Annotated in this window: 101 protein-coding genes and 1 pseudogene (1 of these 102 cut by a window edge); 65 read left to right on the top strand and 37 right to left on the bottom strand. The window is 65.5% G+C overall.

The genetic code is table 11. The annotated features are described in order from the left end of the window. The 3 genes from ACO056_RS15350 to ACO056_RS15340 form a co-directional block, all read left to right on the top strand. Positions 1-531 carry the 3' end of an aromatic ring-hydroxylating oxygenase subunit alpha gene (locus ACO056_RS15350; RefSeq protein WP_421848264.1) on the top strand. The gene continues 648 nt to the left of window position 1, outside the view, so only the last 531 of its 1,179 coding nucleotides appear in the window; its start codon lies off the left edge, out of view; it ends in the stop codon at positions 529-531. Positions 532-678: 147 nt separating this feature from the next. Next, the gene (locus tag ACO056_RS15345) at positions 679-2,295 is read left to right on the top strand and encodes a phytoene desaturase family protein (RefSeq protein WP_421848262.1); all 1,617 of its coding nucleotides are present in this window, start codon (positions 679-681) and stop codon (positions 2,293-2,295) included. A gap of 210 nt (positions 2,296-2,505) precedes the next feature. Continuing rightward, a complete protein-coding gene (locus ACO056_RS15340; RefSeq protein ID WP_421848260.1) occupies positions 2,506-3,393 on the top strand; it encodes a hypothetical protein in 888 nt (295 codons plus the stop codon). On the opposite strand, the gene ACO056_RS15335 is transcribed toward ACO056_RS15340, so the two are convergent. Both ACO056_RS15335 and ACO056_RS15330 read right to left on the bottom strand, forming a co-directional pair. Next, the gene (locus tag ACO056_RS15335) at positions 3,368-3,541 is read right to left on the bottom strand and encodes a hypothetical protein (RefSeq protein WP_421848255.1); all 174 of its coding nucleotides are present in this window, start codon (positions 3,539-3,541) and stop codon (positions 3,368-3,370) included. The two genes, ACO056_RS15340 and ACO056_RS15335, sit on opposite strands and share 26 nt — an antisense overlap. Continuing rightward, positions 3,538-4,824 carry an amino acid permease gene (locus ACO056_RS15330; RefSeq protein ID WP_421848253.1) on the bottom strand — a complete coding sequence of 429 codons (1,287 nt, stop codon included), beginning with the start codon at positions 4,822-4,824 and terminating at the stop codon, positions 3,538-3,540. Before ACO056_RS15330 ends, ACO056_RS15335 begins: the two co-directional genes overlap by 4 nt. A 120-nt stretch (positions 4,825-4,944) precedes the next feature. On the opposite strand from ACO056_RS15330, the gene ACO056_RS15325 reads away from it, so the two are divergent. Both ACO056_RS15325 and ACO056_RS15320 read left to right on the top strand, forming a co-directional pair. Further along, positions 4,945-6,540 carry a sulfotransferase gene (locus ACO056_RS15325; RefSeq protein ID WP_421848251.1) on the top strand — a complete coding sequence of 532 codons (1,596 nt, stop codon included), beginning with the start codon at positions 4,945-4,947 and terminating at the stop codon, positions 6,538-6,540. Positions 6,541-6,678: 138 nt separating this feature from the next. Continuing rightward, positions 6,679-9,063: a TonB-dependent receptor gene (locus ACO056_RS15320; protein WP_421848249.1), complete on the top strand. Its 2,385-nt coding sequence runs from the start codon at positions 6,679-6,681 to the stop codon at positions 9,061-9,063. Positions 9,064-9,104: 41 nt separating this feature from the next. Here the strand turns inward: ACO056_RS15320 and ACO056_RS15315 are convergent, their stop codons facing one another. Further along, positions 9,105-9,776, bottom strand: a complete 672-nt coding sequence (locus ACO056_RS15315; RefSeq protein WP_421848247.1) for a response regulator transcription factor — start codon at positions 9,774-9,776, stop codon at positions 9,105-9,107. Between the two features lie 101 nt (positions 9,777-9,877). Further along, a complete protein-coding gene (gene pobA, locus ACO056_RS15310) occupies positions 9,878-11,047 on the bottom strand; it encodes a 4-hydroxybenzoate 3-monooxygenase (protein WP_421848246.1) in 1,170 nt (389 codons plus the stop codon). A gap of 112 nt (positions 11,048-11,159) precedes the next feature. Between pobA and ACO056_RS15305 the strand changes: the two genes are divergently transcribed. The 4 genes from ACO056_RS15305 (at position 11,160) to ACO056_RS15290 (ending at position 14,353) form a co-directional block, all read left to right on the top strand. Continuing rightward, positions 11,160-12,002, top strand: a complete 843-nt coding sequence (locus ACO056_RS15305; RefSeq protein ID WP_421848244.1) for a helix-turn-helix domain-containing protein — start codon at positions 11,160-11,162, stop codon at positions 12,000-12,002. 82 nt (positions 12,003-12,084) lie between these two features. Then, positions 12,085-13,218, top strand: coding sequence for a cobalamin-independent methionine synthase II family protein (locus ACO056_RS15300; protein ID WP_421848242.1), 1,134 nt, complete (start codon positions 12,085-12,087; stop codon positions 13,216-13,218). After that, positions 13,215-13,610, top strand: coding sequence for a nuclear transport factor 2 family protein (locus ACO056_RS15295; RefSeq protein ID WP_421848240.1), 396 nt, complete (start codon positions 13,215-13,217; stop codon positions 13,608-13,610). The genes ACO056_RS15300 and ACO056_RS15295 overlap by 4 nt, the downstream gene beginning before the upstream one ends. Next, positions 13,610-14,353 (top strand): IclR family transcriptional regulator, encoded by a 744-nt coding sequence (locus ACO056_RS15290; RefSeq protein ID WP_421848238.1) that lies wholly within the window; start codon positions 13,610-13,612, stop codon positions 14,351-14,353. The genes ACO056_RS15295 and ACO056_RS15290 overlap by 1 nt, the downstream gene beginning before the upstream one ends. A gap of 66 nt (positions 14,354-14,419) precedes the next feature. On the opposite strand, the gene ACO056_RS15285 is transcribed toward ACO056_RS15290, so the two are convergent. The 9 genes from ACO056_RS15285 to ACO056_RS15245 form a co-directional block, all read right to left on the bottom strand. After that, entirely contained in the window at positions 14,420-15,259 is an 840-nt protein-coding gene (locus ACO056_RS15285) for a beta-etherase (protein ID WP_421848236.1), read from the bottom strand. A 305-nt stretch (positions 15,260-15,564) separates the two neighbouring features. Further along, positions 15,565-16,953, bottom strand: coding sequence for a syringate O-demethylase (gene desA, locus ACO056_RS15280; RefSeq protein WP_421848234.1), 1,389 nt, complete (start codon positions 16,951-16,953; stop codon positions 15,565-15,567). 419 nt (positions 16,954-17,372) lie between these two features. Next, positions 17,373-17,630 (bottom strand): ATP synthase F1 subunit epsilon, encoded by a 258-nt coding sequence (locus ACO056_RS15275; protein ID WP_421848232.1) that lies wholly within the window; start codon positions 17,628-17,630, stop codon positions 17,373-17,375. 141 nt (positions 17,631-17,771) lie between these two features. Next, positions 17,772-19,229, bottom strand: a complete 1,458-nt coding sequence (atpD, locus tag ACO056_RS15270) for a F0F1 ATP synthase subunit beta (RefSeq protein WP_421848230.1) — start codon at positions 19,227-19,229, stop codon at positions 17,772-17,774. A 59-nt stretch (positions 19,230-19,288) separates the two neighbouring features. After that, positions 19,289-20,161, bottom strand: a complete 873-nt coding sequence (locus tag ACO056_RS15265) for a F0F1 ATP synthase subunit gamma (RefSeq protein ID WP_421848228.1) — start codon at positions 20,159-20,161, stop codon at positions 19,289-19,291. 12 nt (positions 20,162-20,173) lie between these two features. After that, entirely contained in the window at positions 20,174-20,662 is a 489-nt protein-coding gene (locus tag ACO056_RS15260) for a hypothetical protein (protein WP_421848226.1), read from the bottom strand. 19 nt (positions 20,663-20,681) lie between these two features. After that, positions 20,682-22,211, bottom strand: coding sequence for a F0F1 ATP synthase subunit alpha (gene atpA / locus ACO056_RS15255; protein WP_421848224.1), 1,530 nt, complete (start codon positions 22,209-22,211; stop codon positions 20,682-20,684). A 28-nt stretch (positions 22,212-22,239) separates the two neighbouring features. Next, positions 22,240-22,794 (bottom strand): F0F1 ATP synthase subunit delta, encoded by a 555-nt coding sequence (locus ACO056_RS15250; RefSeq protein WP_421848222.1) that lies wholly within the window; start codon positions 22,792-22,794, stop codon positions 22,240-22,242. A 228-nt stretch (positions 22,795-23,022) separates the two neighbouring features. Continuing rightward, positions 23,023-24,591, bottom strand: a complete 1,569-nt coding sequence (locus ACO056_RS15245) for a S1C family serine protease (protein ID WP_421848220.1) — start codon at positions 24,589-24,591, stop codon at positions 23,023-23,025. Between the two features lie 119 nt (positions 24,592-24,710). Here ACO056_RS15245 and ACO056_RS15240 point away from each other — a divergent pair. Then, a pseudogene (locus ACO056_RS15240) lies at positions 24,711-25,247 on the top strand (methylated-DNA--[protein]-cysteine S-methyltransferase); the annotation flags it as partial. Positions 25,248-25,451: 204 nt separating this feature from the next. Then, a complete protein-coding gene (locus tag ACO056_RS15235; RefSeq protein ID WP_421848218.1) occupies positions 25,452-25,955 on the top strand; it encodes a ferritin family protein in 504 nt (167 codons plus the stop codon). A 99-nt stretch (positions 25,956-26,054) separates the two neighbouring features. On the opposite strand, the gene ACO056_RS15230 is transcribed toward ACO056_RS15235, so the two are convergent. Then, positions 26,055-26,327 (bottom strand): hypothetical protein, encoded by a 273-nt coding sequence (locus ACO056_RS15230; RefSeq protein WP_421848216.1) that lies wholly within the window; start codon positions 26,325-26,327, stop codon positions 26,055-26,057. 367 nt (positions 26,328-26,694) lie between these two features. On the opposite strand from ACO056_RS15230, the gene ACO056_RS15225 reads away from it, so the two are divergent. After that, positions 26,695-27,084 carry a hypothetical protein gene (locus tag ACO056_RS15225; protein WP_421848214.1) on the top strand — a complete coding sequence of 130 codons (390 nt, stop codon included), beginning with the start codon at positions 26,695-26,697 and terminating at the stop codon, positions 27,082-27,084. Between the two features lie 182 nt (positions 27,085-27,266). On the opposite strand, the gene ACO056_RS15220 is transcribed toward ACO056_RS15225, so the two are convergent. Further along, entirely contained in the window at positions 27,267-27,401 is a 135-nt protein-coding gene (locus ACO056_RS15220; RefSeq protein ID WP_421848212.1) for a type II toxin-antitoxin system VapB family antitoxin, read from the bottom strand. Positions 27,402-27,437: 36 nt separating this feature from the next. Here ACO056_RS15220 and ACO056_RS15215 point away from each other — a divergent pair, with 36 nt between their 5' ends. After that, the gene (locus ACO056_RS15215) at positions 27,438-28,358 is read left to right on the top strand and encodes a kinase (RefSeq protein WP_421848210.1); all 921 of its coding nucleotides are present in this window, start codon (positions 27,438-27,440) and stop codon (positions 28,356-28,358) included. A 386-nt stretch (positions 28,359-28,744) separates the two neighbouring features. On the opposite strand, the gene ACO056_RS15210 is transcribed toward ACO056_RS15215, so the two are convergent. Then, positions 28,745-30,910: a primosomal protein N' gene (locus ACO056_RS15210; protein ID WP_421848208.1), complete on the bottom strand. Its 2,166-nt coding sequence runs from the start codon at positions 30,908-30,910 to the stop codon at positions 28,745-28,747. A 130-nt stretch (positions 30,911-31,040) separates the two neighbouring features. Here ACO056_RS15210 and fsa point away from each other — a divergent pair, with 130 nt between their 5' ends. The 16 genes from fsa (at position 31,041) to ACO056_RS15130 (ending at position 54,999) form a co-directional block, all read left to right on the top strand. Beyond that, positions 31,041-31,694: a fructose-6-phosphate aldolase gene (gene fsa, locus ACO056_RS15205; RefSeq protein WP_421848206.1), complete on the top strand. Its 654-nt coding sequence runs from the start codon at positions 31,041-31,043 to the stop codon at positions 31,692-31,694. A gap of 44 nt (positions 31,695-31,738) precedes the next feature. After that, positions 31,739-33,559 (top strand): cobaltochelatase subunit CobT, encoded by a 1,821-nt coding sequence (gene cobT, locus ACO056_RS15200; RefSeq protein WP_421848204.1) that lies wholly within the window; start codon positions 31,739-31,741, stop codon positions 33,557-33,559. Positions 33,560-33,735: 176 nt separating this feature from the next. Then, positions 33,736-34,341, top strand: coding sequence for a hypothetical protein (locus tag ACO056_RS15195; protein ID WP_421848202.1), 606 nt, complete (start codon positions 33,736-33,738; stop codon positions 34,339-34,341). 16 nt (positions 34,342-34,357) lie between these two features. Beyond that, positions 34,358-34,885 (top strand): DUF2846 domain-containing protein, encoded by a 528-nt coding sequence (locus ACO056_RS15190; protein ID WP_421848200.1) that lies wholly within the window; start codon positions 34,358-34,360, stop codon positions 34,883-34,885. Between the two features lie 132 nt (positions 34,886-35,017). Continuing rightward, the gene (locus ACO056_RS15185; protein WP_421848198.1) at positions 35,018-35,680 is read left to right on the top strand and encodes a nitroreductase; all 663 of its coding nucleotides are present in this window, start codon (positions 35,018-35,020) and stop codon (positions 35,678-35,680) included. Positions 35,681-35,776: 96 nt separating this feature from the next. Continuing rightward, complete coding sequence (locus ACO056_RS15180) at positions 35,777-37,810, top strand: CHASE2 domain-containing protein (protein ID WP_421848196.1); 2,034 nt, start codon at positions 35,777-35,779, stop codon at positions 37,808-37,810. Beyond that, the gene (locus ACO056_RS15175) at positions 37,803-38,543 is read left to right on the top strand and encodes a hypothetical protein (RefSeq protein WP_421848194.1); all 741 of its coding nucleotides are present in this window, start codon (positions 37,803-37,805) and stop codon (positions 38,541-38,543) included. The genes ACO056_RS15180 and ACO056_RS15175 overlap by 8 nt, the downstream gene beginning before the upstream one ends. Positions 38,544-38,590: 47 nt before the next feature. Beyond that, entirely contained in the window at positions 38,591-40,123 is a 1,533-nt protein-coding gene (cysS, locus tag ACO056_RS15170; protein ID WP_421848192.1) for a cysteine--tRNA ligase, read from the top strand. After that, positions 40,120-40,590, top strand: a complete 471-nt coding sequence (locus tag ACO056_RS15165; RefSeq protein ID WP_421848190.1) for a hypothetical protein — start codon at positions 40,120-40,122, stop codon at positions 40,588-40,590. Before cysS ends, ACO056_RS15165 begins: the two co-directional genes overlap by 4 nt. A 17-nt stretch (positions 40,591-40,607) precedes the next feature. Beyond that, the gene (locus tag ACO056_RS15160) at positions 40,608-41,546 is read left to right on the top strand and encodes a D-2-hydroxyacid dehydrogenase (protein WP_421848188.1); all 939 of its coding nucleotides are present in this window, start codon (positions 40,608-40,610) and stop codon (positions 41,544-41,546) included. Positions 41,547-41,689: 143 nt separating this feature from the next. Beyond that, on the top strand, positions 41,690-43,366 hold the full coding sequence (locus ACO056_RS15155; protein ID WP_421848186.1) for an acetolactate synthase large subunit: 1,677 nt from the start codon (positions 41,690-41,692) through the stop codon (positions 43,364-43,366). A 135-nt stretch (positions 43,367-43,501) separates the two neighbouring features. Then, a complete protein-coding gene (locus tag ACO056_RS15150) occupies positions 43,502-44,938 on the top strand; it encodes an aldehyde dehydrogenase family protein (RefSeq protein ID WP_421848184.1) in 1,437 nt (478 codons plus the stop codon). A 227-nt stretch (positions 44,939-45,165) separates the two neighbouring features. Then, positions 45,166-46,605 carry a multiheme c-type cytochrome gene (locus ACO056_RS15145; RefSeq protein ID WP_421848182.1) on the top strand — a complete coding sequence of 480 codons (1,440 nt, stop codon included), beginning with the start codon at positions 45,166-45,168 and terminating at the stop codon, positions 46,603-46,605. Positions 46,606-46,688: 83 nt separating this feature from the next. Then, complete coding sequence (locus ACO056_RS15140) at positions 46,689-48,485, top strand: heme-binding protein (RefSeq protein WP_421855533.1); 1,797 nt, start codon at positions 46,689-46,691, stop codon at positions 48,483-48,485. A 26-nt stretch (positions 48,486-48,511) separates the two neighbouring features. Further along, complete coding sequence (locus tag ACO056_RS15135) at positions 48,512-50,431, top strand: hypothetical protein (RefSeq protein ID WP_421855530.1); 1,920 nt, start codon at positions 48,512-48,514, stop codon at positions 50,429-50,431. Positions 50,432-50,448: 17 nt separating this feature from the next. Further along, positions 50,449-54,999 (top strand): hypothetical protein, encoded by a 4,551-nt coding sequence (locus ACO056_RS15130; RefSeq protein WP_421848180.1) that lies wholly within the window; start codon positions 50,449-50,451, stop codon positions 54,997-54,999. 16 nt (positions 55,000-55,015) lie between these two features. Here the strand turns inward: ACO056_RS15130 and ACO056_RS15125 are convergent, their stop codons facing one another. Next, positions 55,016-55,408 (bottom strand): hypothetical protein, encoded by a 393-nt coding sequence (locus ACO056_RS15125; RefSeq protein WP_421848178.1) that lies wholly within the window; start codon positions 55,406-55,408, stop codon positions 55,016-55,018. Between the two features lie 317 nt (positions 55,409-55,725). Between ACO056_RS15125 and ACO056_RS15120 the strand changes: the two genes are divergently transcribed. Both ACO056_RS15120 and ACO056_RS15115 read left to right on the top strand, forming a co-directional pair. Next, complete coding sequence (locus tag ACO056_RS15120; RefSeq protein ID WP_421848176.1) at positions 55,726-56,391, top strand: S24 family peptidase; 666 nt, start codon at positions 55,726-55,728, stop codon at positions 56,389-56,391. 176 nt (positions 56,392-56,567) lie between these two features. Next, on the top strand, positions 56,568-57,239 hold the full coding sequence (locus tag ACO056_RS15115; protein ID WP_421848174.1) for an MBL fold metallo-hydrolase: 672 nt from the start codon (positions 56,568-56,570) through the stop codon (positions 57,237-57,239). A gap of 3 nt (positions 57,240-57,242) precedes the next feature. On the opposite strand, the gene ACO056_RS15110 is transcribed toward ACO056_RS15115, so the two are convergent. Next, on the bottom strand, positions 57,243-57,629 hold the full coding sequence (locus ACO056_RS15110; protein WP_421848172.1) for an MAPEG family protein: 387 nt from the start codon (positions 57,627-57,629) through the stop codon (positions 57,243-57,245). A gap of 243 nt (positions 57,630-57,872) precedes the next feature. Here ACO056_RS15110 and rpmF point away from each other — a divergent pair, with 243 nt between their 5' ends. The 5 genes from rpmF (at position 57,873) to ACO056_RS15085 (ending at position 61,018) form a co-directional block, all read left to right on the top strand. Next, positions 57,873-58,052 carry a 50S ribosomal protein L32 gene (gene rpmF, locus ACO056_RS15105; protein ID WP_298191684.1) on the top strand — a complete coding sequence of 60 codons (180 nt, stop codon included), beginning with the start codon at positions 57,873-57,875 and terminating at the stop codon, positions 58,050-58,052. A 29-nt stretch (positions 58,053-58,081) separates the two neighbouring features. Further along, on the top strand, positions 58,082-59,155 hold the full coding sequence (gene plsX / locus ACO056_RS15100; RefSeq protein ID WP_421848170.1) for a phosphate acyltransferase PlsX: 1,074 nt from the start codon (positions 58,082-58,084) through the stop codon (positions 59,153-59,155). Further along, positions 59,152-60,129 carry a beta-ketoacyl-ACP synthase III gene (locus ACO056_RS15095; protein ID WP_421848168.1) on the top strand — a complete coding sequence of 326 codons (978 nt, stop codon included), beginning with the start codon at positions 59,152-59,154 and terminating at the stop codon, positions 60,127-60,129. Before plsX ends, ACO056_RS15095 begins: the two co-directional genes overlap by 4 nt. A 150-nt stretch (positions 60,130-60,279) precedes the next feature. Continuing rightward, positions 60,280-60,579: an integration host factor subunit alpha gene (locus tag ACO056_RS15090; RefSeq protein WP_421848166.1), complete on the top strand. Its 300-nt coding sequence runs from the start codon at positions 60,280-60,282 to the stop codon at positions 60,577-60,579. Then, positions 60,563-61,018: a MerR family transcriptional regulator gene (locus tag ACO056_RS15085; RefSeq protein ID WP_421848164.1), complete on the top strand. Its 456-nt coding sequence runs from the start codon at positions 60,563-60,565 to the stop codon at positions 61,016-61,018. Before ACO056_RS15090 ends, ACO056_RS15085 begins: the two co-directional genes overlap by 17 nt. A gap of 49 nt (positions 61,019-61,067) precedes the next feature. Here ACO056_RS15085 and ACO056_RS15080 read toward each other — a convergent pair whose 3' ends face one another. Beyond that, positions 61,068-61,613 (bottom strand): SixA phosphatase family protein, encoded by a 546-nt coding sequence (locus tag ACO056_RS15080; RefSeq protein ID WP_421848162.1) that lies wholly within the window; start codon positions 61,611-61,613, stop codon positions 61,068-61,070. Continuing rightward, entirely contained in the window at positions 61,610-64,387 is a 2,778-nt protein-coding gene (locus tag ACO056_RS15075; protein ID WP_421848160.1) for an ATP-dependent DNA helicase, read from the bottom strand. Before ACO056_RS15075 ends, ACO056_RS15080 begins: the two co-directional genes overlap by 4 nt. A gap of 182 nt (positions 64,388-64,569) precedes the next feature. Here ACO056_RS15075 and ACO056_RS15070 point away from each other — a divergent pair, with 182 nt between their 5' ends. Next, complete coding sequence (locus ACO056_RS15070) at positions 64,570-65,451, top strand: flagellin (RefSeq protein WP_421848158.1); 882 nt, start codon at positions 64,570-64,572, stop codon at positions 65,449-65,451. 20 nt (positions 65,452-65,471) lie between these two features. On the opposite strand, the gene ACO056_RS15065 is transcribed toward ACO056_RS15070, so the two are convergent. Beyond that, positions 65,472-66,182 (bottom strand): nitroreductase, encoded by a 711-nt coding sequence (locus tag ACO056_RS15065; protein ID WP_421848156.1) that lies wholly within the window; start codon positions 66,180-66,182, stop codon positions 65,472-65,474. A gap of 104 nt (positions 66,183-66,286) precedes the next feature. Between ACO056_RS15065 and ACO056_RS15060 the strand changes: the two genes are divergently transcribed. Together ACO056_RS15060 and ACO056_RS15055 are read left to right on the top strand one after the other, a co-directional pair. Beyond that, positions 66,287-67,930, top strand: coding sequence for a lysine--tRNA ligase (locus ACO056_RS15060; protein ID WP_421848154.1), 1,644 nt, complete (start codon positions 66,287-66,289; stop codon positions 67,928-67,930). An 830-nt stretch (positions 67,931-68,760) separates the two neighbouring features. Next, complete coding sequence (locus ACO056_RS15055) at positions 68,761-69,105, top strand: hypothetical protein (protein WP_421848152.1); 345 nt, start codon at positions 68,761-68,763, stop codon at positions 69,103-69,105. 86 nt (positions 69,106-69,191) lie between these two features. Here ACO056_RS15055 and ACO056_RS15050 read toward each other — a convergent pair whose 3' ends face one another. Further along, complete coding sequence (locus ACO056_RS15050; protein WP_421848150.1) at positions 69,192-69,869, bottom strand: prolyl hydroxylase family protein; 678 nt, start codon at positions 69,867-69,869, stop codon at positions 69,192-69,194. A gap of 333 nt (positions 69,870-70,202) precedes the next feature. Here ACO056_RS15050 and ACO056_RS15045 point away from each other — a divergent pair, with 333 nt between their 5' ends. Then, positions 70,203-70,565 (top strand): winged helix DNA-binding protein, encoded by a 363-nt coding sequence (locus tag ACO056_RS15045; RefSeq protein ID WP_421848148.1) that lies wholly within the window; start codon positions 70,203-70,205, stop codon positions 70,563-70,565. Between the two features lie 21 nt (positions 70,566-70,586). On the opposite strand, the gene ACO056_RS15040 is transcribed toward ACO056_RS15045, so the two are convergent. Further along, positions 70,587-72,017, bottom strand: coding sequence for a glutamate ligase domain-containing protein (locus tag ACO056_RS15040; RefSeq protein WP_421848146.1), 1,431 nt, complete (start codon positions 72,015-72,017; stop codon positions 70,587-70,589). A gap of 53 nt (positions 72,018-72,070) precedes the next feature. Between ACO056_RS15040 and ACO056_RS15035 the strand changes: the two genes are divergently transcribed. From ACO056_RS15035 to ACO056_RS15005, 7 genes are all read left to right on the top strand, one after another. Further along, positions 72,071-72,895 (top strand): LD-carboxypeptidase, encoded by an 825-nt coding sequence (locus tag ACO056_RS15035; protein WP_421848144.1) that lies wholly within the window; start codon positions 72,071-72,073, stop codon positions 72,893-72,895. A 29-nt stretch (positions 72,896-72,924) separates the two neighbouring features. Beyond that, the gene (gene fabD, locus ACO056_RS15030) at positions 72,925-73,860 is read left to right on the top strand and encodes an ACP S-malonyltransferase (RefSeq protein ID WP_421848142.1); all 936 of its coding nucleotides are present in this window, start codon (positions 72,925-72,927) and stop codon (positions 73,858-73,860) included. Between the two features lie 45 nt (positions 73,861-73,905). Then, positions 73,906-74,298: a GxxExxY protein gene (locus tag ACO056_RS15025; RefSeq protein WP_421848140.1), complete on the top strand. Its 393-nt coding sequence runs from the start codon at positions 73,906-73,908 to the stop codon at positions 74,296-74,298. Between the two features lie 51 nt (positions 74,299-74,349). Continuing rightward, a complete protein-coding gene (gene fabG, locus ACO056_RS15020) occupies positions 74,350-75,114 on the top strand; it encodes a 3-oxoacyl-[acyl-carrier-protein] reductase (RefSeq protein ID WP_421848138.1) in 765 nt (254 codons plus the stop codon). A gap of 5 nt (positions 75,115-75,119) precedes the next feature. Further along, on the top strand, positions 75,120-75,641 hold the full coding sequence (locus ACO056_RS15015) for a hypothetical protein (RefSeq protein ID WP_421848136.1): 522 nt from the start codon (positions 75,120-75,122) through the stop codon (positions 75,639-75,641). Positions 75,642-75,856: 215 nt separating this feature from the next. Next, on the top strand, positions 75,857-76,984 hold the full coding sequence (gene dnaN, locus ACO056_RS15010) for a DNA polymerase III subunit beta (RefSeq protein ID WP_421848134.1): 1,128 nt from the start codon (positions 75,857-75,859) through the stop codon (positions 76,982-76,984). Positions 76,985-77,216: 232 nt separating this feature from the next. Next, a complete protein-coding gene (locus ACO056_RS15005) occupies positions 77,217-78,632 on the top strand; it encodes a methyl-accepting chemotaxis protein (RefSeq protein ID WP_421848132.1) in 1,416 nt (471 codons plus the stop codon). Positions 78,633-78,640: 8 nt separating this feature from the next. On the opposite strand, the gene ACO056_RS15000 is transcribed toward ACO056_RS15005, so the two are convergent. From ACO056_RS15000 to ACO056_RS14990, 3 genes are all read right to left on the bottom strand, one after another. Beyond that, on the bottom strand, positions 78,641-79,654 hold the full coding sequence (locus ACO056_RS15000; RefSeq protein ID WP_421848130.1) for a zinc-dependent alcohol dehydrogenase family protein: 1,014 nt from the start codon (positions 79,652-79,654) through the stop codon (positions 78,641-78,643). Continuing rightward, complete coding sequence (locus tag ACO056_RS14995) at positions 79,651-81,399, bottom strand: N-acyl-D-amino-acid deacylase family protein (RefSeq protein ID WP_421848128.1); 1,749 nt, start codon at positions 81,397-81,399, stop codon at positions 79,651-79,653. The genes ACO056_RS15000 and ACO056_RS14995 overlap by 4 nt, the downstream gene beginning before the upstream one ends. 114 nt (positions 81,400-81,513) lie before the next feature. After that, positions 81,514-82,335 (bottom strand): alpha/beta fold hydrolase, encoded by an 822-nt coding sequence (locus ACO056_RS14990; protein ID WP_421848126.1) that lies wholly within the window; start codon positions 82,333-82,335, stop codon positions 81,514-81,516. Positions 82,336-82,491: 156 nt separating this feature from the next. Between ACO056_RS14990 and ACO056_RS14985 the strand changes: the two genes are divergently transcribed. Then, positions 82,492-85,197 carry an EAL domain-containing protein gene (locus ACO056_RS14985; protein WP_421848124.1) on the top strand — a complete coding sequence of 902 codons (2,706 nt, stop codon included), beginning with the start codon at positions 82,492-82,494 and terminating at the stop codon, positions 85,195-85,197. A 153-nt stretch (positions 85,198-85,350) separates the two neighbouring features. Here ACO056_RS14985 and ACO056_RS14980 read toward each other — a convergent pair whose 3' ends face one another. Further along, positions 85,351-86,118, bottom strand: coding sequence for a DUF4197 domain-containing protein (locus ACO056_RS14980; protein WP_421848122.1), 768 nt, complete (start codon positions 86,116-86,118; stop codon positions 85,351-85,353). A 123-nt stretch (positions 86,119-86,241) separates the two neighbouring features. On the opposite strand from ACO056_RS14980, the gene ACO056_RS14975 reads away from it, so the two are divergent. Both ACO056_RS14975 and ACO056_RS14970 read left to right on the top strand, forming a co-directional pair. Next, the gene (locus ACO056_RS14975) at positions 86,242-87,249 is read left to right on the top strand and encodes an NADP-dependent oxidoreductase (RefSeq protein ID WP_421848120.1); all 1,008 of its coding nucleotides are present in this window, start codon (positions 86,242-86,244) and stop codon (positions 87,247-87,249) included. An 86-nt stretch (positions 87,250-87,335) separates the two neighbouring features. Then, the gene (locus ACO056_RS14970; RefSeq protein ID WP_421848118.1) at positions 87,336-87,533 is read left to right on the top strand and encodes a hypothetical protein; all 198 of its coding nucleotides are present in this window, start codon (positions 87,336-87,338) and stop codon (positions 87,531-87,533) included. 2 nt (positions 87,534-87,535) lie between these two features. Here ACO056_RS14970 and ACO056_RS14965 read toward each other — a convergent pair whose 3' ends face one another. Beyond that, entirely contained in the window at positions 87,536-88,972 is a 1,437-nt protein-coding gene (locus tag ACO056_RS14965) for a M20/M25/M40 family metallo-hydrolase (RefSeq protein ID WP_421848116.1), read from the bottom strand. A gap of 143 nt (positions 88,973-89,115) precedes the next feature. On the opposite strand from ACO056_RS14965, the gene ACO056_RS14960 reads away from it, so the two are divergent. Together ACO056_RS14960 and ACO056_RS14955 are read left to right on the top strand one after the other, a co-directional pair. After that, positions 89,116-91,518, top strand: a complete 2,403-nt coding sequence (locus ACO056_RS14960) for a TonB-dependent receptor (protein ID WP_421848114.1) — start codon at positions 89,116-89,118, stop codon at positions 91,516-91,518. A gap of 74 nt (positions 91,519-91,592) precedes the next feature. Beyond that, a complete protein-coding gene (locus ACO056_RS14955) occupies positions 91,593-92,660 on the top strand; it encodes a hypothetical protein (RefSeq protein WP_421848112.1) in 1,068 nt (355 codons plus the stop codon). A gap of 3 nt (positions 92,661-92,663) precedes the next feature. Here the strand turns inward: ACO056_RS14955 and ACO056_RS14950 are convergent, their stop codons facing one another. After that, positions 92,664-93,191 (bottom strand): hypothetical protein, encoded by a 528-nt coding sequence (locus ACO056_RS14950; protein ID WP_421848110.1) that lies wholly within the window; start codon positions 93,189-93,191, stop codon positions 92,664-92,666. 100 nt (positions 93,192-93,291) lie between these two features. Between ACO056_RS14950 and ACO056_RS14945 the strand changes: the two genes are divergently transcribed. The 5 genes from ACO056_RS14945 (at position 93,292) to ACO056_RS14925 (ending at position 97,965) form a co-directional block, all read left to right on the top strand. Further along, the gene (locus ACO056_RS14945; protein ID WP_421848108.1) at positions 93,292-95,199 is read left to right on the top strand and encodes an NAD(P)-binding protein; all 1,908 of its coding nucleotides are present in this window, start codon (positions 93,292-93,294) and stop codon (positions 95,197-95,199) included. 85 nt (positions 95,200-95,284) lie between these two features. Continuing rightward, on the top strand, positions 95,285-95,908 hold the full coding sequence (locus ACO056_RS14940; protein ID WP_421848106.1) for a glutathione S-transferase family protein: 624 nt from the start codon (positions 95,285-95,287) through the stop codon (positions 95,906-95,908). A 95-nt stretch (positions 95,909-96,003) separates the two neighbouring features. Next, positions 96,004-96,171: a hypothetical protein gene (locus ACO056_RS14935; protein WP_421848104.1), complete on the top strand. Its 168-nt coding sequence runs from the start codon at positions 96,004-96,006 to the stop codon at positions 96,169-96,171. Between the two features lie 30 nt (positions 96,172-96,201). After that, positions 96,202-96,768, top strand: coding sequence for a hypothetical protein (locus ACO056_RS14930; protein WP_421848102.1), 567 nt, complete (start codon positions 96,202-96,204; stop codon positions 96,766-96,768). Positions 96,769-96,822: 54 nt separating this feature from the next. Next, positions 96,823-97,965, top strand: a complete 1,143-nt coding sequence (locus ACO056_RS14925) for a M42 family metallopeptidase (RefSeq protein WP_421848100.1) — start codon at positions 96,823-96,825, stop codon at positions 97,963-97,965. Between the two features lie 78 nt (positions 97,966-98,043). Here the strand turns inward: ACO056_RS14925 and ACO056_RS14920 are convergent, their stop codons facing one another. After that, entirely contained in the window at positions 98,044-100,305 is a 2,262-nt protein-coding gene (locus ACO056_RS14920; RefSeq protein WP_421848098.1) for a TonB-dependent receptor, read from the bottom strand. A 352-nt stretch (positions 100,306-100,657) separates the two neighbouring features. On the opposite strand from ACO056_RS14920, the gene lepA reads away from it, so the two are divergent. Beyond that, the gene (lepA, locus tag ACO056_RS14915) at positions 100,658-102,460 is read left to right on the top strand and encodes a translation elongation factor 4 (RefSeq protein WP_421848096.1); all 1,803 of its coding nucleotides are present in this window, start codon (positions 100,658-100,660) and stop codon (positions 102,458-102,460) included. 18 nt (positions 102,461-102,478) lie between these two features. On the opposite strand, the gene ACO056_RS14910 is transcribed toward lepA, so the two are convergent. The 6 genes from ACO056_RS14910 to hppD form a co-directional block, all read right to left on the bottom strand. Further along, positions 102,479-103,252, bottom strand: coding sequence for an SDR family NAD(P)-dependent oxidoreductase (locus tag ACO056_RS14910; protein WP_421848094.1), 774 nt, complete (start codon positions 103,250-103,252; stop codon positions 102,479-102,481). A gap of 80 nt (positions 103,253-103,332) precedes the next feature. Next, positions 103,333-104,325, bottom strand: a complete 993-nt coding sequence (locus ACO056_RS14905) for a biotin-dependent carboxyltransferase family protein (protein WP_421848092.1) — start codon at positions 104,323-104,325, stop codon at positions 103,333-103,335. Then, positions 104,322-104,984, bottom strand: a complete 663-nt coding sequence (locus ACO056_RS14900) for a 5-oxoprolinase subunit B family protein (RefSeq protein WP_421848090.1) — start codon at positions 104,982-104,984, stop codon at positions 104,322-104,324. Before ACO056_RS14900 ends, ACO056_RS14905 begins: the two co-directional genes overlap by 4 nt. Next, positions 104,981-105,757 carry a LamB/YcsF family protein gene (locus ACO056_RS14895; RefSeq protein WP_421848088.1) on the bottom strand — a complete coding sequence of 259 codons (777 nt, stop codon included), beginning with the start codon at positions 105,755-105,757 and terminating at the stop codon, positions 104,981-104,983. The genes ACO056_RS14900 and ACO056_RS14895 overlap by 4 nt, the downstream gene beginning before the upstream one ends. A 117-nt stretch (positions 105,758-105,874) precedes the next feature. Continuing rightward, positions 105,875-106,414: a VOC family protein gene (locus tag ACO056_RS14890; RefSeq protein ID WP_421848086.1), complete on the bottom strand. Its 540-nt coding sequence runs from the start codon at positions 106,412-106,414 to the stop codon at positions 105,875-105,877. After that, positions 106,411-107,529 (bottom strand): 4-hydroxyphenylpyruvate dioxygenase, encoded by a 1,119-nt coding sequence (gene hppD, locus ACO056_RS14885; protein WP_421848084.1) that lies wholly within the window; start codon positions 107,527-107,529, stop codon positions 106,411-106,413. Before hppD ends, ACO056_RS14890 begins: the two co-directional genes overlap by 4 nt. A 288-nt stretch (positions 107,530-107,817) precedes the next feature. Here hppD and ACO056_RS14880 point away from each other — a divergent pair, with 288 nt between their 5' ends. The 7 genes from ACO056_RS14880 to ACO056_RS14850 all read left to right on the top strand — a co-directional run bounded on the left by ACO056_RS14880 (position 107,818) and on the right by ACO056_RS14850 (position 113,438). Then, positions 107,818-107,949: a hypothetical protein gene (locus ACO056_RS14880; RefSeq protein ID WP_421848082.1), complete on the top strand. Its 132-nt coding sequence runs from the start codon at positions 107,818-107,820 to the stop codon at positions 107,947-107,949. Positions 107,950-108,017: 68 nt separating this feature from the next. After that, positions 108,018-108,656, top strand: a complete 639-nt coding sequence (gene kynB / locus ACO056_RS14875) for an arylformamidase (RefSeq protein WP_421848080.1) — start codon at positions 108,018-108,020, stop codon at positions 108,654-108,656. Then, positions 108,653-109,894 carry a kynureninase gene (gene kynU / locus ACO056_RS14870; RefSeq protein ID WP_421848078.1) on the top strand — a complete coding sequence of 414 codons (1,242 nt, stop codon included), beginning with the start codon at positions 108,653-108,655 and terminating at the stop codon, positions 109,892-109,894. Before kynB ends, kynU begins: the two co-directional genes overlap by 4 nt. A 93-nt stretch (positions 109,895-109,987) precedes the next feature. Then, on the top strand, positions 109,988-110,806 hold the full coding sequence (locus ACO056_RS14865) for an SDR family NAD(P)-dependent oxidoreductase (RefSeq protein WP_421848076.1): 819 nt from the start codon (positions 109,988-109,990) through the stop codon (positions 110,804-110,806). A 67-nt stretch (positions 110,807-110,873) separates the two neighbouring features. Further along, on the top strand, positions 110,874-111,164 hold the full coding sequence (locus tag ACO056_RS14860) for a DUF1330 domain-containing protein (RefSeq protein ID WP_421848074.1): 291 nt from the start codon (positions 110,874-110,876) through the stop codon (positions 111,162-111,164). 41 nt (positions 111,165-111,205) lie between these two features. Further along, the gene (locus ACO056_RS14855) at positions 111,206-112,498 is read left to right on the top strand and encodes an MFS transporter (RefSeq protein ID WP_421848072.1); all 1,293 of its coding nucleotides are present in this window, start codon (positions 111,206-111,208) and stop codon (positions 112,496-112,498) included. Between the two features lie 31 nt (positions 112,499-112,529). Next, complete coding sequence (locus ACO056_RS14850; protein ID WP_421848070.1) at positions 112,530-113,438, top strand: CmcJ/NvfI family oxidoreductase; 909 nt, start codon at positions 112,530-112,532, stop codon at positions 113,436-113,438. A 6-nt stretch (positions 113,439-113,444) separates the two neighbouring features. On the opposite strand, the gene ACO056_RS14845 is transcribed toward ACO056_RS14850, so the two are convergent. Then, on the bottom strand, positions 113,445-114,542 hold the full coding sequence (locus tag ACO056_RS14845; RefSeq protein WP_421848068.1) for a helix-turn-helix transcriptional regulator: 1,098 nt from the start codon (positions 114,540-114,542) through the stop codon (positions 113,445-113,447). Between the last annotated feature and the right edge of the window lie 71 nt (positions 114,543-114,613).

Genomic DNA, 114,613 nt, shown 5'->3' with positions numbered 1-114,613 from the left:
GGGCTCGTGCGGATCTTCGGCAAGTCCTATGAAATCGGCGCGGACGACTGGGTCGACCGGCTCAAGGGTGATCTCGTCGACAAGCCTTCCGGCAATTTCTGGGAGCGCTTCTATCAGGCGCATCTGCCGCGCGTGGAACACCTCCCCGAGGAAAGCCAGCGCCGCTGGCTCTACTTCAAGCTGTGGCCCAACATCGCCTTCGATATCTACGCCGATCAGATCGACTTCATGCAATGGCTGCCGATCAGCCCCACCACTTGCGTGCTGCGCGGAATGGCCTTCGCGCTGCCCGACGAAAGCCGCACCATGAAGCTGGTGCGCTATGCCAACGTGCGGATCAACCGCGTGGTCAACCAGGAAGACACCTGGCTGATCGAGCGCGTCCAGCAGGGCATGGCCTCCGAGACTTACGGCGCCGGCCCGATCGGCCGGAGCGAAGTGTGCCTGCGCAGCTTCGCCCGCAAGATCCGCGCCCTCACCCCTGAAGCAAGGCTGCACAAGGCCCCGCCGGCGGGGTGGAGCAAGGTCTAAAACCCGCTCCCCATCAGGGGAGAGGGTTGGGAGAGGGGCACTTGTGCTGCGCTCCCCTCTCAACTCCGGCTTAGCGCTTCGCGCCAAGCCTCCGTATCACTCCCCTTAAGGGGAGAGAGCAAAGCACTGAATATCGGGAGTAATCACATGTCCAACCGCTACGACGCGATCATCATCGGCGGCGGCCACAATGGCCTCACCTGCGCATTCTACCTCGCCCGCGCGGGCATGAAGGTCCGCGTGCTGGAGCGGCGCGACATTGTCGGCGGCGCCTGCGTCACCGAGGAGTTTGCGCCCGGTTTCCGCAATTCGACCGCGAGCTACACTGTCAGCCTGCTGCGCCCCAAGGTCATCGCCGACATGAAGCTGCACGAACGCGGCTTCCGCATCATCGAGCGCACGATCAGCAATTTCTTCCCGTTCGAGGATACCTACCTCAAGCTCGGTGGCGGGCCGGGGCGCACCGAGGCGGAGTTTGCGCGCTTCAACAAGAAGGACGCCGAGGCCTACCCCCATTACGACGCCGCGCTCGAAAAGGTCGCGCAAGTGTTGCGCGATATCGCGCTGAAATGCCCGCCCAATGTCGGCGGCGGCGTCCGCTCGCTGCTCGCCGCCGCGCAGCAGGGCTGGCCGATTGCGGGCCTCGGCCTCGATGTGCAGCGCGATCTGCTCGATATCTTCACCAAGTCCGCGCGCGATTTCCTCGATGGCTGGTTCGAGGACGATCACGTGAAAACCGCGTTCGGCTTCGACGCCGTCGTCGGCAACTACGCCGGCGTTTCGACCCCCGGCTCGGCCTATGTGCTGCTCCACCATGTGTTCGGCGAAGTGAACGGCAAGTTCGGCGCCTGGGGCCATTCGGTCGGCGGCATGGGCGCGATCACTCAGGCCATGGCGCGCGCCTGCGCCGAGGAAGGCGTCGAAATCAGCCTTGAAGCCCCCGTTTCGAAGGTGCTCGTTAACAACGGCAAGGCCACTGGCGTGAAGCTCGTAAGCGGTGAGGAGCTCTATGCCCCCACCATCGCCGCCAACGTCGGCCCTGCGCTGCTCTACCGCCAGCTCGTCGACAGCAGCGATCTCGATGCCGATTTCAACCGCCGCATCAAGAACTACAAGACCGGTTCGGGCACGTTCCGCATGAACGTCGCGCTCTCCGAACTGCCCGATTTCACCGTACTCCCCGGCAAGGAGAAGGCCGAGCACCACACCGCCGGCATCATCATCGCCCCGGGCATGGACTACATGGATCAGGCCTTCATCGATGCGCAGCAGTTCGGCTGGTCGAAAAAGCCGATCATCGAGATCAAGCTGCCCTCCACCATCGACGACAGCCTCGCCCCTCCGGGCCAGCATGTGGCGAGCCTGTTCTGCCAGCAGTTCGCGCCCGAGCTGCCAAACGGCCAGAGCTGGGACGATGCGCGCGAGAAGGTCGCGGACCTCATCATCGACACCGTCACCGACCACGCGCCCAACTTCAAGAACGCGGTCATCGCCCGCCAGATCCACTCGCCGCTCGATCTCGAGCGCAAGTTCGGCCTGATCGGTGGCGACATCTTCCACGGCAACATGGGGCTCGATCAGCTCTGGGCGGCGCGCCCGGTGCTCGGCCACGGTGACTACCGTTCACCGATCAAGGGCCTCTACATGTGCGGTTCGGGCACGCACCCCGGCGGCGGCGTGACCGGCGCGCCGGGCCACAACGCGGCGGCCGAGATCATCCGCGATCGCGGCACGCTGTGGAAGGTCCTCCACCGCGGACGTTAAGGGCATCCGGGGTAAAAACTGCAAACTAGGCCCGCTCACCCTGAGCTTGTCGAAGGGTGTCCGCGCAAGCCTTGCGTTTGATGCTTCGACAAGCTCAGCATGAGCGGGACGGGCATGGGTGATTCCCGGTTGATGCGCGTTGCTCCAAATGCGTTGCGGTCCTGATCGTTTCCTCTAGCCTCGCTCGTCCGGTGCTAGGGGGAACACGAAATGCTGGCGGCGCTGCTGGTCTTGCTGGGGCTAACCGCCCTTTTCTATCTGGCCGTGCTGCTGCGCGCCGCGATTGCCCAGCGCGCCATGCCCAACGCCGAAGCCGCGCTGCTCGGTGCGGTCACCAATTTCTTCGATACGCTCGGCATCGGCTCGTTCGCGCCCTCCACTGCCTGGGTCAAGTTCCGCCATCTCCTGCCCGACAAGCTGATCCCCAGCACCCTGCTTGTCGGACATACCGGGCCTTCGATCATGCAGGGGATCATCTTCCTGCTGCTGCTCGGCGCAGACGTCGATCCGGTGCTCCTCGTTGGCTGCATCCTGTTCCTGCTCACGGGTGCCTTGATCGGGGCGCGGCTGGTCACCCGCGCTGCGGTCTGGCTGGTGCAGTTCACCGTCGCGCTCGGCCTATTCATTGCGGCCACGATCTTCCTTGCGATCAACCTCCATCTCATGCCCGGCGGCGGCACGGCGTCCACTTTGCCGCTGCCATGGATGCTGGTCGCCTTCGTGGTCAATTTCACGCTTGGCATTCTCGTCAACTTCGGGATCGGCAACTACGCGCCCACGCTGATCATGTTCAGCCTGATGGGGATGGACCCGCGCTTTGCCTTTCCGGTCATGGCTGGCAGCGCGGCCATTGCCGGGGCGGGCGCCAGCATCAGCCACATCCGCATCGGCGAGATCAACCTCAAGATCGTCACCGGCATCATTCTCGGCGGGATCCCGGCCGTGCTTGTGGCCGCCTTCGTGGTCAAGAGCATGGACGTCGCCGTGCTGCGCTGGCTGGTGGTCGTGGTCGTCTATTATGCTGCGCTTGTGATGGCCCGCGCCGCGCTGCTCGGCTTCCGTGCTCGAGGCGTCATGCCGCTGCCATCAGCGACATGATCAGTTCGAGCAAGACCGGCAGCAACTGGATCCCCACCTGAACGATGATCCACAGCACCCACAGCGTCACCGTCCCGGCAATGATCCAGTGCTGCTTGAAATAGTAAAGATAGCGCAGCCACAGCCGTTTCCACCAGCGCGGCTTCATGCGAGCGCGGCCTCCTGCCCCCGCCGCACCGCGAGGTAGACCGGCACCCCCGCTGCCACGAGCCCCAGCCCATAGCCCACTGCGCTCGCCCCAAGCCCCCATGTCGCCCAGCCGATAAACGCCGCGCCGCCCAGTGCCAGCACGATCAGCCCGCGCTCCTCGGGCAGCAGGCGGATCGCCGCCAGCATGCTCATGAAATAGGCGAGCATCCCCGCCGCGAGGCTGACCGAGGCGATGAACTGAAACAGATCGCCGAGGCCGCGTCCGTAGTTGAGCAGCGTCACCGCGCTCAGCAGCAGGGAGGAGACCACATGCGCGCGCACCGGCGTCCCGCGCGAGCCGTCCTTGGCAAACCATTGCGGAAACACCCCGCCGCGCGCCATCGCCTGCGGCATCTCGCCCTGCAGCAGGATGAAGCCGTTGAGCGTGCCGAACGCACTGATCGCGGCAAATATCGCCACTACCGAAGCCATGTTCCCGCCAAAGGTGCGGCCAAGGAAATCCGCCACCGGGGCAGGGGAGGCCGCCGCTTCCGCCGCCGGCATATAGGCCCAGAACGCGAGGCTGATCCCGAAATAGACCGCCCCCGTCAGCAGCACGCCGATGATCGTGGCAAGCGGCACCACGCGCGCCGCGTTTTCCACTTTGCCGGCGGGTACGGTCGCGGATTCAAGGCCGAGGAAGCCCCAGAACGTCAGCCCCGCCGCCGTCGCAATCGCCCCCGGTGCGATGGAGACCGCCGCTGGCGCCACGCGCGGCGTGCCGCTCGCCGCAAACCACAGCGCCAGCGCGATCAGCAGCACCAGCGGCATGAGCTTGAGCGCCGTCGTCACCACCGAAAACGCGCCCGCCGCGCGCACCCCGCGAATGTTGAGCAAGGTCATTGCCCATACGCAGGCCACCGCCATGACCGCCGGCACCCCCGGCGTCTTGCCGATCCACGGCACCACGAGGCTGAGGTTGCTCACCACCGCCACGGCGATCGCGCCGTTGCCCGCCCACAGCATGACCCAGTAGCTCCACGCCGTCGCAAACCCCGCAAAGGGCCCGAACGCTGCCTGCGCATAAGCATAAGGCCCGCCCGAACCCGGCAGCCGCGCGCCCATCCGCGCAAAGGCGGCGGCAAGGCACGTTGCCCCGGCAATCGTCACCATCCATCCCAGCAGCTGGTTGGTGCCCAGCGGCGCCAGTGTCGCGGGCAGCAGATAGATGCCTGAGCCGACCATGTTGCCCACGCACAGCGCCAGCACCATCCAGAAATTGAGGCCGCGGGGTTTGTTCAAGAAAATCCCTCCATTTTCATCCCCCCTTCGCTCGACACGAACGGTGCAGGGGGGCGCATGTGCTGAACATGCAGACTAACGCTTGATCGCGCCGCGTCACCCGTGTTTGTTGCGCGCGCAATGGCCAGCCTTACAGATCACGTCCGCAGCTACGATCCTCGCCTCGTTCGCGCCGCCATGGCGATGAACGCGAATGTGCTGCACGAGGCTGAACCCTTGCTGCGCGCACTGCTCAAGGAAAATCCGTTCGATGTGCGCGCGATCCGGCTGTTTGCCGAACTCGCCGGCCGGATCGGGCGCTATCAGGATGCCGAAAACCTGCTGCGCCGCGCGATCGAGCTGGCGCCCGAATTCACGCCCGCGCGCGCCAATCTCGCGCTCGTGCTCTACCGCACCGAACGCGTCACCGAAGCGCTCGAGGAATTGGCGCAAGTCACCGCAGAGGATCCCGACAACCCCGGCGTCGCCAATCTGCAGGCCGCCGCGTTCGGCCGCGTCGGCGAGTTTGACGAGGCGCTGGCGCTTTATGCGCGGGTGCTTGGGGATGCCCCGAACCAGCCCAAGGTCTGGATGAGCTACGGCCATCTGCTCAAGACCGTCGGGCGGCTGGAGGAAGGCATTGCCGCTTATCGCCGTGCGCTTGAAATCCAGCCGGGTCTTGGCGAAGTGTGGTGGAGCCTCGCCAACCTCAAGACCGTGCGCTTCAGCGATGACGACATCGCCGCCATGCGCGCCGCGTTGGCGAGTGAAACCGTCACACCCGAAGACCGCTGGCACCTCGATTTCGCGCTCGGCAAGGCGCATGAAGATCGCCGCGAGGCTGAAACGGCCTTTGCGCACTATGCGGCGGGCAATGCGCTGCGGAAAAAGCGCCTGCTCTACAAGGCGGCAGACACCACCGCCGCGGTCGATGCCGCCATCGCTGTTGCCACGCCCGAACTGTTTGCGCGCCATGAGGGCGACGGCTGCCCTGCGCCCGATCCGATTTTCGTCCTCGGCATGCCGCGCGCCGGCTCTACATTGGTCGAGCAGATCCTCTCCAGCCACAGCCAGGTCGAAGGCACCAGCGAACTGCCCGATATCGGCATGCTCTCCCGCACGGTCAAGGATTACCCGCAAGGCCTCGCCAGCCTTGATCCCGCACAGCTCAAGGAACTCGGCGAACAATACCTCGAGCGGACCCGCGTCCAGCGCCACACCGCAAGGCCGCTGTTTATCGACAAGCTGCCCAACAACTGGCTGTTCATCCCCTTCATCCGGCTGATCCTGCCGGGCGCCAGGCTCATCGATGCGCGCCGCCATCCGCTTTCATGCTGCTTTTCCAATTTCAAGCAGCACTTCGCGCGGGGGCAGGGCTTTTCCTATTCGCTCGAGGATATGGGCGCCTATTACCGCGACTATGTCCGCCTCATGGCGCATCTCGATCGGGTGATGCCGGGCAGGGTCCACCGCGTGATCTACGAACACATGGTCGATGATACCGAAGCCGAAGTGCGCGCGCTGCTTGATGCTTGCGGCCTCCCGTTCGAGCCGGCCTGCCTCGCCTTTTACGAAACGGAGCGCGCCGTGCGCACCCCCAGTTCGGAGCAGGTCCGCCGCCCGATCTTCCGCGAGGGCACCGAAGCGTGGAAGCCGTTCGAGCCGTGGCTCGATCCCCTCAAGGCCGCGCTTGGCGAGGTGCTTGATGCCTATCCCGCCGCTCCCGAAGGCTGGTGAGCGGTAGGCGATATTACGTTGCAATTCGGCCACGCATGCCGGTGCATGGCGGCACGCTGCTGAAACACTGTTGAAATTATCAGCCAGTCGGACCACGGTCCCCCCCGTCCTGGGGGACCAATCAGGTGGGAAAATAATATGAAGACGGCGTACACGCGCGTTTCGCGCAGCATTCTCATGGCGACTGCGGCATTCGCGGCGCCCATGGCCCTCGCGCAGACGGCCCCGCAGGATAGCCCGCAATCCGCTGACAGCGCGGCGATTTCCGACGGCACCGAAATCATCGTGACCGCGCAGAAGCGCAGCGAAAACCTGCAGAACGTGCCGATCTCGATCCAGGCGCTCGGCACCAAGAAGCTCGACGAGCTCAACATTGCCAGCTTCGACGACTACGCCAAGGTCCTGCCCAGCGTCAGCTTCCAGTCGTTCGGCCCGGGCCAGACGCAGCTTTCCTTCCGCGGTATCACCAGCGGCGGTGACGGTCTCCACGGCGGTTCGCAGCCCACTGCCGCGCTCTATCTCGATGAAGTGCCCGTCACCACGATTGCCGGCGCGGTCGATCTTCACGTCTACGATATCGCCCGTGTTGAGGCGCTGTCGGGTCCGCAGGGCACGCTGTTCGGCTCGAGCTCGCTCGCCGGCACGCTGCGCATCATTCCCAACAAGCCCGATACCAAGGAATTTTCGGGCCGCATCGATGTCTCGGGCAACAAGGTCGGCAAGGGCACTGGCGGCGGCAGCGCCGAAGGCTTCGTCAATATCCCGCTGAGCGACCGTGCGGCGCTGCGCCTCATGGCGTTCTACCAGCACGACGGCGGCTATATCGACAGCATCCCGGGCAGCCGCACGTTCACGCTGGGTGACGACAACCCCGATACCAACGTCACCGTGAACAACGCCAAGTTCGTCAAGGACAACGTCAACAAGACCGATACTGCCGGCGGCCGCGCCGCGCTCAAGGTCGATCTTGACGATAGCTGGACCATCGAGCCCTCGGTGATCTACCAGCACCAGACAACGCGCGGTTCGTTCCTGTTCGATCCGCGCTACGGCGATCTCAAGGTCACCGATTTCGGGCCTTCGTACAACCGCGATGCCTGGGCGCTGGCCACGCTGACGATCAACGGCAAGATCGGCAACTGGGACCTCACGTACGCTGGCGGCTACTTCGACCGCCGGGTCGAGAACCTTTCGGACTACTCGGAATACTCGGTCGCCTACGACCAGTTCCAGGGCGGCTTCTACACCTACTTCGCGACTGCGAACGGCGGCTTCCTCGATCCGACGCAGCAGGTTCACAACCACGACGACTACACCAAGCAGAGCCACGAACTGCGGATCAGCTCGCCCACCGGCGAACGCTACAAGCTCGTCGCGGGCGTGTTCTACCAGCGCCAGACCGACCGCATCGTGGCGGATTACTATATCAACGGCCTCGCCGGCATCCCTTACTCGCCGGCCGTGCCCAAGGCGGGTGACGACCTCTTCGCCACGCGCGCCTACCGCGTCGACCGCGACTATGCCGCGTTCATCGACGGCTCGTTCGATATCACCCCGCAGCTCACGGTTGCAGGCGGTATCCGCGTGTTCCGGGTCAACAACACCTTCATCGGCTTCTCGGGCTTCAAGTCGGGCATCACCGCTGGCAATTGCGTGCCCGTCGTCGCCGATGACCGCGTCTGCAACAACTTCGACCGTCAGGCGAAGCAGCATGGCGAAACGCACCGCGTCAACCTCACCTACAAGTTCGATCCGGACCACCTGGTCTACGCGACCTACTCGACCGGCTATCGTCCCGGCGGCAACAACCGCCGCCCGAACGTGAACCCCTATGTCGCCGATACGCTCACCAACTACGAGTTCGGCTTCAAGACCTCGTGGTTCGACCGCAAGTTCCGCCTCAACGGCGCGCTGTTCTACGAAAAGTGGAAGAACCTGCAGTACGGCCTGAGCCCCATCGGCTCGTTCGGCGTGACCAACATCTACAACGCGGGCGATGCGCGCGTGTACGGTGCGGAAATGGACTTCAACCTGCGGCTCGGCGGGTTCAACCTGTCGGGTTCGGGCGCGCTGATCGATGGCAAGCTCACCACCGATTTCTGCTCGTTCGATGCCAACGGCAACCCGGACTGCACGCTCGGCGTGGTCGCGGCAGCCAAGGGCACGCCGCTGCCGATCCAGCCCAAGTTCAAGGGCAACATGACCGCGCGCTACGAGTTTGACATGGGCAAGGCCAAGGCCTTCGTCCAGGCCACGCTCAACCACCAGTCGGGCACGCGCTCCTACCTCACCACGCGCGAGGCGGATCTGCTGGGCCGCACCAAGGGGTTCGAGACGTTCGACTTCTCGCTCGGCGCCAAGGTTTCGGGCTTCGACATCTCGGCCTTCATCGAGAACGCGTTCGACAAGCGCGGCATCCTCAGCATCAACACCGTCTGCACCCCGTCGATCTGCGGCGCGGCGCGGCGGTTCTATCCGATCAAGCCGCAAGTGTTCGGCATCAAGGTCGGTCACGACTTCTAAGGTAACGCGCGGGCGTCCCCATGTGGGGCGCCCGCCGCTCCTTACGGCCGATCCAGCACATACCCCAGCGAACGCACGGTGCGCAGCGGATAGCCCGCGCCCGCCTCGCGCAGCGCGCGGCGCAGGCGGCTGACCCAGGCATCGACGGTGCGTTCGTCGATCGGCTGTTCCTTCTTGCCCAGCGCCGCGATCAGCTGCGTGCGGCTGAACACGTGGCCGGGCTGTTCCATCAGGTAGCGCAGCAAGCGCAGTTCGTTGGGCATCAGCGGCACCGGCTTGTCGCGCCAGCGCGCCTGCAGTGCGGTAAGGTCGAGCGCCAGATCGCCGAGCTTGAGAGAGCGCGCGGGCGCCTCGCGTTCGGGCAGCTGGATCGAAAGCACCCGGTCGAGCACCGCGGCGCGGTCAATCGGGCCCAGAATATAATCATCCGCCCCGGCGCGCAGCGCGCGGCGCTTGGTTTCCGCTTCGTCTTCTTCAAGCACCAGCGTGATATGCGCAGCCTCGGTCTGCGCATCGCAGCGCAGGCGGCGGCACAGCTCCAGCCCCGAAAGTTCCGGCAGCAGCCAGTCGACGAAAGCCCATGGGCTGCCATCGAGCAGCGGCAGGGGCGCAGACCAGTTCCAGGCATGGAAAACCACCCTGAGGTCGCCATGCACGAAACTGTCCTGTTCGCCCCGAAGCGCACTGGTAAGAAGGATGTCGATCTGCCGCATCGAAGCCGGTTCCCCCTGAGCAGACAAATAGCCCGCGCCGGCTATTTGTCGCCCATGTGTGACGGCACCATGACGATATTACAGTGTGGGCAAACCTTATCCTAGACGGGCAGCCCAACGTAGTTTTCCGCAATGCTCGCCTGCGCAGCATCGCTTGAGGCGATGTAGTCCAATTCGGCCACCTGCATGGCCCGCTCGAACGGTCCATCCTCGGGAAAACGGTGCATCAGCTTGGTCAGCGACCAGCTGAATCGCTCGCACTTCCACACCCGCGCGAGCGCCCGCCTGGAATAGGCCGCCACCGCATCTTGATCCTGGCGCTTGAAGAAGCCGCGCAGTGCTTCTGCAGCATAATGCACGTCGCTTGCTGCCAGGTTCAGCCCCTTCGCCCCGGTCGGCGGCACGATATGGGCCGCATCACCGCAGAGCAGCAGGCTGCCGTGGCGCATCGGCTCGAATACATAGGACCGCAGCGGCGCGATCGATTTCTCGAGGGCCGGACCGCGCGTCATTCCCGCCGCCGCTTCGGGCCCAAGCCGCACGGCCAGTTCGTCCCACAGCCGCTCGTCGGGCCAGTCCTCGATCTTCTCGGTCAGCGGCACGTCGATGTAGTAGCGGCTTCGTGTCATGCTGCGCATCGATGCCAGGGCGAAGCCGCGTTCGTGGTTGGCGTAGATCAGTTCGTGATGGCACGGCGGCACGTCGGCCAGAATGCCCAGCCAGCCGAAGGGATAGACCCGCTCATACTCGCGCCCGACCGAGGCCGGGATCGCCTTGCGCGAAGGGCCATGGAAGCCGTCGCACCCGGCAATGAAGCGCGCGGTCAGGCGCTCGTCGCGGCCATCCTTGCGGAACGTGACAGACGGCGCATCGCTTTCGATATCGTGCAGCGTGACATTGTCCGCGCCGTAGATCACCTCAAGGCCGCGCCCCGGCGCCGCATCCATCAGGTCGCGCGTGATCTCGGTCTGGCCGTAGACCCACACCGTCTTGCCGGTGAACTTCTCGACATCGATGCGGATCAGCCGCTCGCCATCGGCAAAGTTGAAGCCCTGTTCGACGAGCCCCTCGGCCTTCAGCCGCGCGTCGAGCCCGAGCCGCTCCATCAGGCCGACCGTGATCTGCTCCAGCACGCCAGCGCGAATGCGCGAGAGGACATAGTCCGGCGTCTGCCGCTCGATCACCACGCAGTCGATGCCTTCGGCTTTCAGCAGGTGGCCCAGCAGCAGGCCCGCAGGCCCCGCGCCGATGATGGCGACTTCGGTTCGCATGACGGTCTCTCCCTCGGCGCCCGCGGCGTGGGCGGGTCATGTTTCGTCATTTGACAGCCGGGGGGCATATGTGGAAGGCAGCACTGGGACAATCATCTGGCACTATCGGGACATGGCTGAAGCAATTCCGCGCTACGCACTTTACGGCGAAGGTCAGGCTCCGGCCCTTGGCGGATTTGCGCATATCGAGACGATTGCAGAGCGAAGCGCGCTGCATGATTGGGAAATCGGGATCCACCGGCATGACCATTTCGTTCAGGTCCTGCTGGTAGAGGAAGGACATGCGGCGGTAACGCTCGAGGGCGAGGCAAGCGGTCTCGAAGGCCCCGGCCGCGTCATCGTTCCGGCCGCTGCCGTGCATGGTTTTCGCTTTCGGCAGGGCACGCGCGGGTTTGTCCTCACCTTGTCCACCGACTTTTCCACACGCGCCGCAGGCCCGTCCGATCCGCTGATCGAAGTGCTGGCGCGCGGCGGCATCGCGCAGCTTTCGGCGCAAGCGGCCGCCCGCGCGCTGTGGCTCGCCCGCGAAATGCTCGCTCTCCAGCAGGAATGGCAGCAGCAGGATCCGCTGTTCCTCGCGCTCGCCGAAAGCCTCATCCGCACGTTGGGGCGCGATCAGACTGCCAGCGATTCCCCGGTCCGCGATGACCAGCGCCTCACCCGCTTCCGCCAGCTCATCGAACTGCACTACCGCCAGCACCGCGATCTCGATTTCTACGCGGGCGCGCTCGGCCTCACCCGCCGCACGCTTTCGCGCCTCACCGCCGCGCGCCTCGGCTGCTCACCGATGGAGCTCATCCACCGCCGCCTCGCATTGGAAGCCCAGCGCCTGCTGCGCTACACCAACGCCGCCGCCACGCAGGTCGCAGGGGAGCTCGGTTTCGAAGATCCGTCCTACTTCTCGCGCTTCTACTTGCGCATGACCGGCAGGCGCCCCGGCGAGGAGCGGAGGTAGACGCAACTCGCGGAACTCGCACTTGCTTCCCGCGCGCCGCGCTCTATGAAAAGTTCATGGATATGAAATGGAGAGCGGTGTGATGGCCAAGATCAAGACAACTCACGTCGGTAGCCTGCCGCGCGGCGATGAACTCACACCGCTGCTTCTCGCGCGCGATAAGGGTGAACCCTATGATTCCGAAGCCTTCGACACCGCCGTCGCTGCTGCTGTCGATGCCGCGGTCAAGGCGCAAGTCGAAGCCGGTGTTTCGGTCGTCTCCGATGGCGAACTCGGCAAGGTCGGCTACTCGACCTACATGATCGAGCGCCTTTCGGGCTTCGGCGGCCATATCGACCGCAAGCCGGCGGCTGACCTTGCCGAAGTGCCGAACCTGGCCAAGAAGCTCTCGGCGATCATGGGCAGCCAGGAATTCGTCCGCGCTTCTTGCATCGGCGATGTGCGCCTCGTCTCGCTCCAGCCGCTGTACGACGATATCCGCCGCTTCCGCGCCGCGCTTGATAAGCACGCCGCACCAGACACCGAAGCCTTCATGAACGCCGCTTCGCCCGGGCTCATCACCGCCTTCCAGGTCAACCGCCACTACCCGAGCCACGAGGCCTATCTCGCGGATCTTGCCGATGCCATGCGCGAGGAATACGAGACCATCGTGAACGCGGGCTTCTACCTCCAGCTCGATTGCCCCGATCTCGCGATGAGCCGCCACACCGGCTATCAGGACATGAGCGAGGACGATTTCCTCAAGATCGCCGCCGCCAATGTCGAGGCGCTCAACGCCGCCACCGCAAACATCCCGCCCGAGAGGATGCGCATGCACGTGTGCTGGGGCAACTACGAAGGCCCGCACGATCACGATATCCCCCTGGAGCGCGTGATCGATATCGTGTTGAAGGCGCGCCCCTCCACGGTCCTGTTCGAAGCCGCCAATCCGCGCCACGAACACGAATGGAAGGTGTGGAAGGACGCGAAATTGCCGTCGGACAAGATCCTCGCCCCCGGCGTGATCGACACTTGCTCGAACTACATCGAGCATCCCGAACTGATCGCCCAGCGCATCGAACGCTTTGCCGCGATCGTCGGGTCGGAGCGCGTCGTTGGCAGCACCGATTGCGGGTTCGGCACCTTCGCGGGCTACGGCAAGATCGATCCCATCGTCACCTGGCGCAAGCTGCGCAACTTGCGCGAGGGCGCCGATATCGCGGCGGCACGCCTATGACCGAAGAAGAACGCCGCGCTGCAGAGCACGACTGCGCCCGCCTCGTCGCGCTTTATGCCAACCTCAACGACGAGGCGCGCTGGGACGATGTGGCGGCGCTCTATGCCGAGGACGGCGCGATGGTCCGCCCCACCGCGCCCGATGCGCCGGTTCACGGGCGCGAGGCGATCCTCGCCGCCTTCAAGAGCCGCCCCGCGCGCACCACGCGCCACGTCTGCAGCAACGTGGTCATCACGGTCGAAAGCGAGGACACCGCCAGCGGCGTCAGCGCGATGCTGCTGTTCACCGGCGCTGCCGCCCCGCTCGTCGGCTCGTTCCACGACAAGTTCGTGCGGACAGCTGAAGGCTGGCGCTTTGCAGAACGGCGCGGCTCGCTTACTTTCGCCCCCTGATGGCCACATCCCCCGCTACCCCGCCGGTCAAATCCGCACTGCGCACGCTCGATCTGATCGAGTTCGTCGTCGTGCACCGGCAGGGCGTCGTGGCGCAGGAAATCGCCGGTGCTCTGGGCATTCCGGTAAGCAGTCTGTCCTATCTCCTCACCACGCTGGCCGATCGCGGCTATCTGGTGCGGGAAGGGCGGCGCTATCTCCCCGGACCGGGGCTCAACCGCCTGCGCGCGGCACCTGAAGCGCTCCCGCTGGCCGATCGTGTCGCCCCGCTCGTCCGCGCCTTGAAAGGCGAACTCAACGAAACCGCCTCGTTCATGGTCCAGCGCGGCTGGGAGGTTGAGGCGCTCGTGACCGAAGCGAGCGATCAGGCGCTGCGCTATGCGGTTGATCCCGGCACAAGGCGGCCGCTGCATGCGCTCGCCGCTGGCAAGGTCATCCTCGCCGCGCTGCCGGAGGCCGAACGCGCCCGCTACTTCGCCGAAACGACCCGCGCAGCCTTCACGCTCAGCACCCGCACCAGCGAGGCGGACCTTGCCGCCGATATCGCGGGCATTACCGCTGCAGGCATGGCCGTGGCGCGGGAGGAAGCGACTGTCGGCATCGTCGGCACCGCCGTACCCGCAAGGGTCGATGGCGCCTTCGTCGGCGCCTTCAGCGTCGCCATCCCCGCTGTCCGATTTGACCCGGCCCTCGAAGTCCGCGTCCGGCAAGCATTGCTGCGCGCCGCCGCCGCACTCGCCTAGATCCTCCCCATTTTCACGAAGTGCAAATGGGGAGGTGGCAGCCCGAAGGGCTGACGGAGGGGTACTTTACGTCTTCAGCCCCGCCGTAATCCGCTGCGTCTCCGCCTGTGTCGAGGCAGGCCCGGTGTTGCGCTTGTAGATCCCGCCTTGTCCCGCCGCCCGGTTGAACAAGTCTGGCCCCGCTTCCGGCTGCTCCAGCCCGAATAGCGGAAACAGCCCGGGATGCCGGCCCAGCCCGCCGTAGAGATCAAGGCACCGCTCGATCCAGTCCCGCAGCGGATCGTCAGTCGCCAGCACCGGCACCTTGCACACCGAGGCGGTAAACAGCACGCCGCCCATAATGCGGTAATCGGCATAGTTGGGCGTATCCCCGCCCAGCCACTGGCTCTGCCCCAGCGCCGCCCGCAGCGGTTCCAGCGCAGCCGAAATCTTCGGCAGGCGCTCCTCGCGCCCCGCCTGCACATCCTCCAGCTTGCGCCCCAGCATCTTCTCGCGGCTGTGCGTCACATATTCGTGGTCCTGCGGCAGCGAGAGATCGCGGTAGTCCGCGCAGAAGCAGAACATCCACGGGCCGACGGCGGCATTCCAGAACCAGTGATCGAGCGCCTTCAGCGTCGCGGCGACCGAGGGATGCGGGATCAGGGCCGGGCGGTCCGGATACTTGGCGTCGAGGTATTCCACGATCCCCCAGCTATCGAGCACCCACTCCCCATCATCGACAATTGCCGGCAGCCGCTCGGTCTTGCCGCCCGTCCGCTCCAGAATGCCGGTGAACCCGCCAGGGACAACATCCAGCTCGAAGCCCTTGTGTTTCAAGGCATATTTTGTCGCCCACACAAACGGACTGATCGTCGCCCCCGTGCTCAGCGCAAGGTCATAGAAGGTGATCGTGTTGTTCGCTGCCATGGCAATCCTCGCATGTTCTGGTTGCGGGCATTCTGCCAGATAATGTTAGTGATACAAACTAAATTTGCAGATTCTTGGATTCGCGCAGAGGCGCAGAGGCGCGGAGAAGGTCAAAGAGTTTGGCGCAGTTCAGGTACAGCGGGCAGACGAATTGGAAACCAATCTATGCGGCTGCGCCGCCGCAGGCCTCCATCATCCTCTTCTTTCTCCGCGCCTCTGCGCCTCTGCGCGAACCCAAAGAAAAAGCGCCGGCCTCATCGGGAGAGACCGGCGCTCCTTCTGCCCGGATCGCTCCGAACGGAACCTTACTTCCGCGTACGCCAGCCTTCAGCATAGTTGTCACGCGCCGCCGCCACATAGGGCACGGGCGCAACCACCGCCTTGATCTCGGTCTGCACATGCGGCTCGACCGTCGGCTTGCTGGTGCCGCCCTCGGGCTCGCCCCACAGCAGCGTCACTTCGGTGCCCGGCTCGGCAAAGCCCGGCTCCATCATCGCCAGCGTCAGGAACTTGCCCTCGTTGGCGGTGTAGCCGATCCAGGTGGAGAGGCCGACCTGCTTGCCACCGCTCAGCACCTGGTCGAACGGGTGCATCGAATAGACCGAGCTCGGATATTCCATGAACTTCGCCCGCTCGCCCTGCGAAAGTGCGGAGGATTGCACGCGCATCACGTCCTCGTTGTCGAGCGCCAGCGTCACCTTGGTGCGATGGTTCCCCGCCGCCGCCATCTTTTCGAGCGCCGCGCGGCCGATGAACTCGTGGTCGAACTTGACGAACGGCCCGTAACCCAGATCCCACGGCGTGGTGTAGTAGCCCTCGACCGTCTCGGGCACCCAGCTGCCGCCGACCGAGCACTTGGCCTCATAGGAATTGGCCGAAAGCCACTCGCGGTAGGGCTTCAGCGCCTCACCCGTGTAGATCGCGGGGAAGGGGGAGGGGATCCAGCCCGATTCCAGCGTGTTGGACGAGTAAGCGCGGCCGCCGACCAGTGCCATACCGAACTCCTTGCCGGCATCGACCAGCGCGGCATGCACCGCGCCGTAATCTTCCCAAGGGCCGAACAGTTCGAAGCCCGGCTGCCCCGCCATGCCGTGCCGCAGCGCGCGCACTTCCTTGCCGCCGATGGTGAGGCGGCACATGTGGAAGAACTTGAGTTCGGGCGGCGTGGCGCCGATGGCCTTCTCGATGATCTTCATCGCGTTCGGGCCCTGCACCTGGAAGCGGTAGGAATTGCGCTTCCCATCCGTGCGCATGGCCCAGCGCTCGTCGCGCTCCACGGTCACGTTCCAGTTGCCGGTGGCGGCGTGGTATTCGACCCACTCGATCGTCGGCGCGCGGCCGACGAGGTTGAAGTGGTTCTCATCGAGATAGAACAGGATCACGTCGCCGATCACGTAGCCATCGGGTGTCACGGGCACAAACTGCTTGGCGCGCTCGGGCTGGAAGTTCTTGAACGAATTGATGCCAAGGTGCTCCAGCATCGCAAAGGCATCCGGGCCCTTCACCGCCAGATCGACCATGTGGTAGGACTGGTTGTAGAGCACCGCCGTGTGGCCCCAGGCCCACTGCTCCGCGCGCCAGTTGGAGTATTCGGCGGGCACGCCGGGATATACGTTCGGGCCGACTTGCTGGTTGCGCAGGAAATGGACGAGGTCAGATTGCGCGCCGATCACGGCTTCAAGCGATTGGGTCATGGCAGGGCTCTCCCGGAATGCGATTACGGATTCGCCATGCCTGAATTTCATCAGGGTGAAAAGTTCAGTTATGTGAAATAGCGAAAAAAGTTGGTCACGCACCCGCATCAAACCCCAACCTCGTCACCCACGAGGAGCGCAGCGACGAAGCAATCCAGAGCGGCAGGGCACAGACGCTCTGGATTGCTTCGCTACGCTCGCCATGACGAGGTGGGGGGGGGCGAAGAAAAGCGGATCTCGCGCAGAGGCGCAGAGGCGCGGAGAAAGAGAGAAGACATGATGGCGGCTGCGCCGCAGGCGTTCATCGCTTCTCCGCGCCTCTGCGCCTCTGCGCGAACCCCACTTCATCTTAGCCCCAGCCCAAAATGCAAAAGGCCGGCCCAAACGGACCGGCCCCTTGGCTAACCTTGCGGCTGAAATCAGACGACGACGTGTTCGGCGAGGACCGTCAGGCCCTTTTCGCTCACTTCGGCAAACCCGCCTTCGATGCGGATTTCCTCAGCGGCGGCGCCAGCAGTGCGATAGACCTTGAGCGGGCCGTCCTTCACCACCGACATGAACGGCGCGTGGCCTTCCAGCACCCCGAATTCACCTTCGGCGCCGGGGACTTCGACCATATAGACCTCTTCCGAACGGACGAGGCGGGCCGGGGTGACGAGTTCGAAGTGCAGAGACATGTCATTTCCTCGTACGCTCTCTCCCCTTCAGGGGAGAGATACGAAGGCTTGGCAGCTTGTCTACCTAGCCGAAGTTGAGAGGGGGCAGGCGTTTGCCCCTCTCCCAACCCTCTCCCCTGAAGGAGAGAGGGCTAAGGTAGATCAGGCTTCGTCAGCCATCTTCTTGGCCTTGGCGATCACGTCGTCGATGCCGCCGACCATGTAGAAGGCGCTCTCCGGCAGGTGATCGTACTCGCCGTCGACCACCGCCTTGAACGAGCGGACGGTGTCTTCGACCTGCACGAACTTGCCCGAGATGCCGGTGAACACTTCGGCCACGTGGAAGGGCTGCGAAAGGAAGCGCTGGATCTTGCGCGCGCGCGCCACGATCAGCTTATCTTCTTCCGAAAGCTCGTCCATGCCGAGAATGGCGATGATGTCCTGCAGCGACTTGTACTTCTGCAGGGTCTCCTGCACGCGGCGGGCGGTCTCGTAGTGCTCCTGGCCGACGACGGCCGGGGTCAGCACGCGGCTGGTCGAGTCGAGCGGGTCCACCGCCGGATAGATGCCGAGTTCCGAAATCGCGCGGTTCAGCGTGGTCGTCGCGTCCAAGTGAGCGAACGAGGCAGCCGGCGCCGGGTCGGTAAGGTCGTCCGCAGGCACGTAGATCGCCTGGACCGAGGTGATCGAACCCTTGGTGGTCGAGGTGATGCGCTCCTGCAGCTGGCCCATGTCGGTCGCCAGCGTCGGCTGGTAGCCCACCGCCGAAGGAATACGGCCGAGCAGCGCCGACACTTCCGAACCCGCCTGCGTGAAGCGGAAGATGTTGTCGACGAAGAACAGCACGTCCTGGCCTTCTTCATCGCGGAAGTATTCGGCCATGGTCAGGCCCGAAAGCGCGACGCGGGCGCGGGCGCCCGGCGGCTCGTTCATCTGGCCGAACACCAGCGCAACCTTCGAACCTTCCGGGGTCGGGTTGCCGGCGGCGTCCTTGGCGATAACGCCGGCGTCGAGGAACTCGTGGTAGAGGTCGTTGCCCTCGCGGGTGCGTTCACCCACGCCGGCGAAGACCGAAACGCCGCCGTGGCCCTTGGCGATGTTGTTGATCAGTTCCTGGATGAGCACGGTCTTGCCCACGCCCGCGCCGCCGAACAGGCCGATCTTGCCGCCACGCGCATAAGGCGCGAGCAGGTCGATCACCTTGATGCCGGTGACCAGAATGGCCGCTTCGGTCGACTGGTCGATGAACTCGGGAGCCTTGGCGTGGATCGGCGCGGTCTTTTCCGCATTGACCGGGCCCTGCTCGTCGATCGGCTCACCGATCACGTTCATGATGCGGCCCAGCGTCATCGGGCCAACCGGCACCGAGATCTGCGCGCCGGTGCTCTTGACCGACTGACCGCGGGTCAAACCGTCGGTTGCGTCCATCGCGATCGTGCGCACGGTGTTCTCACCGAGGTGCTGGGCGACTTCGAGCACAAGGCGGTTGCCGTTGTTGTCGGTTTCGAGCGCGGTGAGAATCGCCGGCAGCTCGCCGGTGAAGGTCACGTCGACGACGGCGCCGATGACCTGGCTGATCTTGCCCGTGGTGGTCTGGTTGAGGACGGCTGCGGTGGCCATTGTTCGTTCCTTGCCTAGAATATCTTAGAGCGCTTCCGCGCCCGATTTCCTTGATGTTGCTACAGCGCTTCCGCGCCAGCAATGATTTCGATGAGTTCGGTCGTAATCGCGGCCTGACGGCTGCGGTTGTACTGGATGGTCAGCTTCTGGATCAGCTCACCCGCGTTGCGCGTGGCGTTGTCCATCGCGGTCATCGAGGCGCCTTGCTCGGAAGCTTCACGCTCCAGCAGCGCGCCGAAGACCTGCGTGGTGACATAGCGCGGGAGCAGCGCCTCGAGGATTTCCTCCTCGCTCGGCTCATATTCGGTCACGGCTTCCATCGTCGAAGCGGCGGTCTGCGTGGGGACGGGGATCAGCTGCGCGGTGATCGGGTCCTGCTGCAGCGCCGATTTGAACTTGGGCGCGACGAGGTGCGCTACATCGAACTTTCCGGCCTCGAACAGCGCAATCAGTTCGTGCGCGATGGCGCTGGCTTCATCGAAGCCGGGCGTGCGCACCATGCTGGTATCATAGCCGTTGGTCTTGGCATTGGGGTACTCGCGCTTCAGCGGCGCGCGGCCCTTCTTGCCGACGAGGTAGAACGCCACGTCCTTGCCCGCCGCTTCGAGCGCGCGGGCCTGAAGCTTGGCTTCCTTGACGATGTTCGAGTTGAGACCGCCGCACAGGCCCTTGTCGGTGTTGACGACAACGAGGAGGTGGCGCTGGTTCGAGCCCGTGCCGCGCATCAGCAGCGGCGCGCTGTCCTGACCCGCAACCTTGCCGGCAATGCTGCCCATCACCGCGGCGAGGCGGCTGGCATAGGGACGCGCGGCTTCTGCCGCCGCCTGCGCCTTGCGCAGCTTGGCCGCCGCGACCATCTGCTTGGCCTTGGTGATCTTCTGGGTCGACTTGACCGAGTTGATCCGGCCCTTGAGTTCTTTGAGGCTGGCCATCTTTACACAATCTCAATTGTAAACGGGGATCTTCAAATCTGAACGCAATGCTTCTTTAGTACGCGCAGCGTCTAACGAATAACAAGTCGAGCCCGCTGCATAAGGCGTACAGCGCGAGGAATCTCCTTCGTCGTCGGAAAATTCGACGATAACCGTATAGTACTGGAATAATGTATTGTGGTAAATTCGGTTGTCTTGAACTTCGGTAAAGCGCGAATTTATAATCTTAATGAACCGCCGATTGGCTGCAATAGCCAAATCAGATGCTCTGTATAGGGCAATATACCTAGTCAGTTCTCCAGGTTGCTGACCTGGAGTCCAGCCTCTGACGCGCCACGAATTATCCGTCAGCTGCTTTTCATCATACCCATATCCGTCTCCACCGATTCCTTTGTGTTTCTTGTACAAAGAATGGGCAGTATCGTCTGCATGCACCGGCAATGCGCACGCAAATAGGATCGCAAATAGTCCATATCTTAATAACGACATGTGCAATTCCATGTAGCATGCAAGATGTCCATTAAGCGAACTGCTTGCCGAACGCGTCGAGCGCGGCCTTCAGCTTGCCCTTGGCTTCGTCGCCCAGATCCTTGGTATCGCGGATCAGGGTGAGCAGGTCGGCATGGCTGGAACGCAGGTAGCTCAGCAGCTCGGCCTCGTACTCGCCCACGCTCTTCACCGGGATGTTGTCGAGGTAGCCGTTGGTGCCCGCGAAGATCACGCAGGTCTGTTCCTCGAAGCCCAGCGGCGAGAACTGCGCCTGCTTGAGCAGCTCGGTCAGGCGCGCACCGCGGTTGAGCAGCTTCTGCGTGCTGGCGTCGAGGTCCGAACCGAACTGCGCGAAGGCCGCCATTTCGCGGTACTGCGCCAGCTCCAGCTTGATCGAGCCGGCGACCTTCTTCATCGCCTTGGTCTGCGCGGACGAGCCCACGCGGCTCACCGAGAGGCCGACGTTGATGGCCGGACGGATGCCCTGGTAGAACAGGCCGGTTTCAAGGAAGATCTGTCCGTCGGTGATCGAGATCACGTTCGTCGGGATGTACGCTGAAACGTCGCCGGCCTGCGTCTCGATGATCGGCAGCGCGGTGAGCGAGCCATTGCCGTTTTCGTCGTTCATCTTCGCCGCGCGCTCAAGGAGGCGCGAGTGGAGATAGAACACGTCGCCCGGATAGGCTTCGCGGCCCGGCGGGCGGCGCAGCAGCAGCGACATCTGGCGATAGGCCACGGCCTGCTTGGAAAGGTCGTCGTACACGATCACGGCGTGCATGCCGTTGTCGCGGAAGAACTCGCCCATCGTCGCACCGGTGTAGGGTGCGAGGTACTGCAGCGGCGCGGGCTCCGAAGCGGTCGCGGCCACGACGATGGAATATTCCATCGCGCCGTTCTCTTCGAGCTGGCGCACGATCTGCGCCACGGTCGAGCGCTTCTGGCCGACGGCGACGTAGATGCAGTAGAGCTTCTTGCTCTCGTCATCGCCCGCGTTGGCGGTCTTCTGGTTGATGAAGGTATCGATCGCGACGGCGGTCTTGCCGGTCTGGCGGTCGCCGATGATCAGTTCGCGCTGGCCGCGGCCGACGGGAACGAGCGCGTCGATTGCCTTGAGGCCGGTCTGCACGGGCTCGTGCACCGACTTGCGCGGGATGATGCCGGGGGCCTTGACCTCGACGCGGGTGCGGACGGCGTCAACGATCGGGCCCTTGCCGTCGATCGGGTTGCCCAGCGCGTCGACCACGCGGCCGAGCAGGCCCTTGCCGACGGGGACGTCCACGATGGTGCCGGTGCGCTTGACGACATCGCCTTCCTTGATCTCGGCGTCCGAGCCGAAGATCACGACGCCGACGTTGTCGGCTTCGAGGTTGAGGGCCATGCCCTTCACCCCGTTCGAGAACTCGACCATCTCGCCGGCCTGGACCTGATCGAGACCGTAGATGCGGGCGATGCCGTCACCAACCGACAGCACCGAACCGACTTCCGAGACCTGGGCCTCGGTGCCGAAGCTGGCGATCTGGTCCTTGATGACCTTCGAGATTTCAGCGGCGCGGATTTCCATTTTCAGCCTTTCGTAAAGCGCTTTTGGCTTAGCCCTTCATGGCCTGGGCGAGCGAATTGAGACGGGTGCGGATCGAGCCGTCGATCATGCGGCTGCCGATCTGGACGACGAGGCCGCCCAGAATAGCCGGATCGACATGAGCCTTGACCGTGACGGAACGGCCCTCGCGGGCCTTGAGCTTGTCGGCGAGCAGCGCAATCTGCGCCTCGTCGAGCGGGTGCGCGGTGGTCACGTTGGCGGTCACTTCGCCGCGCGCGGCAGCGGCGATGGCGGTGAACGCGCGCACCACATCGGGCAGCGAGGCGAGGCGGCGGTTCGCCGCGAGCACGCCGAGGAACTTGCGGGTAAGCCCGTTAAGCTTCAGATATTCGGCGACGGCGTCGATCGTCTTGCCAGCGACATCGCGCGAAACTTCGGGATTCTTGAGCAGCGCGGCAAGATCAGCCGATTCGCGCACAGCTGCGCCAAGGGTGTCGAGGTCGGTTTCGACAGCCGTCACGACGCCCTGTTCGCCCGCCAGGTCATAGAGCGCGGCCGCATAACGTCCCGCCAAGCTGGCCGTAATCCCGCCGGAAATCTCCACGCGCCTTGGTTCCCTTCGTCCAGGATGGATCGCAAATGTTGATTGCATGGGCCATCTTGCCGCGCACAAGTGTACGCACGGCCAGCAATGGGGGCGCGCCTAGCAACCAAGTCCCGGCCTGACAAGATGCCAGTTGCCGATTCCCGGGACAGCGTGAAACTGCGGCCCGCAAAGGCAGACGCGAATGGCTAGCCGTTCAGGCCCCGGGCGCGCTCCGGCGCATGCCGATCAAGGTGCCGGTTTGCAGGTATAGCGCAGCCGTTCGTTGGGTTCGGCGGGCAGCAGCGCGCGGATCGCCCCTTGCGCTTCGCCCAGTGCGCGGGCCGCTGCTTCGTCCACCCCGCAGGCCGGTGCGCTGAGCTTGGCCCGCGCCGCCCGGGCCGCGGTCATCGCATCGAGCCCCAGCAGATAGCGCTCGACGGTATATTCGCGCCTGTCCGGATCGAACCGCGTGACCGAAATCGTCGCTTCCCCCTGCGGCACCAGCACCCGGCTCCAGCCATCCCCGGAAAGGCCATATTGCGTCCGCCCGTTGACGCATCCGCCCGGCTCCCAGCTTAGCGGTACGTCGGTCACGTCCGAAACAGTCACGCGGCTCCGCTGCGGATCGAGCACGCAGACCAGCTTGACCGGCGCATCTGCCGCGCCCGCGCTGGCATCGGGCGCGGGGCCCGGCTGCGTTTTGGCGCGCTCTTCCGCCACGATATCCTTGGCGCGCTCCTCGATCAGGCTGAGCGGCGGCCGCAGCAGCCATGTGCCCACTGCGGCCACGGCCAGCAGCCCCGCCGCACCGCCCGCAATCTTGAGCGCCCGCTGCTTGCCGCGCTGCATGAACACAAACGCCGCCGCGCCCGTCGCCAGAGCGCCGACCAGCAGCACCGCCGCCAGCGCCAGGCCGTTGTCCCGTTCAGAGAGGATCTGGAGCTCGGCATCATGCTGCGCCTTGGCCACCACATCGGCCTGCGCGGCCTTGCGCGCTTCGGCCTCGGCCGCCAGCCGCGCCTGATCTTCAGCGCCGCGCTCGGCATCGGCGCGGTCGAGATCCGCCAGCGACGTGCAGGGCAGGCCGCTCGTATGCGGGCTGACCCCGGCCTCCTGCAGGAACGCGGCCAGCTCGCGCATCGAAACGGCGAAGTAGAACGCCGAATCCGTGGTATTCTCGCTCACCGTCCCGAAGCTGTTGACCCCCAGCACCCGCCCGCAGGCATCGAGCAGCGGCCCGCCCGAATTGCCCGCCCCGATCGGCGCGGTGTGCAGGATCGTGTCGAACTCGCGGGAAGAGCGCCCCGCCGAGACATAGCCGCGCGACTTGACCGCCGCCTGCGGGCTCACGAGATCGCTCATCGAAAGCCCTTCGGCCATGTCGACATTGCCGGGATAACCGACAGCGTAGACTTCCTCGCTGTCGGTCGGCGCGCCCGAAAAGAGCGTCAGGGCATTGAGCGATGCGCCTTGCTTCAGCTTGAGCAGCGCCAGATCGCGCTGGGGCGAATAGGCCGCAATCGTCGCGGCAAAACCCCCGCGTCCTTCGGAGGGCACCACCCCCGCCACGATCCCGTCGCTCCCGCGCAACTCCTCGACCACGTGGGCGTTGGTGACGATGAGATCGGGCGCAATCGCAAAGCCGGTGCCATGGCTGACCAGCTGCGCCGTGCTGCCATCATAGCGGATCAGCACCACGCGCACGACGCCCCGGCTGGCGGCGGCAATATCGCCCGGATCGGCCGCGCCCACGCCCGGCAGCGCGGCGAGGAGAAGGGCGGCAAAGGCGGCGAGCAAGCGGCGGAGCGAAACCATCGCGCAGGGTTCTTGCCGGGATTTGATTGGACCGCAAGCAGCGGGAAGCACTGCGCCGACAATTCGGCTATGGATCACACCGAAAGACGCACAGGAGCACACCGATGAGCCAGACCGAACTGACCCCATCCGCCTGGACCGACGGCGGGCGCGGCACGGTCATCCACTGGGATGTGGCAGAAACCTCGCTCGGCCCGATGCTCGTCGCCGCGACCGGCAAGGGCGTCTGCCGCCTCTCCTTCGGCGAGGACCCTGCGGTCCTCGGCTCACGTTTCCCCCATGCCAAGCTGGTGCAGGGCGGTGCGGAGTTCGCCGCGCTCCTTGCCGAAGTGGTCGCCGCCGCCGAAGCCCCCGGCGAGGTCGATTTCACCCACATCCCCGTCGATGTGGCCGGCACGCCCTTCCAGCAGGACATATGGCAGGCCCTGCGCCGCATCCCCAAGGGCGAGACGCGCACCTATGCCCAGCTCGCCGCCGAAGTCGGCCGCCCCGGCGCGGTGCGCGCGGCCGGCTCGGCCAACGGCGCCAACCACGTTTCGCTGCTGATCCCCTGCCACCGCGTGATCCGCACCGACGGCACCCTCGGCGGCTATGCCTGGGGCCTCGATATCAAGGCCAGGCTCCTCCAGCGCGAAGGCGCCCTCCTGCCCTTATAGCCCTCTCCCACGCTCATCCTGAGCTTTTCGAAGGGCAGGGGAGAGGGCCCGCGAGAGGGGAAATTGGCAGAGCACAAACCCCCGCTCATGCTGAGCTTGTCGAAGCATCCCGCACCACATTAGCCGCCCGATTAAATCGCCTTCCCTTCGCGCCCACCCCTGATGTACGCTCCCCCGGAACCAGAACACCAAGGGAGACCCCACATGCCCACCGTCACGCTCGAACCCGGCATGCCGCAGACCATCGGCGAGGCTTTCGCCCACATCGGTACCGTCACCGCGCCCACGGTCATGGACATCAAGGTCATGTGCCTCGTCGAAGCCGCCAGCAAGGAACTCTACCGCGCCACCGCTGCGGGCGCCGAAAACCCCGCCGTCGCCGATCTGCTGCGCACCAATGGCGACGAGGAATTCGTCCACGCCCGCCGCGCCGCCGCCGTGCTCAAGGTGCTGACGGGCGAGGATTTCACGCCCCCCGAGGCCGACGCCAACCCCTACCTCGCCAGCGGCGTATTCCCCATCGGCGAACTCACCCCGCCCGCGCTGCGCAAGCTCGCCCAGACCGAATTCGACGGCGAAACGCTCTACGAAGGCTGGGCCGCCAGCATCGGCAACGAAGAAGCCGCCGCCCTCCTGCGCGCCAACGGCAAGGAAGAAACCGACCACGGCAACCGGTTGCTGCAAGCTGCCGCGCTACTGGAGGGGTGAGGGGAGCGTGTGCACCGGCCCGAGAGCGCACAATGACTGCTTCGCGCGCTCTCGGACCAAAAGCTGCCGTTCCGGACACGACAACAAAACGGCCGTCACTCAATCAAACGCAGGTAAGTCGAAAGCCTCGCCCGCAGCATCTTTTGGCGGAGCGCCGATGGTGGTTATGAAACCATATTGCCAGCCCGTCCGCCCAAGCACGACCTCGTGCGCCTCAAACCCTTCCGGATAATCTCGAAACCCAGGTTTGCCCGTCAGAGCTTCGATTGCAACGTCAGCATCAGCACGACTGGCGTAGATTCCGATATGAAGCTCTGTATCCTCGCGGTCTTCGTATTCGCGGGTGAACCAAAGGTCGTAAACGATTGTCATAGCCGATCTTTATCACGCTCACTCGGAGGGCGGCAACGGCAGAAAACCACGACTTTCCTGCCGTAGCCGATCTGGCGCACGAGGGCCAATAGCCGCCGTTGGCTCAGGTCGGGCGCGATGGGCAGCTTTCCGACTTTTCACAGCGAAAGCTGCCGTTCCGGATACGACAACATTGCGGACGGTACCGGTTGCGTATCTTGGGTTGCGATGTTTAAGCATGCTCGAGAACCTAAGGCACCTATATTTCTGAGATAAATTCGGATGCTGGGGAAGGCCCATGTCACAATCACACCAACCATCTAGGCCCTACCTGTTGTTTCACCCGAGATTTATCTGCACCTTTGGCAACGAGCGGTGGGAGTATCGGATGTATGAGCATGTGTACGCCCGTGAGTGGTTCAAGAAGCCCTGCTTTGCTATCGATAGCAATTGCGAGAGTTTTCCTCTGCTGGACGTGATTGACAAGGGCGTGGCTTGGACCATTTGGAACCTGCCAATTCCTGGATTTAGAGGAAGCGGAGGCAGGTCACTCAACGTCGAATATGTATTCGGCCCTCCGACCCAGATGACATTCGATCAGGCGCGCAATCTGTATGTCGAACAGGTTGTCGCGATGCGCAAGTCGGGGCAGAACGGCGAGACGCAAGCACAGTTCAGAGCCCGCAACGCCGCTTATCCGGACGTAATGACATTCATCAAATCAGTCGGTTTGATGGGCACTTGTCCTACCCCAAAAAAGACAACACGGCAAAAGTGAATGTGGTTTAGGCATTGATGTCGCCTTTCCACCCAAAAGCAGTCCTTCAACGCCGAGACAGCCAGCCGCAAAACCCGCCTAAGCCGCCGCCGCAATATCCGTAAGCGCAAAGTCCTGCCCCTTGAACAGCAGCGGCTCGCCCGTGGCGCGGGCGAGGGTGTAGGCAAAGCAATCGCCGAAGTTCAGCTCGGCCTTTTGCCGGCCCTTGCCGAAATCGAGAAAGGCCTGCCGGGCAAGCGCGTCATGCTCTGCCCCGTTGCCTGTGCTATGGCCTGCGCCAGCCGATGGGCCTCCGGGTCCTTGACATTGAGGCTCACGATGCACCTTTCTAGAAAAAGCGCCACTTTTCTACCATGACCGCTGCCGAAAGGGAGGCGCGCGGCCCTATCGACGCGCTGATCGCCGCCGAAGGCCTCCCCGCTAGCTACCGCGCCACCATCGAAGCGCACTGGCGCCCGCTTGCCCACGCCATCGCGGCAAGGGCCACCGGCTTGCCGCTCATCGTCGGTGTCAGCGGTTCGCAGGGCAGCGGCAAGTCCACGCTCTGCCGCATGCTCGAAGCGCTCCTAGCCGAGGACCACGGCCTTCGCGTGGCCACGCTTTCGCTCGATGACCTCTATCTAACCCGCGCCGCGCGCGCCGAACTCGCCGCTTCGGTCCATCCGCTTTTCGCCACGCGCGGCGTTCCCGGCACGCATGATGTGGCGCTCGGCCTGTCGCTTCTGGATGCCGTGCGGGCAGGGCAGGCGGGCCTCGTGTTTCCGCGCTTCGACAAGGCGGCAGACGACCGCGCCCCCGAAGCGGAATGGCAAACCCTAACCGCGCCGGTGGACGTCCTCCTCTTCGAAGGCTGGTGCATGGGGGCCCGTCCGCAGACCGCGGCAGACCTTGCCATCCCCCTCAACCGGCTGGAAGCGGAGGAAGACGCGGGCGGCATCTGGCGTGCCCATGTCAACGCGGCGCTCGCCGGCCCCTACCGCGCGCTGTTCGATGCGCCCGACCTGATGGTCATGCTCGCCGCCCCCGGTTTCGAAGCCGTGCTCGGCTGGCGCCAACTGCAGGAAGCCAAACTGCGCGCCCGCAGCGGTGGCGGCATGTCCGACGCCGAACTGGCCCGCTTCGTGATGCATTACGAGCGGATCACGCGGCACTTGCTGGCCGATCTGCCGGGCCGGGCCGACGTGCTCATCGCGCTGGGGGAGGACCATGCCGTCACAGCCGCCCGCCACCGCGCGGATCAGACGATCTCCACCCCCCAACCCCGTCCGTCCTGAGCTTGTCGAAGGATCGTCCTTTGCTTCCAGCTTGGCGCGAACCTTCAAGAACAAGGGCAGTGCTTCGACAAGCTCAGCATGGACGGGGTTTGGGGTGAGCGGGGCTTCGCAAACCGGCCCCTCGTTTTCGCTTGGGACGAACGGTTCGCGGTGATCCCTTCGGGAACGGACAACTGGCCTTCCCCAACCCCGTCCGTCCTGAGCTTGTCGAAGGATCGTCCTTTTCTTGAATGCGCGCGCCAGGCAGATTCCAGTTTCCTACATGCCCCCATCCATGGCACATCGGCGCTCTGCTCTTTGAACCATCAAGTCTCTGAAATAAAACGATGAAACCGGATCGGATGTTTCACTCAGGACTGTGTCAACCGTGTCAACTTGTAGGATTTTCAGACGAAGGAATAGGGGTCGATATCCACCGCCACCCGCACCCCCGGGGGCATGCGCAGCGGGGCGAGCCAGCTTCGGATCAGCTTCTGCACTTCGGCAGACCGGCGCGCCGCGATCAGCAGGCGGTAGCGGTGCCGCCCCCGCAGCAGCGAGAGCGGGGCAGGGGCGGGGCCGAGGATCAGGACGCCGGGCTCATCCGGCCGCGTGCCGCCGATGGCCCGCGCCGCCTCGCGCGCTTCGGCTTCGTCCTCGCTCGAAACGATGATCGCCGCCCACCGGCCAAACGGCGGCGCGCCCGCTTCGCGCCGTGCCTCGGTCTCGGCCTCGTAGAACGCGTCGCGCGATCCGCTGGCAAGCGCGGCGATCACCGCGGCCTTGGGGTGGCGCGTCTGGATCAGCACCTCGCCCGGCTTCGCCCCGCGACCGGCGCGCCCCGCCACTTGCGCGATCTGCTGGTAGGTCCGCTCCGCCGCGCGCAAGTCCCCGCCATCGAGCCCCATGTCTGCATCGACCACGCCGACCAGCGTCAGCTCCGGGAAATGGAACCCCTTGGTGACGAGCTGCGTCCCCACGATCACGTCGATCGCCCCGCCTTCCGCCTGCGCCACGAATTCGGCGGCGGCGGCCGGGCTCGCCAGCGTATCGGAGGTGACAACCGCCACCCGCGCACCGGGCAGCAGCTCGCTCACCTCGTCGGCAATGCGCTCCACGCCCGGCCCGCAGGCGACAAGGCAATCGGGCTCCCCGCACTCCGGGCAGACCGGCGGCGGCGGCACTTCATGCCCGCAGTGATGGCAGGCCAGCCGCTGCGAAAGCCGATGCTCGACCAGCCACGCCGAGCAATTCGGGCATTTGAAGCGGAACCCGCAGTGCCGGCACAGCGTCAGCGGCGCATAGCCCCGCCGGTTGAGGAACAGGAGGCTCTGCTCGCCCTTGGCCAGCCGGTCCTGCAGCGCTTCCACCAGCGGCGGCGCCAGCCAGCGCCCGCGCGGCGGTTGCAGTTCGGTGAGGTCGATCACTTCGATCGCCGGCAGCTGCGCCCCGCCGAAGCGGCTCGGCAGCACCAGCCGCTTGTAGCGCCCGGCTTCTGCCATCTGCAGGCTTTCGAGCGCCGGGGTCGCGCTTGCCAGCACCACCGGCACGCCCTCGAAATGCCCGCGCATCACCGCGACATCGCGGGCGTTGTAGCGCACGCCGTCGTCCTGCTTGAACGCGATCTCGTGCGCCTCGTCGACCACGACCAGCCCGAGATCGGCAAACGGCAGGAACAGCGCCGAGCGCGCGCCCACCACCACCTTCGCCCCGCCGAACGCGACTTGCCGCCACGCCCGCCGCCGCTCCGAAGCCTTGAGCGAGGAATGCCAGGTGACCGGCGCCACCCCGAACCGCGCCTCGAACCGCCCCAGGAACGCTGCCGTCAGCGCGATTTCCGGCAGCAGCACGAGCACCTGCCGCCCAGCCGCCAGCGCCGCTGCGATGGCTTCGAAATAGGTCTCCGTCTTGCCCGAGCCGGTCACCCCGTCGAGCAGGAACGGCTGGAACGCATGGGCCTCCACCGCCGCGACCATTTCCGCCGCCGCTTCGGCCTGCTCATCTTCCAGCGCGGGGACGGCAAACCGCGGATCGGGTTCGGGATAGGGCCGGTCGCTGTCGACCAGCACGGGTTCAAGCAGCCCTTGCCCCAGCATCCCGCGCAGCACGGCTTCGGAAACCCCGGCGATCTCGGCCAGCTCGCGCATGGTCGCCTGTTCGCCTTGCAGCAGGTCGAGCGCCTGCAGCCGCTGCGGTGTCATCCGCGCCGGTTCTTCGCCGGTAAGGCGGTATTCGGTGATGGTGGCGCTGCCTTTGAGCGCGGCGCTGCTCGACAAGGCCATGCGCGCCACGGCAGAGAGCGGCGCGAGGTAGTAGTCCGCCGTCCACGCGATGAGCCGCCGCAAGGGCGCAGGCAGCGGCGGCACCGGCAGCACTTCGAGGACGGCGCGCAGCTTGTGCGCCGGATAGTCATCGCCGGGCAGATCGCCTTCGTCCCACACCACCCCGAGGATCTGGCGCGGCCCTAACGGCAACACCACCACGCTGCCGGGCGGCGCGTCCATCCCTTCGGGCACCCGGTAGTCGAGCGCGCCGAGGGCGGCGTTGAAAACGATGCAGCGCACGCGGGTCATGCACCCCATCTAGGGACTGGTGGCCTTCGGGGCAAAGGCTCACCTCCACCCGATTGGGGAAGAATGACAGGCTACACAGCGGCTGCCCTCGCGCTATAGGGTTCGCAGAATCGGATACAGGACGCCCCCCATGAAGTTTTTCGTCGACACAGCCGACACTGCCGAGATTGCCGACCTTGCCTCCACCGGCCTGCTCGACGGCGTCACCACCAACCCGTCGCTGATCGCCAAGGCGGGCCGCGACTTCATCGAAGTGACGCGCGAGATCTGCGGCCTCACCAGCGGCCCCGTCTCGGCCGAAGTCGTGGCGCTCGATCATGAAGGCATGATGCGCGAGGCCGAGATCCTGCGGAAGATCGCCGACAACGTCTGCATCAAGGTGCCGCTCACCATCGATGGCCTCAAGACCTGCAAGGCGCTGACGAACGACGGCACCATGGTGAATGTCACGCTGTGCTTTTCGGCCAATCAGGCGCTGCTCGCCGCCAAGGCGGGGGCGACTTTCGTTTCGCCCTTCGTTGGACGGCATGACGACAACGGCTTCGATGGCATGGACCTGATCCGCGACATCCGCCTGATCTACGACAACTACGCCTTCGGCACGGAAATCCTCGTCGCCTCGATCCGCCACGGCGTCCATGTGCTCGAAAGCGCCAAGATCGGTGCCGATGTGATCACCGCGCCGCCGGCCGTGATCAAGGGCCTGTTCAAGCATGTCCTGACCGAAAAGGGCATCGAGGGCTTCCTTGCGGATTGGGCCAAGACCGGGCAGACAATTGGCTGAACACAGCCATCGGCTGACGCTTTATCGATGGATGCAGACAGACCTTGCCTGACGAAAGCCCTCTCGACCAGTTCCGCTCCGTGCTCGCCGGCACCGCACGCGCGGTCGCCGATGTGCCCGAACTCGAAGTCGCCTGGACCGCCGATGCGCCAAGCCAGACGGGGACGAACTTGCGCCTGCCGATGCCGGGCCGCGCGCTGCCGGCCGCGCAAGTAGCGGAGGCGCGCGGATTTGCCGATGGCATGGCGCTCAAGCTGCGGCTCCACAACGAACCGATGCACAACAGGGGCGCTCCCGCCGAGCCGCTGGCGCGCGCTTGCTACGATGCGATCGAGCAGGTCCGCTACGAGGCGCTCGGTTCGGATGGCTATGCCGGTATCCGCGGCAACCTCGATGCGGCGACGACGATGCGCATCGCCTCCGATCCGATCGCCCGCGCGATCCGGCCCGAGGATGTGCCGTTGCCCACCGCGCTGGCCATGCTGCTGCGCGAGAAGCTGACCGGGCAGGCCGTACCCGCCGCCGCCGAAGTCGGCACCGCGATGGTGCGCAGCTGGATCGAGGCGCGCGCCGGGGCCGATCTCGAAGGGTTCGCCGATCTGCTCGGCGATCAGAAGGCGTTCCAGAACCTCGCGCTGGAAATGCTCGGCCACCTCGATCTCACCAAATCGCCTGACGACGCGGACGACGGCGGCGACGAGGACGATGGCGAGCAGGCCGACGACGAGGCCGAAGACCAGCCCGACGCATCCGATGAAGGCGCGGAGCAGCAGCCCAGCGAAGTCGCCGGTGACACCACCGAAGGCGACGAGCAGGGCGAGGAGCAGGAGCAGACCGAGACCTCGGAAGACACCGCCGATGCCGACATGGCGGACGAAGGCGAAGAGGGCATGCTCCCGACACGGCCCAACCGGCCGTGGACCGATCTGCCGGAAAGCTGGGAGTACAAGTCCTACACAACCCAGTTCGACGAAGTCGTCTCCGCCTCAGAGCTGTGCGACGAAGAAGAGCTCACCCGCCTGCGCGCCTATCTCGATGCGCAACTGAAGGGCCTGCAGGGCGTTGTCACGCGCCTTGCCAACCGTCTGCAGCGCCGCCTCATGGCGCAGCAGAACCGCTCGTGGGATTTCGATCAGGAAGAAGGCCTGCTCGATGCCGCGCGGCTTGCCCGCGTCGTCATCTCGCCCGGCCACTCGCTCTCCTACAAGATCGAACGGGATGTCGAGTTCAAGGATACCGTCGTCACGCTGCTGATCGACAATTCAGGCTCGATGCGCGGCCGCCCCATCTCGATCGCGGCGATCAGCGCGGACATCATGGCCCGCACGCTCGAGCGCTGCGGCGTGAAGACCGAAGTATTGGGCTTCACCACCCGCGCCTGGAAGGGCGGCCAATCGCGCGAGGCATGGCTTTCGGGCGGCAAGCCCGCACACCCCGGGCGCCTCAATGACCTGCGCCACATCGTCTACAAGAAGGCGGATGAGCCCTGGCGCCGCGCGCGCAAGAACCTGGGCCTGATGATGCGCGAGGGGTTGCTCAAGGAAAATATCGACGGCGAGGCGCTGCTCTGGGCGCACACCCGGCTGCTCGCGAGGACGGAGGATCGGCGCATCCTCATGGTTATCTCGGACGGCGCGCCGGTCGACGATTCGACGCTGTCGGTCAATTCTGCGGGCTATCTCGAACAGCACCTGCGCCGCGTGATCGACTGGATCGAGAAGCAATCGCCGGTCCAGCTCGTCGCCATCGGCATCGGCCACGATGTGACGCGCTACTACCGCCGCGCCGTTACGATCATGGATGTCGAGCAGCTTGGCGGCACGATGGTCGAGCAGTTGGCGGGCTTGTTCGAGGACGACGACTGAGGCCTGCAAGGCGCGTATCAATCAGTCCACATTGGTTGCAAAATCGGCGGGCTACCGCGTTATAACGTTATGTTTCTGACATAAGGTCCTGCTAGTCTCCCTAAGGGGAGGGCCGAATGCGTCATTGCTTGGGGTGCGCCGTTGCGGGTGCCCTTTTCTGCATCCCGGCGGGTGCCTTGGCTCAGGATCCGCCCGGCACTGCGGCGGCTTCTGCTGCGCCCGCCCCTGTGTCTCCGCCTGCCCCTGTTTCTCCGCCCGCCGCGCCAGCCTGCACCGCCTGTATCCCCGCGCTTTCGCCGGTCGAGCTCGTGCTCGATACCGAAGTGGGCAGCAAGATCAGCAAGACAGGCGACACTTTCGCCTTCCATCTCGCCAGGGCCATCGTGATCGACGGGCGCGAGGTCGTGCCGGCCGGGTCCGCCGGGCAGGGCGAGGTAATCCACGCCAAGAAGGCCGGCGGCAGCGGCACTGCGGGCGAACTCGTGCTGGCAGCGCGGTTCCTCGTGGTCGGTTCGCAGCATCTGCGGCTGCGCTCCATGCACATCGCGCAGCAATCGGCTGACGCGATCGGCAAGATTGATGCATTCAACGCGGCAACCGTGATGAGCCCCGTGCCGGTCGCGCTCATCGGGTTTGCCCTCACGGGGAGCAATAGCGTGTTCCCCAAGGGCACTCCGGCGATAGCCAAGACCGCGGAAGCCTTTCCGGTGCCTGCGCCGGCTGGCAGCAGCCCCGCAGCAGATCAGACCCACCCACAGGCAAGTCCGCCCGGCGGTGAATGACAGGAGACGATGCAAGATGATGAAGACAGCTACAAAGGCGGGATTGCTGCTGCTGGGGACGGTCATGATGGCGCCGACGGCCATGGCCGGTGACAAGCCGCCGCTACGCATCCCTGCGCCGCCAGCGGGCAAGGGGCAGATCGTGTTCTACCGCACCGGCACGATCATGGGTGCGGCCATGGGCTGCGCCGTGAATGAGCATGGCCAGAAGATCAGCTCGCTGGGATCGGGCCGCTATTTCATTCTGGTCACCGATCCGGGCCGCCACGAATATACCGTGAAGAGCGAAGCCAAGGACACCCTCGCGCTCGAGGTTGAGGCTGACGAGACGCAATATGCCATGTGCCGGATCAAGATGGGCGTCATGGCGGGCAGGCCTGACCTGCGCCCGTCGACTGCCGAGGAGTTCACCAAGGCAGGCACCAACCGGCTGGTCGAAGCGGACGACATGGGGCCCGGGCCCGGTGCGCTGCGTCCGGACGAGGTGAAGGCTGCGCTTGAGGCGGCACCGGCACCGGCGCCGGCGGCGCCTGCTGCCAACTGACCGGCGTCCGGCAGGCCCCGCATCGGCGGTTGACGGGGTTAATTTAAGCGGCCAATTAAATCGCGAACAGCATCCCTGCGCTGGCACCACACCCCGGCGCAGGGATGCCTGCATAATGCGGAGAGATTGACCATGGATGTTGCCGAAGCCGTACTCACGCGCCGTTCGATCCGCGCCTTCAAGGACACGCCGGTGCCGCTCGACGTGCTGCGCCGCGTGCTCGATACTGCGCGCTGGGCGCCTTCGGGCTGCAACTTCCAGCCCTGGGAAGCGACGATCGTCACTGGCGAGCCGCTCAAGGACCTGCGCGCAAAGATGATGGCGACCCCGCCGCAGGATCCGCGCGAATACAGCTGGGACGATCCGGAAGTGATCCCCGAATGCAAGGCGCGGCTGCACGGCGTGGGCAAGGCGATGTACAGTGCGATGGGCATCGGCCGCGCCGATACCGAGGCGCGCACCAAGTTCATGGCCAGCAACATCTCCTCGTTCGGCGCGCCGGCGGTGCTGCTGTGCTATTTTGATCGCCGCATGGGCCCGCCGCAGTGGTCTGACGTGGGCATGTGGCTCCAGACGATCATGCTGCTGCTGCGCGGCGAGGGGCTCGACAGCTGCCCGCAGGAGGCGCTTTCGCTTTATGCCAAGCTGATCAAGGACTTCATCGGCGTTTCGGATGAAACCCACATCTTCTTCTGCGGCATCGCCATCGGCTACCGCGAGGAAGAGGCCCCGGTGAACAACTTCGCGCGCGAGCGTGAGCCGATCGACGGCAACGTGCGGTTCCTGGGCTTCTGATGGGGCGGAGTGCGCTACTGCATAGGCAGTGGCGCATGAGGGCGCTAAACCTCCACCGATCCGGTTTGCGGACCGGCATCTGGTGGGGGTGGAGCAATGCCTGATTCGAAGGGCATATCGGCGCAGGCGCTGCGGCAGGGGCTGCGTGAGCTTGGCTGGCAGCGGCTGGCGGTGGCGGCGCTGCTGCTGGTGTTTGCCCTGTTCACCGCGCTGCGCAGCTGGCAGCTGCCCATTCTGGGCGACGCGGAAAACGCGCTCTACGATATCCGCGCTGCCGGCTTTGCGCCGCGCACCGATACCGACAAGCGCATCGTGCTCGTCGTCTATACCGACGATACCAACCGCAAGTCGGGGCAGATCTCGCCGGTCGACCGCACTGTGCTGGCTGAAGCGCTGGCGCAGATCGAGGGGATGGGCGCCAAAGGTATCGGCATCGATATCCTGCTCGACAGCGCGCAGGACGACGATCCGCTGCTGCAAGCCGCGCTGCGCGGGATGAAGACACCGGTCTACCTCGCCTTTGCCAGCAACCACACCAATCCCGAGGCAATCACCTGGGAGCAGGAGCAGGACCTGCGGCGTTATATCGCAGCGGTGCGGACGGATACGACAAAGCCCGCCAGCATTCTCCTCGTCACCGACAACGATGGCGCCGCGCGCCGCTGGCCGCGCCACTATCCCGGCCTGCCGCCGCTGCTGTCCGAAGCGCTGACGCAAGGGACGCCGGATGCCGCGCCGCAGTTCTCCGGGTTTGCCGGGCCGATCCGCTACCGTCTGCCCACCGCCAAGGATCGCCCGGTCTTCGAGAAGATCCCCATCGATCTCCTCGCCGATCCTGCCACTGCGCCGCTCGTCGCCAATACGATCCGCGGGCGTTATGTGCTGATCGGCGGCGACTTTGCCGATTTCGACCAGTTCGATACGCCCTTCACCCGCACCGGGCTTTCCGCCGATGCGCGGGGCGGCCATGCGCGGATGATCGGGGTGGAGATCCACGCATCGATGCTGGCGCAACTGCTCGACAAGGCGCTTCCGCGCAGCGTGCCCGGCTGGGCGCAGGCGCTGGGAGCCATCCTCGCCGTGCTGCTCGGCATGGTGACGGCGGCGATCCGGGCGCGGCCGTGGCAACTGGCGCTTGGCGTCGCGGCGCAGCTACTCGCCTTTGCGGCGTTCCCGTTCCTTGTCGCGAATGCGGGCTTCGATACGCTCGGCTTTCCCGCCGTCGGCTGGCCGGCGGGCTGGCTGATCGCCTATGTCGCGGTGAGCTCCGCCTTGCGGGCGATCAATGCGGCGCAGCGCGAATTTGCGCAGGGCGCGCTTGGCAAATACCTCCCGCGCTCGGTCGCCAGCGAAATCCTGCGCAACCCGGAGCGGCTGCGGCTCCACGGCGAGAAGCGTGAAATCTTTTGCCTGTTCAGCGATCTCGAGGGCTTCACCAAGCTGACTCACGCGGTCGAGCCGGAAATGATCGCACGGCTGCTCAACGAATATCTCGACAAGCTTTCGGCGGTCGTGCTCGAACATGGCGGCACGCTCGACAAGTTCGTCGGCGATGCGGTCGTCGCATTCTGGGGCGCGCCGCTGGCCTATCCGGATGACGGGGAGCGCGCGGTCAAAGCGGCTATCGCGATGTATCAGGCGGGCGAGGAATTCCGCCGTAATGCACCCGCCGGAGTGCCGCCGATCGGGCGCACCCGCGTCGGTGTCCACTTCGGCGAGGCGATTGTTGGCAACTTCGGCGGTGACGGGCGCATCCAGTACACCGCGCTCGGCGATGCGATGAACACTGCCGCCCGGCTCGAAGGCGCGAACAAGCCGCTCGATACCACGATCCTCGTGAGCCGCGAGGCGATGGAGCGCTCCGGCCTTGGGGGCTTCCGCCCGATGGGCACCGTGAACCTGCGCGGGCGGGCGACCCCGGTCGAGGTATTCGAGCCCGTACCCGACGCAGCGCCCGAAGCGCGCACGCTTGCCGAAGAGCTGGTCGCCGCCCATGCTGCAGGAAACCGCGCGGGTGTGCAGGCGCTCACAGTGCGAATCGGCGAAGGGGACCACAAGGATCTCGCGCTGGCCAATCTGGCGCGCCGCCTAGCGGAACTGGATGATGGAGAGAGCTATGTCCTTGGCTAAACGCACCCTTGCTGCCGCCGCCCTTCTCGGCGCGAGCTTCGGCTGGAGCGCGGCGGCCCATGCGCAGGCCGTGGTGATCCGCTCGACCGGGCCCTCGGCTGCGGCCTATCCGATGGGGCGCAAGCTTCCCGCTGGTGCTGCCGTCAGCCTCAAGGCGGGCGATCAGGTGACGGTGATCGACCAGGCCGGCTCGCGCGTCCTGTCCGGGCCCGGCAGCTTCCGCATCGACAACACGGTGAACCGCGATGCTGCGGGCGGGGCCAACACGGCGCTCGCCGCCCTCATCGCCCGCGGCGGCGCGCGCACCCGCACCGGGGCCGTGCGCGGCGATCTCGAAGTGCCGACCGAAGCCGTCCGCCCGGACAACGTGTGGTATGTCGACGTGAGCCGGGGCGGCACCGTTTGCATCGCCGATCCTGCGCAAGTCGTGCTGTGGCGGCCCAACCGCGCCGAGACCGGCAACGGCACGCTCTACGGCGCGGACAACACCCCGGCCGAAGTGACCTTCCGCGCCGGCAGCGCGATCAAGCTGTGGCCGGTGGCGACGATGCCGGTGGTTGATGGGCAGACCTACCGCTTCACCAGTCCGGTCGGCCAGACGGTCAAGATCACCACGCGCCTGCTGGCCGACGTGCCGGAAGATCCCGTCGCGGTAGCGGCGCTGCTTGCGGAAAAAGGCTGCACCGCGCAGATCGACGTGCTGGCCAACGCACCCGCCGCCCCGGCCGAATAGCGGGCCGCCCTTGACCGGCGGGCGCGCAGGCTGGCAGAGCGCGGGGCATGGAACTTACCCTGTTCAACAGCCTGACGCGCCGCGCCGAGCCCTTCCAGCCGGTCCACGAGGGGGAAGCGCGCGTCTATACTTGCGGGCCGACGGTCTACAACTACCCCCACATCGGCAACATGCGCGCCTACGTCTTCGCGGATGTGCTGGGCCGCACGCTGAGCTTCAAGGGCTACAAGCTTACCCACGTCATCAACATCACCGATGTCGGCCACCTCACCGACGACGCCGATGATGGCGAGGACAAGATGGAGCGAATGGCTGCGGCGCAGAAGCAGTCGATCTGGGAGATCGCCGAGCACTACAAGCAGGCCTACTGGGCCGATGTGCGCGCGCTCAATATCCGCCAGCCTGCGCAGTGGACGGTGGCGACGGACTACGTCGAGCAGATGATCGAATTCGCGAAGGGCATCGCGGCGAAGCACTGCTACGAGCTGGAAAGCGGCCTTTATTTCGATGTGTCGACTGTGGCCGATTATGGCCGCCTTGCGCGCGCGCAGACCGACGAGGGTGAGGGCCGGATCGAAGCGGTGGAAGGCAAGCGCAATGCCGCCGACTTCGCGATCTGGCGCAAGACCCCGCCCGGCGAAAAGCGCCAGATGGAATGGCCTAGCCCATGGGGCATGGGCGCGCCGGGCTGGCACCTCGAATGCTCGGTCATGTCGGGCGCGGTGCTGGGCTTTCCCTTCGATATCCACACCGGCGGCATCGACCACCGCGAGATCCACCACCCCAACGAGATCGCCCAAAACCAGGCGCACTGCTGCACGAATGGCCTCGACAATGCGGCCAATTCGGGCGCCAAGGTGTGGATGCACAACAATTTTCTCGTGGAACGCAGCGGCAAGATGTCGAAGTCGTCAGGCGAGTTCCTGCGGCTGCAATTGCTGATCGACAAGGGCTACCACCCGCTCGCGTACCGGCTGCTGTGCCTGCAGGCGCATTACCGCAGCGAGCTCGAGTTCAGCTGGGAAGGGCTGGGCGCGGCGCTGACGCGGCTGAAGCGGATGGTCATGGCGGTGGAGCAACTGAAGGCCCGCATTCCTCCCCCACCGGGGGAGGGGGACCATGCGCAGCATGGTGGAGGGGCACCCTCGGCCATGCACGACAGTGCCCCTCCACCACCTGCGGTGGTCCCCCTCCCCGTGCCGGGGAGGAACTTTACTCCGCACCTTGAGCGCTTCGACGGTGCCGTCTCCGACGATCTCAACACTGCCGTCGCGCTGACGGTGCTCGAGGATGTCGCCGCGCTCAAGAAAGTCGATCCTGCAGAGAAACTGGCGGCCCTCGCTGCCATGGACGCCGTCCTCGGTCTCGATCTCCTGAACCTCACGCGCGCCGATCTGCGCCTCCGCCCCAAGTCCGCCACTATCACCGAAGGCGAAATCGAAGCCACGCTCGCTGCTCGCAAGGAAGCCCGCGCCGCCAAGGACTTCGCCCGCTCCGATGCCCTGCGCAATGAACTTGCGGTACAGGGCGTCGAGGTCATGGACGGCGATCCGCTCGGCTGGGAGTGGAAGCTCGGATGATCCTCGCCGCGCTCGCCTTGGCCGCCGCACCGGTAGCCACACCGGACGCGGCGATAGCGGCCATCTACGCCCCCTTCCGCCGCGCCGAAATGCGGGACGCGGCGTGGGAGCGACCGATTTTCACGCCCCGGTTGGCGGCCCTCATCACCCGCTGGCGCGCGGTGACGCCCACCGATGAAGTCGACGACCTCTCGGACTTCGATTGGCTCTGCCAGTGTCAGGATTGGGACGCGGGCGGCCTCCACGAACGGATCACTGGCCGCCGCGTGCTCGGCCCGAAGCGGCAGTTGGTGATCGTGTCGCTCGGCATGGCGCCCGGTCGCCGCGAAAACCTGCGCTTCGTGTTCCAGCGCCGGGACGACCAGTGGCTCGTGGATGACATTTTTGCGAGTGGCTTCCGGGGCGGCCTGCGCGCGACGCTAGTGCGGACGACGGCAGCCGACATCGCGCTGCATAAACATCGATAGCCAAGAGGATCAGCCTGATGACCATTCTCGTGATGAACGCGCTCGCTGCGCCGCTGGTGCAGCCGCACTTGCCGGACTGGATCGAGCCGCGCTTCTTCCGCCACACCGCCGAGCTTCTGGAAATGGCGCCCGAGGCCGAGATCGGCTGGTTCGATCTGGAGGAGATCGAGCCGATGGTCGAGGCGATCACCCTCGCGACCCAGCTCAAGTGGCTCACCAGCATCTACGCCGGGGTCGATGGCCTGCCGCTCTCGCTGATGGCGGAGCGCGGCGTGGTGATGACCAATGGCGCAGGCATCAATGCGATCACGATTGCCGAATATGTCGTGATGGGCATGCTCACCGTGGCCAAGGGCTACCGCGAAGTCGTGCGCGCGCAGGACCGGCACGAGTGGCTGATGGATTCGCCCGGCAAGCTTGAACTCGCTGGCAGCAAGGCGCTGATCCTCGGCTATGGCGAGATCGGCCAGCGGGTCGACCGCGCGCTGCAGGGCTTCGGTGTCGAAGTGACCAAGGTCCGCCGCTCGGCAGGGGAGGGCACGCTCCTGCCCGGTCAGTGGCGCGCGCAGTTGGGCGAGTTCGACTGGGTGATCCTTGCGGTGCCCGGCACGGCAGAGACCGAAGGCATGATCGGCGCGGCCGAGCTCGCCGCGATGAAGCCCTCGGCGGTGCTGGTCAATGTCGCGCGCGGGAGTGTGGTCGATCAGGATGCGCTGGTGGCGGCGCTCACCGCGCAGAAGCTGGGCGGCGCGTTCCTCGATGTCACCACGCCCGAGCCGCTCCCGGCGGATCATCCGCTGTGGTCGATGCCCAATGTCCACATCACCATGCACCTTTCCGGCCGCGCGCAGGGCAAGATGTTCAAGCGCGCGGTGGAGCGGTTTCTCGGCAATCTCGATCGCTACCGGCGCGGCGAGCCGCTGACGCACCAGGTCGATTTCGCGCGCGGTTATTGAAGCCGCAAGCAGGGCGTGACTCGCGCGCAGGGCTTTGTTACCCCTTGGGGCAAGGTGGTGCGCGGCAGCCGTAACCGCCGGATGGTCGCGACCGTATTGGTAAAGGGAGGCGCTGCCGCGTGCTCCCTTGGGGGAGCGATCACATGAGCGAAGATGCTGGCAAGGTTTCCGGGGGCAAGAAAGCGTCCGACCTGTTTATCGAATGCCTTGAGGAAGAAGGCTGCGAATACATCTTCGGCGTGCCCGGGGAAGAGAACCTCGATTTCCTCGACTCGCTCTCGCGCTCCACGAAGATCAAGCTGGTGCTGACCCGCCACGAGCAAGGCGCAGGCTTCATGGCTGCGACCTATGGCCGACACACCGGCAAGACCGGCGTCTGCATCGCCACGCTGGGGCCGGGGGCGACCAACTTCGTCACCGCCGCGGCCTATGCCACGCTCGGCGGCATGCCCATGCTGATGATCACCGGCCAGAAGCCGATCAAGAAATCGAAGCAGGGCCGCTTCCAGATCCTCGACGTCGTCTCGATGATGGGGCCGATCACCAAGTTCACGCACCAGATGGCAAGCTCGGACAATATCCCGAGCCGGGTGCGCGAGGCCTATCGCCTCGCCGAGGAGGAGAAGCCGGGCGCGACTCACATCGAACTGCCTGAGGACATTGCCGACGAACACACCGATTCGCGGCCCATCAAGCGCAGCCAGGTCCGCCGCCCCAGCGCCGATCCCAAGTCGGTGCGCCAGGCGGTCAATGCGCTGGAGGCCGCGAAATCGCCGGTGCTGGTGATCGGCGCGGGCGCCAATCGCACGATGACCGGGCGCATGCTGCTCCAGTTCGTCGAGAAGACCGGTATCCCGTTCCTCACCACTCAGCTCGGCAAAGGTGTGATCGACGAGCGGCATCCCAAGTTCCTCGGCTGCGCGGCGCTCTCTGCCGGAGACTTCGTCCACCGGGCCATCGAAGACTCCGACTGCATTGTGAACATCGGACACGATGTGATTGAAAAGCCGCCCTTCTTCATGCGCGATGGCGGGCCAACGGTGATCCACGTCTCGTCCAAGACGGCCGAAGTCGATCCGGTCTATTTCCCGCATATCGAAGTGATCGGCGATATCGCCAACGCGATCTGGCAGATGAAGGAAGACATCGTGCCCTCGGGCAGCTGGACTTGCGGCAAGATGCTCGAGTACCGCGCCGCAGAAGTCGCGCACACCGCCCCGCTGGCGGCGGACGCGCGCTTCCCGATCTTCCCGCCGCACCTCGTCAGCGAAGTCCGCGCGGCGATGCCCGATGACGGGATCATCTGCCTCGACAACGGCGTCTACAAGATCTGGTTCGCGCGCGGCTACACTGCCTACCGGCCCAATACCGTGCTGCTCGACAATGCGCTCGCCACGATGGGGGCGGGGCTGCCCTCGGCGATGATGAGCGCGATGCTCTATCCCGAACGCAAGGTCATGGCGATCTGCGGCGATGGCGGCTTCATGATGAACAGCCAGGAGATGGAAACCGCGGTGCGCCTCGGGCTCAATCTCACCGTGCTGATCCTCAACGACAGCAGCTACGGCATGATCCGCTGGAAGCAGGCCAACATGGGCTTTGTCGATTTCGGCCTGACTTACGGCAATCCGGACTTCGTGAAGTATGCCGAGAGCTACGGAGCGCATGGCCACCGCGTCGAGAGTTCGGCGCACCTCAAGGAACTCATCGCGCACTGCCGCGATACACCCGGTGTCCACCTGATTGATTGCCCGGTCGATTATTCGGAAAACGACCAGATCCTCAACAAGGATATCAAAGCGCTGTCCAAGGCGCTGTAAACACCAATCTCGTCACCGGCGTGGCAGCGCCGTGATGAAACAATCCAGAGCTCTGGCGCGCATCCGCCCGGGATTGCATCGCCTTGCTCGCAAGAACGAAACCGGGGGCCGCGCGCTCCCCTCCAAAGGCTTGCCATGACCAAACTCAAAGACGTCTATCCGCTCTATCTCAACAACAAGGCTGTTCAGCCGAACACCGATCTTGTCGTGACCGACAAGTTCACCGGTGAGATCGCCTTCCGCACCGCGCTTGCGACGCCCGATGTGATCGACGCGGCGATTGCCGGCGCGGTCCGCGCGGCGGAGCCGATGGCGCGGCTGGCGAGCTACGAGAAGCGCGATGTCCTCGCCCACTGCGTCCGCCGCTTCATCGAGCGCTTTGACGAACTGGCCTATGCGCTTTGCGTGGAAGCCGGAAAGCCGATCGCGGACGCTGAAGGCGAGGTGACTCGCCTGATCGATACGTTCCGCATCGCCAGTGAAGAAGCGACGCGCAATTACGGCGAAGTCCAGCCGCTCGATATCTCTGCCCGTGCAAAGGGTTACATGGGGATGTGGAAGCGAGTTCCCATCGGGCCGTGCAGCTTCATCTCGCCGTTCAATTTCCCGCTCAACCTTGCGGCGCACAAGATCGCCCCGGCGATTGCGATGGGCTGCCCCTTCGTGATGAAGCCCGCCAGCCTCACCCCGCTCGGCGCGATCATCATGGGCGAAGTGCTGGCCGAGTGCGATGTCCTCCCCGAAGGCGCCTTCTCGATCCTCCCGGCTAGCCGCGATGGCGCCGATCTCTTCACCACCGACGAGCGGCTGAAGCTGCTCTCCTTCACCGGTTCGCCCGGGGTGGGCTGGGAACTCAAGGCCAAGGCGGGCAAGAAGAAGGTCGTGCTGGAGCTTGGCGGGAATGCCGCGGTCATCGTCGACGCCGATGCCGATCTCGATCATGCACTCGCCCGGATCGTGTTCGGCGGCTATTACCAGTCGGGCCAGTCGTGCATTCACGTGCAGCGCGTGATTGTCCACGAAAGCATCTACGAAACGTTCCGCAACATGCTGGCAGAAAAGTTGAAAACCTTGATCTCCGGCGATCCCAAGGCGCGGGATACCTTCATCGGACCGATGATCTCGGCCAAGGAAGCGCAGCGCCTCAAGGGCTGGATCGACACAGCCGTTGCCGGCGGCGCAACACTGCTGGCCGGCGGCGGCTGCGACGGCGCGATGCTGGAGGCCACGCTGCTCGAAGGCTGCAGCCGCGACATGGAGGTCTACACCGAGGAAGCGTTTGGCCCGGTGGTCCTGCTGTCGAAGTTCAGCGACTGGAATGCGGCGCTGGACGAAGTGAACGATAGCAAATTCGGCTTGCAGGCCGGTATCTTCACCCGCGATATTCACAAAGTGCTTGAGGCCTGGGATCACCTCGAGGTCGGCGGTGTCGTGGTCAACGACGTGTCGAGCTACCGGGTCGACAACATGCCCTATGGCGGGGTCAAGGATTCCGGGCTCGGCCGCGAGGGCGTGCGCTTTGCGATGGAAGACATGAGCGAGATCCGCAATCTCGTGATCCGCCGGGTCTGAACGCCTGCCGTCAGGGGCGCCCCAGGCTCTGGTGGCGTCCCTGCGCGGGACAAGTGCCGCGGGCATTCGGTAAATGGTCGCAATGGATATAATTCCGCGCTTGAACGGCACGCACTGTCTGGCGTAACCAATGCTTTAAGGGTCGCCCTGTTAGGTCTCGTCCTGCGCGCGGTGAGGGCCGGAATGGTTCCTCCGCATCAAGCGCCGGGCGTAGGGAACGAGGGGCAATGCGGGGCATATCGACACTGGTGCGGTCGTTCGAGGCTGCCCTTCGCCGCGGGGTGAAGTCTCCGTTCATGGCAGGCCTTGCTTGCCTCGCGCTTGCGCTTGCCGCGCTTGGCGGTGCGCTCATCCTGCATTCCGCTCCGCTCCGGGCTGAGACTGCGACCGATGGCGGCACGCTGCGCGCGCACATGGGCGTTGCCAGCTGCGCGGGTTCGACCTGCCATGGGCGCAGCGTCGCCAGCGGCACACCGGTCCGTCAGGACGAACTCCTGCGCTGGCAGGAGGAAAGCTCACCCACCGGCGCGCACAGCCGCGCCTGGCGCGTGATCGGTGAGCCGCGCGGCCAGGCCATCGCCCGCCGTCTCGGGCTCGACAGTGCCGGGCTTGTGCGCGAATGCGCCGGCTGCCACGCCTCGCAAGGGGCGGCCAAGCTCGCCGATGGCGTCGATTGCGAGGCTTGCCACGGCAATGCCGGAGCGGGCGCGAGCGGCGGTTGGCTCGCCACGCACTACACCGTGGGCACCAGCCATGCGCGCAACGTGGCGCAAGGGATGACCGATCTGACCGTGCCGCGCGTGCGCGCCGGGGTCTGCCTCGATTGCCACCTCTCCGGCGACGGGCAGGGCCAGTTCATCGCGCACCGCATCATGGCCGCGGGCCATCCGCGCATCTCGTTCGAGCTCGATCTGTTCAGCACGCTGCAGCAGCACCACGATGAGGATGCCGACTACATCGCGCGCAAGGGCCACAAGACCAATTCGATGCAGATGTGGGCGATCGGGCAGGCCGAGGCGGTTTCGCGCGGGCTCTCGCTCTACCTGCAGCCGGCCAAGGCCAGCGACGGGGTATTCCCCGAATTCACCTTCTACGATTGCCATTCCTGCCACCGCCGCATCTACGATAGCGACGAGGCGAGCGTCAGTGCGGTGCCCAATCCGGGCCGCCCGATCCACGCCGGCATGCCGCCCTATAACGACGAGAACATGATCCTGCTGCTGGCCGCCGCGCGCGTCGTTGCGCCCGCTGAGGCAGCCACGTTCGATGCGCGCTCCAGGGCGTTTCACCGCGCGATGGGTGTGGGGCGCGGCGAGACGGTGGCGGCCGCGCAGGCACTGCGGCAGGCGGCCGAGGCTCTATCGGCGCGCTTTGCCGTAACGGCTTTCAGCCGCGATCAGGCCTTTACGGTGATCGACACGATCGCCAGCGATGCGATTTCCGAACGCTTCACCGATTACGAGGGCTCGGTCCAGTCGGTCATGGCGCTCGATACGCTGCTGAACGGCATGGTCAACGCAGGCATGGTGACGGCGGGCGGCGCGGGGAACCTGCGCATCCAGATCAATCAGGCCTATGCCGCCGTGCGCGATCCCAACGGGTTCCAGCCGATTGCTTTCCGACGCGCGCTGGGGGGCGCGGTTCGTTCCATCCGGAGTTTGCGCTGATGGCCTTACGAAACTTGCCCACCCATCTGGCTGCCTGGCTTGCGCTGGTCGGCCTGTTCCTGTCGGGTCTCGCACCGGTTGCGGTGGGCAGCGCCGCAGCTGCGGTCTACACCGCGCCTCCGCTTGAGGCGCTGACCGTTGCCGATGTGCAGAAGGCTATCGCGCAGTCGGTCGGCGAGGCGAAGGCGCGCGGCGCCAAAGCGACGATCGCGGTGGTCGACCGGGTGGGCAATGTCCTCGCGGTCTACCGCATGACCGGCGCTGGCACCACGATGCGCATCCTGGCGCCGACCCAGCTTCCCGCGACGACGTTCCCTTCGGAAGCGGGCGCAATCGCCAAGGCGATCACCGCGGCGTATCTGTCCTCCAGCGGCAATGCCTTCTCCACACGCACTGCCTCGATGATCGTGCAGCAGCATTTCCCGCCTGCGCCGAGCACGCCGGGGCTGGAATCCGGGCCCCTGTTCGGCGTGCAGTTCAGCCAGCTGCCCTGCTCGGATCTCAACACACGCTTTCCCGGCTCCGCCGCCGCGCCGACCGCGATGATCGGCCCCAAACGCTCCCCGCTCGGCCTTGCGGCTGATCCGGGCGGGCTGCCGCTTTACAAGAACGGCGTGGTCGTCGGCGGGATCGGCGTGATGGCCGACGGGATCTACGGCTTCGATCCCAATGTGCTCGATTTCGACACCGACCTTGACGAACTCGTGGCCCTGGCAGGCGAGCAGGGTTACGCCCCGCCAATCACGATCCGGGCGGACCGCATTCCGGTCGATGGCACCACGCTGCGCTTTTCCGATGCCAAGCCAACCCAGCTGCACCCCCTGCAATCGAGCTTTGCCGCGCTTGGTGCTGGGGCCGGGGCGCTTATCGCGGTCGCGGGTTTCTATGCCGGGACAGCCATCCTTCCCGGCGTTGCCTATGGCACCGAACGCAGCGGCATCCGCTTTGCCAAGGCGAGCGAGTTCAGCAATCCTGAAGCCTTCGTCCTGAGCGACGGGAACGGCGTGAACCGCTTCCCGATCCGCGGCGGGACCGATGCCGCCGAAGTCGGCACCGCGCTCAGCCCGGCAGAAGTTCGTGCGGTACTGGAGGAAGCCTTCAAGATCATGAGCCGGGCCCGCGCGCAGATCCGCCGCCCGCTCGATACGCCAGCGCAAGTGACGATCTCTGTGGTGGACAGCTGGGGTACTCCGCTCGGCCTCGTGCGCAGCCCCGATGCGCCGATCTTTGGCACGGACGTCGCGCTGCAGAAGGCGCGCACGGCGGCGTTCTTCACCAACCGCAGGGCGGGCGAACTGCTCCTCGCCGATCCCGATCCGGGCGTGGCCTCGACTGTCGCCGCGACACGGACTTTCCTTGCCGACAACACGGCGCTGACCGGCAAGATCGCCTTTTCGAACCGCGCCATCGGCAATCTCGCGCGTCCCTATTTTCCCGATGGCGAAGTTGGCCGCCCGAATGGTCCGCTTTCGGTGCCCATCGCCAAGTTCAGCCCTTTCGCGACCGGGCTGCAGACCGCGCTTATCGCGCACACGCTCGATGCCAATCGCTGCACGAAAATTCCGCTCGCGCCCAATGGCCAGCAGCGCCTGGCCAACGGAATCCAGATCTTCTCCGGTTCGGTGCCGATCTATCGCGGCAACATGCTGGTCGGGGCCATCGGCGTTTCGGGTGACGGCATCGATCAGGACAACATGATCGGCTTTCTCGGCGTCAACAACGGCGGTCGGCGGGTCGGCACCATCAGCAACGCGCCCAAAGCCATCCGGTCGGACCGGATCGTGGTGAACATCGGTGTCGGCGTGCGGCTGCGCTACATCAGCTGCCCGTTCGCGCCGTTCCTCGATACCTCGGCTCAGAACGTTTGCGAGGGGCTGTGAGCTTTTTCGCGTCCCTTCTTGCCCCGATGCTGGCGCTGGTAGCGCCGGCCGCAGAGGCTGCGCCCCAGCAAGCGCCTGCCGTCGCCACGGCACCGGCGGCAGCGCCTGCCCCTGCCGCGGAACCCACCACGGCGGACGGCGCCCTGATCGATGGCCGCCGCCGCCCCGGCTACCAGAAGTCGCTGCCGGACAAGGTCGAGCAGGACAATCCCGGCGCGGTCAATGCGCCGCCGCCCGAAGCCTTCTACGACAAGTGGGACGGGGAGGGCTCACCTTCCGATCTCGTGCTGAATACCGGCGTGCCGGATCGCTGGCGCATCGTATCGTCGCTCTGCCCTGCGGCGAAAGGGGACAATACATTCGGGCGGCTTCTGGCATCACGGTTCCGCTCGGATTGCCATTCGCAGCTCGATCCGTTCCACCACAATACGCTGAAGGGCGACCGCCCGCTCGCGCCGGGCAAGAAGCCGGGTTTCCTCAAGGGCGATGACTGGTTCTTCATCGCGAACGCCGTGTCCGATACGGTGATCGAGCCGCGCAGCTTCCCGATCCCGGTCGGCAACCAGACGACGACCGATCCCGATTCCAACGATACGTTCGGGCGCAGCAACAGCCTCGTGCTGTCGCAGACGTTCATTGCCGGGTTCTCGCTGCTCAAGGGCGAGACGGCGTTCAAGCCGCCCGTGGTCGAATACCGCGTGGCGATCGCGGCCAATCTCAACCATGTCGAAGTGCCCGAACGGCGCGTGCTCTATGTCGAGCCTTCCAAGGGCACCAAGCGCACCGATGGCTTCATCGGCCTGCAGGAAGCCTTCGTCGACTACCACCTCGGCCGGTTCGATTCGAGCCGGTTCGATTTCGTCTCGCTGCGCGTGGGCATCCAGCCGTTTCAGGCGGACTTCCGCGGCTTCCTCTTCAACGACAACCAGCTGGGCATCCGCCTCTTTGGCAACCGCGACAACAACCGGATGCAGTTCAACATCGGCGCGTTCTGGCGGATCGAGAAGGAAACCAATTCGGGGCTCAACAATATCGCCGCACCGCTGCGGCGGGACTGGATCATCACCGGCAATATCTATCGCCAGGATTTCCCGTTCGTCGGCCTCACCAGCCAGCTTTCGGCGACGTACAATATCAACCGCGAAACGCGCATCACCACCGATGCCAACGGCTTCCCGGTCCGCCCGGCGCTGATCGGCGATCTGCGCCCGCGCCGGTACCGCGTGCTCTATCTCGGCTACGGGGTGGACGGGCATATCGGCCGCCTCAACCTGACGGGCCAGTTCTACGGCGCTTTCGGCAGGGACCGGAACAACTACCTCACCAGCGAGCCTGCCAAGATCCGCGCGTTCTTCGGCGCGGCCGAGCTGAGCTATGATCGCAACTGGGCGCGGTTCCGCGCTTCCGCGCTTTACGCCACGGGCGATAGCGACCCTTACGACAACACCGAGACCGGCTTCGACGCGATTTTCGAGAACCCGCAGTTCGCGGGCGCCGATACGTCCTACTGGATCCGCCAGTCGATCCCCTTCGCGGGCGGCGGGCGCGTCATCGGGATCAACGGGCGCAACGGCATTCTCAATTCGCTGCGCTCCTCGAAGGAGCAGGGGCAGTCCAACTTCCTCAATCCCGGCACGGCGCTCGCCGGGCTGGGCGCAGATTTCGATCTCACGCCCAATTTCCGCTTCACCACCAATGCCAACCACTTGTGGTTCGCCAACACCGCCGTGCTGCAGGAACTGCGCAACGAGGGCTCGATCCCCCGCTCGATCGGCTGGGACCTTTCGATGGCCACCACCTGGCGGCCCAAGGCGGCGCAGAACGTGGTCTTTCGGCTCTCCGGCGCGGTGCTCGAAGCTGGCAAGGGCTTCCGTGACCTGTTCGACCAGCGCGGCCACGGCAAGCAGTTCTACTCCGTGCTCGCCAACCTGACGCTGGCTTTCTGATGGGCAACCGACCGACCATGCCATCCGGCCCTCGCACTCTTCGCAAGACCCTGCTGCTCTGGCTGGCCTTGCTGGTCGGCGCGCTGGCGGTGCCCACCGCGCTCTGGGCTTCGGGCGAGGAAGTGGCGCAGAAGATCATCTACACCCGCGCGCCGCCCGCCCCGCGCGGCCAGCCGGGCGATACGGCCACCGAGCAATGGGCCTACGTCGACAAGCAGAACGCGGGCTGCGTCAGCTGCCACACCAAGAGCGACCACCGCACCATGCACGCGAGCCCGGCGGTGGTGCTGTCCTGCGCCGATTGCCACGGCGGCAAAACGAAGATTGTGGCGGACCGCCGCTGGGCGCGCGGTTCGATGGACTATGTCGCGGCCATGAAGGACGCGCATGTCCTGCCGCGCTTCCCGGTGGCGTGGGGCTGGCCCAGCTCGGCCAATCCCCAGCGCTCCTACACGCTGCTCGCCAAGGAAAGCCCCGAATTCATCCGCTTCGTGAACCCCTCGGACTACCGCGTCGCGCGCGATTCCTGCGGGGCCTGCCACATGTCGATCATCGAAGCCTCGGAACGCTCGCTGATGAGCACCGGCGCGATGCTGTGGGGCGGCGCGGCCTATAACAACGGCATCGTGCCGTTCAAAAACTACCTGTTCGGGGAAAGCTTCACGCGCCAGGGCGAGCCTGCGCTGCTCAAGTCCGCATCGAAGCAGATCGGCCCCGATGGGAAGCCGATGTGGGGCACCGTAACCCCGGCGGAGAAGGCGCGCGGCGCGCTGCCCATCCTCTATCCGCTCCCCAAGTGGCACACGATTCCGCCGGGCGACATCTTCCGCGTGTTCGAGGATGGCGGGCGCACGATCAACCCGCAGTTCCCCGAAATCGGCCTGCCCAACTCGACCGGTGCGATCCAGCGGCTGGAAGAGCCGGGCCGCCCCGATCTCAAGCAATCGAACCGAGGCCCCGCCACTGGCCTGCGTGTCGCGATCCCGGTGCTCAACATCCACAAGACGCGCCTCAACGATCCGTTCCTGTTTCAGATGGGCACCAACGACCAGCCGGGCGACTACCGCTCCTCGGGCTGCGCGGCGTGCCACGTGATCTACGCGAACGACCGCGAGCCGCGTCACAGCCTGAACTATGCGAAATGCGGGCGCGACGGGCAGACGATCACCGCCGATCCGACGATCAACAGCTTGCGCGAAGGCGAGCACCGCACCGGCGCCTATGGCAGCTATGATGCGGCGAAGCACGGCCACGAAACCCGCGTGCGCGGCACCGTGCTCGGCGGCCACGGCAAGTACCTCGGCGGCGATGCGACCGACCCCGAAGAGTCTGCCGACCGCGAGGGCGATTGCGCCCGCGCGATCGCGTCTGCCGAACAGCTTGTCTATGCGCCCGCCCAAGGCGCCGCACCGCACGGCACGATGGACGATCACCGCATGAGCCAGGCCGATGCGCATGCCGCTGCCGGGCTCGACGCGGGCGGCCATGCGGCCACCACCGGCCCCGTCCCCATGGCAGAGCGCGAGCGCGGCCACCCGCTGGTCCACGCCTTCACCCGCGCTATCCCCACCGCGCAGTGCATGAACTGCCACATGCACCAGCCCAATATCTTCCTGAACTCGTTCCTCGGCTACACGATGTGGGACTACGAATCCGATGCGCCGCGCATGTGGCCCGGGCCCGAAAACACCGCGCCAAAGCCGCCGGGCGTCACCGATGCCGATTGGAAGAAGGCGTTCAAGAAGCAGTTCCACCCCAACATGGCCGAAGCGCGCGAAGTGCTTGATCGCAACCCCGAAGGCGCGAGCACCCACGGCCTGTGGCGCGATGTGGAATTCCTGCGCAACGTCTACGACTTGAACAAGGACAACAAGGACACCCAGTTCGCCGACTACCACGGCCACGGCTGGAACTTCCGCGCGATCCTCAAGCGCGACCGGCGCGGCAACCTGCTCGATGCGGGCGGCGACATGTCAACCTACGGCACCGACAAGGCGCACATCATCTCGCCCGACGATCCCGAGAAGTGGCGCAAGACGGGCGAGGGCAAGTTCGTCGACGTCGGCCCGGATAATCCGGGCAAGTCGGTCCACATGATGGATATCCACGCGCAGCTCGGCATGCAGTGCGCTGATTGTCACTTCGCGCAGGATAGCCACGGCAATGGCCTGATCTACGGCGAAGTCGCCAATGCCGTCTCGATCGGCTGCAAGGACTGCCACGGCACGCCCGATGCCTATCCCACGCTGATGACCTCGAACCTCGCCGCGCCGGAGAAGGGCGAGAACCTTGCCCTGCTGCGCAATGCCGATGGCCAGCGCCGGTTCGAATGGTCGATGGAGAACGGCCGCCGTGTCCTCACTCAGCGCTCGATCATCGATCCCAAGCTTTCGTGGCGCGTGAGCCTCGTCAAGGAATCGGTGGATCCGCAGTATCAGGGCATGACCGAGCCGAGCGGCAAGCCGGTGTTCAATCCCAAGGCCGCCCGCGCCAAGCTGATGGGCAAGTCCGGCGCCGAGGACGGCATGTTCCGCTTCGGCCTCGGTGTCCCCAAGGCCGAGCGCGCGCATGGCGACGACGACATGGCCTGCTTCACCTGCCACCTCTCGTGGACCACGTCGTGCGCCGGCTGCCACTTGCCGATCGAGGCCAACTGGAAGTCCGCCACGCACAAATACGATGAAGACTACACCCGCAACTACGCGACGTATAACCCGCAGGTCGCGCGCGACGACATGTTCCAGCTTGGCAAGCACCAGCGCAACAAGTCGTCCGGCTCGGATCCGGTGCAGTTCGATGCCTCGGGCAATCCGATATCAGGCAAGGCGATCACCGCGCCGATCCGCTCGACGTCGGCGCTGATCCTTTCCTCGACCAACATCAACCGTGAGCGGATCTACGTGCAGCAGCCGCCGATCTCCTCGGCGGGCTATTCCAGCCAGGCCTTCGCGCCGCACTTCCCGCACACCGTGCGCACGGCGGAAACCAAGCAGTGCACCGATTGCCACCTCAGCAAGGATGACGACAACAACGCGATCATGGCGCAGTTGCTCCTGCTCGGCACCAATTACGTCAACTTCGTCGGCATGAACGCGTGGTTCGGGCTCGATGGCGGCTTCGAAGCCGTGCGCGTGACGGAGTGGGACGAGCCGCAGGCGGTGATCGGCAGCTATCTCCACCGCTACGCCTACCCCGATTTCTACAAGGAGCATGTCGAGAAGAACAACCGCGAGCTCAAGAACTGGACCCGCGGGGCGATCTTCGACAAGCACCTTGCGGGCGAGACGACGGGCCGCGAAGAGTTCACCAACGTGACCAAGGGCACCTCGGATGCGGTGCACTGCCTGCAGATGCGCGGCGAATACATGTATGTCGCCGAAGGGAAGGGCGGCTTCCGCGCCTATGATATCGCCGCAATCGGCGACAAGGGCTTCTCCGAACGTATCGTGACCGCGCCGTTCTCGCCGCTCGGGCAGGATACGCATGTGGACACTGCGAACGCGACCTGCATGGCGCTCCCCACCAACCAGTCAATCGCGCCAACCCGCAACACGCCCGACATGCGCGAGGCGAACCAGGAGCAGCCGTTCTCGCCGATCTACCACTACGCGTTCGTCACGGATGCGGTGGAGGGCCTGATCGCGGTCAACGTCGATACGCTGGCGGACGGCGAGTTCCGCAACAACTTCTTCCACCGCGCGCTGACCTTCAATCCCGACGGCGTGCTGAAGGGCGCGCGGCACATCACGCTTGCGGGCGACTATGCCTATATCGTCACCGACAAAGCGCTGGTGACGGTGCACCTGACGAAGCCGTGGTCTCCAGCCGCGCCGTGCGAGGTTTCGGACAAGAAGGGCGGCGAAACCTGCCTCGATCCGAAGATCACCTCGGTCGTGCCCTTGCGCGATCCGCGCGCCACCGCGATGCAGTTCCGCTACCTCTGGGTGACGACGGCAAACGGTCTCGAGCTGATGGACGTGACCAGTCTGGCGAAGCCCCAGCCCGTGCCCTCGGCCACTGTCCTGCTCGATGATGCGCGCCGCGTCTATGTCGCGCGCACCTACGCCTATGTCGCCGCGAAGAAGCAGGGCCTTGTAATCGTCGATGTGACCGCGCCGACCAAGCCCACGATCTATGAGGCTTTCACCGCCGGCGGGCAGCTGACCGACGCGGAGGATGTCATCGTCGCTTCCACCAACGCCTCGCTCTTCGCCTACGTGGCGGACGGGATCAACGGGGTGAAAGTGCTGCAGCTGACCTCACCCGCCAGCCAGCCGAACTTCTACGGCTTCTCGCCCGAACCCAAGCCCGAACTGATCGCCTGGGCGCACACGCCAAGCCCGGCGCTCGCGCTCTCGAAGGGCCTCGACCGTGATCGCGGGGTGGATGAGACCGGCGGCCAGATCGCGATCTTCGGCCGCCTCGGCTCACGCCCGTTCAACCGGCAGGAGATGGAGGAACTATTCCTCAGCAAGAACGGCACCCCGTTCAAGGTGAGCAATGCGGTGGATATGAGCCTCTGGGTGGGTGCCAGCCCCGCGCCGCAGCTGATGGCGGCGCGGCCCTGAGGGGCGAGGGCCCCCCTCACGCATCATCCAGCAGCAGCAGCGCCAGTTCCACCGTCAGCTCGGGTTCGGGCAGCAGCTTCTGATCCAGCCGCACGACCGCCGCATCGGCCACCAGCGTGCGCGGGATCGTGAACTCGTGTTCCGGCAGCGCCGCCATCAGCACTTCGGCGGCGTCGCTGGCTTCCCAGCCTTCGTAGCGCAGCACGATGGTGTGGCGCGTGCCTGCGAACGTCACGCTCGCCCAGGAGGCTTCGCTGTGCTCCATCAGCTCCGCGTGCGGCCCTGCCAGCGCCAGCACGGCGCGCAGCAACCGCTCGCCGGGGCTGATCCGCACGCGCGGATGCGGCTTTGCGGCGGGTTCCGATTTGCGCTCGAAGGGCAGGGCGGGGAACATGCGATCAAGCCACATTGCTTGCGCTCCCATAAGTGTTCATGAAATGTTCCACGCGTTTCGCGGTCGCGGGGCGGGGCTCGCGCCCGTTGCGAAGATCATCGACAAAGCGCGGGTCATGCGCAGCAAGCCGGCCGAAGCGCGTGCGCGGCATGGCGTGTTGGGAAAGGAACCGCTCGATCTTGCGTATCAGCATGGCCGGACCTCCAAAGTGAGTCGAAATAAGATTTTTCTTATGTTGACGGATTATTCCTACAGTTCTAGGAAAAATCCTTCGAATATGGAGCAAGGTCATGAATTCCCGATTCGAGACGCAACAAGCTGGCGAAACGCCTATGGATCCGGCCCGCACGCGCCTCGTCGCGCTGGCGGCGGAGCGCGGGGTCAGCCTCTCGGCGCTCTCGGGCCTGCTTGGCCGCAATGCCGCCTATCTCCAGCAGTTCGTGCGCAAGGGATCCCCGCGCAAGCTGGAGGAAAACGACCGCCGCACGCTCGCCGAATTCTTCGGGGTGGACGAGGCCGAACTCGGTGCACCCCCGCGTGAGACGGTGTTGACGGTGGGCAGCTCAGGCGGGGCAGGGCAGGGCGCGCGGACCGCCGATTGGGCCGATATCCCGCGCCTGCCGCTGGGCGCATCTGCCGGGCCAGGCACGCTGGCGTTCGATGCAGCCCCGACTGACCGCCTGCGCTTCTCCGGCCGCTGGTTGCGCCAGCAGGGCCTTGAACCCGTCATGCTCAGTGTGATCGAGGTCGAGGGCGATTCGATGGAGCCTTCTTTGCGCGATGGCGACGAGATCCTCGTCGATCGCTCCGCGCGCCCCTTGCGCAGCGGACTCCACGTGATCCGGCTGGATGATGTGCTGCTGGTGAAGCGGCTTGAACCCGGCTCGGCCGGCACCGTCCAGATCATCAGCGACAATCCCGCCTACCCGCGCATGGAGCGCCCCCGGGCGGACGTCGCGGTGATCGGACGCGTGGTGTGGAAGGGCGGGCGCATCTAGGATTTTTACCCCTCCGTCAGCGGCTGCGCCGCTGCCACCTCCCCATTAGCACTTCATGAAAATGGGGAGGACCGGCAAATCCTCCCCATTTTTGCAAGGCACAAATGGGGAGGTGGCCTGCCGAAGGCAGGTCGGAGGGGTTGCTTTGCTCTCCCTCAAACGCCACTTTGCCCAGCATGACCGAGACCACCACCCAGCAGCCGCTCAAGGCCGCCATCATCCCCGTCACCCCGCTCCAGCAGAACTGCACGCTGATCTGGTGCACGAAAACGATGCGCGGGGCGTTCATCGATGCTGGCGGCGATATCGAGCGGTTGCGTGCGGCGATCGAGAAGTCGGGCGTCACGATCGAGAAGCTGCTCGTCACTCACGGCCATATCGATCATTGCGGCATCACCGGCGTGCTCGCCAAGGAACTCGGCGTGCCGATCGAGGGCCCGCATGAGGCGGATCGCTTCTGGATTTCGCGGCTCGATGAAGATGGCAAGCGCTGGGGCATCCGCGGCGAAGTGTTCGAACCCGATCGCTGGCTCGGCGATGGTGACAAGGTCACGGTGGGCGAGGTCGAACTCGATGTGATCCACTGCCCGGGCCACACGCCCGGCCACGTGGTGTTCGTTCACCAGCCCTCGCGCTTTGCGGTGGTGGGCGACGTCATCTTCCAGGGCTCGATCGGGCGCACCGATTTTCCCATGGGCAACCATGCGGAATTGATCGCCTCGATCACCGAGAAGCTCTGGCCGCTCGGCAACGATATCATGTTCGTTCCCGGCCATGGGCCGAACAGCACCTTCGGCCGGGAACGTCAGACCAACAGCTTTGTCAGCGATTACAATCTGATGCAGTAGCGCTTATGCGATCGCGCTCATGATCGCCCAGATGGCAAGGCCAAGCTGGGTGAGCAGCGTGATCAGCGTGCCGATCATGCGTCCGGTGCCCAGGCTGCCTCCCTCCATGCCAAGCCCATGCGCCACGCGGCCGAGCAGGAACACACCCGCCACCGCGGCGAGCGCCATGCTGCCGGGATGCACGAACTCGAGCGCGGCGATCATGATCAGCACAAGCGGGGTATTCTCGTTGAAGTTTGCGTGTGCGCGCATGCGGCGGATCAGCTTCTCATTGCCGCCGTCGCCAATCGAAACCTTCTCGGCCGTGCGGACCTGGCCGCAACGGATCGTAAGCCAGATGTTGATCAGCGCGGCCGCTGCGACGGCGCTGAGCGTAATGGGCAAGTTCATAATCAGGTCATCCCCCTTGGGTCTTGTTATCACACCCCGGGGCCTTCCTAGCGGGCTCACGCTTGCAAAGCATCCAAAAATCCGTATAGGCGCGCCTTCGCCCGCGATCGGCGATTCCAGCTTGCTGCCGAACTCCCGTCGGGCCGCCACCCAAAAGGCGTCCCAACAGGGGTTGTGCGCCGGTCCGGATTTGCCTATCGCGCTTGCCCATAGACGACTTCAAAATCAGGAACAGGTGCCGCGATGGCCGTCCCCAAAAGAAAGACCTCGCCCTCCCGCCGGGGCATGCGTCGCAGCCACGATGCGCTCAAGGTTGATGCCTTCCATGAGTGCCCCAATTGTGGTGAGCTCAAGCGCCCGCACATGCTGTGCGGTGCCTGCGGGCACTACAACGGCCGCGAGATCATTGCCGTCGGCCTCTGATTTCGGCTGAGGGGGGAGAAAGCCGGATTATGGCTTTGCCGCGTATCGCCGTAGATGCGATGGGCGGCGATGTGGGCGTGCGCGTCATGATCGAGGGCGCCGCACTCGCGCGTCGCCAGCACGATCAGTTCAAGTTCCTGCTGGTGGGCGATGAAACTGCCATCAAGCAGGCGCTCGATGTGCACCCGAACCTGCGCGCTGCCTCCGAAATCCTCCATGCTCCCGATGTGGTTGCCGGCGATGAAAAGCCCACCCAGGCGCTCCGCCGCGCGCGCACAACTTCGATGGGCCTCGCGATCGAGGCGGTGAAGAGCGGCAATGCCGGCGCCGCCGTCAGCGCGGGCAACACCGGCGCGCTCATGGCCATGTCGAAAGTCGCGCTGCGCACGATGCCCGGGATCGACCGGCCTGCGCTTGCTGCGCTGTTGCCCACGCTGGGCGACCATGATCTCGTCATGCTCGATCTCGGTGCAAACACCGAATGCGATGCGCGCAATCTCGTGCAGTTTGCGATCATGGGCGCGGCTTATGCCCGCGTGGTACACGGCCTTGCCGAACCGCGCGTGCGCCTGCTCAATATCGGCACCGAAGATAACAAGGGCACCGACGAGCTGCGCGATGCCGCCGCCATGCTCAAGCAGGCGGGCGAGGCGCTCGCTTTCCGGTTCGACGGCTTCACCGAGGCGGACAAGCTTTCGCGCGGCGATGTCGATGTGGTGGTCACCGATGGCTTCACCGGCAATATCGCGCTGAAAGCCATGGAAGGCGCGGCGCGCTTCGTGGCTGATCTTCTGCGGCGCAGCTTTTCCAGTTCGCTGCGCTCGAAGTTTGGTTTCCTCATTTCCAAACCGGCGACCGAGCTGCTCAAGCATCATCTCGATCCCAACAATCATAACGGTGCGGTGTTCCTTGGTCTCAACGGTGTTGTCGTGAAAAGCCATGGAAGTGCATCGGCGCTCGGCGTCGCCCACGCGGTCGCGGTCACCGCACGGCTCCTGTCCGAACGACTGACCGAGCGCATCGCGGCCGACCTTGCTGAATCCGGACTGGGCCCAGCCGCGAATATGCGCGGACCGGCAGCCACACCGGGGGCCGAGGCATGACGTTGCGCTCCGTCATCCGCGGCAGCGGTTCTGCCCTACCAGCACGCGCCGTATCCAACGCCGAGATGGCGACGATGGTCGATACGACCGACGAGTGGATCGTCGAGCGCACCGGCATCCGCAACCGCCACATCGTGGGTGAGGGGGAAACCACCGGGACACTCGCCACCGAGGCCTGCCGCAAGGCGCTCGAGGCCGCCGGCATGGATGCAGCCTCGATAGACCTCATCGTGCTCGGCACCTGCAGCCCGGACCAGACATTCCCGGCTACGGCGACAGTCGTGCAGAACGCGCTCGGGTGCCGCGGCGGTATTGCTTTCGACGTCGCAGCGGTCTGCTCGGGCTTCCTCTACGCCTTCGCCACCGCCGATGCGCTGCTGCGCACGGGCGCGGCCAAGCGCGCGCTGGTGATCGGCGCGGAAACGATGAGCCGCCTGCTCGATTGGGAAGACCGCACCACCTGCGTGCTCTTCGGCGATGGCGCGGGCGCGGTCGTGCTCGAGGCAGTGGACGTGGACGACAGCGATCCCATGGCGCCCGGCATCATTGCGACCAGGCTCCACGCCGATGGCGCGCACAACGATCTGCTGCACATGGACGGCGGCCCGTCGACCACCGGCACGATCGGCAAGCTGCGCATGAAGGGCCGCGAAGTTTTCCGCCACGCGGTCGTGAACCTCGCTGCCGTGCTCGAGGAAGTGCTGGTAGCCGGCGGTTACCAGTCGGCCGATATTGATTGGGTAGTGCCGCATCAGGCCAATGCCCGCATCCTCGATGCTACCGCGCGCAAGCTCGGCCTGCCGGAGGAAAAGGTCATCGTCACGGTCGATCGCCACGCCAATACCAGCGCCGCCTCGGTCCCGCTCGCTTTCGATACGGCGGTGCGCGATGGGCGGATCAAGCCCGGTGATCTCGTGATGTTCGAGGCGATGGGCGGCGGATTTACCTGGGGTGCAAGCCTCGTCCGCATCTGATCGCGCCAATATGGACTCTGTGGTCTTGCAGTTTTCGTTGCGGACCAATGGATTGGCCGATAAAATAGTGTGGAAAGCGGATTGTAAAGCACAGCGGACACTGTATTGTGTCAAGCTGGCTTGTCGCTTTTTATTGGGGGGGAATTGGGGATGCGTTCGATAGGAACTCTTACGCGGGCTGATCTTGCAGAAAGCATCAATCGCCGCGTCGGCCTGTCCCGCGCGGATTCGCTGGGCATGGTTGAGGCGATTCTCGATCATATGTGCGAGGCGCTGGCAGAGGGCGAGAATGTAAAGATTTCCGGTTTCGGAACCTTTCTGCTACGGGATAAGGCCGAACGCGTCGGTCGCAATCCCAAGACCGGTGTGGAAGTGCCCATCACCCCGCGCCGCGTCATGACGTTCCGCGCCAGCCAGATGCTGAAGGACCGGATTGCTGCCAGCAGTTGATAGCCCGGGTTCCGCGCCGAATGCCGCTCCTGCCTTCACCGATGGCAAGGAGCCCGGCGCCCTGCGCACAATCGGCGAAGTAGCGCAGGCGCTCGGGCTCAAGCAACATGTCCTGCGCTATTGGGAAGAGCAGTTCCCGATGCTCCGCCCGCTCACCCGCGCCGGCGGCCGCCGCTACTACCGCCCGGAAGACATCGCGCTCGTCGCGCGGATCGACCAGCTCCTCCACCGCGAAGGCTACACTATCCGCGGCGCGCGGCAGGCGCTGTCCGGCAAGGTGACCCCGAGGCCCGCGCCAGCCGCCACGCCCGCATCCCCGCCGCCCGCACCGCGCACTGGCGCCATGCCTGCGGAAGAGGAAATCATCTCCGCCATCCGCATCCTGCGCCGCCACCTCGAAACGATCCGGGGAAGGCTGGCGGCGGCGCTGGAGGACTGAGGGGCGTCCCGGTTGGGCGTTTCTGCGAGATACTGAGGGCCCACCAACCTCAATCGTTCAGCGTAGGCCCCAGCTCCGGATCCAGATCGCGCGGACGCTTCATCGCCACCAACCGCCCGCAGCGCTCATCAAGATCGGCCCAGCGCTCGATGGCTAGCTCCATCACCGCGAAAGTCGCGGTCGGGAACTTCACTTCCACTTCCTCGCGCAGCGGGCTGGTGCCGTCATCGGGCACGATGTCGAAGATCAGGTCCTCAAGCCCCGGATTGTGCCCGATCATCAGCACGCTTTCCGGCTCGCCCGAAAGTTCGCGCAGGAGGTCGATCAGCGTGGCGGAACTGGCGAGATAGATCCGCCGGTCCCATTCGACCGGAAAGCTGTGCCCCCAGGCCTTGCTCGCTTCCTCGATCGTTTCGGCCACGCGCACAGCGGGCGAGGCGATGATCCGGTCGAAGCGCAGGCAGGTGCTCTTGATATGGTGCCCCATCGCCTGCGCCCCGCGCACCCCCCGCGCATTGAGCGGCCGGTCGAAATCGCGCGCTCGCGCATCGGACCAGTCGGACTTGGCGTGGCGCAGCAAAGCAAGGGTTTTCACGCGCGGGTCTCGTCAATCGGGCTGGGCGGCACAGGGGCGTTGGCGCTGTCAGAAACACTGCCCGCCACGCTTTGTAAAGCCGCATCGAGAGTCACGCGGCGCACCGGTGTCCCGGCTGGAAAGGCGCTCAAGAGGCGGGAGGGGAACGCGGACGACAGCACCACGAAATGTCCCTTGTCGGTCCCGGTGCGGATCAGCCGCCCGAATGCCTGCGCCAGCCGCGCGCGGATGATGCGGTCGTCGTGCGCCTGTCCACCCCCGCGTGTCCCGCCGCTTCCGAATTTCTCGGCATGGGCCAGCCGCCGCGCGCGGTGGAGGATCGAAGGTTTGGGCCAGGGCACTTGCTCCATCACCACCAGCCGCAGCGAGTGGCCTGGCACGTCCACCCCGTCGCGCAGCGCATCGGTGCCGAGCAGCGAGGCGCGCGGATCATCGCGGAAGATATCGACGAGCGTGCCCGTATCGATCGGATCGACATGCTGGGCAAACAGCGGCAGCCCGCCGCGCGCCAGCCGGTCGGCAATCCGGCCATAGACCGCGCGCAGCCGCCGGATCGCGGTGAAAAGCCCCAGCGCGCCGCCGCCCGAAGCCTCGATCAGGCGGCCATAGGCATTGGCGAGCGCGGGAATATCGCCGCGCGGCACGTCGGTCACGATCAGCACTTCGGCATTGCGCGCATAGTCGAACGGGCTCGGCGCGGAGAACACCTGCGGCCGCAGATCGAGGTGCGGCGCCCCGCTGCGCTCCACGGCGCTGCCCCATTCCCCGCTCTGGGTTTCGGCGCCGTCGGTCAGCGTGGCAGACGTCATCATCACCCCGTGCGCACCGGCCAGCACCGCCTCGGCAAACGGCTTCATCGGATCGAGGTAACGCCGGTGGAGCCCGATATCCCATTCGCGCCCTTCGGAGCGCTCCAGCGCCAGCCAGTCGACGAATTCGGGATCGCCTGGGCCGCCCAGCCTTGCGAGAAGCGCGATCCACCCGGCAATAAGATCGGTGCGCCAGCCGATTGCCCCGCGTGCGCCTTCGATCCGTGCGCGGGCCGGTCCGTCAAGCCAGTCGGGCGCGTCCTCGATCAGCGCTTCGAGCCGCAGCGCAAGGCGCATCAGCGGCTGGCGCAGCGCTTCGAGCGCTTCCTGCGCGCGGCCCGCTGTTTCGACGAAGCCGCCGCCCAGCTGCGCCGCTTCGGTCTCCAGCCCATAACCTGCTTCCTGCCCGCCGCTCTCGTCGCGCGAGAGCACCAGTTCGCGCGTTTCGGCGAGCAAGTCCTCGATCGGGCCGAACGGAGCCCCTTCGACGACCCGCGCCAGCCAGCCATCGCCCGGTAGCGCGGCGGCCGCCTCGCGCGCATCGGCAATCGCGCGGGCGCCTTCGTCATCATAGCTCGCTACATCGGCAAGGCGCGCGGCAAGGCCCCGGCGGCGCCCGCGCTGGTTGCCTTCAGGCCCGATGACCCAGCGCCTGAGTTCCACCGTTTCGGCGCCCGTGAGCGCTGCGGCAAAGGTGCTGTCCGCTGCCTCGAACACGTGATGGCCTTCGTCGAACACGATCCGCGTCGGCCGCTGCGCCGGCTCGCGCGCGCGGGCGGCGTTGATCATCACCAGCGCATGGTTGGCGATCACCAGCTCCGCCCCTGCTGAGGCCCGCGCCGCGCGCTCGATGAAGCATTTGCGGAAATGCGGGCACCCGGCATAGACGCACTCGCCGCGCTGGTCGGTCAGCGCGGTGATCCCCCGCTTGCGAAACAACGTGCCCAGCCAGCCCGGCAGATCGCCGCCGATCATGTCGCCGTCCTGGCTATAGGCAGCCCAGCGCGCGACCAGCTGCGCCATGATCGCCGGGCGCCCGGTGAAGCCGCCTTGCAGCGCATCTTCCAGATTAAGCAGGCACAAGTAGTTCTCGCGCCCTTTGCGCACCACCACCGGCGGGCCTTCCCGTCCTGCGCGCTCTGGCGGAAAGGCGGCGCGGCTTTCGCGCCGAAGCTGGCGTTGCAGCGCCTTGGTATAGGTCGAAACCCAGACTGTCCCGCCCGAACGCTCGGCCCACAGCGAGGCGGGCGCCAGATAGCCGAAGGTCTTGCCCGTCCCGGTTCCCGCCTGCGCCAGCACAATGTGCGGCTGGCGCTGCCCGGCGCGGGGTGCAAACATCGCTCCCGCCGCGCGCGCATAGGCTTGCTGCGCCGGGCGCGCTTCTGCGCCGCTGCCGGTCAGTTCGGCGAGCCGCGCGGTGATCGCATCCGGCTCCAGCACGATCTGCGCGGGCTGCGGACGCTCGGGTGTCTCCTCCCATTCCGGCAGGCGCGAAAACAGCCAGCGCTCCGCCCGCTGCGGCTGCGCGATCCGCGGTGTGAGCAGCCCCGCCCAGGGCCAGCGCAGCCGCACCAGCGATTGCAGCGCGCTCCACGCCCCCTCGCGCTCGGGCCAGGCGGGATCCTCGCAGGTTGCCAGCAGGGCATCCGCCGCCGCCTGGAGCAGCGCGGGCACGGCATCGTCACTGGCAGGCTCAGCCAGCCCGAGCGCCTGCGCCAGCCCTTTGGGTGTCGGCACCATGAACTGCGCGGGGTGGATGAACGCGAAAAGCTCCAGCAGATCGAGCCCGGAGAGGTCGGGATAGCCAAGCCGGCTGGCAACCAGCGGCGCATTGAGCAGCAGCAGCGGCGTATCGGCCGCCGCCATGATCGCCTCGCCCTTGCCCACCGGGCGAGTGCCTGCAGTGTCACGCAGCCAGCAGCCGGAGTGGCTGGCGTGAAGCGCGGGGAGGGAGGTGGCAGCCATGGCCGGGGCACTAGACCGGAAAGCGGGGGGCGGGGCAAGCCGGGGCCTTACGTACTTTTCCGCATGACTTTCACACCAGCTTGCAGGGCGCCTGCCTTAAACCCGGCAAGGTTCGGCCGTTCTGGCCTTTCGGGACATGGACGGGGCCCCACGCCCCTTACCCATAGTGGAGAATGGGCATCATGGCAGTCATCAATACCAATATCAGCGCGATCCGTGCGGCGAACGCTTCGAACTCGGCGTCCAAGATGGCGGGCGTCGCGATGGAGCGCCTCTCGACCGGCAAGCGCATCAACGGTGCCAAGGACGATGCCGCCGGCCTTGCGATCACCACCACCATGACCTCGCAGATCAAGGGCATGAGCCAGGGGATCCGCAACGCCAACGATGGCATCAGCTTCGCGCAGACCGCCGATGGCGCGCTGAACGAAGTGACTGCGATGCTGCAGCGCATCCGCGAACTCGCGATCCAGGCCAAGTCGGCAACTTATACCGATACCGATCGCACCTCGATGCAGTCCGAAGTCGCCAACCTCACCTCGCAGATCAGCGAAGTGCTGGAAAAGACCACGTTCAACGGCACCAAGCTGTTCACCGTGATCGGCGCGGCCCCGGCTGCCGACGGCTCCGACGATGCGACGTTCTCGATCCAGACGGGCAGCAACACCACTGACACGGTGAATCTGCGCAGTAAGGCGATCGACGGCACCACGCTCTTCGGCGGCGCCAACACCACCTATGATCCGGCCACGAACCCGCAGGCGATCGATGTCAGCACCGCCACGCAGGCAGGCACCACCATGGACAACGTCGATACCGCGCTCACCGCAATCAACGTTGCGCGTGCCGAATTCGGCTCGGGCCAGAACCGCCTCGAATCCGTGATCAACAACCTCACCGACAACGTGACCAACCTGTCGGACGCGCGCAGCCGCATTCTCGATACCGATTACTCGGCCGAGACGACGATGATGGCGAAAGCCCAGATCCTGAGCCAGGCCTCGACCGCGATGATCGCGCAGGCCAACCAGGCCCAGCAGAACGTGCTCTCGCTGCTGAAGTAAGGCGCTAGCCCTCTCCCCCTTCAGGGGAGAGGGTTGGGAGGGGCAAGGGAAGGGGTCTTGTCAAATCCCACGAAAGTCACCGCCTCAGCCACCGATTTGCGTTCGGAGACCACCGCATTGGCGGGGAAGCTCTCGTCCGGCCAGCCGAGCGCAATGCTCTTCATGATCACCTGATCGTCTGCGATCCCGGCATGTTCGCGCACCACCGGTGATTGCATGATGCCCTGGCTGTTGATGACGGTGCCGAGCCCGCGCGACCACGCCGCGTTGACCAGTGCATTCACCACCCCGCCGCAATCGAACGGAGTGTCGTCGCTCCCTTGCAGCACCTTGTCATACGTCACGATCACGCAGACCGGCGCGTCGAACTGGCGAAAGCCGCGCAGCACCCAGTCCTGCCGCATCGCCGCATCATCGCGCGCAATGCCCATCGCGGAAAACAGCTGCTTGGCCACGCCGATCTGTCGCTCGCGGTGGACGCCGGCAAACGGCTCACCCTTGCGAAATTCGCGCGAATCCGGCTCGCCCGCGAGGATGCGTTCGGTGTTGCCCTGCCGGATGCGCGCAAGCGGCTCGCCGGTGATCACGTAAAAATTCCACGGCTGCGTGTTCATCGATGTCGGCGCCCGCATCGCTAGTGCCAAGATTTCCTCGATCAGCTTTTGCGGCACCGGATCGGGCTTGTAGCCCCGGATGCTGCGCCGTCCGAGCATGACCTCATCGTATTCCATTGATCGCTCCCCCAGGGTCCTTTCCCGTCCGGTAGCGACCCCCCGGCCTTTCGCACAAGCTTTTCCTTGCGCTGGCGGGGGCCATCCGCAAAAGGATCGGCGCTATGGAAAACGCAGAAAACCCCGCGCCGCTTGATGTGTTCACCGCCGCCCAGACGTCCAAGGCCTGGCCGTTCGAGGAAGCGCGCAAGCTGGTCAAACGTTTTCCCGGCGGGAAGCGCGATGCAAACGGAGAGCTCGTCCCCGTATTGTTCGAAACGGGCTACGGCCCCTCGGGCCTCCCGCATATCGGCACTTTCCAGGAAGTGCTGCGCACCACGCTCGTGCGCCGCGCCTATGAAACGCTGACAGGCGGCCACCCCACCCGTCTGATCGCCTTCTCGGACGATATGGACGGCCTGCGCAAGGTGCCCGACAATGTGCCCAACAAGGCCGTGCTCACCGCCAAGCTCGGCCACCCGCTGACGCGCATCCCCGATCCCTTCGAGAAATTCGAAAGCTTCGCGCACCACAACAACGCGATGCTGTGCGATTTCCTTGATCGCTTCGGCTTCGAGTACGAATTCGTCTCGGCCAGCGACCGCTACAATTCCGGCGCCTTTGACGCTGCGCTCAAGAACGTCCTGCGCAAGTTCGATGCGATCATGGACATCATGCTCCCCACCTTGCGCGAAGAGCGCCGCCGCACCTATTCGCCGGTCCTGCCGATCAGCGACAAGACCGGCGAAGTGCTGCAGGTTCCGGTCGAAGTCGTCGATGCCGAAGCGGGCCTCGTGCGCTTCGAGGATCAGGGCGAAGTGGTCGTCCAGTCGATCCTCGGCGGCAAGTCCAAGCTGCAGTGGAAGGTCGATTGGGCCATGCGCTGGACCGCGCTCGGCGTCGATTACGAGATGTGCGGCAAGGACCTGACCGACAGCGTGACCCAGTCGGCCCGCATCACCCAGGTCCTTGGCGGCAAGCGCCCCGAAGGCCTAATCTACGAGCTGTTCCTCGATGAGAACGGCGAGAAGATCTCCAAGTCCAAGGGCAACGGCCTCACCATCGAGCAGTGGCTGGAATACGGCAGCGAGGAAAGCCTCGGCTTCTACCTCTTCCGCGAGCCCAAGAGCGCCAAGTCGCTCCACGTCGGGATCATCCCCCGCGCGGTCGATGAATACTGGCAGTTCCGCGAAAAGCTGCCCGGCCAGCCGGTCGAACAACAGCTCGGCAACCCGGTCTGGCACCTGCTGCGCGCCAACGGGGGCGATAGTGGGGCAGGGGACACACTCCCCGTCACCTACGGCCTCCTGCTCAACCTCGTCGGCGTGCTCGGCGCGCAGGCGACGCGGGCGCAGGTCTGGTCCTATCTCGCCAACTACGTCGAAAACGCCGATCCTGCCGCGCACCCCGCGCTCGATACGCTGGTCACCTCGGCGCTCGCCTACAACCGCGATTTCGTCGCCCCCACGCTCCAGCGCCGCAAGCCCGAACCCAACGAGGCCGCCGCGCTCGCCGCGCTCGACGCCGAACTTGCCGCGACCGACGACAGCGCCAGTGCCGAAGACCTCCAGACCCTCGTCTACGAGATCGGCAAGGACCCGCACTACTGCATCGGCGCGCTGCGCGATTGGTTCAAGGCGCTCTACGAAACGCTGCTCGGCTCCAGCCAGGGCCCCCGCATGGGCAGCTTCATCGCGCTCTACGGGATCGCCGGCACGCGGCGGTTGATTGCCGAGGCGCTGGAAGGCGTGGAACTGCCAGAGGGGTGAGACAAGGCCGGGAGTGCCATTCCACACAGTCTCCACTTCGTCGCCCCGTGCTCGACACGGGGCTTGGCTTTTCTTGCTGCGATACTCAGGTGGTTTGGGTCAGGCGTTGCGGAAGGATAGCCCAGCCCCGTGTCGAGCACGGGGCGACGAACCGGGGCGATGTCGATTCTCTTTCCTGAAGCCCATTCTCACCAGGTCCCACACAGGGGGAACTTCGTCGCGCACAATGGCATCGACGGCACGCGCCGCCCGATTGCCGAGGCGCATGAAGGGCGTGGGAACTGCCCGCGCAGTTATGGGGGGGAGTGCGCTTGGACTTCGAAATGAACTCTTGCCCACCCGTCCCACTTTGGTGAGCTTCATCTGCTTTTCCGAGGTCTCAGGCGCAAACCTGCCGTTCCGGACACGACAACAGAGCGGTCATAAAGACTGTGTGGTAATCTACCCGGATGCAGAGCCAGAAGAAGCAGGCAGCCTACGCTGCACGAACCATCCGCACTTTTTTGGACGGGACTTGCGGTCCCTACGATTGGGACGATTTTGTCTCATGCTCACTTCGGGATCCCGAGGTTGATAGCATCCGGCTTCGAGCAAGCAGTGTAGCCCTTCCCGTGGACGCAGACGGGACGCGAGAGCTTCTGGCGTTGGCGGACGAAGCTGATCGTCTCGCCACCGGCAACGGCGGCTTTGGCCCGCCCAAATGCCAGAAGCGGATATTCTGAAACCGACCCCTTTGCAGTCATTGTGAAGCGGAGCTAAATTGGGCCATGTTGCCGAGCTTTCTGCGTTCTTTGCCATACTTAGTTCATACAAACCGAGAGCTTGGTTTGATGCTTGCGGGTGAGAAGCCATTGGCATCATTCGTCGATGGCAAGGACTGCTTTCCAGAGGTCGTTGAACGATACCTGAGACTTTTCGACCGCCATGTCGCAGAGGGTCGGATCGTGCGCATGGACCATTTTTCTGAAGCCATTGGGAGGCGAGCCTACCTTGCTCACCGGATACTGTTTGCTTTACCGGGACAGGAATGGCGAATGCAGGCCATGATTGATCTAATGACGGGTGACGAACCGTGGTCGCCCCAGCTTGAGCGGCGACAAGGCGAGCTACTTGGTTACGCAGACTGGATGAACGACTATTGGCTGGAGTTCGCTTTTGGAAAGCAGACGGTCTGAAATCCACGACATAGCCGCCATCCAAGGTGCCTATTGTAAATCCCAATAGCGGACATCCGCTACGCCCGCTGTGCGCCCACCCCCCCCTAACACCAAGGCCGCGCGCGGTACCACTTCGTCACTATATACTTGACGCCCTGCTCCACCGGCCGCCCGGCGTGCAAGGTCAGCGGGTTGGGCTTTCCGTCGCGCCCCATGTTGTTCCACACCAGCAGCGCACCCTTCTGGGGAGGGACCGCAATCGGCACTTTGGGAAACTCGGTCGCGCCGCCGGCTTCCACTGCTGAAAGATAGCCCATCGCCGTCCACGTCCGCTGCCCGCCGCGGCCTTCCTCGGTCGGCCAATAGCTGGCCGAGGTATCGAAGTAATCGAAGTGCGCGCGAAACTGCTGGCCGGGTTCATAGCGCTGGCCCTGGATCACCTCGCCATGTGCGTGGTCTATTCCCATGAGATCGTCGATCCGCCGCTCCAGCATCTTGATGAACGGATCATCGGGATCGACATCGCCGCTATAGCTGGTCCGCCCGCTGTCGGCGTTGTTGTGGTAGGTGGGGGAGGGGCGCGCCACCGCATCGACCATCTTGATCAGCCGCGCGCATTCCTCTGCGGTGAAGAAATCGGCCACCCCGTAGATCTCGATTGCGTCGACCGGCAGGCGATAGACGCTGGGATCAGCCTCAAGCCGCGCGCGCACCCGTTCGCCCACTTTGGCGAGCGCCGGAGCGTCCTTGGCAACGGGAGCGGAGCGGCGAAATCCGATCATCCGGGGCTCATGCCGCAGCGGCCGCGCGCTGCCAAGAGGGAGGTGGTAAGTCAGGCTCCTTTTCATAGTTTAACGTGCTGACAACAATGAGTTATGCATGATAACTAAAGTTGCCACCAATATGGATCATATTTCTGCGCGAGAGGCTTACCAATAATCCGCAAGATGGTTACATATATTGCTTGGTTGATTGTTGATTGATCATGATTTTCCCAAGGGTCGCGTAACCAGAAGACTGACCGCGTAAGCTGTCAGTGCCAGATTTCCGGAAGCCCAGCGGCGGGGGCGAACGGATCTGGCGGCGAACATTCCTTGGAATGCGAGGAGTTGGCTTTGGACGGTCATGTCGACTTGGATGCGGAAGCCCTCCGCATCGCGAAACTGCTGTACGAAGCGCGTCGCCGCCGCGATGTGGCCAGCCCGATCAAAGGCCTCTTCGGAGAGCCGGGATGGGATATCCTGCTGGACCTGTTCATCGCCCGCAAGACCCGCACGGCCCTGCAGGTCTCCAGCGTCTGCGCCGGAGCAGGCCTGCCTTCCACCACCGTGCTACGCTGGATCGCCCGGCTTGAGCGGGAAGGCCTGATCGTGCGCGTGGCGGATCAGGATGATGCCCGCCGCCGCTATGTCAGCCTCACCACGCGCGGGCTCAGGCTCACGACATCGCTGCTTGATGCGGTCGGCCCGCTCGGCTGAGCCCCAGCCCGGCGCACCGCTTCAGGGCAGCCGGGCGAGCAATTCGCGCGCGAAGGCAGAAAGCGTATCGTCGCGCGCGCCCATGATCACGATGCGGTCCCCGGGCCGGGCAAGCTCGGCCATGCGCGCGGCGCAATCGGCGCGGTCCGGAATGTGCTCGGCCATGCCGCCATGCGCGCGGATCAGTTCGGCGATGCGCTCGCTGCCGACTGACCGGTCCACCGTTCCGCCGAAGTATACCGGATCGCACAGGATCGTGCGGTCTTCCGCGCCAAGCCTTGTCGCCAGCACCTCGGCAAGCTCCGCGCCCATCTGGCGCAGCGGCCCATAGCCATGCGGCTGGAAGAACGCGATCACCCGGCCCGGATGCGCCTTCAGCGTGGCGAGCGTAGCGGCGACCTTTTCGGGATTGTGTCCGAAATCGTCGATCACCATCACCCCGGCGGGGCTCGTCCCGACCACGTCGAACCGGCGCGCAAGGCCTGCATAATCCCCCAGCGCGCGCACGGCATCGCCCAGCGGCACCCCCGCAGCATGCGCCGCAGCCAGCGCCGCCAGTGCGTTCGAAAGATTGTGCCGACCCGGCACCTTGAGCGCCAGCGCGTGCCGCTCGCCGGTGCGGCGCGCCTCGATCATGGCAGCGATGCCGAGCGGCGATTCGGCCACGCTGTCTGTGGCCACGCCAATATCCGCCTCGCGCGAATCTATGCCGAAAGTGTGCGCGGTGCCTAACGCGCGGCCTAGCAGCGCCGCGCTTTCCGCGTCATCGAGATTGACCACGGCCGTTTCCGCCCGCGCCAGAAAATCGCCGAACAGGCCGCGCAGTTCCTCCAGGCTCTTGTGATCGAGGCTGACGTTGCCGAGGACCGCGATACTTGGCCGGTAGGCCGCGATCGATCCGTCGCTTTCGTCCACTTCCGAAACGAACGGGCCGTCCGCCGCGCCTACGCGGGCGCTGGCGAAAGGAGCGTCCGGCCCCGCGAAGTTCTTCATCACCGCGCCGTTCATGATCGTCGGATCGCGCCCGCAGGCGGTGAGGATCCACCCCAGCATCCCCGTCACGGTCGATTTGCCGCTGGTGCCGCCCACCGCGATGCTCATGGGTGCGGCGTTGAACAAGGTGGAAAGCAGCTCCGCCCGGCGCATCCGGCGGCAGCCCAACTCTTCGGCGCGCACCATTTCGGGCACGGTATCTTCCACCGCAGCGGAGGCGACGAGGATCTGCTCGGCCGAAGTGATCCCGCTTCCATCCTGCGGATGCAGCGCAAAGCCCAGGCTTTCCAGCCACGCGAACTTTTCCGGCGTGCGTCCCTGATCGCGGCTGCGGTCCGATCCCGCGATCTGCGCGCTCTTGCCCTTGAGGATCAGCGCCAGTGGCAGCATGCCCGAACCACCGATGCCGCAGAAGAACCAGGGGTGTGCGGTAAGGCTTGCGGCGTCGTCGATGCTCATGCTGCGTGCGGTATGCGCCCTTGAAGCCCAGCGCAACCGGGTTAGGAAGGCTCATGCCCCGTATCGCCATCTGTGCGCCCGCCCGCCCGATCACGCCCCAGGATGCGCAGGCCGTGACCGCGCTCGCGGTCGGGGTTCCGGGCGTGGAGCTTGCGTTTCACCCGCAGTGCTTTCTCGAAGCGGGCCATTTCGCCGGCACCGATGCGCAGCGCCTCGCGGCATTTCTGGAATGCGCGAACGATCCCGCTGTCGATGCGGTCTGGTTCGCGCGCGGCGGCTATGGTTCCAATCGCATCGCCGGGGCGGCCATAGCACAGCTTGGCGATGCCGCCCGCAACAAGGCCTTCCTCGGCTATTCCGATACCGGCTACCTCCTTGCGGCGCTCTACCGCGCGGGCATCGGCCAGACCGTCCACGCGCCGATGCCCGGCGATATCCGCCGCGAAGGCGGCGCAGCGGCAGTGCTGCGCACCTTGCGCTGGCTTGCCGGAGACCGCTCTGGCACCGAACCGGCGCAAGGCGATGCCCCCCGCGCCGCCTTCAATCTCACCACTCTCGCGATGCTGTGCGGCACGCCGCTGATGCCCGATCTCACCGGCCATGTCGTGATGGTCGAGGAAGTCTCGGAGCATCTCTACGCGGTCGACCGGCTGTTCTTCCACGTCACCGCACACCTTGGCGGCATCGCCGGTCTCCGGCTCGGGCGCGTGGGTGATGTGCCGGAAAACGACGTCCCCTTCGGCGCGGATGAAGAAGCGATTGCCCGCGATTGGTGCCGGCGCACCGGCATTCCCTACCTCGGCCGCGCCGATATCGGGCATGATGTTGATAACAAGATTGTCGCATTCGGGCTTGAGAGCACCCCCGCGAATCACTAGGCGCGCTCCTTCACAGCAGGAGTGTGTTGATGCGGGCGTTCGTATTTCCGGGGCAGGGCAGTCAGAAGCTGGGCATGGGCGCAGATCTCGCCGCCGCCAGCGCCGCCGCGCGTGAAGTCTTCGAGGAAGTGGACGACGCACTGGGCCAGAAGCTGTTCGCGCTGATGACCGGGGGCCCCGAGGAGGACCTCACGCTCACCGCCAATGCCCAGCCCGCGATCATGGCCAATGCCATCGCCGTGCTGCGCGTGCTGGAGAAGGAATGCGGCCTCGTCCTCGCAGACAAGGCGGCATTCGTCGCCGGCCACAGCCTCGGCGAATATACTGCGCTCTGCGCTGCCGGGGCCTTCAGCCTCGCCGATACCGCCCGCCTGCTGCGCCTGCGCGGAGCCGCCATGCAGGCCGCCGTGCCCGTCGGCGAAGGCGCGATGTGCGCGCTGCTCGGCGCCGATATCGAGAAGGCGACCGCGCTCGCCGCTGCCGCCGCGCAAGGTGAGGTCTGCACCGTCGCCAACGACAACGATCCCGGCCAGGTCGTCCTTTCCGGCCACAGGGGGGCGATCGAACGCGCCATCGCTCTGGTCAAGGAACACGGCATCAAGCGCGGCATCCTCCTGCCCGTCTCCGCGCCCTTCCACTGCCCGCTGATGCAGCCGGCAGCCGATGCCATGGCGCAGGCACTGGAAACGACCCCGCCGGGCCCTCTGCGCGTAACGCTGATGGCCAACGTCACCGCCGCGCCCGTTACCGACCCCGCCGAAGTCCGCCGCCTGCTGGTCGAACAAGTCACCGGCCGCGTCCGCTGGCGCGAAAGCATGATTGCCCTCGGCGCCGCTGGCGTGACGCACTTCGCCGAACTCGGCGGCAAAGTCGTCGGCCCGATGATCACCCGCAGCGTGGCCGATGTGTCGGTTGCCAGCGTGGTCGGCATGGCCGATATCGAAGCGTTTGCGAAGGAGGTTTGATTTAGAGGTTCGCGCAGAGGCGCGGAGGCGCAGAGGAGTGCAATTTTGCGCAACATTGATGAGATTAGCGGAGCTTTGGTTGATTGCGCAATTCGTATCCACAGGGATTTAGGACCCGGTTTACTTGAGAGCGTCTACGAACTGGTGCTAGCGGCAAGCCTGGAGAGGCGGGGGTACAAGGTCGATCGGCAGAAGCCGATCGATATAGAGTTCGATGGTTTGCGCTTCCCTGCGGCGTTTAAGCTGGACCTGCTGGTTGACGACCGACTGGTCATCGAGATCAAGTCAGTGGACAAACTGAACCCGGTGCATGCAAAGCAAGTCCTGACATATCTGCGATTGATGAAGCTGCCCGTAGGGCTTTTGCTCAATTTCTCGGGTGAGACCATGAAGCAAGGTATCCGGCGGTTGGTCAATAATCACAGTTCTGCGGGCTAAATCTCTCTGCGCCTCCGCGCCTCTGCGCGAACAAATTGAATGGAGCACACCATGGAACACCGCCTCTTCGATCTCACCGGCATGACCGCTCTCGTCACCGGCGCTGCCGGCGGGATCGGCTCGGCCATCTCCCACGCGCTGGCCAAGCAAGGCGCCCGCCTCGCGCTGTCCGGCACCAACCCGTCCAAGCTGCGGTCCTTCCGCGAAGAGCTCAACGATACCTACGGGCACGATCATGTCGAGATCACCTGCGATCTCTCGAACACCGAGCAGGTCGAGCATCTCGTTCCTGCCGCGATCGATACGCTGGGCAAGGTCGATATCCTCGTCAACAACGCCGGCATCACGCGCGATAACCTTGCCATGCGGATGAAGGACGAGGAGTGGGATGCGGTGATCCGCGTCAATCTCGAAGCCGCGTTCCGCCTCATGCGTGCCGCTTCCAAGCCGATGATGAAGGCGCGCTTCGGCCGCATCATCACGATCACCAGCGTCGTTGGCGCCACCGGTAATCCGGGGCAGGTCAATTATGCCGCAGCCAAGGCGGGCCTCGTCGGCATGTCGAAGAGCCTCGCGCAGGAACTCGCCACGCGCGGTATCACCGTGAATTGCGTCGCCCCCGGTTTCATCCGCACCGCGATGACCGACGTGCTGCCCGATGCACAAAAGGACGCGCTCAATGCGCGCATCCCGATGGGCCGCATGGGTGAGGGCAGTGATATCGGCGCCGCCGTCGCCTATCTCGCCAGCCGCGATGCGGGCTATGTCACCGGGCAGACGCTGCACGTGAACGGCGGCATGGCGATGCTGTCCTGATCGCGATGCGGCGCGCACTGCTCCTTCCGGCGCTGGCCTTGCTGCCGGCCAGCGCGATGGCCCGCGCGCCGCAGGCGCTGGCCTGCGCGGTCATCGCCGCGCCCGAGGGGCTTGATGCCCAGCTTGCCGACAGCATGCTCACGCTGGACGAAGCGCGCAGCAAGCCCGCGCTCGATACGCTTCACGCGCTGGTCGATCGCTGCGCGGCAGATCAGTTCCTCGGCAACAAGGAGCGCGATGCCTACTTCGCCTATGTGCTCGGCCGGATGGCGCGCGATGGGCTCGATTCCCGGCTCAAGGCGGAAGGCATCTCCTCCGATCTGATCGACAAGGCGCTCGATATCGGCCCCGGCAATGCCAACAATCCGGCCACGCAAGTGACGCAGGGAGATCTCCGCCGCGTCGCGACAGCACTGACCGAGGCAGGCCGCGATCCGGCCAAGGTCACGCCCGTCGGCTGGGGGCTCATCACCGCGTGGATCGCCGCCACCGCACAGATGTTCGACGCGCTGCGCGTGCTTGATTGAGCCAGCGAAGCAAGCCTGCCGTTTTCGCTGCATTTATGCACAGCTTCGCCGCCGCGGATGCGGCTTCCGCTTGCCCGCGGCGGGGCGCGCGTTAAGGAAGGTGGTCCAGCAACAACCCATTCCTTCGCGCGATTCCATGCGTGCAGGGATGCCAGCTAGATGGCCTTGACTGGTCCTTTATACGGACCGGCCCGGGCAGGGGACACGAGACGAGAATGAAGGCCACGATCGAACGCGCGACCTTGCTACGCTGCCTGTCCCACGTGCAATCTGTGGTGGAGCGGCGGAATACGATTCCGATCCTCTCCAACGTGCTGATCGAGGCTTCGCCCGATGGCTCGGTTCGCTTGATGGCGACCGATCTCGATCTCCAGATCATCGAGACGATGCCCGCGCGCGAAGTGGAGCGCGCCGGCGCGATCACCGTTTCGGCGCACCTCCTTTTCGATATCGCGCGCAAGCTGCCCGATGGCAGCCAGGTCAGCCTCGATGCCTCCGAAGGCCGCATGATCGTCAAGGCCGGGCGCAGCCGCTTCCAGCTGCCGACGCTGCCGCGCGACGATTTCCCGGTGATCGTCGAGGGCGATCTGCCGACGAGCTTCGAAGTCCCCGCGCGCGTCCTGGCCGAACTGATCGACCGCACGCGTTTCGCGATCTCGACCGAGGAAACCCGCTACTACCTCAACGGCATTTTCCTCCACGTGGCAGACGAGGCGACGCCAGTGCTCAAGGCCGCCGCGACAGACGGCCACCGCCTTGCGCGCTACACGATTGCCCGGCCCGATGGCGCCGAGGGGATGCCCGATGTGATCGTGCCGCGCAAATGCGTGGGCGAGCTGCGCAAGCTGCTTGAGGACGTGCTCGATACCGCCGTGCTGATCGATCTTTCCGCCAGCAAGGTGCGCTTCACGCTTGGCGGCGAGCATGGCGTCGTGCTCACCAGCAAGCTGATCGACGGCACCTTCCCGGATTACAGCCGCGTCATCCCCACCGGGAACGACAAGCTGCTCCGCCTCGATCCGCGCAGCTTCTTCGAAGGCGTCGATCGTGTCGCCACAATCGCCACGGAAAAGACCCGCGCGGTCAAGATGGCGCTTGAGAATGACAAGGTCACGCTCTCGGTCACCAGCCCGGAAAACGGCACCGCTGCCGAAGAAATCGCTGCCGAATACCGCGCGGCGGGCTTCGAGATCGGCTTCAACGCCAATTACCTCAAGGACATCCTCAGCCAGATCGACGGCGATATTGTCGAACTCCACCTCGCCGATGCCGGCGCGCCGACGCTGATCCGCAAGGACGAGAAGTCGCCCGCGCTCTACGTGCTGATGCCGATGCGGGTGTGAGTCGCAGCCCGCGATGGGCGCGCTTGCAGGGTCTCACGTGCAAAAGCTGGCCAGACTTTTCGTCAGGCCAGCTTTTCGCATTCTGGAGCAGATCCGGGGTTTTCCAGCGCTTTCAAGCCTTTGCCTGTGTCAGGCAAAACCGACTCGGGATTGCCACGTAGGCGGGCCTTCAGCGTAAAAGTATCAACCCAAGCTAGTCCGATCTGGTTGATTCCAGTTGAGGACAGCCACCATGGAAGCGCGTGAACTCTCCGACAAGCTAGCGTTCTTCACCATCCAGCAGGATGATCGAGCGCACTTTCCCGGCATTGCCCGCGTGCTTGCGAAGGTCGCTCCCAAGGCGCTCGAAGGGCTCTACGAACGCATCGCCGCCACACCGGACACGGCGCGCCATTTTGCTTCCAAAGGCGCCATGGCCTCTGCGCGGGCCAAGCAGATCGAGCATTGGCAGGCGCTGTTCACTGGCGGCGCCAACGCGGCCTACTTTGAACGCGCCGAGCGCATCGGCAAGGTCCACGCCCGCATCGGGCTCGAGCCGCAATGGTATATCGGCGCTTACGCCAGCATGCTTGGCCCGGTCATCACAGCCATGGCGGGCCCGCTCGCGCGCCGCAAGGCGAAGCGGATGGCAACGCTGATCAAGATGGCGCTGCTCGATATGGAAGTGGCGATCGAGACGTATTTTGCGGTCGAGCAAGAGCGCCGCAACGCGGTCATCGAAGCGCTAGGCGCGGCGCTCAAGCGCATGACTGATGGCGATTTCAGCAGCCCGCTCGAAACGCTCCCGCGCGAGTTTGCCGCGATTTACGAGAACTTCGAAACGATGCGCGCGCAAGTCGGCACTGCGCTCGGCGATGTCGCGCAGACCTCGCAGGCCGTCGACGTCGGCGCGCAGGAGATCCGGCAGGCCTCGGACGACCTCGCCCGGCGCACCGAGCAGCAGGCCGCCAGCCTCGAGGAAGCCTCGGCGGCGATAACCTCGCTGGCCGCCAGTGTCGGCAGGACGGCGGGCGATGCCGCGCACCTTCACGATTCCGTGCAAGCCGCGCACGGCGATGCACAAGCCGGCGGCGGCGTGGTGGATGAAGCGGTGCGTGCGATGACCGACATCCACGATTCCGCGCAGGAAATCGGCAAGATCATCGCCGTGATCGACGGCATTGCCTTCCAGACCAATCTCCTCGCGCTCAACGCCGGGGTCGAGGCGGCGCGTGCCGGGGATGCCGGCCGGGGCTTCGCCGTCGTCGCCAACGAGGTGCGCGCACTGGCGCAGCGTTCCGCCGAAGCTGCGCTGGATATCAAGACGTTGATCGGCCAGAGCGCGGTGCAGGTCGAACGCGGTGTTGCGCTGGTTGGCCAGACGGGCGACAGCTTTGCGCGGATCGTCGGCAAAGTGGGGGAGATCGCGGATCTTGCCAGCAACATTGCCTCGGCCGCCAGCACGCAGGCCACAAACATCGGCCAGGTCCACGCGACCGTGCGCGAGCTCGATGTCATGACGCAGCAGAATGCGGCGATGGTGGAGGAAGCTACTGCCGCCTCGCGCAATCTGGCGGGCGAGGCAGACCGGATGGCCGCGCTGGTTGGCCGGTTTGCGCTTGAAGGGCGGAGCCATGGCGGCGCAGCGCCCTTGCGCCGCGCCGCCTGAGCCGAACCTCAGATATCGACGACGATCTTGCCGAAGTGGGTGTTGCTGGCCTGATGCCGGAACGCCCCGGCGAGATCCGCCAGCGCGAAGTGGCTGTCGATCACCGGGTGGATGCCATTGGCTTCGACCCCGGCGATCATGTCGAGCTGCATCGCCCTGCTGCCCACGGTGAGCCCCTGCACGCGCAAGTTCTTCGCCATCAGCAACGCGGTCTGCACCGGCCCGGCAAAGCCCGCCAACACGCCGATCAGCGCGACATGGCCGCCCACGCGGGTCGCCATCATCGATTGGTCCAGCGTGCCCGCGCCGCCGATCTCGACCACGCAGTCCACGCCCGCGCCGCCGGTCAATTCGAGCGCTTTGACACCCCAGGCCGGCACATCCTTGTAGTTGATCGTCTCGTCCGCCCCCAGCGCGCGCAGCCGTTCGAGCTTGGCATCGGATGAGCTCGTCGCGATCACCCGCGCGCCCGCCGCCTTGGCGAACTGGAGCGCGAAGATCGAAACGCCGCCGCTCCCTTGCACCAGCACGGTCGAGCCCGGCTTCACCGCGCCATCGACAAACAGCGCCCGCCATGCCGTCAGCCCCGCGCAGGTCAGCGTTGCCGCTTCGGCTGCCGAATAGCCCTTGGGCACCCGGGTGAACCAGTTTGCCGATGCGACGATTTCCTCGCGCGCATAGCCGTCGATGCCGTCGCCCGGCACCGTGGTGAAGGCCGTCGCTGGCGGCGTCCCGTCATCCCAGTTGGTGAAGAAGGTCGAGACGACGAGATCGCCCGGCGCATAAGCCGTCACGCCTTCGCCCACCGCCACAACCTCGCCCGCGCCGTCCGACATCGGAATGCGCCCGGCGGCGGCAGGCAGCATGCCCGTCACCACAGCAAAGTCATGGAAGTTGAGCGAGGAAGCGCGCAGCCGCACGCGGATCTCGCCCGGGCCGGGATCGCCGACATCGGGCAATTGGTCCAGATGCAGGCTATCGAGCGTCGCGGGGGCGCCGATACGGATTGCTGCGTTGCTCATTCTGCGGCCTCCAGCATTTCGGCCTGTTGCGGCCCGCGCACCAGCACGCCGGGCACCGCGCCCGTCCAGGTACCATTCTCGAACGTCACTTCGCCCGATTTGATCGTGTAGAGATAGCCGTCCGCTTTCTGCAGCAATCGCTTGCCGCCGGCCGGAAGGTCAAACGCCAGCCACGGCTTGCCGAGCTTCAGCGCGTCCATGTCGATCACATTGAGATCGGCGAGCGTGCCCGGCGCGATCACGCCGCGGTCGTTCATGCCGTAGAGCCGCGCGGTATCGTGGCACTGGCGCTTCACCGCCTGCTCAAGGCTCAGCCGCCGCCCGCGCTTGCGATCGCGCACCCAGTGCTGGAGCATGAACGTCGGCGAGGCCGCATCGCAGATCGTGCCGCAATGCGCGCCGCCATCCGAAAGCGAATTCACGCAGTCATCGCGCGCCTGCAGTTCCTCGAGGAAATCGAGGTTGCCGTCGGCATAGTTGAGGATCGGCAGGTAGATGAAGCCGGTCCCGCCATCCGCCAGCATCAGGTCATAGGCATAGCTCTCGGGCGAAACGCCCTTGGCCGCCGCCCGCGCCGCGATGCTCGCTTCGGCCTGCGGCTCGTAGTCGAAGCTCTCGTCCATCTCGTACTGGTTGGCCCAGCCTTCGCCGATCACGCGGTAAAGGTGGACGATGTCGGTATCGGGATAGACGTTGCTTTCCGAAAGCAGGATTTTCTTGAACACCGGATCGGCGAGGTGAGCGATCTGGTCCTCCCACGGCATCGCCGCAATCGCCGCCCACGATGGGCGGAACAGGAACGGATGCACAGTCCCGCGCCAGTTCATCACGATGCCGTTCCCGCGCAGTGCGATCTGCGCGACGATATTGGCGCCGTTCGCGTTCTGGCGGGTCATTTCCTCGATCTGTTCGGAAAGCGGCAGTTCCTTGGCGATCGACTGCAACGCGGCAAACGTGACGGGCAGGCCCGTCTCGCGGCTCATTGCGCCCATCCAGCCGAACTCGTCCCATTCGCGCTTCATGTCGCTGGCGATCTCGAACACACCGTGGCCCACGCGGCCCATCGCGCGGCCGATGCGGATCAATTCTTCCGCCGTCGCGGTCGTACCCGGCACCACTTCACCATCGATCGACTTGTGGATCACTGTCCGGCTGGTCGAAAAGCCGAGCGCACCCGCGCGCACCCCTTCCTCGACGATTTTCGCCATGGCATCGATGTCTTCGTCGGTGGGGATCGCACCGGGCTTCTCGCGGTCGCCCAGCACATAGGCGCGCACCGCGCCGTGCGGCACGTGCGTTGCCACGTCGACACTGCGGGGCAGCCGCTCCAGCGCATCGAGGTATTCGGGAAAGCTCTCCCAGTCCCACTTGAGCCCTTCGGCCAGCGCGGTGCCGGGGATATCTTCCACGCCTTCCATCAGCCCGATCAGCCATTCATGCCGGTCGGGCGCAGCGGGCGCGAAGCCCACGCCGCAGTTGCCCATGACGACCGTGGTCACGCCGTGCCATGAACTGGGCGCCATTTCCTGATCCCAGGTTGCCTGCCCATCATAATGCGTGTGCACGTCCACCCAGCCCGGTGCGATGACTTTGCCGCTCGCGTCGATCTCGCGCTTCGCCGTGCCGCTCACCGTGCCGACGGCGGCGATCAGGCCGCCCTGCACGGCAACGTCGCCGGTAAAGCGGGGCCGGCCGGTGCCATCGACGATGGTTCCCCCCCGAATGATGAGGTCATAAGTCGGCATCAGCAGGCTCCTCTATCCTGCGCGCTGCCGACTCATGGTGGAAGGCAGTCGCGTTTAACTGCCCGATTAAGTCAGAGGTTGGCGGCGCGGTCAACGCTCGCGTAGCCCTTGCGGTTACGCGTCGAGAAACCCGGTCAGCTTTCCGATGAACGCATCCGGGCGCGCCAGCATGAACAAGTGCCCGCCGCCCTCGCTCATCTCCAGCTTGCTGCCGGGTATCGCGTTGTGGAGGAAATGCAGGTTGGCGGGCGGGATGAGCTGGTCGTCCTCATCGCCCATGACCATGACCGGCATGTTCAGCAGCGGCAGGAACGGCGCGCTACTCCAGCCCGCGAAAGCTGCCAGCTGGCAGCTCCAGCCAAGCGGGGAAGGGGCCGTTGCGGCATTGAGCGAAACCCGGTCCGCCCCGCCGCCGTTGTAGAACGCGGCAAGGTTGCGGCGCAGCGCTTTCTCGACGGAATATTCCATTGGATCAAGCATCTGGCTCAGCATCGAAGTATTGCCGGGGATCATCGTGCCGCCCGCCGAAGTTGCCGCCAGCACCAGCTTGCCCGTGCGAGCGCGGTGCTGGAACGCAAACTGCTGCACCACCGCGCCGCCCCAGCTGATGCCGAGGAGATCCACCTGATCGATCCGCAACCGGTCGAGCAATGCCGCGAGGGTCAGCGCCATATGGGGGATGGTGTAGGGGAAGATCGGATCGGGCGACTGGCCGATCCCGGGCATGTCGAAGCTCACGATCCGGCGACCGGGCATGCGGCTGGCGATTGGCTCGAGCATTTCCATGTTCATGCCGATGCCGCTCAGGATCACCAGCGGGCGCGGGGCAGGGCGCGAACCTTTGGCTTGCGGCCCCCCTCCTTGGGTGTGCCATTGCCCCACCCGCAAGCGTCGTCCGGCAACGCCGATCATCGAAAAGCTGGCAGTCGTGGCCACACGGATTCCTTGGCAATCAGGTAAAACAACAGCTTGTGGCGCCCCCTAGCATCTGGACATGACGAGCAAAAGCAAACCTGCGGAAATCTGCGGGAAAAAGGTCCGAAACGGGTGCTCGCTTAACGGTTTCTCAAAGAGGTTAAGCGCAATTGACCTATGATGAGCCAATCGCCCGGGGACAATGCCGCATCGCCGGCCGAAACGACGCGCACCGCGCGCGATTTCGCGCGTACGCAGCGGCGCCGAGAGCGTGTGCCAACAGGGGCGACGAGCCGGGCAGACATCGCTGGAACTGCGTTCCTGTTCGGCACCGGGCCTGGCCGCGGCCTGATCGCGCGCGAATGGCCGCATATGGCGCTGCCGATGGTGCTGGGCGTGTTCGGCCTCGGCATCGCCAACTTCACCACTCGTCCGCTCATTGCGCCTGTCCTCGCGCTGCTTGCCTCCGCGCTGCTGTTCGTTGCGCGCTTCACCTCGGCCTACGAGGAACGCCGCGATCACCCGACATCGGTGCGCATGGCGCTGATGGCGGCCTCCATTGGCATTCCCCTGTTCATTTATGGTTACGCGATCGGCGTGTGGGCGGGCAGCGGCGTGGTGCCGTGGGTGCAGGCGCTGGCGCTGCTGGTTACCATTTCGCTCCTCGCCACGGTGACCGAATCGGGCCGCCTTGCCGGCATGCTGACCGCGCAAGTCGCGATGTGGTCGGGAGTCACCTGGATCACCAATCTTGCAGGCGGCATCCTCTCGCTCGTGATCGGCGCGGTGATTGCGGTCGCGGCCTACATGCGCCAGCGCGAGATCGATCTGAAAGTCCGCCTCGCGGTCGAGCAAGGCGTCCGCATCCAGACCCGTGCCGAGGAGATCCTCGCTGACTACGAAGAGACCGGGCAGGGCTGGTTCTGGGAAACCGACCGCCGCGGCCTCATCTCGTACATATCCCGCCCCGTTGCCGAAGTGCTTGGCAAGCAGGTCGAGGAATGCATCGGCCGTCCGTTTGCCGAACTGTTCAACTTGTCCGAGAAATCGGGCGAGGGAGAGCGCACGCTCGCGTTTCACCTCTCCGCGCGCTCCAGCTTCAGCGAACTCGCGGTGCGCGCGGCGGTCTACGACGAGGAGCGCTGGTGGTCGGTGACCGGACGCCCGACTTACGACGCCTTCAACAACTTCCAGGGCTTCCGCGGCTCGGGCACCGATCTCACCGAAAAGCGCCGCTCGCAGGAACATGCCTCGCGCCTCGCCCATTTCGATTCGCTCACCGGCCTCTCGAACCGCTTCCAGATGTCGCAGACGCTGGAGAAGATCCTTACCGCGCCCAACGAGCAGAACCGGGACTGCGCGGTGTTCCTCCTCGATCTCGACCGGTTCAAGCAAGTCAACGATACGCTCGGCCACCCGGCCGGGGACGCGCTGCTCAAGCAGGTCGCGCAGCGGCTCGAACGGGTCATCGGCACCGTCGGCCGGGTAGGACGCCTTGGCGGCGATGAGTTCCAGGTCATTCTCGCCGGCAAGATCTCGCGCGAACAGCTCGCGCATCTGGCCGAACGGATCATCGAGCAAGTGAGCCAGGCCTATTCGATCGAAGGCAGCCGCGTGATGATCGGCGCCTCGGTCGGCATCGCGCTCGCGCCCGATGATGGCGTCACCAGCGAAGCGCTGATCCGCAATGCGGACCTCGCACTCTATGCCGCCAAGGACGGCGGCCGCGGACGCTATCATTTCTACGCCGCCGATCTCCACAGCGATGCCGAAGAACGCCGCCAGCTCGAGGAAGATCTGCGCGATGCGATCACCCACGGCGATCTCGAGCTCTACTACCAGCCGGTCGTTCAGACCGCGACCGAGCGGATCACCGGCTTCGAGGCGCTGCTGCGCTGGAACCACCCGAAGCACGGCTTCATTTCGCCCGCCAAGTTCGTCCCGATTGCGGAAGACGCCGGCCTCATCGTCTCGATCGGCGAGTGGGCGCTGCGCACCGCTTGTCAGGATCTCGCCAAGTGGCCGGACGACGTGCGCGTCGCGGTCAACGTCTCCCCGCTGCAATTCGCCAATCCCGCGCTGCCTTCGATGGTCACCAGCGCACTGGCTTCAGCCGAAGTGGACGCAGACCGGCTCGAACTCGAAATCACCGAAAGCGTCTTCCTCGGCGATGATACCGGCACCGAAGCGATGTTCCGCGCGCTCAAGGGCATCGGCGTGCGCCTTGCGCTCGATGATTTCGGCACCGGCTACTCCTCGCTCGGCTATCTGAAGCGCGCGCCGTTCGACAAGATCAAGATCGACCAGTCGTTCGTGCGCGGCGCCACGCAGGCCGGCAGCCGCAACGGCGCCATCATCGCCTCGATCGTCAGCCTCGCCGAAGCGCTTGGCATGGAAACCACCGCCGAAGGGGTGGAAACGCTCGACGAGCTCGATCTGGTCCGCATGCTCGGCTGCAGCCATGTGCAGGGCTATATCTACGAGCGCCCGCTTTCCGCGCCCGCCACGCAGACGCGCCTTGCCACCGGCCTCATGGCGATCGCGCGCGGCCCCCGCTCGGCCCGCGCCACGCGGCAGGCGATGCTGCGCCGCGTCGTGCTCGATCACGGCGGCCACCGCTACAACGGCACGGTGCGCAACATGTCGCTGACCGGCGCGCTCATCGAAGGGCTGTGGAATGTGCCGTCCGGCACGATCTTCCGCATCCAGCTGTCTGACGGCCATATCGTCACGGCAACTTGCCGCTGGGCGAGCGACGACCGCATGGGCGTCGAATTTTCCCAGCCCTTGCGCCTTGACGAGGACGGCCGCATCGCCGCCGTCGCGATCAAGTCCACCCTGCCGCCCCCCGATCCCCTCGCGAACCAGCGCAAGGTCGGCTGATAAAAGAGCGCGATCATTTCACTCTGATGCACCCCTTACTTCGTCACCCCCGCGCAGGCGGGGGTCCAGAGTCCAGAACGCAACCTTGAGGCTGGAACGCCCTGGATTCCCGCCTTCGCGGGAATGACGAAGGGGTTGCGGTTGGGGTGAACCCTAACTCCGCCCGAAGATCTTCGCGATCAGCTTGCTTCCGGTTCCCAGCGGATTGCGCCGGATCTCGCGCTCCTGCTCGCCGAGATAGAGAAACACCCCGTCGCTCGCCTTTTCGGTGACATAGCCCGTGAGGTCCCGCGCACCGAACTGTCCGGCAATCAGGCTGTTCTTCGCCGAAAAGCGGTCGAGCGCCTGAAACGCCTTCACCCCCGAGAGTGACTTCGAGACGACCGGGCTCATCGCCTGCTGCAGGTCCGGGCCCATTGTACGACGGAAATAATCAGTCGCCGAAGTATCCCCGCCAGTCACGATGCCGAGCGCGTCAGTCACTGTCATGCGCGAGATCGCGCTCTTGAGCAGCGGCAGCGCCTTGCCCACCGCGCCCTCTGCCGCCGCATTGAGCTTGCCCGATAGGCCATCGGTCACTCCGGCCTGATCGAGCGTCGAGAGCAGACCGCTCAGGCGGCCAAGCGGCCCGGGCAGCCCGATCCGCACCCGCGGATCGTTGGCAAAACCGCCGGGTCGGCCCAATTGCGCGACCACGCGCTCTGCTGCCTTGCCGAGCGCCAGCTTGAGCCCGCCCGAAGCCTCGCTGCTGCTGACACCGGGCGGCGGCGCGCTCATCGATTGCGCCGGGGCGGCCGTACCCCTGCCGAGAAGCTGCCCGAGCAGGGCGCCCGCGTCCTGCGCCGATTGCGCCGAGGCGGTTCCCGCCGCCAGCGCCGCGATGGCGACCCCCAACCAGACTGTCCTTGCGCGCATCGCCATGGCATCCCTCCTTGATCCTCGCGCACAGTCTGCGCCGCCGGGCTGCGCTAGTCAAAATGGCAATGGCGATGCCTGCCGCGGCCACCTAGCTCAAGCTCGTCACCACTCGCCACGGAGCTTCCCATGCCGCACACCAATCGCCGCGTGTTCATTCGGCAGTACCGCGAGGGGATGCCGCAGATTGAAGATTTCGGCATCGAGGACGTCGCAATCGCGGATGTCCCTGCCGGGCACGTGGTGGTGAAAGTCGATACGCTCTCGATGGACGCGTGGATCCGCACGACCCTGACCCCCGGCAGCTTCCACGAGACCGCGCCGCTCGGCTCGACCGTCCGCGCGCTTGGCGTGGGCCAGGTGGTGGAAAGCGCCGATCCCGCGCTCGCCGCTGGGGACTGGGTCTATGGCATGCTGGCGGCGCAAACCCATGCGCTGGTGCCCGCGGCGGCGCTTACCAGGCTCGATCTCTCGAACAGCCTCAAGCCTGCAGACTATGTCGGCCCGCTCGGGCTTACCACCGGCCTCACCGCATGGGCCGGGCTCATCGCGGTGGCCGAGGTCAAGGCAGGCGATACTGTGCTCGTCTCCGGCGCGGCGGGCGCGGTCGGCTCGATGGTGGTGATGCTTGCCAAGGCCCGGGGCGCGCGGGTGATCGGCATTGCCGGAGGGTCCGACAAGTGCCTTTACCTCACCACCCGGCTCGGCGCCGATGTCGCCATCGATTACAAGAACGCCGATCTGGCCGCCGAAGTGGCTGCTGCGGCCCCTGATGGGATCAACGTCTTCTTCGACAATGTCGGCGGCGAGATACTCGATGTCGCGCTCGCAAACCTCGCGCCCGCCGATGCGCGCATCGCGATCTGCGGTGCGATTTCGCAGTATTCCGATCTCGGCAATGTCCGCGGACCCAGGAATTACCTCAAGCTTGCCGAACGCAACGCGATGATGAAGGGCTTCGTCGTCACGCATCATGCTGCGCGCTTCCCCGAAGCGAAGGCGGAGATCGCTACGCTGATGCAGGAAGGCAAGCTCGATCTGCCCGAGCATGTGGTCGAAGGCATCGACCATTTTGCCGAGGCGCTGCTGCTGCTCTTCTCCGGTGGCCACACCGGCAATCTGCTGGTGCGGCCTTAGAGCACTTTCCGACCAATCTGGCTCGCCGTGACGGAGCCGATTTTGGCCCAGCGCAAGGATCGAGGAGGGAGCTATGCTTGCCCATAGTGACCGACGAGAGACGCTGCGATGGGCCAAAAGCGGCCCGCCCCTTCGGGGTTGCGACAGGAAGCCCCTCGGCCAAATGTCTCTATGGCAGCGTCGCGCCGCTGGCACGGGCTACCAGCCCGCACTGCGCGGCGCTCCTTGCCGATGGGCTTCCTGACGCAATCACGGTGAACCAGATTGGTCGGAAAGTGCTCTAGGCTCATTCCTGCGCGGCGTAGGCCTTCACGAGATCGTGGAGGAAATCGCGCGCGATATAGGCTGATTGCACCGAGTGCCGTTCGTTGAGCCCGTGGAGCCCGTTGCCATCGGGATCGGCCAGTGGGCCGGGCACACCATACGTGGGGATGCCGAGCGGGCCGAGGTATGTCGCATCCGTCGCGCCGGTCATCATCGCAGGCACCAGCGGCACGCCGGGATAGTAACGTGCGGCAAGCTTCTCCGCCGGGCCCAAGATGCGCGGATCGAGCGGCGGGGGGACTGCAAGGGGGCGCACGCGGCCCACCGGAGTGACGGTCGCCCGCGCATCGCCGATCGCCGCAACGAGCGCGGCGCGGGTCGTGTCGCCATCCTCGCCGGGCACGATGCGGCAGTTGATATTGGCCTTGGCGCGCTGGGGCAGGGCGTTGGCGGCGTGGCCGCCCTCCAGCAGCGTCGCGACGCAAGTGGTGCGCAGCATCGAATTGAGCGTGCGATCGGCGGCCACCGCCGCTTCTGCCGCATGGTCCGCCGGATCGGCGGCAAGCCGCGCCATCGCTGCCCCCAGCGCATCCCCGCGCGCCGCACCGACCTTGGCGAAATAGGTGCGTGTCGTATCGTTGAAATGCACCGGGAACTTCTGCGCGCGCACCCGTGCCAGCGCATCGGCCAGCTCGTAGATCGCGTTGTCGTCCACCGGCACCGAACTGTGCCCGCCGGGGTTGGTCGCCTGGACCTCGAAATTGCGATTGGCCTTCTCGCCGGTCTGCATCGACTGGCTGAGCACTCTGCCGTGGCCGTCGGTTGCCCCGCCGCCGCCCTCGTTGAGCGCGAAAGCAGCGGCGATCAGGTCGGGGCGGTTGTCGGCCAGCCACTTGGCCCCGTTCATTCGCGCGCCGGATTCCTCGCCGCAGGTGAGCGCGAGCTTGATCGTGCGCTTTGGCTTGAAGCCCTCGGCCTTGAGGCGGATCAGCGTGTCGATCCAGATCGCGTCGAGCACTTTCATGTCCGCTGTGCCGCGCCCGTAGAAGTAGCCGCCCTCCTCGATGAACCTGTAGGGATCGCGCACCCAGTCCTCGCGCCGCGCATTGACCACGTCGATATGGCCAAGCAGAAGCATCGGCTTCGCCTTTGCCGAAGTGCCGGGCACGGTGACCACCACCCCGCCATCGAGCGGAAAGGCCGGGTCCCGAAACGGCGTGATCTGATCCTCGCCAAAGCCCGCCGTGCGGAAGCGGGCAGCGATCTTCCCGGCGAGCACGGTGCAGCTGCCGGTGGCCACAGACGTGTCGGTTTCGACAAGTTCGCGGAACAGATCCCGGAACGCGTGCCGCCCGGCATTCGGCGCAGCGCCCGCACCAGCCTCGCCCGCAACCGCCGCCTGCGGCGCGATGGCCAGCGCCGCTCCCAACACGGCGGCGCGGATGGTTGCTGTCCTCATGATGCGATCTCCCAGTCTGCCGAGGTGATCACACCGCCGCGCCGGAAAGTCCACCGCCCCGCCGCAACAGGTAAAAACACTTCTGTAATCCCGCCGTCATCGCCGGTAGGTAGATCGGCGGGATCAGCCGGGGGCAATTATTGATGGGCAAAGCGAAGGTCTGGGCGGGTCGAGTTTCGGTCATCGCTATGGCGGCGGCGGGCCCACTTCATGCGCAGGCGGTAAACGGATCGCCGCCTGAAGATGCCTCGGCCATCGGCGCTCCTGGCGAAATCGTCGTCACCGCGCAGAAACGCGAGCAAAAGCTGCAGGACGTGCCGCTCTCGATCGTCGCGCTCACCACCGAGGCGCTGGCCGAGCGCAACGTGCGCAATTTCAACGATTACGCCAAGTTCCTGCCCAGCCTCTCCTATTCGAGCTATGGCCCGGGGCAGGCGGAAGTCTACTTCCGCGGCCTTTCCAACGGCAACCGCCTTTCCACCGGCTCGCTCCCCACCGTCGGCGTCTACCTGGACGAGCAGCCCGTCACCACGATCGGCTCGACCGTCGACGTCCACGTCTACGACATCGCGCGGGTCGAGGCGCTGTCCGGCCCGCAAGGCACGCTTTTCGGCGCGAGCAGCGAGGCGGGCACCTTGCGCATCATCACCAACAAGCCCGATACCAAGGCGTTCTCGGGCTCGGTCGATCTCACGGCCAACACGGTCGTAAATGGCAAGGCGGGCGGGATCGCCGAAAGCTATCTCAACATCCCGCTGTCCAGCCGCGCCGCGCTGCGCGTGGTCGGCTTCTACCAGTATGACGGCGGCTACATCGACAATATCCGCGCGCCCCGCGGCGTGCGCTATCCCACCTCCGGCGTGGTGCGCGACAACAGGGCGCTGGTCGGCCGGGACCAGAATTCGATCGATTCCTACGGCGGCCGCGCCGCCTTGAAGGTCGATCTCGACGACAACTGGACCGCCACCGCCGGCGTGATGGGCCAGCACCAGACCTCGAACGGCACTTTCGCCTACAAGCCCTCGCAAGGCGATCTCGCGATCAGCCGCTTCTTTCCCGAAGCGCAGAAGGACGAGTGGTATCAGGCCAGCCTCGCCATCGAAGGCAAGCTCGGCCACTTCGACCTCACTTACGCAGGCGCCTATTTCGAGCGGAAGGCCGAATATACCTCCGATTATTCGGACTACGCCTATCTCTACGATACCTACTACGCCAGCACGCCGGATTATTTCGGCAATAATTTCAAGGATAACGCGGGCAATCTGATCAGCCCCGCGCAGACGGTCAGCCAGAGCGAGCATTTCACCAAACAAAGCCATGAACTGCGCATCGCCTCGCCCTCCAGCGACCGGCTGAGGATCGTGGCGGGCGTGTTCTACCAGCGCCAGACCAACAACTGGCGCAACCTCTACACCGTGCCGAACCTTGCGGACACGCAGTCCGTCACCGGTCTGCCGGGGGTAAACTACGCCAACATCCAGTTCCGCACCGACCGCGATTATGCCGCCTTCGCCGAAGCCGCGTTCGACATCGTGCCAACGCTGACCCTGACCGGCGGCCTGCGCGGCTACAAGTACGACAACAACGTCGTTGGCTTCTTCGGCTTCAACGCCACCCGCAGCGCGGTGGGCGAGGCGCTGTGCTTCCCCGCAACCATCGGCGCCTATGGCACGCAGCGCCCCTGCGACAACATCAACACCAAGGCCACCGGCTCGGGCGTGCGGCATAAGCTCAACCTCAGCTGGAAGCCCGCGCCCGGCAAGCTGCTCTACGCCACCTGGTCCACCGGCTTCCGCCCCGGCGGCATCAACCGCCGCCCCACTGCGCCGGCTTACGCGGTGGAGAAGCTCACCAACTACGAGATCGGCTGGAAGACGAGCTGGCTCGGCGGCAAAGTTCTGTTCAACGGCGCGCTGTTCCTTGAGAAGCTTAACCAGGCGCAGTTCGCGGTTACCAGCGATCAGAACGGCATCACCGATATCGTCAACGCCGGCCGCGCCCGGTCGAAGGGTATCGAGGCCGATCTCACGGTCAGGCCCACGCGCGGGCTCTCGTTCCAGGTCTCGGGCACGTATGCCGATGCGGTGATCACCACGGACCTCTGCAAATATACCAATGCTGCGTTCGATTGCACGGTGCCCAGCCCATCGGGCAACCCCAATGCCTTGCGCGCGCCTGCCGGCACGCGCTTTGCCGGCAGCCCGCGCTTCAAGCTTTCGGCGATGACGCGCTACGAATTCCCCCTCGGCAAGTTCGACGCGTTCTTGCAGCTGGCCGCGTTCCACCAGTCGACCGTCACGTCCTCGCTCGATGTCGAGGAAGCGCGCCTGATCGGCCTCCAGCCCGCCTATACCACGCTGGACCTCTCCACCGGGGTGAGCCGCGATAACTGGTCGGCCTCGCTCTCCATCGAAAACGTGGGCGACAAGCGCGCGCAGCAAAGCCGCAGCGCAACGTGCGCGATCGCACTGTGTGGGCCGGATTCGATCGTGGTCTACCCGCTGCGCCCCCGCTTCGTGAGCTTCCGCGTGGGCCGAAGATTCTAAGGGCCAAAAAAGCCCGTTCGTGTCCAGCGAAGTCGAGACACCGCAAGCCGCGGTGCATTCAGGGAGTGACAGAGATGCACCGGATCGTTCTTGCCCTCGCGCTGCTGTTCGCTCCTGCACTGGCCCCGGAATTGGCCCGCGCCGAAGCCCCCGCCGCCGGCCAGCGCCTGATCCTCGTCACCATGGACGGCACGCGCTGGCAGGAAGTGTTCCGCGGGCCGGACAAGGCGCTGGTCGCAGAGCCGAAGTTCACCCATCCCGATTGGAAGGAAACGGTCGAGAAGGCGTGGAGCACCGGCGCGGCGGTCATGCCCTTCGTCCACAGCCTGCCCGCTGCGGGCGGCGTGCTTTATGGCAACCGCGATGCGGGCGAATGCATGCGCGTCACCAATCCGATGTGGTTTTCCTACCCCGGCTACAACGAATTGCTCACCGGCCGCCCCGATCCTGCGATCACCAGCAATGACAAGATCTGGAACCGCAACACCACGTTCCTCGAATGGCTGAACCGCCGTCCGGCCTTTGCCGGGCACGTGCGGATGTACGGAACCTGGGACGTGTTCCCCTACATCATCAACGACAAGCGCAGCGGCGTTCCGGTAAATGCAGAGAGCGCCGGCGCACACCCCACCGAAACGCGCACGATGCGCGATGCGCAGGCAGCGCTGCGCTCGGCAGCCGATATGCGCGTGCTCTACGTCGCACTCGGCGATACCGACGAGTTCGCGCATGAAGGTGATTATGCGCAAGTTCTCGCTGCGATGAACCGCGATGATGATTTCATCGCCGAGCTCTGGCGCATGGCGCAGGCCGATCCGGCTTGGCGCGGGCGGACCACGCTGATCGTCACCACCGATCATGGCCGCGGCGCCAAGCCCGGCGCGGCCTGGACCGAACACGGCAGTGCCGCTGCCTGGAAGCTCGCCCCGGCAGACTACACGATTGCCGATCCCGAAGGCTTCCCCGGCTCGGACGCGATCTGGCTCGCCGCCATCGGCCCCGGCGTTCGCCCCGCCGCTGCGGGCACTGACTGCCTCACCCAGAGCCAGATCGCCGCCAGCGCGCTCACCGCGCTGGGCGAGGACTGGAAGGCCTTCGACGCCGGAGCGGGAGCCCCGCTGCCATTCTTTGGCGGGCGCTAGTACTTACTTCCGCCGCACCCACTTCAGATCATAATCCGTGGTCCACGTCTTGCCGCCGTCCTCGGTCCCCGTCGCCAGTTCGCGGATCGTCCCGTCGGGCATCAGCGTCAGCGTCCAATGGCGCAGCCGCACTTTTCCGCCGGGCAGGGGCTTCTCGGTCACGTAGAGCATCTCGCCCGGCTTCGCGAGATTGCCGCGAAACACCGTGGCGGCACCGTCATCGGTTGCCCAGGTGTAACCCCATGAGCCAAGCAGCCGCGAATAGTTGAACAGGCCGATGCCGTTGCCGGTGGGTCGGCCATCGGCGCGCTTCCAGTGCTCCTCGATCACGCAATCGTTGAGGATCAGGCTCATCGTCACTTCGTCGGTCTTCTTGTCGCCGGTATAGACATCCCAGCTGCCCACCGTGAAATCCTGCTCGCGGAACTTCGCATCGTTGCGGCAGGTGTCCGCCGGAGAGGCAGGCGCCTGGGCTGCTCCGGGCGCGACAACGAGGACAGCAAGGGCGGCGGCAAGCAGCGGGCGGTACATCGGCGGTCTCCTGTTCAGGCTCGCCCGTGATGAGGCCGCAATTTGGGCGATTGCGCAAGGCTGCTTTGCGATTACAAATCATGGCGCAGCGGCGGGCTGAATGGGGGACAATGCGATGGTGGAATGGTCGGACAAGGAACTGGGGCTGCATCTCCCCATCGCGCGGCGCGATTTCATCGGCGGTGTCGCAGCCGGTGCTGCGCTCGCGGCGGCGCCTTCCGCTTTGGCCCAGGCGGCCTCGGCTCCGGCTTCGGCCGATGCTGGCAGCGCCGATTATCCCCCGCTCAAGCAGGGCCTGCGCGGCCAGTATCCCGGCTCCTTCGAAGCCGCGCACATGGCGCGCGACGGCGATTTCACCGGCGCCCTCGCGGCCGAGGACAGCGGCGAACACTATGACCTCGTCATCGTCGGTGGCGGCATTTCGGGTCTTTCGGCAGCGTATTTCTACCGGCAGGCGCTGGGGGATGATCGCAAGATCCTGATCCTCGACAATCACGACGATTTCGGCGGCCACGCCAAGCGCAACGAGTTCCACTACGAGGGCCGCACCATCCTTGCCTACGGCGGCACGATGAGCATTGAATCGCCGTTCCCCTACAGCTTCACCTCAAAGAAGCTGCTGGCAGATCTCGGCGTCGATCTGACGAGCTACGAACGCTACGAAACCAAGGCCTACGATGGCCTCGGCTCGGCCACTTTCTTCGACAAGGAGCACTTCCTTGCCGACAAGCTCGTTACCGGAACCGGCAAGAAGCCCTGGCCGCAGTTCTTCGCCGAAGCTCCGCTCACCGGCACGGTGCGGGCGGACCTCACCCGGCTCTACACTGACAAGAAGAACTACCTGCCGGACATGAATCCCGAAGCGCGCGCCGAATACCTGCGGCATATCAGCTATCAGGATTACCTGACCAAGCACGCCGGGGTCCTGCCCGAAAGCCTGCCGTTCTTCTCCGGCCAATACTTCCGCAACAACAAGCGCGTCGATACGCTGCCCGCGTGGGAAGCTGCGCTCGGCGGGCGCATGCCGGGCTTTGCGGGCATGGACCTGCCCGAGCAGATCACCGCCGAGGCGCAGCATTTCCATTGGCCCGATGGCAACGCCACCGTCGCGCGCCTCCTCGTCAGCCGCCTCATTCCCGGCGCGTTCCCTTCAGCCAAGCTGGATCAGGAAAGCATCGTCCTCGCGCCCGCGCGCTATGCCGCGCTCGATAATCCGGCCAATCCCACGCGCCTGCGCCTCTCCAGCATGGTCATCCGCGCCGAACATATTGGCAAGCCCGCGCGCCAGACCGAGAAAGCCGTGCGCGTCATCTATGTGAAGGATGGCAAGCGCGTTTCGGTCACCGGGGCCAATGTCATCATGGCCTGCTTCAACATGGTGATCCCCTTCATCGTGCCCGATCTTCCGCCTGCGCAGAAGGAAGCGCTGCACTACGCGTCCAAGGTGCCGATGCAGTATACCAATGTGCTGGTGAAGAACTGGCGCCCCTGGGCCAAGCTCGGCGTCAAATCGATCGGCGCGCCCAATGGCTACCATATCGGCGCCTCGCTCGATACGCCGATGGCCATCGGCGGCTACGCCAGCGCGGTGACGCCGGACGAGCCGGTGGTGATCCACATGGTGCGCAACCCCAACCAGCCGGGCCTTCCCCGCAAGGAGCAGAACCGCCTCGGCCGGGCGATGATGCTCGCCGAGGAATACTCCGCAATCGAACGCGAGATCCGCCTGCAATTGCAGCGCATGCTGGGCGGCGCGGGCTTCAACGCTGCGCGCGATATCGCCGCGATCACGGTCAACCGCTGGCCCCACGGCTATGCTTATACGTACGATACGCTGGGCGATCCCGACGTGCCCGATGAACTGCGCCCCCACGTGATCGGCCGCCAGACCTTCGGCCGCATCGCCATCGCCAACGCGGATGCCGCCGGCAGCGCCTTCACCAACACCGCCATCGACATGGGCGAGCGCGCCGTCCAGGAATGCCTCATCAGCCGGGGCCTGATCTAAAAACGTCCTCCCCATTTTTGCGAACCACAAATGGGGAGGGGGACCGCCCGCGTCGCGGGTGGTGGAGGGGTAAGCAGAACAACCAATGATCGAACTCTACCACTGCCACAACGCCCGCTCGTTCCGCGCGCTCTGGGCGCTCGAGGAAATGGGCCTGCCCTACAAGCTCCACATGCTGCCTTTCCCGCCGCGCGTCCGCACGCCCGAATATCTCGAGCAGAACCCCCTCGGCACGATCCCGCTCCTGATCGACGGCAGCACGCGGATGACGGAATCCAGCGCGATCCCGCACTACCTCGCCACCCGCTACGGACCGACCCCGCTCGCGGTCAGCCCTGATGAGCCTGACTACGGCCTATACCTCGATTGGCTCCACCGCAGCGAGGCGACGCTGACGTTCCCGCAGACCATCGTCCTGCGCTACACCCGCTTCGAACCCGACGAGCGAAAGCTCAGGCAGGCCGCCGACGACTATACCCAGTGGTTTTTCTCGCGCCTCAAGCACCTCACCCGTGCGCTGGAAGATGGACGCGAATGGCTCTGCGCCGGCCGTTTCACGATGGCCGATATCTGCACCGCCTACGCGCTCCTCCTCGCGATAGACCTCGGGCTCGACTACAAGTTCAGCCCCGAAATCGCGGCCTTCTGGCAACGCGCCAGCACTCGCCCCGCCTACCTCGCGGCCAATGCGGCGCAGGAGGCTGCCTGACCATTTCGGAGCATCCTTGCGTTGACAGAGGCAAGGGTTTGGCCAACCATTCTGCCCGGGCACGGAAGGCAGGGGGAAGTGCGTTGGACGCGAGCGTGAACGGGATGCGCGTCGATTTTGCCAAAGTGGATTTCGACCGCGCGCTTCCGCAGGATCGCACAGCGGTGATGGTCGCGATCCTGCTGCTGTGGTTCGCGATGCTGTCAGGCTTTCTGCCCGACATGATCGACCACGCCGGCGACCCGACGGCCAAGCCGTATTAGCCGGTCACGCATCTGCATGCGGCGCTCTCGGTGGGCTGGCTGGTCCTGCTGACATGGCAAGCCGCGCGCGTGCGCCTGTACGATATGGCCGGACATCAGCGCGTCGGCCGCCTGTTCGGCCCCGCAATGGCTCTGGCCCTGACGGTAACGGCAGTCGCCACTGTCTGGGCCGCTGACCATGCCCGCCTCGGCACGGCGGATTTCGTGCCGGCGCGGATGTCGTTTCAGCTGGGCCATATCATCCCCTTCGCGGTGCTCACTGGCGCCGCCTTTCTGTTGGTTCACCGGCCCGGCGCACACAAGCGGTTGCTGCTCCTCGGGCTCATCGCGGTTACCGATGCGGGCTTCAGCCGCTGGCTCGGCGTTCCGATCCGTGATCTGCTGGGGCCATCTGCGATCACGCAGCTCCTCGTCCGTTTTCCCGTCGCCTGGGCCATGATGGCCGCGATGGCGGGATACGACCTTGCCCTGCGCAGCCGTCTGCATCCGCTGTTTCTGCCCGCTGCGGGCCTGATCCTTGGGACGGAACTGCTTTCGCTCTGGCTGTTCTATCAGCCCTGGTGGCCGGGACTGGCCATCAGGGTGCTTGGCGGCTGACGGCTGACCGGCCATAACCCTAAGCCTGCAGCAACTATCTTCCCCGGAGCCTCGATGAAGCGTCTTTCCCTCGCCGCCGCCTCGCTTGCCATGCTGATGGCCGCCCCGCTTGCCGCGCAGGACAGGACCGCCGATCTGCTGCGCGATCTCTCCAATGCCGCCGGGCCTCCCGGGTTCGAGGAACCTGTCCGCAAGATCATGGTAGAGCGGATGAAGCCGCTCGCGGATGAACTGCGCTATGACGGGCTCGGCTCGGTCATCGCGCGGCAGGGCAGCAGCGGCCCGCGGATCATGCTCGATGCGCACATGGACGAGCTTGGCGGCGTCGTCCGCCGCGCCACGCCCGATGGCTTCCTCACCATGCAGATGCTCGGCGGCTGGCTCGATCAGGCCCTCGCCGGGCAGCGCTGGATCATCATCGGCGCCAAGGGTCCGGTCCACGCCGTCACCTCGATCCGCGATATCCACCTCGCGCAGGCGGATGAACGCGGTGCCCTCATCAAGCGCGATGCGGTGTTCCTCGATGTCGGCGCGAAGGATGCCGCCGGCGTTGCCGCGCTGGGCCTTTCGCCTGGCGATCCGGTCGTGCCCGATAGCCCGTTCCTCGATCTCAACGGCACCGGAAACTATGCCGGCAAGGCGTGGGACGACCGCGTCGGCTGCGCGGTGCTGCTGCTCGCGATGGAGCGCCTCAAGGCCAGCGGCCACCCCAATCAGGTGTTCTTCACCGCCACCGTGCAGGAGGAAATCGGTCTGCGCGGCGCGCGCACGTCCTCGGCGATCATCAAGCCCGATATCGGCATCGCCATCGAAGGCGGCGTGACGGGCGATTCCGGCGGAGCGCGGCCCGAGGAAAGCCAGGTCAAGCTCGGCGCCGGGCCCGGCCTGTTTCTCTATGACACCAGCGCGCTGCCCAACCGCAAGCTGGTCGCGCTCGTCAAGGATACCGCCGCGTCAGCCAAACTCCCCCTCCAGCTCGATCTGGTGCAGGGCTACGGCGACGACAGCGCTGAAATGCAAACCGCAAACGGCGGCGCGCCCACCGTCAACCTCGTTGTCCCTGCACGCTACACCCACGTCCACACCGGCGTGATAAGCCGCCGCGATTTCGATCAGACGGTCGATCTGGTCGTTGCGCTGATCAAGCGTCTCGATGCCAAGACGGTCGAGCGTCTGCGCGATTTCACGCCAGAGTAACCGGCATCTGTGCAAAGCCCTCTCCCCTTCAGGGGAGAGGGTTGGGAGAGGGGAACAGGTCTTACAGTTCCGACCAGATCAGAACTTCACGCTGCCGCGCACGCCGAAAGTGCGCGGGGCCTGGAACTGGTAGGTATCCGCGCCCGCATTGAAGTTCTGCGCCGCATAGGCCAGCACCTGCTTGTCGAACACGTTGCGCACGTAGGCCGAGACTTCCCAGAAGCTGTTTTCCGGTGCGAACTTCAGGCTGGCGTTGGCCAGCACATAGTCCGCCGAACGCGTATCGACGGTGTTGAAAACCGAATAATAGAAGTCCGAGGAATACTTCGCGTCGATCCGCGCGGTGAACGTGCCGAACGAAACCGGGATTTCCTGCTCGATCGCGCCCGAAGCAGTGAACTCCGGCGCGTTGGGCAGGCGGTTGCCGCCGATGTCGACTGCAACCGGCGGGGTCGAGCCGGTGTTGATCGTGATGCCGTTGCCGAACTTGGTGTGCAGATACGTCGCGTTGAGGTTGATCCGCGTGCCCTTGGCGGCCAGCGCCACGAGGCTGCCCTCGATGCCGAACACCTTGGCGCTGCCCACGTTGAACACACCCGAACCGCTCGAAAGCGCATCCGTGGTCTGCGATCCCTGGTAGCCCTTGTAATCGAAGTAGAAAACCGAGGCGTTGAGCTGCAGCGTGTTGCCCATCAGCGAATTCTTGGTGCCGATCTCGAACGAATCCAGCCGCTCCGGGCCGTAATCGACCGACGGCGCGCTGCCGTTGGAGTTGAACCCGCCCGATTTGTAGCCGCGATCGTACTTGGCATAGACCAGTGAACCCGGGCCCGGACGGTAGTTGAGGCCCGCGTGCCAGGTCGGCTCGCCCTTGCTGAGGTTGCCGTTGCCCGGCGTGGTCAGCGGGAAGGGCGGGCAGGTGCCCGGCGCCGGGAAGCCGTTGCCGCACAGCGGGAAGGCCAGCGCCGGCAGGCTGAGCACGGCATTGCCGGTGCGCACTTTCTTGTCCCAGGTATAGCGGCCGCCAAGGCTGAGCTGCAGCTTGTCGGTCAGCTCATACTCGATTTGCCCGAACAGCGCCTGCGAGCGGGTGAGGATGTCGTAGTCGAACTTGATGCCGTAGCGGTTCGACTGGTCGGCATTGGGTACGCCTGTCAGGAAGCCGCCGGGGCCGAACAGCGGCCCGGTCATGTCGAGGTTGAAGATCCCCGAATTGACGACGTTCTTTTCCTGGAAATAGAAGTAGCCTGCCTGGAAAAACAGCTTGCCGCCCTTGTTGTTGCTGACGCGGAACTCGTGGTTCCAGGTCTTGGGGGTTTCCTGCTGGCGGAACTGGCGGTTGGCCGGATAGCCGCCGGTCGCATCGAGCACGTTGCGCCAGTTCTGGTGGTCATAACCGCCGGTGTAGATGAAGTTGAGGCCCATGTCGGCGCTGTAGGCCAGCTCCCAGCGCACCCGGTCGCTTTCGAGCTTGGTCAAGGTCGGCGCGAAGCTGGTGAAGACCCTCGCCTTGCCGAAATCGGGCGTCGGCCCACCAAGGGGGCCGCGGAACTGCGCGTCGCCGTTCACGTCGCGGGAATCATGCTGATAGGAAACCCAGGCGGAAAGGCCATTGTCGCCCTTGTAGAGCGCCTGCACGCGGCCCGACTTGAAGTTCTCGTCATCGCCGTCGACTGCGGGACCGGGCGAACTGCGATAGCCCTTGTGGCTCAACGCCGTACCCGAGGCGCGAACCGCGAAGCCGGGCGCGAGCATGACATTGACGCCCGCCTCGCCATTGAAGGTCTTGTAGTTGCCCACTTCCATGCTGGCATAGCCGCCGGTGCGCATTTCGGGGCGATTGGTGATGATGCTGACGAGGCCGCCGGTCGAATTGCGGCCCTGCAGCGTGCCTTGCGGGCCTTTGAGCACTTCGACGCGGGCCACGTCATAGAACGACGAGTTGATCGTGAACGAACGGTTGGTGAAGAAGCCGTCACGCGTGATCGGCACCGAAGGATCGCCGATCTCGGTCACGTCGGTCGAGGCGATGCCGCGCACCGCGACATAGGCAGCGCCGGTCGAGTTGGTGACGTTGAGGCTCGGGTCGATCTGCGAAAGGTCGCGCACCGTGTTGACACCCTGATCCGCGAGCGCAGCGCCGTTATAGACGTTGAGCGCGATCGGCGTGTCCTGCGCGCTGGAAGCGACGCGGTTGGCGGTGACGACGATCTCGCCAAGGCCTTCAGCAGGCTTGGCGCCATCGGTACCGGCGGCCGCGGCGTCTTGCGCCTGTGCGGGCGCGGCAAGCGCGAAAAGGCTCGCGCCCAGCATGCATGCAACGGCTGTGGTGGACTTCATGGCTCTCCCCTTGGATTGGAATCTTTTTAGGATATTAGATTAGGAATGATCATTCTAATACGAGGAACTGAGACGGGCGTCAATATCGTCCCGAAACGGCGGGCGTTCGGGCGTCCGAGAGGGGCGCGCTGTCCTACTTGGGGCGAATCTGGCAGGGTCCGGGCATGGTCTCGAAGCCGCCCCGTTCCGAAGCGACCCGCGTGGAGTGTCTGATCGCCCTGGTCGATCAAAGTCCGCCCGGTGATCGAATGCAATTATTCCTCAGGACAGTGTCAACTGTGTCAACTTGGCGTCCCGGCCCCGTCCGGATGGGCCTGATGACACTGACGCCGCAGACTGCTAACGGCGCCTCATGACCGACCTTTCGCTGATCCGTAATTTCTCCATCATAGCGCACATCGACCACGGCAAGTCGACTCTGGCCGACCGGCTGATCCAGTTCACCGGTGGCCTTTCGGCGCGCGAGATGAGCGAGCAGGTGCTCGACAACATGGACATCGAGCGCGAGCGCGGGATCACGATCAAGGCGCAAACCGTCCGGCTCGACTACACCGGCAAGGATGGCCGCACCTATCAGCTCAACCTGATGGACACCCCCGGCCACGTCGACTTCGCCTACGAAGTCAGCCGCAGCCTCGCCGCCTGCGAGGGCGCGCTGCTGGTGGTCGATGCGGCGCAGGGCGTGGAAGCGCAGACGCTTGCCAACGTCTACCAGTCGATCGAGCACGACCACGAGATCGTGCCTGTCATCAACAAGATCGACCTGCCCGCCGCCGAGCCCGAAAAGGTGAGGGCCGAGATCGAGGAAGTGATCGGCATCGACGCCAGCCAGGCCGTGCTGACCAGCGCCAAGTCCGGCATCGGCATCGAGGAAGTGCTCGATGCCATCGTCGCGCGCATCCCCCCGCCGGGCGGTGATCGGAATGCGCCGCTCAAGGCCATGCTGGTGGACAGCTGGTACGACCCCTACCTCGGCGTCGTCATTCTCGTGCGCGTCATCGACGGCGTCATCAAGAAGGGCCTGCAGGTCAAGTTCATGGCCGGCGGCACCGAACACCTGATCGACCGCGTCGGCTGCATGCGGCCCAAGCTGCAAGTGCTCGATGAACTGGGGCCGGGCGAGATTGGCATCATCACCGCGCAGATCAAGGAAGTGGCGCAGGCCCGCGTGGGTGACACGATCACCACCGTGAAGCAGGGCGCGACGGTGGCGCTGCCGGGCTTCAAGGAAGTCCAGCCGGTCGTCTTCTGCGGCCTCTTCCCGGTCGATGCGGCAGACTTTGAAAAGCTGCGCGAAAGCATCGGCAAGCTGCGGCTGAACGACGCCAGCTTCTCGTTCGAAATGGAAAGCTCAGCGGCGCTGGGCTTCGGCTTCCGCTGCGGCTTCCTCGGCCTTCTGCACCTCGAGATCATCCAGGAACGCCTCAGCCGCGAATACGACCTCGACCTCATCACCACCGCGCCCTCGGTGGTCTACCGCCTGCTGATGACGGACGGGACGATTCTGGAGCTCCACAATCCGTCCGACATGCCCGATCCGGTCAAGATCGCGGAAATGGAAGAGCCGTGGATCAAGGCGACGATCTACACGCCCGACGAATACCTCGGTTCGATCCTCAAGCTCTGCCAGGACCGCCGCGGCATCCAGACCGGTCTGACTTACGTCGGCGGCCGCGCGCAGGTGACCTATGAACTGCCGCTCAACGAAGTGGTGTTCGATTTCTACGACCGCCTCAAATCGATCAGCCGCGGCTACGCCAGCTTCGATTACGAGCAGATCGGCCTGCGTGAGGGCGATCTCGTGATGATGAACATCCTCGTCAACAACGAGCCGGTCGATGCGCTCTCGATGATCGTCCACCGCACCCAGGCCGATCCGCGCGGGCGCCATCTCGTGGAACGGCTCAAGGACCTCATCCCGCGCCACATGTTCAAGATCCCGATCCAGGCCGCGATCGGCGCGAAGGTGATCGCGCGCGAAACGATCAGCGCCATGCGCAAGGACGTCACCGCCAAGTGCTACGGCGGCGACATCAGCCGCAAGAAGAAGCTCCTCGAAAAGCAGAAAGAGGGCAAGAAGCGCATGCGGGAATATGGCAATGTGACCATCCCGCAGGAGGCGTTTATTGCCGCTCTGCGCATGGGCGAAGAGTAGGGAGCGCCCGCGCCCGGCTCAGCTCGCCGTAAACCCGCCGTCGACCACCAGTTCCGAGCCGGTCATGAAGGCGGCGCGGTCCGAGGCGAGGAAGGCGACGGCGTCGGCCACGTTGCTGGGTACGCCGAAGTGGCCCAGCGGGTGGAGATTGGAAAAGTTGGCGCGGGTGTCGTTTTCGCCGGTGCCGGTGGCGGCCGCGAACTGGGAGACGAGATCGCGGCCCATGTCGGTTTCGATGATCCCGGGGTGGACCGAATTGCAGCGGATCCGCAAGGGGGCGACTTCCATCGCCACGCCCTTGGTGAAGAGGCGGACTGCGCCCTTGGTCGAGTTATAGCAGCTGACCAATGCGGTGCCGACGAGGCCGGCGACCGAGGAGAGGTTGATGATCGAGGCGCCGCCCGGCCACTGGATTGCGCGCTCGGCCATCAGCGGGACGGCGTGCTTGCAGCCGAGGAACACGCCTTCGACATTGACGCTGTGGAGGCGGCGCCAATCTTCGAGCGTGGTTTCGGTGAGGGGCTTGGCCATGAACAGCCCGGCGTTGTTGACGAGAATATCGAGCCCGCCGGCAGCATCGCGGGCGTAGGCCATCGTATCGATCCAGCTTTGCTCATCGGTCACGTCATGTGCGCGGGCAAGGCCGCCGAGCTGCTCCGCGAGGGTCTCGGGCGCGGCAAGATCGGTGACGATGACCCGCGCGCCAAGCGCGGCGAGCGCGCGGGCGCACGCCTCACCAATGCCGCGCGAGGCGCCGGTGACAAGGGCAATGCGGCCGGTAAGTTCAGTCATGGGCGTCTCTCTCCATCGGTTTTGTTTGCGGGCATCCTAGCGGCAATTCCGCCGATGACCACCGGGGAGGTAGGCGCTGTTCAGGCCTCGCTTGCGTCGATGAAGCCATCGACGAGATTGCTGGACCACAGCCGATCGTCGAGCCGGCCGGGCAGGGCCAGGCTGCGCAGCCACGCTGCGTTTGTGGCGGCAGCGGCGCGAGTGCGGCGCAGGGCTTCGCCGGGGTCGATGAGTTCGAAGCGGAACGGCATCCCCGATGGCATCTGGGCCAGCCGATCGACATCGCGGCTGATCACCGCGGCGATCTTTGGGTAGCCGCTGGTGGTCTGGTGGTCTGCCAGCAGCACGGTGAGGCCGCCGTCGCCGTCTGCCTGCAGGCATCCGCGCAGCGCTGGTTCGCTGGGCATCGCAATGGACGCGGGCACGAGCGGGGGGGCATCGAGCCCGCGGCCCATCCGGTCGAAGCGGTGGGAGGCGGTGTATGTGGCCTGCGCCAGCTGCTCGATTGCGGCAGCGGGGAAGTGGCGATCCTGCGGGCCGAGCACCGCGGCCACCCGGCCCGGCGGCTCTGCCGAGGGTGGCGGCGCGAGCACGCGGGCCTCGAGCGGGCGCGGTGCGGCAAAATCGAAGGCCATGCCGGACCTTACCATGCCGCCGCCAAGCCCTGAGGACGCATGAGTTGCGCTACTGCCAAGCCAGCGCGGCGCGTGGTGCTCGCCAGCGAAGGCGAGGTATGCCCAGTTTCCGGATCCGGCGCGGATGCGCAGCCGCTGTCCGGCATGGAGCATGCCTTGCCGCCAGGCCTTTGGCTCGTCCCCGTCGATTTCGGCGAGGAACCCGCCGCCGCACAGTGCGAAGCCGATTGCGCCTTCGTGGCAGGCGAGGCTGCATCCGCCGTGCGAGAGTTCGAACGCCCAGCCATCGGGCGCGCCGGTGAGGGCCATGGCGGCTGCGAAGGCGAGACGGTCGACCGGCCCGGATGGCGGCACGCCGAAGCGCATCGCGCCGGTGCGGCCAGGGTCCTGGATCGTGGTGAGCGGCCCTACGGCCTCGAAGACGATCCGTGCGGTCATTGCCCCTCGATGCGCTGGAAGCGGATCAAATCGCCGGGATCGAAGAGGAAGGGCTTGTCGCGGGCAGGATCGAGAATGACCAGCGATGTGTGGCCGATCACCCACCAGCCGGTCGGCATCGGCAGCGTGGTGATCAGGCACTGCGCGCCGGCAATGATCACGCTGCCGGCGGGATGGCCACGCTCGGCGCGGGGCTTGCGCGGCAATTGCAGCGCGGGCGGTACACCGCCAAGATAGGCGTAGCCCGGCGCGAAACCGTACATGAAGACGCGGTATTCCCCGGTGAGGTGCCGGGCGATGACCTCGGCGGGCGAAAGGCCGGTTGCTTGCGCTACGGCTTCGAGATCCGGCGCGCTGGCGGCATCGTGGCGGACGGGGACGATGTGCTCGCGCGGTATCCGCTGCTCCCCGGTTGCGGTTTCGAGCAGCGCGAGCGCATGGGCGGCGACCCGGTCTCCCTCGGTGACCAGCGGATCGAACACGATCATCAGCGAGACATAGGCCGGCACGGTCTCGATCATGCCCGGCGGCGGCTGCGCGGCGAGTGCGCGGTCGAGCGCGACGACGCGTTCGTTGGTTTCGGTGCTGATGGCCCCGCCGAAATCGATGAGGACCGCCGTCTCGCCGATCGGCCGGACGGATGCCGCGCTTGTGCTCACCGCAGGAAGGGCACGACCGTGACCCCGCGTCCGGCGAGCGCGACGCGGATCGCCCTGGCCATGACGACGGCATTGGGGTCGTCGCCGTGCACGCAGATCGAATGGCCCGCCAGCCTGACCGGCTCGCCGCCGACGGTCGGCATCAGGCCGGTTTCGAGCCAGCTGAGCAGGCGCGCAGCCGCAGCGCCGTAGTCGTCGATCATGGCGCCGGGCTGGCCGCGCGAGACAAGGTTGCCGGCCGGGGTGTAGCCGCGGTCGGCAAAGATTTCGCTGAACACGTGCACGCCGGCGTCGCGTGCCGCCTGCTCCAGCACGGTGCCCGAGATGGCGAGAATGGCGAGCTTGCTATCGATGGCGCGCACGGCGCGGACGATAGCTTCAGCGATGGCGCGGTCCTCGCTCGCGACATTGCTGAGCGCGCCGTGCGGCTTGACGTAGGAAACGCGAGTACCCGCCAGCGCGGCGATGGCCATCAGCGCGCCGGTCTGCGCGGCCACGAAGCGCTCCACTTCGGGTGGAGGGAAGGGCAAGCGGCGGCGGCCGAAGCCCTCCTTGTCGGGATAACTGGGATGCGCGCCTATCGTGATGCCGCGCTCGCGCGCCCAGGTCAGCGTGCGGAACATCGTTTCCGGGTCGCTGGCGTGGCCGCCGCAGGCGATGTTGGCGCTGGTGACGATATCCAGCATGGCCTTGTCATCGCCCATGACCCACGGACCATAGCCTTCGCCAAGATCGGAATTGAGATCGATCGTGCGGGCGGTGGTTTCAGACATCGAGGCTTTTTCCGGGGTTCGAGAACGGCGCGCGCGGGCGGGGCCGTATCGAAATAGGCGAAGCTGTCGCCCCTGTCCAAACCAGAAAGTCTCAACTCCCGTGCATCAGGGGGGCGATCAGGCAGAGGGATCCTTGTGCAGCCATTCGGCATGCTTGGGCGCGCGTTTGGTGCGGCTCCATTCCTCGAGCATGACGGGCGCGAGCGCGGCGAGTTCGTCGTACTGCGCCGGGGTGCCGATATTGCAGGCGAGTTCCAGACGGTGACCGTTGGGATCGAAGAAATAGATCGAGCGGAAAATGCCATGGTAGGTCGGCCCGAGGACGTCGATGCCCTGCGCTTCAAGGTGGGCCTTGGCGGCGTTGAGCGCGGCTTCATCGGCGACTTCAAAGGCGAGGTGCTGGACCCAGGCCGGGGTGTTGGGATCCTTGCCCATCTCCGGCTGGTTCGGCAGCTCGAAGAAGGCGAGCACGTTGCCGCCACCGCAATCGAGGAAGACGTGCATGTAGGGATCATGCTCGCCGGTCGAGGGCACGGTGTCTTCGGCGAAGGCGGTGGTGTAGCGCATGCCCATCACACGCTCGTACCATTCGACCGTTTCCTTGGCATCGCGGCAGCGGTAGGCGACGTGGTGGATGCGTTGGATGGGGGGGATCATGCTGCGCTCCCCTCGACCTTGAGCACGCCGCGGCGCATCTGGTCGCGCTCCATCGACTGGAACAGCGCGGTGAAATTGCCCTCGCCGAAGCCTTCGTCCTTCTTGCGCTGGATAAATTCGAAGAACACCGGGCCGATCTGCGTTTCGGAGAAGATCTGCAGCAGCAGGCGCGGATCGCCTGCCTCGGTCGAGCCATCGAGCAGAATGCCGCGCCTTTGCAGCTCTTCTACCGGCTCGCCGTGGCCGGGGAGGCGCTCGGCCAGCATCTCGTAATAGGTGGCGGGCGGCGGGGTCATGAACGGGGTGCCGAGCGCCTTGAGGCGGTCCCATGCACCGAGCAGATCATCGCAGGCAAAGGCGATGTGCTGGATGCCCTCGCCATTGTAGGCGCGCAGGAATTCCTCGATCTGGCCGCCGCCTGCCTTGGCCTCTTCATTGAGGGGAATGCGGATCTTGCCATCTGGCGCAGTCATCGCGCGGCTGGTGAGGCCGGTGTATTCGCCCTTGATGTCGAAAAAGCGGATCTCGCGGAAGTTGAAGATGCGCTCGTAGAATGCCGCCCAGTGCGCCATGCGGCCGCCGTAGACGTTGTGGGTGAGGTGATCGATCGTGTGGAAGCCTGCGCCCTTCGGTTGGCGCTCGACCCCCGGCAGGTAGACGAAATCGATATCGTAGATCGAAAGATCGCCCAGCGGCGAGCCTTCATAGCGGTCGATCAGGTAGATGATCGCGCCGCCGATGCCGCGGATGGCGGGCAGGCTGAGTTCCATCGGCCCGGTGCGCACCTCGACCGGCTCGGCCCCGCGCTCCAGCGCGCGTGCATAGGCTTCGGCTGCATTGCGCACGCGCCAGCCCATGCCGCAGGCCGAAGGGCCATGTTCTGCCGCGAACCACGCGGCGGGACTCTTCGGTTCGTAGTTGGCGATGAGGTTGATGCCGCCCTGCCGCCACAGCTGCACCGCCTTGGAACGGTGGTTGGCGATATGCGTGAAGCCCATCGCGGCGAACACGGGTTCGAGCAGACCCGGCTCGGCTGCAGAGAATTCGATGAACTCGAAGCCGTCGAGGCCCAGCGGATTGTCGAACAGATCGGTCGTCTTCGCCTCGGCGTTCACCGCATGTCTCCCTCGTCTGGTTGTGCGCGAGAATATAGCGCAAAGGTCATGCGCTGTCCGCGCAAAGTGGGTGCGCCGGGGCGCCTTTTGTGCGGCAAACGAGCGCATAACGGCAAAATCATGCACATTTTCTGCAAACCAGGGCGCGTCTGGCAGGGCTATCACGCAATACTGATTGCACCGCTGGCGTTTTGCCAGAGCGATGCCTTGTAACATCCGCTGGGCGCAGCGCGAATGCATTGGCGGCACCCGCATTGGCGCGGGGGCGATTGCAACAGGATACTGACCATGAACGCTCCCGATCCGTCTTCCGACAAATCCGGTGTGGCTGCCCTGCTGGGCACAGGCATTGGCATGGTCGCGCTGCTCTGCGTGGCGATCGGCGGGGCCGCGGTGGGGGTCATGATGATGATGCACTGAAGGGAACGGGGCGCACGGGCTCCACAATTTCGGTGCAATGTTTCGCCCGCTTGGCAATAAGGCGCGGCATGACGATCATCGATATATCCCAGCGGCTCGATGCGCGGACCCCGCTCTGGCCGGGCGAGCCGCCGCTGGTGTTGAGCCACCATGTGGTGATCTCCGCGCAATGCCCGGTCAACGTGGGCGCGCTGTCGCTACCGCTGCATGCAGGCACGCATGCCGACGCACCGTTTCATTATGACTCGGCGGGGCAGACGAGCGCGGAGACGGCGCTGGAGCCCTATATCGGGCGCTGCGTGGTGATCGATGTGCGCCATGCGGTTGGGGCTGCGGTGGAGGCGAGCGATATCGACTGGGCCGCGCTGGCAGCGGCAAGTGCGCCGCGCGTGCTGCTGCGGACTTACCGGCGATTTCCGCACGCGGCCTGGGATAGCACGTTTCGCGCTGTTTCGGCGGCGGTGATCGAGCGTCTGGCGGCACTGGGCGTGGTGCTGATCGGGACAGATGCAGCCTCGCTCGATCCCGAAACCTCGAAGACGATGGACGCGCACCATGCCGTGCGTGCGGCCGATATGCGCATTCTCGAAGGGCTCGTGCTCGATGCGGTGAGGCCGGGGATCTATGAACTGATCGCGCTGCCCCTGCCGCTGGTGGGGGCCGACGCCAGCCCCGTGCGCGCGGTGCTGCGGGAGATCGCGGCATGAGCGATTGGGGCCGCGAGGCGCTGGACGCGCTCGACCGTGCTGATCCGCTTGGGGCCTTCCGCGAGGAATTCCAGCTGCGCGAGGGGCTGGTCTATCTCGATGGCAATTCGCTCGGCGCCTTGCCGCGCCGCACGCTGGCGCGGCTGGAGCAGACCGTGGCCCGGGAGTGGGGCGAGGGCCTCATCACCTCGTGGCTCGGGGCGGACTGGATGGCTGCGCCGCGCCGGGTGGGTGACAAGATCGCCCGCCTGCTCGGTGCCGATCCGGGCGAAGTGATCGTTGCGGATTCGACCTCGATCAACTTGTTCAAGGCGCTGACAGCGGCGCTCTCGCTGCGCCCGGAGCGCTCGGTGATCCTGTCCGAGACGGGCAATTTCCCGACCGATCTCTACATGATGGAAGGGATCGCTGCGTTCTCGGGCGGACGGGTACGTGCAGAAGCGGTGCCGGGTGAGGCAGTGCTCGAGCGGCTCGGCAAGGATGTCGCGGTGCTGCTGCTGACGCAGGTGCACTACAAGACCGGAAGGTCGCGCGATATGGCCGAAGTGACCCGGCGCGCCCATGAAGCGGGGGCGCTGGTGGTATGGGATCTCAGCCACAGTGCGGGGGCGATCCCGGTCGATCTCAATGGCGCGGGCGCCGATTTCGCGGTGGGCTGCGGGTACAAGTTCCTCAATGGCGGGCCGGGCGCGCCGGCCTATATCTACGCGGCGCGGCGGCATCAGGCAGCGGCCGTGCCGGTGCTCTCGGGCTGGTTTGGCCATGCCGCCCCGTTTGCCTTCGAGGATGGCTACCGCGCCGCGCCGGGGATCGAGCGCTTCCTCTGCGGCACGCCGCCGGTGCTGGGACTCACCGCGCTGGAATGCGGGGTGGACCTGATGGCCGAGGCCGACATGAGCGCGGTGCGCGCGAAATCGCTGCAGCTCGGGCGCGTGTTCATGGACCTGATGGACACGCATTGCGGCGATCATGGCTTTGCGCTGGTCAGCCCGCGCGAGGATGCGCGGCGGGGCAGCCATGTTTCCTATGCGCACCGCGAGGGTTACGGGATCATGCAGGCGCTAAAGGAGCGCGGCGTAATTGGCGATTTCCGCGATCCCGATGTGCTGCGCTTTGGCCTGACGCCGCTCTATTTGCGCTATGCCGATATGTTGCAGGCCGTGCTCACGATCCGCGAGGTGTGCGAGACGCGCGCGTGGGACGATCCGCGCTGGGCCGTGCGGGCGGCAGTGACGTAAGGGGGACCTGAGCCAAACCTATCACTTTCGCCTGATGAGGCGCAGCTGGCGAGGGGGCATGCTGCGCGGCGTGTGAGGGACAAGGAGATGGGCATGGGCGAGCTTTCGGGCAAAGTGGCGATCGTGACGGGCGCGGCGCGCGGGCAGGGCCGAGCCATGGCGCTCGCGCTGGCGGCGGCCGGGGCGGACGTAGCGATCTGCGATGTGGGCGAGCCGGCCATGCCAAGCGTTGGCTATGCCCTTGGCGGCGCGCTTGATGCGGTGGCGGGGGAGATCGCCGCGCATGGCGTGCGCGCTCTCCATGCGGCCTGCGATATCCGTCGGCAGGGCGAGATCGACGCCTTCGTCGGGCGGGTGCTGGCCGAGCTTGGCCGGGTCGACATTCTGGTCAACAACGCCGGGATCCTCACTGGCAACACGCCGATGCACCTGATGGATGACGAGACGTTCGAGACGACCCTTGCGGTCAACCTCACCGGCAGCTGGCGGATGAGCCGCGCGGTGGTGCCGGCGATGGTTGCGCAAGGGACGGGCGGGCGGATCATCAACATCGCCTCGGTCGCGGGGCTGATCGGCACGCCGGGCTTCGGGCACTATAGCGCGACCAAGCACGGCCTTATCGGCATCACGAAGACGATGGCCGCGGAATTGGGCGCCTATGGCATCACCGTCAACGCGGTGTGCCCGGGTTTCCTGCCGACCAAAATGGTGGAGCATACCGCCAGCGAAATCGGCGCGCGTGCGGGGCTGACGCAGGACGAGGTCTACGCGCAGTACCTCAGCGTTGCGCACGTGAAGGAGCCGATCCAGCCGGAGCAGACCGCCGCCGCCGTGCTCTATCTGGCGAGCGAGGCGGCGCGGGTGGTGACGGGATCGAACCTGGTGATCGATGCGGGCTGGTCCGCCACCTGAAGGCCTTGCGCGGCGCGGATGGGTGCCGCAAGACTTGGGCTGAAAGCAACCGGAGAGGGATACCCGAATGACGGCCTATGTTGTGTTCATCAAGGACGGCGTGAACGATCAGGCGGAACTGGACCAGTACAACGCCAAGGCAGGCGCTTCGATCGCGGGCCATCCGCTGAAGCCGCTGGCGTTCTATGGCCCGAACGAGACCTGGGAAGGCCCTACGGCTGAAGGCCTCGTGATCATCGAGTTTCCCGACATTGACGCGGCGAAGGCCTGGTACAACAGCCCCGCCTATCAGGACGCCAAGGTGCACCGCCTCAAGGGCGCGACGTACCGCGTGATGGTGACCGAAGGGGTCGGCTGAAAGCGGTTTGCAAGCGGGGGGCGTTGCGGCATGATCGCGTGATGCCTCCTGCGCACCAGACCATTTCGCACCGCTCGATGCTGATCGCGGGCTTCTCGACCGTGGTCGAGTGGTACGACTTCACGCTCTACATCTACGTCGCGACGATCCTTTCTCGCGTGATGTTCGGCGGCGGCGAGGGATCGCTGGCGGCAGTGCTGGCGGGCTTTGCCGTATCCTACCTGATGCGGCCACTGGGCGCGATCGCCATGGGCCATTATGGCGACCGGCACGGGCGGCGGCGCGCCATGCTGCTATCGATGGCGGTAATGACCGCAGCGATGCTCGGCTGCGCGCTGCTGCCAACCCATGCGCAAATCGGCCCGGCGGCGGGGTTCCTGCTGCTCGCCTTGCGCTGCGTGATGGCCTTTGCGGTGGGCGGCGAATATACCGGCGTGGTTGCCTATCTGATCGAAGGCGCGGGGCCCTATCGGCGCGGACTCATCACCAGCTGCGCATCGGCGGCAAGCGAGGTGGGGGCGCTGCTGGCCGTCGGCGTCGCGGCGGTGACGACCTGGGCCATGCCTGCCGCAACGCTCGATGCCTGGGGCTGGCGCATCCCTTTCCTTGTTGGCGCGGCGCTGGCCGGGGGCGTGCTGCTGGCGCGCGCCTCGATGGACGAATCGCCCGAGTTCGAGCGCCAGCGCGCAGCGGGGACGGTGCCGGAAAGCCCGCTGCGCCATGCGATCACGCACCAGCGCGCAGGGATTATCCGCGGCTTTGCGATCTCGGCGCTGGGTTCGATCAGCTACTATGTGGGGATCACGTATGTCCCGGCATTCCTCGCCTCGGTCGGCGCGGTGGGTGAGGGTGCGGGGCTGGCGCTTTCCACCGTTGCCGCCTTCGTGGTGATCGCGGTGACGCCGCTGGTTGGCGCGCTTTCGGACCAGGTCGGTCGGCGGCCAGTGCTGATCGGCGTGGCGGTGGCGGGCACTGTGGTGCCGATCACGCTGTTCACGCTGATGGCGCATGGCGGTGTCTGGCCGGCGCTGATCGGCGCGGTGCTGCTGGCGTGCCTTGGCGGCGCGGTCAGCGCGGTGGGCGCGGTGGCGACGGCGGAGCAGTTTTCGGGCGAGGCGCGCTTGTCCGGCCTAGCCTTGGGGGTGACGAGCGCGACCGCGCTGTTCGGCGGAATTACGCCGTTCGCGGCGCAGGTGCTGTTGCAGAAGACCGGCTGGCCTGCGGTTCCCGGCGCGATGATCGCTGTGGTGGCGCTGGCGATCCTGCCGGTGCTCTGGCGAATTCCCGAAACCGCGCCGCGCAGGGGGTGGACAGCGAGACCGCAGCCGATATAGTTTGGCAACCTAACTATATTCGGAGAGGGCCGTGGCAACTGCAGCGCTGGACGATATCGAGGAGACCGCACGCAAGGCTCCCGCGCTGGTCCGCTATCTCGATGAAGGCGAGTTCGTCACCCGGCGTTACGTGAGCCAGGGCGCAGAAATGAACACCGGGGACTACCGCGACTACGCCGTGGTGGTGCGCGACGGGATGCCACTGCGCGAGCATTTCAGCCTTGATGTGCATGGCTTTGTGATCGCGAAGCACAAAACCGCCATCACCGATTTCCATGACAAGGTTGCCGTCGATGCCAGCTACCAGCGCGAAGTGGAGGCACTGGTGGCGCGGTTGACCGGCGCAGACAAGGTTTCGACGCAGGGCTGGATGATCCGCACCTCGGGCGATCTTTCAAGCCGCGCGCAGGAGAAGGTCGAAGGCTACGTCCATTCGGGCGGGATCCAGCCCCCGGCGGGCGAGGCGCATGTCGATTACAACGAACTCACCGGCCAGCGCGCGGCGGCGCGGGTCTATGGTCAGGCGTTTCCCGACGGGCCGGGGTACAAGCGCTATATCTGCTTCTCGCTCTGGCGCACGTTCTCCTCCGGGCCGCAGGACTGGCCGCTGGCGGTGTGCGACGGGCGGACGGTGAGCAATGCCGAGACGGCCTCCAACACCTTGTTCGTGGTCGATGAATTCCCGGTGGGCGAGGCGCTCACCGCACCGGTCGAGGGCGAGGACCAGATGATCGCGGCGACGATCTTCCGCTACCGGCCGCAGCACCGCTGGTGGTACTTTGCCAATATGGCGGCGGACGATGTGCTGCTGTTCAAGTTTCAGGACAGCGACCATTCCGTAACATGGCGCTGCCCGCACACCGCGTTCCACGATACCAGCCTGCCTGATGCGCAAGTGCGCGAGAGCATCGAAGTGCGCGGGGTGGCGTTCTTCGAATGAGGCCGCCTAGGCGAGCGGCGCGAGGCCGGTGAGCACTAGCGCCACAAGTTGGGCCTGCCCGCTCGTCCCGGTCTTGGCATAGAGCCGCTTCGAATAGTTGCGGGCAGTTTCCGCTGTCAGGCCGAGGCGCGCGCCTGCATCGAGGATCGTCTCCCCCTGCGCGAGGCCGATGGCCAGCGCTGCCTCGCGCATCGAGAAGCCGTGGACTGCGGCAAGCACTTTCGCGGCATCGGCCGGGATCGCGCTCGGCCCGGTGCGCACGAGGCCGATGGCCGCCGGTGCCATCGCGCCGCCGGGAATGGTGGGGGCGGGGCGGAGCAGCAGGTGCCTTGTCGAGCGTTCGCCCAGCGGGATGAGGCGCCGGGCCTCGGGCGGGGCGGCGGCAAGCGCGGTGCAGGCCGCTTCAAGCATGCGAGCGGTTTCGGGAATGAGCTGCAGGCGGCGGAGCGGCCCGGGCTCGGCGGTGAAGGCGAGCTGGCGTTCGGCCTCGGGATCGGCGGCAAGGACCTGTCCGGCGGCGCTCAGGGCTACTTCGCCCACCCCGAGCATCGCCAGCGCGCCTTGCGCCATTGCCGCGCGCATTTCGGCCCTGCCGAGTGCGGCGCGGACGGCGAGCGCAGCCGCAAGGTGCGGGGCGAGGGCGGCAAGCAGCGCGCTGTCGGCCGCGCCCAAATCCTCGCGCTCGCGGGTGAGGAGCAGCCACGCCTCACCGCCACCCGGGCTGCCGATGCGCACCGCGCGGGCGTGGTTGATCCGCATTGCACCGAGCGCTGACCGCTGCGCGCCGAGCCGGGACGGTGCATCAAAATCGAGCATTTCGCCGAGCGTGTAGACCCGTCCCGTGCGCATCTTCGGCCCGGGAAACAGACCCAGCACGGCGAGGCGCGGCAGATCGAGCGCGGGATCAAGCGCGGCGCGTGCGGCATCGGCGCGCACCGTGAGGGTTGGTTCGCCCGAGCCCGGCGGGGCAAGTGCCAGCGCCGACCGCCGCGCGCCGGTGCGCTGGAGCAAATTGCCGAGAAAACGCTGCCACGGCGGGTCCTCCAGCAGACCCTCCATGAGCGGCAGGTAAAGCTCGCGTTGATCGGTCGAAAGGAATGCCATGGTGGTTATGCTCCCATATGGGAGCTATGCATCGGCGCGCAAGAGGCCATCTGAGCTTCGCAATCCTTAAG

It is taken from the genome of Novosphingobium sp. (assembly GCF_965228995.1).
In the GTDB taxonomy this organism is placed as follows: Bacteria; Pseudomonadota; Alphaproteobacteria; order Sphingomonadales; family Sphingomonadaceae; genus Novosphingobium.
This window is presented reverse-complemented; position numbering and strand designations above follow the sequence as displayed.

Excerpts from the sequence above, each read along its gene's own strand:
- ACO056_RS15345 (WP_421848262.1), top strand. The coding sequence starts at position 679 with ATGTCCAACCGCTACGACGCGATCATCATCGGCGGCGGCCACAATGGC.
- ACO056_RS15340 (WP_421848260.1), top strand. The coding sequence starts at position 2,506 with ATGCTGGCGGCGCTGCTGGTCTTGCTGGGGCTAACCGCCCTTTTCTAT.
- ACO056_RS15335 (WP_421848255.1), bottom strand. The coding sequence starts at position 3,541 with ATGAAGCCGCGCTGGTGGAAACGGCTGTGGCTGCGCTATCTTTACTAT.
- ACO056_RS15325 (WP_421848251.1), top strand. The coding sequence starts at position 4,945 with ATGGCCAGCCTTACAGATCACGTCCGCAGCTACGATCCTCGCCTCGTT.
- ACO056_RS15320 (WP_421848249.1), top strand. The coding sequence starts at position 6,679 with ATGAAGACGGCGTACACGCGCGTTTCGCGCAGCATTCTCATGGCGACT.
- ACO056_RS15315 (WP_421848247.1), bottom strand. The coding sequence starts at position 9,776 with ATGCGGCAGATCGACATCCTTCTTACCAGTGCGCTTCGGGGCGAACAG.
- pobA (WP_421848246.1), bottom strand. The coding sequence starts at position 11,047 with ATGCGAACCGAAGTCGCCATCATCGGCGCGGGGCCTGCGGGCCTGCTG.
- ACO056_RS15305 (WP_421848244.1), top strand. The coding sequence starts at position 11,160 with ATGGCTGAAGCAATTCCGCGCTACGCACTTTACGGCGAAGGTCAGGCT.
- ACO056_RS15300 (WP_421848242.1), top strand. The coding sequence starts at position 12,085 with ATGGCCAAGATCAAGACAACTCACGTCGGTAGCCTGCCGCGCGGCGAT.
- ACO056_RS15295 (WP_421848240.1), top strand. The coding sequence starts at position 13,215 with ATGACCGAAGAAGAACGCCGCGCTGCAGAGCACGACTGCGCCCGCCTC.
- ACO056_RS15290 (WP_421848238.1), top strand. The coding sequence starts at position 13,610 with ATGGCCACATCCCCCGCTACCCCGCCGGTCAAATCCGCACTGCGCACG.
- ACO056_RS15285 (WP_421848236.1), bottom strand. The coding sequence starts at position 15,259 with ATGGCAGCGAACAACACGATCACCTTCTATGACCTTGCGCTGAGCACG.
- desA (WP_421848234.1), bottom strand. The coding sequence starts at position 16,953 with ATGACCCAATCGCTTGAAGCCGTGATCGGCGCGCAATCTGACCTCGTC.
- ACO056_RS15275 (WP_421848232.1), bottom strand. The coding sequence starts at position 17,630 with ATGTCTCTGCACTTCGAACTCGTCACCCCGGCCCGCCTCGTCCGTTCG.
- atpD (WP_421848230.1), bottom strand. The coding sequence starts at position 19,229 with ATGGCCACCGCAGCCGTCCTCAACCAGACCACCACGGGCAAGATCAGC.
- ACO056_RS15265 (WP_421848228.1), bottom strand. The coding sequence starts at position 20,161 with ATGGCCAGCCTCAAAGAACTCAAGGGCCGGATCAACTCGGTCAAGTCG.
- ACO056_RS15260 (WP_421848226.1), bottom strand. The coding sequence starts at position 20,662 with ATGGAATTGCACATGTCGTTATTAAGATATGGACTATTTGCGATCCTA.
- atpA (WP_421848224.1), bottom strand. The coding sequence starts at position 22,211 with ATGGAAATCCGCGCCGCTGAAATCTCGAAGGTCATCAAGGACCAGATC.
- ACO056_RS15245 (WP_421848220.1), bottom strand. The coding sequence starts at position 24,591 with ATGGTTTCGCTCCGCCGCTTGCTCGCCGCCTTTGCCGCCCTTCTCCTC.
- ACO056_RS15235 (WP_421848218.1), top strand. The coding sequence starts at position 25,452 with ATGCCCACCGTCACGCTCGAACCCGGCATGCCGCAGACCATCGGCGAG.
- ACO056_RS15230 (WP_421848216.1), bottom strand. The coding sequence starts at position 26,327 with ATGACAATCGTTTACGACCTTTGGTTCACCCGCGAATACGAAGACCGC.
- ACO056_RS15225 (WP_421848214.1), top strand. The coding sequence starts at position 26,695 with ATGTATGAGCATGTGTACGCCCGTGAGTGGTTCAAGAAGCCCTGCTTT.
- ACO056_RS15215 (WP_421848210.1), top strand. The coding sequence starts at position 27,438 with ATGACCGCTGCCGAAAGGGAGGCGCGCGGCCCTATCGACGCGCTGATC.
- ACO056_RS15210 (WP_421848208.1), bottom strand. The coding sequence starts at position 30,910 with ATGACCCGCGTGCGCTGCATCGTTTTCAACGCCGCCCTCGGCGCGCTC.
- fsa (WP_421848206.1), top strand. The coding sequence starts at position 31,041 with ATGAAGTTTTTCGTCGACACAGCCGACACTGCCGAGATTGCCGACCTT.
- ACO056_RS15190 (WP_421848200.1), top strand. The coding sequence starts at position 34,358 with ATGATGAAGACAGCTACAAAGGCGGGATTGCTGCTGCTGGGGACGGTC.
- ACO056_RS15185 (WP_421848198.1), top strand. The coding sequence starts at position 35,018 with ATGGATGTTGCCGAAGCCGTACTCACGCGCCGTTCGATCCGCGCCTTC.
- ACO056_RS15180 (WP_421848196.1), top strand. The coding sequence starts at position 35,777 with ATGCCTGATTCGAAGGGCATATCGGCGCAGGCGCTGCGGCAGGGGCTG.
- cysS (WP_421848192.1), top strand. The coding sequence starts at position 38,591 with ATGGAACTTACCCTGTTCAACAGCCTGACGCGCCGCGCCGAGCCCTTC.
- ACO056_RS15165 (WP_421848190.1), top strand. The coding sequence starts at position 40,120 with ATGATCCTCGCCGCGCTCGCCTTGGCCGCCGCACCGGTAGCCACACCG.
- ACO056_RS15160 (WP_421848188.1), top strand. The coding sequence starts at position 40,608 with ATGACCATTCTCGTGATGAACGCGCTCGCTGCGCCGCTGGTGCAGCCG.
- ACO056_RS15155 (WP_421848186.1), top strand. The coding sequence starts at position 41,690 with ATGAGCGAAGATGCTGGCAAGGTTTCCGGGGGCAAGAAAGCGTCCGAC.
- ACO056_RS15150 (WP_421848184.1), top strand. The coding sequence starts at position 43,502 with ATGACCAAACTCAAAGACGTCTATCCGCTCTATCTCAACAACAAGGCT.
- ACO056_RS15145 (WP_421848182.1), top strand. The coding sequence starts at position 45,166 with ATGCGGGGCATATCGACACTGGTGCGGTCGTTCGAGGCTGCCCTTCGC.
- ACO056_RS15135 (WP_421855530.1), top strand. The coding sequence starts at position 48,512 with ATGCTGGCGCTGGTAGCGCCGGCCGCAGAGGCTGCGCCCCAGCAAGCG.
- ACO056_RS15130 (WP_421848180.1), top strand. The coding sequence starts at position 50,449 with ATGCCATCCGGCCCTCGCACTCTTCGCAAGACCCTGCTGCTCTGGCTG.
- ACO056_RS15125 (WP_421848178.1), bottom strand. The coding sequence starts at position 55,408 with ATGTGGCTTGATCGCATGTTCCCCGCCCTGCCCTTCGAGCGCAAATCG.
- ACO056_RS15120 (WP_421848176.1), top strand. The coding sequence starts at position 55,726 with ATGGATCCGGCCCGCACGCGCCTCGTCGCGCTGGCGGCGGAGCGCGGG.
- ACO056_RS15115 (WP_421848174.1), top strand. The coding sequence starts at position 56,568 with ATGACCGAGACCACCACCCAGCAGCCGCTCAAGGCCGCCATCATCCCC.
- ACO056_RS15110 (WP_421848172.1), bottom strand. The coding sequence starts at position 57,629 with ATGAACTTGCCCATTACGCTCAGCGCCGTCGCAGCGGCCGCGCTGATC.
- rpmF (WP_298191684.1), top strand. The coding sequence starts at position 57,873 with ATGGCCGTCCCCAAAAGAAAGACCTCGCCCTCCCGCCGGGGCATGCGT.
- plsX (WP_421848170.1), top strand. The coding sequence starts at position 58,082 with ATGGCTTTGCCGCGTATCGCCGTAGATGCGATGGGCGGCGATGTGGGC.
- ACO056_RS15095 (WP_421848168.1), top strand. The coding sequence starts at position 59,152 with ATGACGTTGCGCTCCGTCATCCGCGGCAGCGGTTCTGCCCTACCAGCA.
- ACO056_RS15090 (WP_421848166.1), top strand. The coding sequence starts at position 60,280 with ATGCGTTCGATAGGAACTCTTACGCGGGCTGATCTTGCAGAAAGCATC.
- ACO056_RS15075 (WP_421848160.1), bottom strand. The coding sequence starts at position 64,387 with ATGGCTGCCACCTCCCTCCCCGCGCTTCACGCCAGCCACTCCGGCTGC.
- ACO056_RS15070 (WP_421848158.1), top strand. The coding sequence starts at position 64,570 with ATGGCAGTCATCAATACCAATATCAGCGCGATCCGTGCGGCGAACGCT.
- ACO056_RS15065 (WP_421848156.1), bottom strand. The coding sequence starts at position 66,182 with ATGGAATACGATGAGGTCATGCTCGGACGGCGCAGCATCCGGGGCTAC.
- ACO056_RS15060 (WP_421848154.1), top strand. The coding sequence starts at position 66,287 with ATGGAAAACGCAGAAAACCCCGCGCCGCTTGATGTGTTCACCGCCGCC.
- ACO056_RS15055 (WP_421848152.1), top strand. The coding sequence starts at position 68,761 with ATGCTTGCGGGTGAGAAGCCATTGGCATCATTCGTCGATGGCAAGGAC.
- ACO056_RS15050 (WP_421848150.1), bottom strand. The coding sequence starts at position 69,869 with ATGATCGGATTTCGCCGCTCCGCTCCCGTTGCCAAGGACGCTCCGGCG.
- ACO056_RS15040 (WP_421848146.1), bottom strand. The coding sequence starts at position 72,017 with ATGAGCATCGACGACGCCGCAAGCCTTACCGCACACCCCTGGTTCTTC.
- ACO056_RS15035 (WP_421848144.1), top strand. The coding sequence starts at position 72,071 with ATGCCCCGTATCGCCATCTGTGCGCCCGCCCGCCCGATCACGCCCCAG.
- fabD (WP_421848142.1), top strand. The coding sequence starts at position 72,925 with ATGCGGGCGTTCGTATTTCCGGGGCAGGGCAGTCAGAAGCTGGGCATG.
- fabG (WP_421848138.1), top strand. The coding sequence starts at position 74,350 with ATGGAACACCGCCTCTTCGATCTCACCGGCATGACCGCTCTCGTCACC.
- ACO056_RS15015 (WP_421848136.1), top strand. The coding sequence starts at position 75,120 with ATGCGGCGCGCACTGCTCCTTCCGGCGCTGGCCTTGCTGCCGGCCAGC.
- dnaN (WP_421848134.1), top strand. The coding sequence starts at position 75,857 with ATGAAGGCCACGATCGAACGCGCGACCTTGCTACGCTGCCTGTCCCAC.
- ACO056_RS15005 (WP_421848132.1), top strand. The coding sequence starts at position 77,217 with ATGGAAGCGCGTGAACTCTCCGACAAGCTAGCGTTCTTCACCATCCAG.
- ACO056_RS15000 (WP_421848130.1), bottom strand. The coding sequence starts at position 79,654 with ATGAGCAACGCAGCAATCCGTATCGGCGCCCCCGCGACGCTCGATAGC.
- ACO056_RS14995 (WP_421848128.1), bottom strand. The coding sequence starts at position 81,399 with ATGCCGACTTATGACCTCATCATTCGGGGGGGAACCATCGTCGATGGC.
- ACO056_RS14985 (WP_421848124.1), top strand. The coding sequence starts at position 82,492 with ATGATGAGCCAATCGCCCGGGGACAATGCCGCATCGCCGGCCGAAACG.
- ACO056_RS14980 (WP_421848122.1), bottom strand. The coding sequence starts at position 86,118 with ATGGCGATGCGCGCAAGGACAGTCTGGTTGGGGGTCGCCATCGCGGCG.
- ACO056_RS14975 (WP_421848120.1), top strand. The coding sequence starts at position 86,242 with ATGCCGCACACCAATCGCCGCGTGTTCATTCGGCAGTACCGCGAGGGG.
- ACO056_RS14965 (WP_421848116.1), bottom strand. The coding sequence starts at position 88,972 with ATGAGGACAGCAACCATCCGCGCCGCCGTGTTGGGAGCGGCGCTGGCC.
- ACO056_RS14960 (WP_421848114.1), top strand. The coding sequence starts at position 89,116 with ATGGGCAAAGCGAAGGTCTGGGCGGGTCGAGTTTCGGTCATCGCTATG.
- ACO056_RS14955 (WP_421848112.1), top strand. The coding sequence starts at position 91,593 with ATGCACCGGATCGTTCTTGCCCTCGCGCTGCTGTTCGCTCCTGCACTG.
- ACO056_RS14950 (WP_421848110.1), bottom strand. The coding sequence starts at position 93,191 with ATGTACCGCCCGCTGCTTGCCGCCGCCCTTGCTGTCCTCGTTGTCGCG.
- ACO056_RS14945 (WP_421848108.1), top strand. The coding sequence starts at position 93,292 with ATGGGGGACAATGCGATGGTGGAATGGTCGGACAAGGAACTGGGGCTG.
- ACO056_RS14940 (WP_421848106.1), top strand. The coding sequence starts at position 95,285 with ATGATCGAACTCTACCACTGCCACAACGCCCGCTCGTTCCGCGCGCTC.
- ACO056_RS14925 (WP_421848100.1), top strand. The coding sequence starts at position 96,823 with ATGAAGCGTCTTTCCCTCGCCGCCGCCTCGCTTGCCATGCTGATGGCC.
- ACO056_RS14920 (WP_421848098.1), bottom strand. The coding sequence starts at position 100,305 with ATGAAGTCCACCACAGCCGTTGCATGCATGCTGGGCGCGAGCCTTTTC.
- lepA (WP_421848096.1), top strand. The coding sequence starts at position 100,658 with ATGACCGACCTTTCGCTGATCCGTAATTTCTCCATCATAGCGCACATC.
- ACO056_RS14910 (WP_421848094.1), bottom strand. The coding sequence starts at position 103,252 with ATGACTGAACTTACCGGCCGCATTGCCCTTGTCACCGGCGCCTCGCGC.
- ACO056_RS14905 (WP_421848092.1), bottom strand. The coding sequence starts at position 104,325 with ATGACCGCACGGATCGTCTTCGAGGCCGTAGGGCCGCTCACCACGATC.
- ACO056_RS14895 (WP_421848088.1), bottom strand. The coding sequence starts at position 105,757 with ATGTCTGAAACCACCGCCCGCACGATCGATCTCAATTCCGATCTTGGC.
- ACO056_RS14890 (WP_421848086.1), bottom strand. The coding sequence starts at position 106,414 with ATGATCCCCCCCATCCAACGCATCCACCACGTCGCCTACCGCTGCCGC.
- ACO056_RS14880 (WP_421848082.1), top strand. The coding sequence starts at position 107,818 with ATGAACGCTCCCGATCCGTCTTCCGACAAATCCGGTGTGGCTGCCCTG.
- kynB (WP_421848080.1), top strand. The coding sequence starts at position 108,018 with ATGACGATCATCGATATATCCCAGCGGCTCGATGCGCGGACCCCGCTC.
- kynU (WP_421848078.1), top strand. The coding sequence starts at position 108,653 with ATGAGCGATTGGGGCCGCGAGGCGCTGGACGCGCTCGACCGTGCTGAT.
- ACO056_RS14865 (WP_421848076.1), top strand. The coding sequence starts at position 109,988 with ATGGGCGAGCTTTCGGGCAAAGTGGCGATCGTGACGGGCGCGGCGCGC.
- ACO056_RS14860 (WP_421848074.1), top strand. The coding sequence starts at position 110,874 with ATGACGGCCTATGTTGTGTTCATCAAGGACGGCGTGAACGATCAGGCG.
- ACO056_RS14855 (WP_421848072.1), top strand. The coding sequence starts at position 111,206 with ATGCCTCCTGCGCACCAGACCATTTCGCACCGCTCGATGCTGATCGCG.
- ACO056_RS14845 (WP_421848068.1), bottom strand. The coding sequence starts at position 114,542 with ATGGCATTCCTTTCGACCGATCAACGCGAGCTTTACCTGCCGCTCATG.